Source organism: Mycolicibacterium moriokaense, from assembly GCF_010726085.1.
Lineage (GTDB): Bacteria > Actinomycetota > Actinomycetes > Mycobacteriales > Mycobacteriaceae > Mycobacterium > Mycobacterium moriokaense.
In genome coordinates this window covers 3,190,393-3,304,433 of record NZ_AP022560.1, presented here as the reverse complement: position 1 = coordinate 3,304,433, position 114,041 = coordinate 3,190,393, and the positions used below count along the sequence as shown (strand labels likewise).

The window sequence follows — 114,041 nt, the reverse complement described above, 5'->3', positions numbered from 1 at the left end:
TGGCAGCAACCACGACTGGGCGATGGCCGACGGTCCTGCGCAACGCCCGTCGCTGCGGTCGCAGGTCCGCTCGCAGGTGCAGTGGACGCGGAACATGTTCCTGCCGTGGCTCTGGGATCAGGCCCGGGGCAGATCCAGCGGTGACGGTCGCGGCCCCAAACGTCCCCGGCTGGAGGGTGTGCCGGCCGGCTAGACCGACCAGGCCCCGTCGATGCTCTCCGCGACGTCGATGATCTTCGCCTTCTGCGACGCCGGGCTGTCGATCTCGCCGGCGACGTGCGCGGCGATGAACCGCTTGATCTCGGCGTCGATGCCGGCGAGTATCCGCAGCAGCTCACCGCGCAGCGTCTTGGACGTGACGTGGATGGAGATGTCGGACGGGCGTGGTTTCTCCACGTCGAGGATCAGCAGCAGGGGTGGCGCGGCGCGCGCGGTCGCACGCAGCTTGATCTCCCCGAACACGATGAACTTCGGCTTGTCGATCAGCAGGTCGACCACCAGGTCGATCTCCAGCGGGATCCGGATGTCGAAGGTGATGTGCTCGCCGACTTCGCGGCTCAGTCGCGGCTGCAGAATCCTGACCTTGGCGGTCACCTTGGCGACTCTGCCGGGCCCCTGCGCCATCGGGCCCATCTCGAATTCGTCGCCCGCGATGGCCGCGATCGCGCCGCCGACCCGTTCCTCGGTCACGGCGATCTCGAAGAACTGGCGACCGAATTCCTCGTAGGTCATTTCATCGTCGACGGACATGGTGCTCATACCGTCTCATGTCCGGCCGTCGCACAGTGTTCAACACGGCCGAGTGAGGCCAACACCGCAGTTAACGTCCGTCTTCGCGCGATTCCATGCGCACCGGTTACCCGGCGGCGACGTGCGCAAACGGCCTGACTGGTCAGTCGTCGGTGAAGTATCGGATTCTGCGCAGGGCGAACGGCTTGGCCGCGACGTCGACGATGAGCACGTCGCGGCGCCCCTCGCGGTCCAGTCCCGCGACCACGCTGTATCCCGACGCGACCAGCTTGCGGGGCCGCGCGGTTGCCATGCGCGACAGGAACTCTGACGTGCTCAGCGGGGTGTCGTCGCCGCTCGTGACGCACGCCCCCTTACCTAGCCAGCGCTGCACCGCGACCTCGTTGCCCGCCCGCGCATCGGCCAGGAACTGGGCGACCTTGCGCTTGCCTTGCGGTCCGGTCCCCCGCAGACCGCCGAGAAACCCCAGCGCACCGACCGCCCCCTGATTCGTCAGCAGCCCCTTCGACAGCGTGATGCTGACCGGCACCGCTTTCGGGCCGCTGCGCAACAGCTGGCCGATCAACGCGGGCATCTCCCAGTACGCGTACAACTCGGCGATGTTGATCTCGTCGCCCTCGGCGGCGAGGTTGTAGCGCAGGTATGCGGGGAACCGCATCGCCAGCCCGCTCATGACGACCTCGAGCTCGAGATCGCGGATGACGGTCGAGCCGGCAACGATGTCGACGTCCCGGTGCATTGTGATGTCGCGCGGGCCGATGAAGGTGTCGTAGAAGCGGCTGATCGCTGCGCGCCCTCGATGGGGTTCGGAGCCGACCGGGTCCTCTATGCGCGCGTCCTGCGTGAACACGTCCACCCAGGCCTGCCGGTCGTGCACGCGAAACGCCGCGGGCGACCGCTCGACCGTCGCCACCGCATCGGCACGCGAGATAGCCATAGAGGTTCCCTACCATCCGCACCGGCGCCAGTCGACTACTTGGCCACCCGCAGGCACACTGGCATTACCGCACTGCATCGGTGCAGGTGCATTGCAGGTGTATGAGGAGGAACCGCTATGAGTGGCAACGGGCCGTTCGGGTTCGACCCCGAGGAGTTCGACCGCGTCGTCCGCGAGGCGGGTGAAGGTCTGCGCGAGGCGTTGGACGGGGTGGGCAGGTTCCTCAACACGTCGGGCGAACGCGCAGGCTGGGCCAGTCTGGTCGACGAGTTCACCCGGCATTCGCGGCCGAAACGGGAGCCGGAGACCACCGGGGAGACCGGCGATGGCGTCTGGGCGATCTACACCGTCGACAGCGACGGCGGGGCCCACATCGAGCAGGTGTATCCGACCGAACTGGATGCGCTTCGCGCGAACAAGAACAACACCGACCCCAACCGCAAGGTGCGATTCCTGCCGTACGGCATCGCGGTCAGTGTGCTCGACGCGTCGGACCCGCCCGAGGAAAACTAGCCGCCGAAGTGGCGGCGGATACCGGCGAGCATCTCGGTGTGCGCCTTGACCGCCTCGCGCGTGGTGATCGCAGCCAGCAGCCTCGGCGCATGAATGGTCAGTCGTTCGACGACCCTGGTTCCCTTGCCGTCGGCATCGAAGGACACGACGCCGTAGAGCCGCACTCGGGGAAACTGCCGCGCCTCGGTGATCACCGGACCGCTCGACGCCACCCGCAGGTGGGCCGAGTAACTCGTCGGCAAGGTGAACGGGCCGAACGGAATTCGATCCTTGACGCGATAGCTCTGGCAGTACCCGTCAGCCAGCTCCGTCCGTGCAGTGGAGCGGACCGAAACCACCAACGGGTGAACCGTCTTGATGTTGGCGAGGTCGACGTAGAACGCGCGGACGTCGTCCGGTGACGCCGATACCTCCTCGGACAGCACCCGCTCCGCGCGCATGATCACCTACCGCGAATCCGATTGCCGCAACTCAGGTTCGGGCCACTTCGGTGACACCGAGCACCCGTTGGATGTCCGGCTTCATCTGCAGCAACTGCTGTCCCGCGTAACCCCAGCTGTGGATGCCGTCGGGGAAGTTGAACACGCCGTTGTGCCCGCCCGCGGCGATATACGCATCGACGAAGGCGCGATTGGATTCGACGGCAAACCCCTCGAGGAAGCCGAGTCCGGCGATGGGGGCGTTCGGGCTCGCCAGCGCTGGGTCGGTCGGTGTGCCGTTCCCGCAGTAGATCCAGATGCGGGTGCCGTTGGCCGCGAGTCGGCCCGCCTGGACGGTGGGATCGTTACGCGCCCACGCCGGGTCGCCGGGCGGCCCCCACATGGCGTCCGGGTTGAAACCGCCGTTCCACATCATCGCGGTGCTGACCTGGCCGGGCTGCTCGGACAGGTTGAGAAAGCCAGATATGGATCCCGCGTAGCCGAACTGCTGCGGGTGAAACGCGGCCAGGACCAATGCCGACGACGCTCCCATCGAGAATCCCACGATCGCGTTGCCGGTCGACCGAACCTGCTTGTTTTCCGCCAACCACGCCGGAAGTTCTTGCGTGAGGAAGGTTTCCCACTTGTATGTGTACGTCCGGCCGTTGCTGACCGCGGACGCGTACCAGTCGCTGTAGAAGCTGGACTTGCCTCCGACGGGCATCACGACCGACAGACCGGACCCGTCGTACCAGTCGAAGGCCTGGGTGTTGATGTCCCAGCCGTTGAAGTCCTCCCCCGCCTCCATGCTGTCGAGTAGGTAGAGCGCGGGCGAATCCGTTCCGCCGGAGAGGAACTCGACGCGGATGTTGCGCGCCATCGCCGCCGACGGGACCTCGAGTTGTTCGACGGGCAGGCTCGGGTTCGAGAACGCGGTGGCCGACGCGGATCCCTCCGCGGCGTCGACGACAACGGGGAGCAGCGCGGCCGCCGCCACGGCGATGGCCAAGCGTCTGAGGGTACGAGCCGACTTGTCCACGAGTGCCATCGAATCCCTCCATCGCACCTCGGCCCGCCCCGCTGCGGACGATACGCTGCGCCACGTCGCTCACCAGCGGTTTTCGTGATATTCGCGGCAGATCAGATCGGTGAAGCAAATCAGCTGTCCGCGGGTGGTTCACGGTCCACGCCTTGTTGCCTATGTTTGTATTAATAGCAACTTTAAGCCGCGCCGGAGGCCCCACATGAGATCCCTCGACTACGACGAGCTCTACATCGGCGGCCGCTGGCAGGCACCGTCGACAACTCAACGCCTCTCGGTGATCTCCCCGCACACCGAACAGTCGATCGGCGAGACGCCGGAGGCGGCCCCCGAGGACGTCGACAAGGCGGTCGCCGCGGCCAGGAAGGCGTTCGACGAGGGTCCGTGGCCGCGGCTGAGTGTGAACGAGCGGATGGAGAAGATCGAGAAGCTGGCGTCCATCTACATGGCCGAGACCGATGCGATCGCCGACCTCATCACCGCCGAGATGGGTTCACCCAAGAGTTTCAGCCGGATGGGCCAGGGTGCGGGCGCACTCGCCCAGATGCACCTGAACATGGCGACGGCCAAGGAGTTTCCGTGGGTCGAACGGCGGCCTGGTCTGTTCGGCGACGTGCACCTGCGGCGTGCGCCCGTCGGGGTGGTCGGCGCGATCGTGCCGTGGAACGTACCGCAGTTCCTGATCATGCCGAAGATGATTCCCGCACTGATCGCCGGTTGCACCGTCGTCGTCAAGCCTGCGCCTGAAACACCTTTGGACGCCATGTGGTTGGCCGAGATGCTGGACGAGATCGACCTGCCGGAGGGCGTCGTGTCGATCGTCCCCGGCGGCAGGGAGACCGGTGAGGCCCTCGTCCGCCACCCCGGCGTCGACAAGATCTCGTTCACCGGGTCGTCGGCGACGGGCCGCCACATCGCCGCGCTGTGCGGCGAGCAACTCAAGCGCGTCAGCCTCGAATTGGGCGGTAAGTCGGCGGCGATCATCCTCGACGACGCCGACATCGACCGCACCGTGCAGCATTTGAAGATGGCGAGCCTGATGAACAATGGGCAGGCCTGCGTCGCCCAGACCCGAATCCTGGTGAGTGAACACAAACACGACGAGGTCGTCGACGCGCTGGCGAACATGATGACGGGTCTGCAGGTCGGCGATCCCGCCGACGACGCCACCGACGTCGGGCCGCTGGTGGCGCAACGCCAACAGCACCGCGTGCAGTCCTATATCCAGGCCGGCCTGGACGAAGGCGCGCGAATCGTGCTGGGCGGCAAGGACAAACCGTACGATCGCGGCTGGTACGTCCAGCCCACGTTGTTCACCGACGCGACCAACGACATGAAGATCGCGCGTGAGGAGATCTTCGGCCCGGTGCTGACGGTGCTGAAGTACACCGATGAAGCCGACGCCGTGCGGATCGCCAACGACACCGACTACGGGCTCGCCGGCTCCGTCTGGACCGCCGATGTGGCACACGGTCTGGAGATCGGCGCGCAGATCCGGGCGGGCACGTACGGCATCAACATGTACACGCTCGACACCACCGCGCCGTTCGGCGGGTTCAAGCAGTCGGGCATCGGGCGCGAGTTCGGCGCAGAGGGCCTATCGGAGTACGTGGAGCTGCAGACGACGGTGAGCGCGGACAAGCTGCCCGGCCTCGCCTGAATTCGTTCGAAGTCCTTTGCCGAGTGCACGCTTGTTGTCAGGACTAGCGGATCTCGAGGGTGACCTCTGCGGGACAGCACAATTCGTCGTGCTGGTTGTAGACGAGGATCTCGAGGTCCACGAGCCGACGCACATCGCCAGCGGTCTCGACGCGCTTGCCCACCACGCGGCCACGGCCCACCATCGAATCGCCGGCATAGAACGAGCCGAGCAGCGAGACCTTGCGCCGCACCACCCTGCTGTAGGGCCCGGCCCAGCCGGTGGCGATCCGGTCCACGAAGCCGGCGGTGTGCATCGTGTTGACGAAGATCGTCGGATGGCCGTGCCGCCGTGCGTATTCGGGGTCGAAATGGCCGGGAAAGTAATCCCACGTCGCACCGGGGTTCATCACGACGCGCTGATAGTCGATCGTGTCGACCACCTCGGCAAGCTCGGTGGGGACGACGATGTCGTCCCACGCCAACCGCGGATACGACGTCATGGCGGCCCCGGCGGGGTGAAGCGGAACAAGGTGTTGTTGTTGATCGCGACCAGTGCGCCATCGGCGCGGTGGAACCGCTCGCACGTCTCGACGAAATGCCCCGTCCCCACCCGGGTCGTCTTCTCCGGCGACACCGATACCACCTCCTCGACGACGTGGAGGCGGTCACCTTCGAGGATGGTCGCGGGGAACTCGACCTCGTTGGAGGCGTTGATGAACGACGTCCCGGGCAGGGGTACGCGGATGGCGATCGAGGGCACCGGCGGTTCCTCGTTCGGCAACCACGGTGGCGGGATCAGCCAGCCCATCAGCAGCGCGGGCGGGGCCACCAGTCCGCCCCACACCTCGCGGGCGAAATCGGCGTCCCAGTAGGCGGGGTTGGGATCGCGCACCATCGCCGCGAAATGTTGAATCCGCGCACCGCTCACCGCCGTCCCGGCATACCTCGGCGCCGTGCGGACGCCGACCATGCGCAGCGCATCCTCATAGGTGCCGAACGCGAACTCGTACCGAATGCCCTCGCTCACACGGGTAACGCGCTCTCGTTCGGCACGCGATCCCATTCGAGTTCGCGCGAGGTGAAGTACCACCCGCCGCGCTCGTAGATGAGCCGGTCGGTGAACGTGCCCGAGGCCTCGAGTCGGTTGTCGCGCAGCAGCAACGCCACGCAGGTCTGCGTCGCGTCGACCCCGTCGACGGTGATCTCGTGATCGACGGTCACCAGCCGCGCACCGCCGCCCCCGTCGAATGCCGCGCGCAGGTCGTCGAACGACTCCCCTGCCCGCACATAGGTGGCGCCGGAATGACGAAACGTCGCGATCCAGCCGGCCAGGTCGCCAGCGGAGTAGAGCCGGTTGTGCCTCGCGTTCAGGTTCAGGATGGCGGCCCGGCCCGCGAGCCCGTCGAGCACGAACTGCTGTTGGTATGACAACGACATCTTCTGATCTCCTACCGGCTCAGCACGTAGCCGTGCGCTTCACGGTCCCAGGCGTCGGCGCCGAGGCCTCTGCTCCGGAGCACATCCTTGCGGACACGCCCGATGATGTTCTTCGGAATCTCGTCGATCACTTCGAGGTAGCGCGGCACGCAGAAGTACGGCATGCGGGCCGAGCAGAAGTCGAGAACTTCGGTGAAATCGACTGTCGCACCGTCCTGCAACGTCACGACGACCAGGATGTCGTCCTCACCGAGGTCGCTCGGGATGCCGACCGCAGCCGCCTCCAGCACGGCCGGGTGGCGCATCACGATCTGCTCGACCTCGACCGACGACACGTTCTCGCCGCGGCGGCGCAGCGAGTCCTTCGCGCGGTCCACGAACGTGAGGTTGCCGTCGTCGTCGAGTGAACCGAGATCGCCGGTGCGGAACCACTCGGGATGCGGCTGCACTTCCAGGCTCGCGCCGCCGGACGCCGACGACACATACCCCTCGCTGATTCCATGCGCCGTCCGCGCCCGGCAGGCGATCTCGCCGACCGTCCCAGTGCGCAACGGCCGACCCTGGCCGTCGACGATTCGCACGTCGTACGCCGGGTTGACCACCCCTGAGGTACCCGGCTTGCCCTCGTCGGAAACCGACTTGTAGGCGATCGGGAACGCCTCGGTCAGGCCGTACATCGTCACGATGCGGCACCGATAGCGCTCCTCGATCGCGCGGTACATGTCGGCGGCGATGGGCGCCGCAGAGATGAAGCGGATGCCGAGCTCGGAGTCCCGCCGGTCCGGAGGCAGCCGCATGAGCATCGACACCATCGCGCCTGCGCCCGCGAAACCCACGGCGCCGCTGTCACGTATCTCGTCCCACACCTGACCCGGATGGAACGCGGCGGCCAGCACGCTCGTCGCGCCGGTCAGCATGGGGGCCAGGACCGTGGGGGCAGCACTCAGGTGAAACAGCGGCATCGCGGTCCAGAGCGTCTCTCCCGGTTGAAGTTCCCAGGATCTCGCGACGGTCGCCGCTGCGGTGTAGAGGTAGTGCCATGTCGTGGCGACAGCCTTGGACGGGCCGGTGGTGCCGGAGGTGAAGAACAGGGCGCCGATGTCGCCCGGCCCGACGGGTTCGACGTCGGGTGTGGTGACGGATGCGGCGGTGAGCGCCTCGGTGAGCGAATGGTCCACCACGAGTGTGGATCTCAGCGTGGGCACGTCGCCCGCGATCTCGTCGACCCGCGGTCGGCGCTCGGCATCGGTAAGCACGACCGCGGCGCGGGACAGGTTCAACGCATGCGCGAGGAACTCCCCCTTGTTCGCGGCGTTCACCGCCGCGGACACCGCGCCGATCCGCGCGGCGCCGAGCCAGAAGTACACCCATTCGGGACACGTCGCGGTGAACAGCGCCACCGTGTCGCCACGCTTGACCCCGAGGCCGGCAAGGATGTGTGCGGCGGCGCAGGACCGGTCGCGCATCTGCGCGAAGGTGACCGGGGTCCCGGCGATCGACATCATCACCCGTTCGCCATATTGCTCGGCACGTCGATCGAGCACCGCAGGGACACTGAATCCGTCGACCCCGAATGCCGCCGGGTCTGGTACGGGCTCCCGGCCGCGACCCATCAGCGTCCCGCTAGAGCCGGGTCGGGTTCGCCGTCGGCCGTATAACCGAAATCGATGGGCGTGGGTTCTTCGCCCGGATAGAAGCGGTGCGCCCACCGCCGCAGCGCGGCATAGTCGCGCGCCTCCTCCGGCGCCAGGTTCGGCTTCTCCAGGTACTTCATGTTCTCCCAGGTGAAGAAGTCCTGTTTGATGACTTCCTGTTGCAGGGCAAGGAATTTCGCTGCCCGGCCACCTGGCTTGTCGCCGGTGTCGCCCGGCTCGCGCAGCGAGGCCTGGGTGTAGAAGTAGTCGGTGTAGTCCTCGTCCACCGGTGTCTGTCCGGTCACCTGGATGGTCTGGACGAGCTCCTTGGGGAACCGCACGATACCCAGTCCCAGCGAGTAGTTGTCGTAGACGATGTTGGCGTCCACCGGGCCGTCGGGCGTGAGCCATGTCGACGGCCGGCCGCCGCCGAAGTTCGCGGTCACCGTTGCGTGCAGGTGGTAGCCGTTGACGTCGAACGACGTTGTGTTGGCGGCGTTGTCGGCCTTGTGGACGAACTGCACGTGATACGGGTCGGCCGCGTTCTCGATGATCATCTGCGCGTGCACCTTGACCCGGTTGAGCATCCGCGAGTGCGGATGCAGCGGGTAGTAGTGGTGGGTCTCGAGTTCGGGCAGCACCGGCGGCTGCCAGTAGGGCGCGCGGCCGTGACGCTCGTGCCACACCACGATGAAGCCGTACCACTCCTGCGCGGGATAGGACCTGATCCTGACGTTCTGCTTGCAGCCGATCTTGCTGTACGGGATCAGCGCGTTGGTGCCGTCCCCGCGCCACTGCCAGCCGTGCCACGGGCAGACGATGTGCTCACCCTCGACGGTGCCTCCGACGCCCATGTTGGCGCCGAGGTGTTGACAGTAGGCGTCGAGCACGTTCACCTTGCCGGACTTGGTGCGGAAGATGACCAGTTCCTCACCGAAGTAGTGGGCGCGCTTGACCTGACCCGGCGCGAGGTCGGAGGCGAAGCCGACGATGAACCAACCCGTCGGAAAGCGGTAGGTCGAAAGGCTGATTCCGGTGGGGCCGAACTCCCGTTCCGACGGATCGATCTTCGGATCGTCAACCGTATCCGTCATGACCTCTCCGTCCGCGCGCGCAGTAACCGCAGGTCGCGAAACCCGCCCGTTGCCTATTTTTACTATTTTAGGCATTCTAGGTCAAGGATGGCGACGCGAGGAGCACGCATGCCCACCACGACTCCGGTCGACCTCTCGGATGCTGCGTTGTGGCAGAACGGTTTTCCCGACGACCTGTTCGTCGAGCTGCGCCGTGAACGCCCGATCTTCCACCACGAGCTGACCGACGGCGTCGCCCAGACGGTCAAGCGCGACTTCTGGATGACGACCAAGCATCGCCACGCCCAGCGCATCCACCGAGACACCGACGCGTTCACCGCCGCGGACGGTCCGCTGATCCAGGGCATCGGGCCCATCGGCGCGTTCCCGAACGTCATCACCATGGACCCGCCCGTGCTGACGAAGCGGCGGCGGGTGATGTCGCACGCGTTCACGCCCAAGGCCATCGCCAAGCTCGAGGACGGCATCCGGCGGCGCGCCGCCGCGATGATCGACGGGCTGCTGGAAGCCGGCGGCGGCGACTGGATCGAAGACGTCGCCGACGTGTTGCCGATGTCGGTGATCGGCGACATCGTGGGCATCCCCGACGAAGACAGGCCGACCATCTTCGACACTCTCGATCGCATCCTCAAGGCCAATGAGCCCGACGATCCGACCAATCCCGGGGACCACCTCGAGCTGTTCGGGCAGATCTTCACTTACGCAACGGAACTCACCGCTGAGAAGCGGCGCAATCCGACCGACGACATCTGGAGCACGTTGACCACGGCGGTGGTCACCGACGAGACCGGGCAGGAACTGTCCATACCGGCCAACGAACTCGAGATCTTCTTCTTCGTGCTGACCCTGGCGGGCAGCGATACGACGAAGAACGCACTGGCCGCCGGACTTCAGGCGTTCGTGGCCAATCCCGGTGAGATCGCCCGCTATCGCGACGACGAGTCGATTCGGGCAAGCGCTGTCGAGGAGGTGTTGCGCTGGTCCTCCCCCGTCGCGTTCTGGACCCGCACCACCAAGGTGGACGTGGAGATGGACGGCATCACGATCCCCGCGGGTGATCGGGTGGTGTCGATGCTGCGGTCGGCCAACCGCGACGAGGACGTCTTCGAAGACGCCTTCGGGTTCGACATCGGCCGCACCGACAATCCCCATGTCACCTTCGGCGGAGGTGGTCCACACCACTGCCTGGGCGCCGTGCTCGCCCGCGCCGAAATCCGTGCGGCCCTTGACGAACTGCTGCTGCGCGCCGATGACATCAGCCTCGGCCCGGCCAAGGTCACGTACCCCAACCTGACGAACAACATGTCGATCTACGACGGGATGCCGATCTCGTTGACACCCCGCTGAGTCACAGCCCCTTGGGCCTGGTGCCGATGATTCCGGCAGCGGCGAGGCGTTCGAGGTCCGTCTCGGTGACCCCACAGAATTCGGTCAGCACTTCGCCGTTGTGCTGACCCAGTGTCGGGGGCGGGCGACGCAGCCACCGGTCGACGCCGTCGGGTCTGGCGAAAGGCGGGCACGGATAGAGGCCGGGTCCGGTGCTCGGATGGGTGAGGGGTTCGAAGAAGCCCCGGTGTTGCAGTTGCGGGTTGTCGATCACGACGGATGGCGAAATCACCTCTGCCGCGGGGATTCCGGCCGCCACGAGACGCTCGACGACGGTGGCGGCATCCTGGGTGGTGAACCATTCCACAGGGTCAGCATCCCCAGCCAGTGCCGCGAGGGCGTCGGCTTCGGCGTCGCTGCGTACGGTCACCGCGATCCAGTCGTCGTCACCGGCGCACCGGTACACGTCCTGTGTTTCGCCAGGGTGGTGTCCCCGGTTACCGCGGCGCTCCAGGACCGACCCGAAGATCTCGAATTCGATTGGCTGCACGGCGGTCACGTTGAGGACGCTCTCGATCATCGGCACCTCGACGAGTTGGCCGCGTCCGGTGCGCTCAGTGAATTCGAGGGCCGCCAACAGGGCGAACGCGGCATGCGTACCCGCCAGCGGATCGCAGGCACCGCGCGGGGTGACCGGCAGTCCGTCGGGCAGGCCGGTGACCCAGGCGAGGCCGGCGATCTGCTCCATCGTCGGGGCGAAGCCCACCCTGTCCCGCCACGGGCCGGACAGCCCGAACGCCGGCATGCGCACCATCACCAGGCGTGGGTTGAGGTCGAGCAAAACGTCGGCACCGAGCCCGAACTGGTCCAGCACGCGCGGCGAGAAGTTCTCGATCACCGCGTCGGCCTGTCCGATCAGCGTCTTGATCAGCCGGATGCCCTCGTTGGTCTGCAGGTCCAGGGTCACGGAGCGCTTGTTGGTGTTCATGGCGTGGAAGACCCAGCCGTACTCCCACCAGTCGTCGACGTCCTCGCGCATACCGCCGGAATATCGGATGCCGTCCGGTCGCTGGATCGACTCGATCTTGATGACGTCAGCCCCGAAGGCGGCCAGCGAGTGTGTCGCCGCCGGTCCCGCCCAGAAGGCGGTGAAGTCGACGATGCGCAGACCGGCGAGGGGTCGCCCAGGAGTGCCAGCAGCGGATTGCCTTGGTTCCCATAGCGATTCGGCGGCGGAATCGCCCACCACGGGTGCCGGACGAATCGGCGCAGGCGCGGCGGCGGACATCAGCCACGGCGGACGCGGCTGGCGAAAGCCTGCCGGATTGTCGATGAATACGCCACGCTCCTTCAAGTGGTCCATCTCGGTCACCGTGGCGCCGTTGCCGAGTGGGGCCAGCGGCAACCGAAACAGCTGCCCGAGTTCGACGATCTCCGCCACCGTGCGCTCACGCATCCACGGGTCGATGCGCTCGCGGATCCAGTCGCGGTAATCCCACCGCCCGATCTGGAACTGCAGCTGCGGCACCTCGGTGAACTCCGGACACTCCACCATCGCAGCGAAGTCGAGCCATTGCTGCCCGGTGACCATGCTGATGCCGACGTATCCGTCCTTGGCCGGTTCGATCGAGGGCACCTCGACCGAGCGCCGGACGTGCGGCGCCTTCAGCAGCTGTGAGTGCAGCCATTCGCCGCTCTGCATCAGCGTGATCGCCTCGAGCATGGACAGGTCGAGGTGCATGCCGCGGCCACCGTGGCGGACCCCGTGGTGTGCGGCCAGCGCGCCGTACGCCGCCCAGACGCCGCCCTGGTATTCGCCGAGGTCACCGCCGATCGAGATGGGCGGACCGGCGGGGTCACCGCGGAAGCCGGTGAGCCCGGAGGCGGCCTGCAGGGTGAACTCCGTTGCGGGTCGTTCGGCCCATGGGCCGGTCCAGCCGAAGTCGGAGATGGTGACGACGACGAGGGGGGGCGCCAGTTCCAGCAGACGGTCAGGGTCGATGCCGAGCGCGGTCGCCGCGGACCTGGTCGCGGTGACGATGACGATGTCCGCCCCTGCGAGCAGCTCGTCGGAAAGTACTGTGATGCTGCGCTTCCCGGCGTTCAAGAAGGTGAACAGCGGGGCGTCGGCACCGTCGTCCGGCACCGCTCCGCAGGCGGTGAAGCGCCGCAGCCGATCACCCTCGGCGGGTTCGACCTTGACGACGTCGGCACCGGCATCGGTGAGCAGCTTCCCGCAGTAGGCCCCCGCGATACGATCGCTGATCTCGAGGACACGGAGATCGTGCAACGGGGTGGGTGCCGCGTCCTCGCTCAAGCCCTGAACCTCCCGTGGTTTCTTTGTCATCTTAGTTACTTTTGTCAGATAGCGATTACATACACCCCAGGTAGCGGGCTTTTCACTGTTAGCATTGTTGGCGATATGACCACTTTGGGTATTGGCCCCGAGGCTCGCCGCCGGCTGGGCTCGCGCCGGACGGCCGAGATCGTCGCCGACGAACTCCGACGGCAGATCATCGACGGCGAACTGGCCGACGGCGACCTGCTGCCCCGCCAGGAGGTGCTCGTCGAGCAGTTCCGGGTCAGCCTGGTGTCATTGCGGGAAGCCTTGCGGATCCTCGAAACCGAGGGTCTGGTATCGGTGCGCCGCGGCAATCGCGGTGGCGCGGTCGTGCACGCCCCCGCGAAAGCCAGCGCGGCATACATGCTCGGACTGCTGCTACAGAGCGACACCGTGCCACTCTCAGATCTGGGGACCGCGCTTCAGGAGCTCGAGCCCATGTGCGCGGCGCTGGCGGCCCGGCGCCCCGACCGCGGCGACGAGCTCGTGCCCAAGCTCAAAGAGATCAACAAGGCGATGGCCGAGAACATCGAGGACGGACCGAAGTTCACCGAACTCGGCGGCCAGTTCCACGACGAGGTCGTCCGCGGCTGCGGCAACCACACGATGATCGCCGTCGTCGGCAGCCTCGAGACGCTCTGGACCGGTCACCTCAACTGGTGGGCACAGGAGACCACGGCGCGGGGCGAGTACCCGTCGATGAGCCAGCGCCGCATCGCCATGACGGTGCACAACAAGATCGCCGACGCCATCGAGGCCGGCGACGGCGAACGTGCCCGCAAGTTGTCGGCCCGCCACATCGCTGACACCCAGACCTACTTCAGCGCAGGCGATCCCGAGCAGCGGATCGTGGCGCTGTCGCCGCAGGCGCTGGTTCAACGTAAGCACTAGAGGTGCTCTCTAGTGCGTAACGCCCTGGTCACCGGCGGTAGCGGTGGAATCGGAAAGGCCTGCGGGCGCAAGCTCGCCGAGCTCGGCTACGACGTCGTTCTGACGGCCCGCCGCGAGGAGCCGCTGCGCGCCGCGGCGGCGGAGTTGGGTGCGCGCTACGTCGTCGCCGACGCGACGCAACCCGAGACGTTCGCACCCGCGGTGGCGGCGCTCGACCAGATCGATCTCGTCGTGCATGCGGCGGGCATCCTCGGCGGAACATACGCGCGCAAGCAGACTTTCGCGCAGTGGCGCGCGACGATGTCGGCGAATCTGGATTCATGTTTCGTCGTGACATCGGCAGTGCTGCCGAAGATGAAGCCGGGGTCGCGCTTCGTGTTAATCTCATCGTCGGCGGCACATGAACCGATGCTCGCGCGGACGGCCTACTCGGCGTCGAAGGCCGGCATGAACGCGTTCGCCGGTGCACTCGCGCGTGAGGTCGACCGCGACGGGATCAACGTGCACATCGTCACGCCGGGACCCGTCGAAACCGAGATGCTGCAGGAGGTGCCGTTCGAGATGTACGCGATCCGTGCCGCCGACGTCGCGGACGCCGTCGCCTGGCTCGACACTCTGGACCCGTCGGTCGACCTGCCCGAAATCCGTTTGCACGCCGTCACACGCGGCCCGCACGCCCGCGATCCGGTGGTCCCGCTCGAGGCCGAACGCCGCGCTCCAGGGTGATTTCGGCGTGCTGGGTCACGCTCAGCGAGACTTAGCACGCCGAAATCACAGTTCCTTGACCGTCGCCGGCAGGCCGTACAGCGCCGTCGCATTACCCCGCATGATGCGCTCACGCTGGTCGGCGGGGAACCGGCGGATCGCCCAGTCCGGCGAGTCGTAACTCCAGTGCGGGTAGTCCGTCGAGAACATGAGGTTGTCGCCGAGGTCCATCATCTCGAGATACTCGCGGTACTCCCCCAGGTCGACGTCCTCGAGAGGTTGCGTCGTGAACCGCACATGCTCGCGGACGTAGTCTGACGGCCTGCGGCGCACGTGCGGCAGATCGGCCTTGCGCTGCTCCCAGATTCGGTCCATCCGCCACATCACCGGCAGCGCCCACGTGAAGCCGCCCTCGACGAACACCACCCGCAGCTCGGGGTGTCGGTCGAAGGCACCGTCGAACACCAGGCTCATCAGATGAGACACGTACAGCAGCGGCCACGACGCGAAGAAGTCGTGCCAATGCGCGGGGTTACCGACCGGATAGATCGGGATCAACTCGTACGGTGTCTGTCCCATCAGGTGGGTGGCGACCGGGAGGCCGCTCCGGGCGGCCGCCGCGTACAGCAGGTCGAAATGTGGGCTGCCGAACGGGATCCCGCGGGTCTGCGGTGTCATCAGCACCTCGGCCATGTACGGGTGCCCGGCCCACCGCTCGATCTCCCGCGCGGCCGCTTCGGGGTCTTGGGCGGTGACACTGATCGCGCCGCGCCACCGGCCGTGCCAGTTGTTCTCGCCGAGCCAGACGTCGGCGAGCCAGTCGTTGTAGGTCGCCTTCAAGACGTGCTCGGCCTGCGGCAGCTGGGCGTCGCACATCGGCTCCAGCACAGCGATACTCACACCGGCGTCGATCAACAACTGCTTGGCGGCGAAGTCCGGATCGCTGCCCGGGATACCGCCTCCCGGCGGGGCGGCGTCCACCCGCAGCGAGTTGGTCTTGTAGGAGTCCGGCGTGTCGTAGAAGTGTGGCACCGGCGACACCGCGTTTCCCGTCGGCCAGAGCTTGTCCTTCCACTCCGCAGGCGCGTACGACTTGAGCACCTCAGCCGACACCGGCAGCGGATGGACGTCGGTGTCGACGATCGTCACCTCGACGTCACGCGCCGCGGTCTTCGCAGCAACATCCTGGGCGATCGTCATAGCAGGCTCCCTTCGACGAGCCCGTACATGTCACTTGCGTTGCGCCACAGCACTTTCTCCCGCTGGGCGTCGTTAAGACCGGCGACAACGGCATCCGGTCCGATCGTCGACCAATGCGGGTAGTTCGACCCGTACATCAGCAGGTCCGCCTTGTCGGTGAAGTCCATCCACCGCTCGACCTGACTCTCGCCCGTCGGCCCGTCCAGAGCGGACGAACAGAACCGCACATGATCTGGCAGGTACGCGCTGGGAAACCTGTCCACCCAAGGGGTTTGGTCGCGCATCGACATCCAGAACGTGTCCAGCCGCCACATCAGCGGCGTCAGGATGTCGTAGCCGCCGTCGGCGAAGACGAACCGCAGGCCCGGGTGCCTGCCGAACATGCCCTCGATGATCAGCGTCGCCAGGTGCACGAACGAGTTCAGCGGCATGAAGGCCGCATAACCCGGATACGTATAAGCATGGCCGGCGAAGGTCGGCGCATGATCGACTCCGTTACCGCCGTTGATATGCACGGCCACCGGCAGTCCGTGTGCGGCGGCGGCTTCCCAGATCGGCTCGAACATCGGCTTGCCGTACGGCTCGCGCGACTGCATCGGAACACCGACCTGCACCATTTTCGGATGACCGGCCCACCGCTCGATCTCGGCGACCGCACCCTTGACGTCCTCAGGGTTGACCCGGATGGTGCCCAGGAACCGGTTCGACGTGTCCGGTTCGAGCCAGACGTCGAGCAGCCAGTCGTTGACCGCGGCGCAGATCCGGCTGTTCAGCAGATAGTCGGCGATGTTGCCGCGCGTCAGCGGGTTGAGGATCGCGTAGTCGACACCGTTGTCGTCGAACAGATGCCGCGCCACGGTCTCCGGGTTCGAGCCCGGATAGCCGTCGCCGTACAGATCTTGCCGGTAGTCGCCGCCAGGCGCTTGGTACCACTGCTGTTCGACGTCGGGGATGGCGCGCAGCTTGTGCGGCGCCGCCAGATACCGCCGAATCTCCGAGTTGTACCGGAAATGCGGTTGGACGTTCACGTCGATGATCATGCGGTCAAATACACCTGTCCGTCGACGACGTCGACCTCGTAGGTGCGCACTCGCTTCTTCGGGTCGGCGAGGTTCTCCCCTGTGGTGATATCGAATTCCCACTGATGCCATGGGCAGCGCGCGATCTGGCCTTCGCGCACATGTCGGATCTGGTCGGGCATCTCAGGGTCGTATTCGGTGGTGCCCCTGGTGTAGCCGAGACACAGTGGAGCGCCCTCGTGCGAGCAGTAGTTCGCGATCGCGTACAGCGTGCCGTCGATGTTGTAGACGCCCACGCCGTACTTGCCGGCCTGCACCAATTTCATGGTTCCCGGAGGCAGATCCTCGATCGCGCACACCGCTCGGCGCTCCATGTCACCTCCATTCCTTGACCTAGAATACTAAAATAGTAAAGATAGAGCGACAGACGTACTAGATCTGCCGCCGGGAGGCAACCGTGACCACGAGCACCGACGCGCACGACCAATCCGCCGCCCCCGATCTGGTGAACGATCCCTACCCGTATTTCGCGCAGATGCGGAAAACCAACCCCGTGTGGAGGGGCTCGCTCCTGCAGAGCGAACTGACGCCGCCGGAGCTCAAAGACGCTGAGCATTGGGTGTTGTTCGACTTCGAAAGCGTGTTCACCGCGTTCCGTGAGGACGAGGTGTTCGGCTCGCAGATGTACCACAACACGATCGAGCTGGTCTTCGGGCCGACGATCCTCGGCATGCACGGCAAGGAGCATCACGACCACCGCAGCCTCGTGAGCAAGGCGTTCAAGCAGAGCGCCCTGGCGCAGTGGGAGCCCGAGGTGATCGATCCGATCTGCGATCAACTGGTGGACGCGTTCAAGGACGACGGCGAGGTGGATCTGGTCAAGGCGGTGACGTTCGAATTCCCCACCCGAGTCACCGCAGCCCTGCTCGGCCTTCCGCAGGACGATCTGGACATGTTCCGGAAGCTCTCGTTCGACCTGATCTCGATCATCGAGGACGTCGAGGCCGGCCTGAACGCATCCGCCGAACTGGGCACCTATTTCCAGGAACAAGTGGACCAACGGCGAAGGAAGCCGACCGACGACGTCATCGGCGATCTCGTCGCGGCGGAGATCGACGGGGAGAAGCTCTCCGACGAGGCGATCATCTCGTTTCTGCGCCTGCTGCTACCGGCCGGGCTGGAAACCACCTACCGGTCCTCGGGAAACCTGTTGCAGCTCTTGCTAACCCATCCGGACCAGCTCGAAGAGCTCCAACGGAATCGCGACCTCATTCCCGCCGCCATCGAGGAGGGCATCCGGTATGAGACGCCGCTCGTCGTGGTGGCCCGCGTCGTCAACCGCGATTTCGAGATGCACGGCATCACCATTCCGGAAGGTGCGCAGGTGAACCTGTGCATGGGGTCGGCCAACCGCGACGAGACGCGCTGGGAGAACGCGGAGGTGTTCGACATCCACCGACCGCGCCGGGCGCACATCTCCTTCGCGGGCGGCATCCACAGTTGCCTCGGCATGCATCTGGCGAGGGTCGAGACGAAGGCGATGCTCACCAGCCTCTTCGACCGATTGACGGACTTCGAGCTGATGGCCGACGACGACACGAGAATCGTTGGCATCCCGTTCCGTTCACCCAACCGCCTGCCCGTGACATTCCGCAAAGTCGCATGAGAAGTCGCGCGGCGATCCTGCACGACATGGGTCAGCCCTGGTCGGTGGAGGAGTTCGAGCTCGATCCGCCACGTGCGGGTGAAGTGCTCGTGGAGATGGCCGCCGCGGGCTTGTGCCACTCCGACGAGCACATCCGCAACGGCGACATGTCCGCGTCCAACGAGGTGATGCAGTCGTTCGGTCTGCCATCGATGTTCCCGCTGATCGGTGGCCACGAAGGCGCGGGCGTGGTGCTCGAAGTGGGCGACGGGGTGACGGCCTTCGCGCCGGGCGACCACGTCGTAAGCACCTTCGTCGCCGTCTGCGGCCAATGCAGATGGTGCAACTCCGGGATGGAATACATCTGCGACATGGGTGCGCAGGTCATGATCCCCGGTATGCCGACGGACGGCACCTTTCGCCATCACACGGCCGACGGACGAAACCTCGGTCACCTGTCGAAGGTCGGCGCCTTCTCCAAACACACTGTGGTGTCGACGGATTCGATCGTCAAGATCCCGTCGCATCTCCCGCTGCTCCCGATGGCGCTACTCTCGTGCGGCATTCCGACGGGCTACGGTTCGGTGGAGAACCGCGCCAACGTCAAGACCGGCGACACGGTCGTGGTCGTCGGGGTCGGCGGCATCGGCACCGGGGCCATCCAGGCGGCACGCATCAAAGGCGCGGCACAGATCATCGCCGTCGACCCGGTGGAGTTCAAGCAGAAGTCAGCCCTGGGTTTCGGTGCCACGCACAGCGTTTCGAGCACCCAGGAGGCCGCCGACCTCGTCCGCGACCTCACCCACGGAGTGATGGCCGACAGCGTCATCGTCTCGCCGTCGTTGATCGCGGGTGAGGACGTCCAAGCGGCGCTGACGCTGACGCGCAAGGGCGGGACGTGCGTCCTCACCGGAATGACGAAGCAACTCACGAACTCGATCTCGATCAACCTGCAGGAGTTCATCCTGTGGAACAAGAACCTCGTCGGCACGGTGTTGGGGTCGTGCAACCCCCGCGTCGACATCGCACGCTTCGCCCGCCTCTACGAAGCGGGACTGTTGCAGCTCGACGAGATGATCACCCGCCGCTATCGGCTCGACGAGATCAACGACGGCTACCGCGATCAGCTGAACGGCGAGATCATCCGCGGCATCATCGACTTCAGCCTCGACTGAATCAGTTGAGCGCGTAGAACCGCTGGGCGTTCAGTCCGCCGATCTTCGCCCGCGACTCGTCCCCGATGTCGGGGCGATTCCGCAAATGCTCTGTGCTGTGCGGCCATTCACCGTCCCAGTGGGGATAGTCGCTGGCGAACATGATGAAGTCGTCGCCGAGTACGTCGATGACGCCCGGCAATATCGGCTCCTCGGGCTCACACGTCGTCCAGATGTTGCCCGCCCGCAGATACTCCTGCGGGTCACGCCGCCAGCCACCTTCGATCCAGTCGCCGCGCTTCTCGAAATGCTCGTGCAGCCGGTCGATGAAGAACGGCACCCATCCCACCCCGGCTTCCAGGAACGCGACACGCAGGTCGGGGTGCCGGTCGAAGACGCCGCCGGAGATGAGCGCCGTCATGGCCGTCATCTGGTCGAACGGGAAACTCACACAGTGCACCTGGATGTAGTTGGTGAACCGGTCGACGCCGACCTTCGGTAGGTGCATACCCGGCGCGCCGTGGATACCGAGCGGCATGTCCAGTTCGACGGCCGCGGCGTAGAACGGGTCGAGGTCGGGGTGGTCGAGATTGCGCGTCTTGAGCGCCGGCGGGACGTGGGTCGCGACGAGTCCGAGCTCCTTGGCCTCGCGCATGACGTCGATGGCCACGGCGCCGTGTTCGATCGGCGTCACCGCGATCCCCCGCAACCGGCCGCCGCTCGAGCGGCAGTAGTCGGCGATCCACTGGTTGTAGAGCCGGGCGAATCCCGTGGCGAACTCCGGATCTTCCAGCGTCGGTGCGCACAGCCCGAGGCTCGGATACAGCACCATCGTGTCGATGTGGTCGCGGTCGGCGTCGCCGAGCACGCCCTCCGGCGACGTGTAGTCGATGCCGGGCGCCCTCGACAGCCCGTGTTCGCGCGGGCAGCCGGCACCCGGGCCTTCGGATTCCGGGTAGTTGCGGCCCTCGATGACCAGCGCGCGGCCGTCCGATCGCGGCGCGATGAAATCCGGCCAGCGCTGCATCGCCTCGACCGCGAGCGACGCACCCTCGGCGACATGGCCGTCGGCATCAATGATCCGCATGGGTGGATGCTAGAACTAGCAGCATGCCGAGCGAGACCATCCAGCAATTGCTCCGTGAACGCGCGACGGCGGACACCGTCGCGGTCAAGTACGGCGAGCGCAGTTGGACGTGGCGCGAACATCTGCGCGATGCGTCGACCCGCGCCGCCGCGCTGCTCTCGCTCACCGATCACGAGCGGCCGCTGCACGTGGGCGTGCTGATGGACAACAACCCGGAGTTCCTGAACCAGATGGCGGCCGCGGGCCTCGGCGGTTATGTGCTGTGCGGGATCAACTCGACGCGCCGCGGGGAGGCGCTGGCCGCCGATATCCGCCGCGCCGACTGCCAGATCGTGGTGACCGACGGTGAGCACCGGTCGTTGCTCGACGGTCTCGACCTCGACGGTGTGCAGATCCTGGACATCTCGACCGACGACTGGACGCGGTTGATCGAGTCCGCAGGCGACCTGACGCCCTACCGCGAGGTCGAGCCGATGGACACCTACATGCTGATCTTCACCTCGGGAACGAGTGGCAACCCGAAACCCGTACGGGTGTCTCATTTCATGGTGCTGATGTCGGGCCAGGCCCTCGTCGACAAGTTCGAGATCACCGAGGACGACACGTGCTACCTGTCGATGCCGTTGTTCCACTCCAACGCGCTGGTGGCTGGATGGGGTGTGGGGGTGGCCCGGGGCGCGGCGATGGCGCCGGCCAAGTTCTCGGCATCGGGGTTCGTCAAGGACATCCGGCACTACGGCGCCACCTACATGAACTACGTCGGCAAGCCGCTGGCCTACATCCTGGCCACGCCAGAAGGGCCGGATGACGCCCAGGTTCCGCTGCGCATCGCCTTCGGCAACGAGGCCAGCGACCGGGACATCGAGGCGTTCGAGAAGCGGTTCGGCTGCACGGTGTGGGACGGGTTCGGCTCGACGGAGAACGCGGTCATCATCACGAGGGAGGAAGGGACGCCGAAAGGCTCACTGGGCAAAGGGTTTCCGGGTGTGGCGATCTACAACCCCGAGACGGTCACCGAGTGCCCGCCCGCACGTTTCGACGAGAACGGCGCCCTGCTGAACGCCGAGGAGGCGATCGGCGAACTGGTCAACACCGACGGGCAGGGCTTCTTCACCGGCTACTACAACGCCGACGACGCGACCGCCGAACGCCTGCGGCACGGCATGTACTGGTCCGGCGACTTGGCCTACCGCGACGCCGATGGCTGGATCTACCTGGCCGGTCGCAGTGGCGACTGGATGCGAGTGGACGGCGAGAACATGGCGGCCGCACCGATCGAGCGCATCCTGAGCCGGTTGCCCGTGATCAATCTGGTCGCCGTCTATGCGGTGCCCGATGAGAACGTCGGCGATCAGATCATGGCGGCGATCGTGCTCAACGACGAAGCGTCCCTCTCGCCCGACGAGTTCGAGGCATTCCTGGCCGCGCAGCCCGACCTGTCGCCCAAGGCGTGGCCGCGATACGTCCGCATCGCACCCGATCTGCCGACCACCGCTACGCACAAGGTGCTCAAGCGTGAACTCGCCGCGCAAGGGCCGACGCCCGGCGACGGTGAACTGTGGGTCCGCGAAGAGCGCGGCACCCGATACAGCCGCGCCTGACAGCGATTTGTGTGCAATCGAGAGCGCTCACCGCTCCTCGATGCACACAATCACACCTGGCCGAGCGGTCGGCACAGGTTCGAGATCGGATTCCAGTACTCGCCGGGCGGGCAGTTGAGCGGCACGGCCGACTTGCACGTGTTGGTACCCGGATCCCAGTACTGCCCCGGCGGGCAGTTGAGTGGTTGCGCCGCACCGCCTGCCGCGGTGACGACCGCGAATACCGGAGCGCACACAGCCGCAACGATCGCCGAACGGATCAACTTTGACATGCTCAATGTTTGCCCAGCGGCCGACGATCCCAAACGCCGCGTCTGACGGCGATTTGTGTGCGTTAGAGAGCGCTCACCGCTCCTAAACGCACACAAATCACTTGACGATGACGCGCAGCTTCTCCCAGCCGCGAACCGTCGATGTCGGTGCCAGCTGCGCGGTTTCGTAGTCGACGTCCCACTCCGGCCACCGGTTGAGCAGCTCGTCGAGCGCCACGCGTCCCTCCAGCCGCGCCAGATTGGCGCCGAGGCAGTAGTGCAGACCCTTGCCGAACGTCAGGTGCGCACCGCTGCGGTGAATGTTGAACGTGTCCGGGTCGTCGTAGCGCGCAGGGTCGCGGTTCGCGGCGCCGAACAGCAGGAGCATTGCGCTGCCCGCGGGCACCGCCTGCCCGTAGGCCTCGTAATCCCTTGCCATATAACGGGCTACATGCGGACCCGTCGGTTCGAAGCGCAGGGTCTCGTCGATCGTACGGGTCAGCAGCGAGCGGTCCTGGTGCACCTCGCGACGCTGATCCGGGTGCTCAGCAAGCACTTTGGCGAGCCAGCCGATGAGCCGGCCCGTCGTCTCGTTGCCCGCGCCCGCGACCACCTGGGTGTAGTGCAGCACCTCTTTTCGGTGCAGCTTGCGAGTCACCCCGTCTTCGTCGGTGAACTCGACGTTGAGCAGGGCGGTCATCAGGTCGTCGGACGGATTCTTCGACCGCCACTCCACATAGTCGGCGTACATGCGGCCGTCGGCGATCGCATCGGCCTTGGCGACCTTCATCGGCGCACCCGGCTTGGTGCGGAGGTTCGCGTCGTTGCGGTCGCGGAACTCCACCTGCTCGGACTCCGGAATACCGAGGAGCATGCCGATGACGCGCATCGGCATCATGGCGGCGAGCTCGGCGACGATGTCGAAGCTGTCCGAACCCACCAGTGGGTCAAGGCATTTCACACAGTAGGCGCGAATCTGATCCTCGATCTCGGCCATCCGGCGTGGAGTGAACACCCGGGACATCAGCCCCCGCAGCATGGTGTGCACCGGCGGATCCTCGAACATCATCACACCCTTGGGCATGTCGAAGTCCGATTTGATCAGCTCGAGGATGTCGCTGCGCTGGTTAGAGAACGTCTCCCAGTCGTTGAGCGCCTTCTCGACGTCGGCGTAGCGGGATATCGCCCAGAAGTCGTAGCGCTCGTTGTAATACAGCGGCGCTTCCTCGCGCAGCCGCGCGTAGGTCGGGTACGGATTCGCCACGATCCCGACGTCGTACGGGTCGTAATACACCTCGGTCTCATTCGTGGTGGTCACGTGAAATCCCCTATTTCAGAAGGCTGCCGGCGTCGACGGGCAGCGTGACACCGGTGATGTAGCGGGCTTCGTCGGACGCCAGGAACAGCACCGCGTTACTGATGTCGACCGGCTCCACCCATGGGATCGGAAGGAAGTGGAACGACTGGCAGATCGGGGCGAGGTCGTCGGGCCCGGGATTTTTCAGATCGGGACGGAACAGCTGATAGGTCGGCTCGTTCATCAACAGCGGAGTGCACACGTGCGTCGGGTGCACGGTGTTGACGCGAATGTTCTTGGCGCCCAGTTCGACTGCGAATGTCCGCATCAGCCCGACGACGCCGTGTTTGGCGGCGATGTAGTGGCCCACCTGAGGGTATGCCTTGGTGCCGCCGACCGAGCTGGTGATGATGACGGACCCGCTGCCGCGGGCGAGCAGGTGAGGAACGGCGGCCTTGACCGTCTTCCACACGCCCCCGAGATTGATGTCGATGGTCTCGTCCCAGATGTCCTCGCGCATCTTGTGCAACTTGACGCCTGTGGTGCCGATGCCCGCGTTGGCCACGACGATGTCGAGGCCGCCGAGCTGTTCGACGCCGCTGTCGAGCGCGGCCTTCATCGCGTCGTAGTCGCGGACGTCGACCTGCGCGGTCACGATGCGCCGGTCCAGGTTCTTGACCATGTCGGCGGTCTCGGCGAGGTCTTCAGGTGTGGCCGCGGGCGCTGTCGAGTCCTCGAACCCGCGGCAGATGTCGATCGCGATGACGTCGGCGCCCTCTTGAGCCAACCGCACCGCGTGACTTCGGCCCTGCCCGCGTGCCGCCCCGGTGATGAACGCGACCTTGCCCTCTACCCGACCAGCCATCGACGCTCTCCTCATTGTTGGGCGATCGCCCAACATCTAGACTGCGGCCATGTCTAGCAGCACCGATGGCGAGCGGTCAAGGGGTGGACGCGCGTCGGCCACACGCGATGCGCTCATCCGAGCGACCGCCCAGGTGATGCTGGAAGAGGGGTACGCCGCGGCGACCTCGCGGCGGGTGGCGGCGAAGGCCGGCGTGAAGCCCGCACTGGTGCACTACTACTTCCCGAGCATGGACGATCTGTTCATCGCCGTGCTGCGCGACGGTGCCGAAACCAACCTCGCGCGACAGCAGCAGGCACTCATGGAGAAAGAGCCACTCCATGCGCTGTGGCGGCTCAACAGCACCCACGGTGCCCGGCTGTTCATGGAGTTCATGGCGCTGGCCAACCATCGCAAGGCCATCCGCAGCGAGATCGCCGCCTACGCGGAGCGCTTCGGAGATATAGAGGAAAGGGCCGTGGAGGCCGCGATGCGCGCGCACGGCGCGGACACGGAGGCCTTTCCGCCGGTCGTGATGTCTATGATCGTCACGAGTCTCGCGCGCATCGTGCTGCTGGAACGCGGCCTTGGGATAACCCGCGGTCACGCCGAGGCGGAAACCTTCATCAAGCATTATCTCGATCGTTTCGAAACGCCCCGGTCGTGACGCGGATGGTGACCCAGTCGTATGTTCGCGACCGTAGTGAGCAGCAGCACAAAAACTTGAGATAACCTGTGCGAAGATGAGAACTTATACGGGCTAAGTACGGACATTTGAACTGCTGCGACTGACACGGAACTCGAGGACGCTTATATGGGAGGCACGGGCCGGGGGCGATCGTCTTGATCGGCCTCGCCAAAAAGGTATGGATTCCGCTCGTCATCCTCCTCGTGGTGGTTGTCGCGGGATTCACGGTCCATCGCGTCCGCACGTTCTTCGGCCAGGACGGCATCATCGTCACCCCGAAGGTGTTCGCCGACGATCCCGAGCCGTTCGACCCGAAGGTCGTGAAGTACGAGATCTTCGGTAACGGCTCGTACGCCGACATCAACTACCTGGACCTGGACGCCAAACCACAGCGCATCGACGGCGCGAGCCTGCCGTGGTCGCTGACGCTGCAGACCACTGCACCGTCGGCGGCGCCGAACATCGTCGCGCAGGGCGACGGGTCCACGATCACCTGCCGCATCACCGTCGATGACGAAGTGAAGGACGAACGCACTTCCACCGGCTTGAACGCTCAGACTTTTTGTTTTGTCAAGTCCGCATGAGTACACCCACCAGCGAGGCACCGACTGAGGCATTTCCGCCCGTCGAACCGACTGCGCGGCCGTTCATCCCGCGGATGATCCGCGCCTTCGCGGTCCCGATCATCCTCGTCTGGATCGCCGTCATCGCGGTGCTGAATACCACTGTGCCCCAACTGGAAACGGTGGGTCAGATGCGTGCGGTCTCGATGAGCCCGGATTCGGCGCCGTCGATGATCGCGATGAAGCGCGTCGGGCAGGTGTTCCAGGAGTTCGACTCCGACAGCTCCGCCATGGTCATCCTGGAGGGCGACAAGCCGCTCGGTGAGGACTCCCGCGAGTTCTACGGCGAGATGATCAAACGCCTCGAAGCGGACAAGAAGCACGTCCAGAGCGTTCAGGACTTCTGGAGCGACCCGCTGACCGCCTCCGGAGCGCAGAGCAGCGACGGTAAGGCCGCCTACGTCCAGGTCTACCTCGCAGGCAACCAGGGTGAATCGCTGGCCAACGAGTCGGTTGAGGCCGTCAAGAAGATCATCGACGACATGACGCCGCCACCGGGCGTCAAGGTCTTCGTCACCGGCGCGGCCGCACTGGCAGCCGACCAGCACATCGCCTCCGACCGCAGCATGCAGATGATCGAGGCCGTCACGTTCACCGTGATCATCGTGATGCTGCTGCTCGTCTACCGCTCGGTCGTCACCGTCGTGTTGACCCTTGTGATGGTCGTGCTGCAGCTGTCGGCGGCCCGCGGGGTCGTGGCGTTCCTCGGCTACCACGAGATCATCGGCCTCTCGACCTTCGCCACGAACCTGCTGGCGACGCTGGCCATCGCCGCGGGTACTGACTATGCGATCTTCCTGATCGGCCGATATCAGGAGGCTCGTTCGGCCGGCGAAGACAAAGAACAAGCGTTCTACACGATGTACCGGGGAACGGCCCACGTCGTGCTGGGTTCCGGCCTCACCATCGCCGGCGCCACCTTCTGCCTGAGCTTCACCCGGCTCCCCTACTTCCAGACACTCGGTGTGCCGCTGGCCATCGGTATGACCGTCGGTGTCGTCGCCGCGCTGACTCTCAGCGCCGCGATCATCGTCGTGGCGGGCAGGTTCGGCAGGACCCTCGACCCGAAACGCGCGCTGAGGGTGCGCGGCTGGCGCAAGATCGGCGCCGCTGTGGTCCGGTGGCCCGGCCCGATCCTGGCGTCGACGATCGTCCTCTCGTTGGTCGGTCTCTTGACGCTGCCCGGGTACCGCACCAACTACAACGACCGCAACTACCTTCCCGCGGACCTGCCCGCGAACGAGGGATACGCGGCGGCCGACCGGCACTTCTCGCAGGCGCGGATGAATCCCGAACTGCTGATGATCGAGAGCGACCACGACCTGCGCAACTCCGCGGACTTCCTCGTCATCGACAAGATCGCCAAGCAGGTGTTCCGGGTTCCGGGCATCTCGCGGGTCCAGGCCATCACCCGGCCAGACGGAAAGCCGATCGAGCACACGTCCATCCCGTTCCAGATCAGCATGCAGGGCACGACCCAGCAGATGAATCAGAAGTACCTGCAGGACCGCATGGCGGACATGCTCGTCCAGGCCGACGAGATGGAGAACACCATCGCGACGATGGAGAAGATGTCGTCGCTCACCGAGCAGATGGCCGCCACCACGCACTCCATGGTCACGAAGATGAAGTCGATGACCCTCGACGTGGCCGAATTGCGGGACAACATCGCGAATTTCGACGATTTCTTCCGGCCGCTGCGCAACTACTTCTACTGGGAACCGAAGTGCTTCAACATCCCGGTCTGTTGGGCGTTGCGGTCGATCTTCGACACTCTCGACGGCATCGACACGATGACCACCGACATCCAGGAACTGATCCCGGATATGGAGCGGCTGGACGCGTTGATGCCGCAGATGGTCAAGCTGATGCCCGAGATGATCGCGACCATGAAGACCATGCGGACCATGATGCTGACCATGTATGCCACCCAGAAGGGCATGCAGGATCAGATGGCCGCGATGCAGGAGAACTCGTCGGCGATGGGCGAGGCGTTCGATGCGTCGATGAACGACGACTCCTTCTATCTGCCGCCGGAAGTCTTCGACAACGCAGAGTTCAAGAAGGGCATGGAGAACTTCATCTCGCCCGACGGCAAGTCGGTGCGGTTCATCGTCGCCCACGACGGTGACCCGATGACGCCGGAAGGTGTCGCGAGGATCGACGCGATCAAACAGGCCGCCAAGGAAGCCATCAAGGGCACCCCGTTGGAGGGGTCGACGGTGTACCTGGCCGGCACCGCGGCGGTGTTCAAGGACATGTCCGACGGCAACAACTTCGACCTGATGATCGCCGCCATTTCGGCATTGGCCCTGATCTTCGTCATCATGCTGATCCTCACCCGAAGCGTGGTGGCCGCCGCCGTCATCGTCGGCACGGTGCTGACTTCGCTGGGCGCTTCGTTCGGCCTCTCGGTGCTGATCTGGCAGCACCTCATCGGCATCGAACTGCACTGGATGGTGCTGGCGATGTCGGTCATCATCCTGTTGGCCGTCGGAGCCGACTACAATTTGCTCCTGGTATCAAGGCTCAAAGAAGAGCTGCATGCCGGGGTCAACACCGGGATCATCCGCGCGATGGGCGGAAGCGGCTCGGTGGTCACCACAGCGGGTCTGGTGTTCGCCTTCACGATGATGTCGATGGCGGTCAGCGAACTCACAGTTATCGGACAAGTCGGAACCACCATCGGGCTCGGCCTATTGTTCGATACGCTAGTAATCCGGTCGTTCATGACACCGTCCATCGCGGCGTTGATGGGCAAGTGGTTCTGGTGGCCACAGCGGGTTCGGGCACGGCCGGTGCCCGCGCCGTGGCCGCAACCACCGCAGCAGTTGGCCCCTGTGGGCCCTGAGGGAGGACAGCAGTGAAACGATTGATGGGGGTCGGGATCTCTATCGCCGCAGCAGCACTGCTGTCGGCGGCGCCCGCACAAGCCGACGTGGACACGGACTTCACCAATTTGCTGCACACCTACGGCATCTATGGGCAGAAGGACTACAACGCCTGGATCGCGAAGATCGCGTGCAAGCGGTTGCACAACGGCCTGGACAAGGACGCGACGATGTCGGCCAAGTTCATCCATGACCAGCTCGTCCTGGACAGCACCACCGAACAGGCGTGGCAGTTCCTCGGTGCCGCCCTGCGCATGTACTGCCCGGACCAACTGCCGATCCTCGACCAAGCCGCCGCGGCGCAGCAATAGCTAAGGAGTACAGGATGTTTCGCAAAGCGACTATTGCGGCAGCCGCCCTGGGCTGTGCGGCGATGATCTTCCCGGCCACGGCTTCCGCCGATGCCACCGACGAGTATCCGATCCCGAATCGGATCATGCGGACCACCTGCACCGTCGACCAGTACATGGCCGCCGCACGGGACACGGACCCGATCTACTACGAGCGGTACATGATCGACTACAAGAACCGTCCGGCCGACGTGCAGGCCGGTGCCCGTAACCGGATCTACTGGTTCTTCTCGCTGGACTACGCGGGCCGCAGGCAGTACTCCGAGAACACCGCGACCAACGTCTACTACGAGCAGATGGCGACGCGCTGGGGCAACTGGGCCAAGCTGTTCTTCAACAACAAGGGCGTCGTTGCGCACGCGACCGAGGTCTGCATGAACTACCCGCCGGTCGATCCGACGGTCTGGAACTGGTAGCCGCCGGTTACGGCAGCGCGCTGAACAGCGGGTTGACGACGGCCTGAGCCGGGTCAACCACAGGCGTGGTCGGCAAAGCCGCGGGCTGCGCCGCTGGTAGGGGCGCAAGGTTTGCCACGGTCGCTGGCAACGATGCCGGCCCCGGCAATGACGGGCTCGCAGCATGCTCCGGCGCGACCTGGAGTGCACTCTCGGTCGACAGCGGTACGACCGGTGTCTGCTGTACGGGTGCTGCGATGACGGGGGATTTTCGCGTCGGCGCCGGCTTGGGATGCCCCGCGACCAGGTGCACCACATCGGGAGCGGACGGCTCAGCAGCTGGTGCCGTCACGGCGTGAAACCCGAGCGAGGCCGCGTCGGGCTGTGTCTCCGACGGACGGGACGGCAGCTGACCTGCGAGATCCGGACCCACGACGAACAGCACGGCCGCGCCCGCGGCAACCGCGACGGCCGCGCGGGCCGGCGTCCGCCACTTCGACTGCGGTCGCGACGGCACGGTGACGGGCAACCGGATGGGAACCGTCTCGGCGTTCGAATACACACCCAACGCGGCGCCGCGCGCGAGGGCTTGCAGCGCCTCGTTCGAAGCGTCGGTCGCGGCGAGAGGTACCGATACGACCTTGTCGAAGCCCAGGTCGGGCAGTGCCTTCAGCACCAGGCTTGCCGCCTCGGCGGCGTCATCGGTCCAGGTGACACCGACCGTCGCGAGGTCCTGTCCGCCAGCGGCGGCGATCGTTCGTACTCCGCGCACGGTCTCTAGGTATTTGGTGAGTGAGCCGCAGCCGACGTCACAGACGTCGTGGTCGAGGACCTCCGAATCGGCGCTGGATCCGTCGAGCACGACCCAGCCGACACCGCTGGGCGTCAGCGAAAGCCCCAGTACCGTCCCCACCGCTTCTCACCTTCGTCTGTGAAACTGATTGCGGTCGACGTTGACCTGCGACGCCCACACGCTAAGCGATTAATCGCTATACCGCTCGTTGTATTACCTGGCGGCGGGCGTTTCGCTCTGGCCGAATTGAACTTTGCCGCGGTTGGTGTGACGAATCCGCGTGACGAAACGACGTAAGAGTATGACGACGATCACACGCATTCTTTGCCTTCTTGGACTGCCAGCTGTTGCCCTGCCCATTGCCCTCACCACTGTCGCGCCCGTCGGCGCCCAGCCCTGCCCCGACGTTGAAATCGTCTTCGCGCGAGGCACCACCGAACCGTCCGGCGTCGGAGGGATCGGGCAGGCGTTCGTCGACGCATTACGGTCGCGGCTCGGCGGCCGGTCGGTGGGCGTCTACGCGGTCAACTACCCCGCGAGCCGCAATTTCAGCTCCAGCACCCCTGCCGGTCGCGACGATCTGAGCGCTCACGTTCAGTCGATGGCCGCCAGTTGCCCGAACACCCGACTGGTGCTCGGCGGCTACTCCCAGGGCGCCGCCGTCGTGGATCTGGCGGCAGCCGCGATGCCACCCGCGCTCGCCGACCGGGTCGCCGCCGCCGCCCTATTCGGCGGACCGCGCAGCAGCTTCGCCGATTCGCTCTCCCCCGGCCCACTCCCCTCGGTCGGTCCGCTGTTCGCCGGCAAGACCGCCGACATGTGCGTGCCCAACGATCCGATCTGCTCGGAGGGCGGACGGGATTGGGGCGCGCATGGCGCGTACGTCAGCTCTGGGCTGGTCGACCAGGCGGCATCGTTCGCCGCGGCGCGGTTGTAGATTCCCGCGAACGGGCCTGATCTGGTAGGAACTAAGACAGGCTTAACACTGTAGGGAGGAGCTCCGCGAGGTGCCCAACTGTGTTACGGCTGGGCGCAATATCCGTGGACGTAGCCCATCGATCCGAATGAAGCCCCGAATGACCACCCGATGAGCGCTCCCGTCCGCGACCCCGCCACGCCACCCGTGCACGATCGGCGCACCGGCATTGCCAAGTGGATCCGCCGGCTGGCGGTGCCGATCATCATCGGCTGGGTCGTCATCGTCGGCATCCTCAACTCGACCGTGCCGCAGCTCGAAGTCGTCGGCCAGATGCGGTCGGTGTCGATGAGTCCATCCGAGGCGCCGTCGGTGATCGCGATGCAGCGCGTCGGCAAAGTGTTCGAAGAGTACAAGTCGGACAGCGCGGTGATGATCGTCCTCGAAGGGGACGAACCACTGGGCGCGGACGCGCACGCGTACTACGACGAACTCATCAGGAAGCTCGAAGCCGACAAGACGCACGTCGAGCACGTTCAAGACTTCTGGGGCGATCCGTTGACGGCGGCCGGCGCGCAGAGCGCCGACGGCAAGGCCGCGTACGTGCAGGTGTATCTCGCAGGCAACATGGGCGAGGCGCTGTCCAACGAGTCGGTTCTACAGGTCAAGAAGATCGTCGAAGGGCTTCCTCCACCGTCGGGCGTGAAGGTGTTCGTGACCGGGGGCTCCGCCTTGGTAGCCGACCAGCAGATCGCCAGCGACCGCAGCATCCGGATCATCGAGATCGTCACCTTCATCGTGATCATCACGATGCTGCTGCTCGTCTACCGCTCGATTTTGAGCGTCATCCTCGTGCTCGTGATGGTGGTTCTCACACTCTCGGCCACCCGCGGCGTGGTGGCGTTTCTCGGCTACCACGAGCTGATCGGCCTGTCGACGTTCGCGACGAATCTCCTCGTCACGCTTGCGATAGCCGCGGCGACGGACTACGCCATCTTCCTCATCGGCAGATATCAGGAAGCGCGAGCGCTCGGCGAGGACAAAGAGTCGGCCTTCCACACGATGTTCCACGGCACCGCGCATGTGGTGCTCGGCTCGGGGATGACGATCGCGGGCGCCACCTTCTGCCTGTCGTTCACCCGGTTGCCGTACTTCCAGACCCTGGGCATTCCGCTGGCGGTCGGCATGGCCACAGGCGTGCTCGTCGCGCTGACGCTGGGTCCGGCGATCATCACCGTGGCGAGCAGGTTCGGCATGTTGGAACCCAAGCGCGCCATGCGGATTCGCGGCTGGCGAAAGATCGGCGCCGCGATCGTCCGCTGGCCGGCGCCGGTTCTGCTCGCGACCGTCGCGCTGTCGCTCGTCGGACTGCTCACCTTGCCCGGGTATCAACCCAGCTACAACGACCGCAAGTATCTGCCTGCCGACCTGCCCGCCAATCTGGGCTTCGCTGCCGCCGAACGGCATTTCTCGCCGGCGACGATGAACCCGGAATTGATGCTCATCGAGAGCGATCACGACCTGCGCAACTCGGCGAACTTCTTGGTGATCGACAAGATCGCCAAGGCGATCTTCCGGGTCCCCGGTATCGGCCGGGTCCAGACGATCACCCGCCCCGACGGTAAACCCGTGAAGTTCAGCACGATCCCGGCGCAGATGAGTCTGGGCGGAGTGGGCCAGGACCTGAACCGCAAGTACATGCAGGATCGCATGGCGGACATGCTCGTGCAGGCCGACGAGATGCAGGTGACCATCGACACGATGACTCGCATGTCGGACTTGATGGGCGAGATGAGTGCGACCACGCACAGCATGGTCGAGAAGATGCGCAACACGACCGTCGATATCGCCCAATTGCGGGACTTCATCGCAAATTTCGACGATTTCTTCCGCCCGGTCCGCAACTACTTCTACTGGGAACCGCACTGCTTCAACATCCCGGTGTGCGCGTCGATGCGGTCGATTTTCGACACACTCGACGGTGTCGACACGACGACCAAAGACGTTCAAGAACTGCTTCCCGATCTCGAGCGGCTCGATTCGCTTATGCCGCAACTGATTGCGTTGATGCCGCAACAGATCGAGACGATGAAGAAGATGAAGAACATGATGCTGACCATGCATGCGAGCCAGGCCGGCTTGCAGGATCAGCAGGCCGCCCAGTCGGAGAACCAGTCGGCGATGGGTGACGCGTTCAACAACTCGTGGAACGACGACTCCTTCTATCTGCCGCCGGAGATCTTCGACAACGAAGAGTTCAAACGGGGCATGGACAACTTCATCTCACCGAACGGCCACGCGGTCCGATTGATCATTCAGCACGAGGGAGATCCGCTCAGCGCCGAGGGAATCGATCGCATTGAGGCGATCAAGCACGCCGCCAAGGAGGCGATCAAGGGCACCCCGATGGAGGGCTCGACGATCTACCTCGGCGGCACCGCCGCGGCATTCAAGGACATGCAGGAAGGCAACAACTACGACCTTCTCATCGCGGGCATCCTCGCGCTCGCGCTGATCTTCGCCATCATGCTGATCATCACCCGAAGCGTCGTCGCGGCCGCGGTGATCGTCGGCACCGTGGTGTTGTCGCTGGGCGCGTCGTTCGGCCTGTCGATCCTGATCTGGCAGCACATCCTGGGCATTCAGCTGCAGTTCATGGTGATGGCGATGGCGGTCATCATCCTGTTGGCCGTCGGCGCCGACTACAACCTGCTGCTGGTCGCCAGGTTGAAGGAGGAGCTGCCGGCGGGGATCAACACCGCGATCATCCGGGCGATGGGTGGCAGCGGGTCGGTGGTGACGTCGGCGGGTCTGGTGTTCGCCTTCACCATGATCTCGATGGTCGTCAGTGAGCTGACGGTGGTCGCGCAGATGGGTTCGACGATCGGCATGGGCCTGTTGTTCGACACGTTGGTGATTCGCGCATTCATGACCCCGTCGATCGCGGCGCTGCTGGGCCGTTGGTTCTGGTGGCCGCAGATTGTGCGCACCCGACCGCTGCCGGCGACGTGGCCTCAGCCGCAGCAGGTCTCCCAGAGTTAAACCGGTTGGGGCAATGGCTTTTTCGCGCCTGCGCAGACGCGGGCGGCCGCGGCCGCGACGAGGAAGCCGCCCAGGGTGACCACGCCGGTGAGATCACCTAATCCGTTCTTGGCCAGCAGAACCAGCACCACGCCCGCGATCACGATGAGGATGCCGGCAGCGGTCGATCGAGCGCCGATGGCCGCAACGGGTGCGTCCCACCACGGGAGCCGACGATGTTCGAGCGGCGAGAGCAACATGAACATCGCGAACATCACGACCGCGAACACCACGGCCCGCAGCGCGAGCATCGCCCAGAAGTACGGTGCGTCAACGTCATATGCGTCCAACCCCAAGGCATGGAGGGTGAAGGTGGCCACCGCGATCGCGGGAATATGCCACAGGTACAGCGTCATCGCTCCCCCGTTGCCCATCGCGACCATGTACCAGACGCGGGGCCGTTCGGCCCACTTGCCGATCGCTTTTGCGACGGCGACGAACAGGAACGACATCCACGTGCAGTGCAGCGCGAGCAGCAGGGTCGGCGGTGAGACGTTGGAAACGCGTTCCGTTCCCGTGACCACCAGGGAGACCTCGTAGGAGCCGACGGCCGCGAGCACGAGCTGTGCGATGAACGCGGATACGGCGGCGACGAGCGCGGTGCGCGGGCTGATCAGATGTCGTGCGTAGGCGACGCCGATCACCATCGGGATCAGCCAGACGATCACGAAGTTGGCGATGCCCGCCATCGGCTCACCGACGGCGAACCGGAGTGCGTCGAACGCCGCCGAGGTGGCGATCAGTGCCACGACGGTGACGGCGACGGTGCGGCCGTTCGACATCCGGGTGAGCGCCGGGACGAAGGCCAGCACGACCAGGTAGACCCCGAGGAACCACAGCAACGCGACGCACTCCCTGCCGATGCGGACGGCGGAGTCGGCGCCGAGGAGTTGATAGGTCACCACGACGCCGATCGACCATGCGGCGAGGTACCAGAAGACGGGCCGGCACAGCCGCTGTGCCCTCTTGACCAGCCAGGTGCCCCATGCCGAGCCCGGATGCCAGCCGTAGGCGCCCGCGGCCCCGCCGGCGAGGAAGAACAGGGGCATGACCTGGACGATCCAGGTGATCGGTGCGATGGCGGGTATCTCGCCGAGCAGGTTGCCGATCCGCAGACCGGTGCTGTCGATCGTGGCGAGCAGCAGGGCGCAGTGCCCGAACATCACCACGACGAGGGCGGCGAGGCGGGCGACGTCGACAGCGCGGTCGCGGTCGGCGGGGGTTTCGGCAGCGACTTTGCCGACGGCGGACCCGGACTTGGTGAGCGTCATGCGTTCAGGATGCCGTGCCGTCCACCCCCGCGGATGAGTAGTACTACGCGAGTCGCCACGCAACACTCCGCGGCAGCGACGTCATGTGGACGCTTCGGCGACGCCGAAACCGCTGGACGCGGACGTCTCGTTGGGGCACAAAACCCTAAGAGACCACGAAGTCTGCGATGCAACGAGAGCGACGACAGTAGAGTGCTGAGCCGTGGCGAGAAACCTGCTAGCTAACGGCCGAGGCCGCTGGTTGGCGGTCGTGCTTTCGCTGGTTGTCTCCGGAGGCATGCTCTACGCCCAGAGCGTCGACCGTACGCCGCACGGCCCGAAGCCCGCGGCGGTTGCGCCGTCGTCCTCGCCGGAGTCCGGACCGCCGGGCGAGCCGATCATGACCATGCCAGTCCCGGCCGAGGCGGAACTGCTGGCGGCCAGTGCACCCGCCGCAGCGCGGGACATCCCGTTCGCACTGCCCAAGGGTGTCGCGCCCGAGGAGGGGCTGCAGGTCAGGACCATCTGGGCGGCGCGGGCCATCAGCGTGATGTTTCCCGAGATCACGACGATCGGCGGGTACCGGCAGGATCCGCTGAAATGGCATCCCAACGGGCTGGCGATCGACGTGATGATCCCGAACCACAGCAGCGAAGAGGGCATCGCGCTGGGCAACCAGATCGCCGGGCTCGCGTTGGCCAACGCGAAGCGGTGGGGCGTCCTGCATGTGATCTGGCGGCAGGGCTTCTACCCCGGCATCGGCGCACCGAGTTGGACGGCGGACTACGGCAACGAGACCGCCAACCACTTCGACCATGTGCACATCGCCACCGCCGGCGGCGGCTACCCGACCGGGAACGAGACGTACTACTACGGCTCGATGAGCCCGGAACCAAAGAACTGATCGCGTGCGCTTCCTACCGAGGATGTCGACGGCCATCCAGTGCACGAACCTGGGGATCGCGCACGCCGAGTTGCGAGCCGCCGTCGACTTGGTTGTTTGCGGTGCCGACGCCGCAGATCCGTTGCGCACCGGCGCTGGCCAGCCGGTCTCGCCCTGATTCCTCAGTAATCATGATCGCTCTGTGAGCGGTAGCGTTTCGTAGTCGTATCGCCGTGAGGAGGCCCGCAGATGGTCGGTTTTAGCCCCATGCACTTGATCTTCATGGCGGTACTCGTGTTGATCGTGGTCGGAGTGGTGGTTGCCGTCGTCCTCAGTGTGCGCGCCCTTGCAAAGCCGAAATCATCGACGCCCGATGCGTATTCGGCAATGGCTCCGGGATGGTATCCGGATCCAAGCAACCCGAGCGCGCAGTTGCGGTACTTCGATGGCTCCGCGTGGACCGGGTCTACGCATCCTCCTGGTTGACGCTGACAATCTTGGCCGCACGATGAGCCGTCTTTGCGAACTCGCCTACTACCTTCGTAATGACACGCGCATTTGCAACCGGGTCCGCGTCCAAGTTCGTCATAAGCAACACTGCGACGTGTTCGATGATCGGCCAGTGACGTTCAAGGTCGTGATGCCAGGCCAGAGCTTGTCAAGATTTCTGTGTAGGTGGCTGGTTTACAGGTAGGGGTTGATTCGTTCGGGGTAGGTCAGGGCCAGTGCGCCTAGTGCTTGTTTCCAGCCGTTGGTGCGTGCTCCCTCGACGAGGCGCTTGGTGCGTGAGCGGTCTCCGGTCTTGAGTGGGTCGTCGTAGAACTTCTGGCGTTCTCGAGCGCGTTTGTCCTCGATGTTGCAGATCGCCAGCCACAGCAGCTTGACCGCGGCCTGATCACTGGGAAAGTGTCCGCGGTTCTTGATGATCTTGCGTAACTGGTAGTTCAGCGATTCGATCGCGTTGGTGGTGTAGATGATTCGCCGCAGATCTGGCGGGAACGCCAAGAACGGGATGAACCGCTCCCAGGCATTACGCCAGGCGATCACTGTCGTCGGATTCGACTGTCCCAGAGCCGAATTAGCGAACTCCTCGAACGCCTCGGCTGCCGCGTCGGCGGTGGGAGCGGTGTAGATGGTCTTCAGTGCCGCCGCGATCTCCTTGCGCTTTCCGTAGGAGACAAACCGCATGGAATTGCGGATCAGATGCACCACGCAGGTCTGCACAGTGGCCTGCGGCCACGTCGCCTCGACAGCCTCGGCGAACCCATTCAACCCGTCGGTGCACACGATCAGGATGTCCGTGACCCCACGATTGGCCAGCTCGGCACAGACCCCGGCCCAGAACTTCGCGCCTTCGTTGGCCGTCACCCAGATCCCCAGCACGTGGCGGATGCCATCGAGATCGACACCCACGGCGATGTGGGCGGCGCGGTTCTTGACCTGGTGACCGTCACGGATCTTGATCACCAGCGCGTCGAGATAGACGATCGGATAGAGCTCCTCCAGCGGCCGTTTCTGCCACTGAATGACCTCCTCGAGCACTGCATCGGTGATCTTGGAGACCGTCTCGTGGGAAAGCTCGGTGCCGATCGTGGTGGCCAGATGATGCTGAATATCGCGGATCGTCATCCCGCCGGCGTAAAGCGAGATGATCATGTCGTCCAGACCGCCCAGGCGCCGTGCACCCTTAGGGACCAGCGTCGGAGTGAAGCTCCCGTCGCGATCGCGCGGGATCGCTAACCCGACGTCACCGACCTCGCTGGCCACGGTCTTAGGTGTGAACCCGTTACGAGCATTGGGTAGTTCACGCCCGACCGGATCACCCTTCTCATAACCCAGGTGGTCAGTGAGCTCAGCGGCCAACCCGCGCTCCAGAACGGCTTTGACCATCTCGGGCAGAAACCCGCCCTCACCGGTCAACTGCAACTGACCGGCATCGATCTTGGCTAACACATCATCCAACACACCCGCAGACTTCAACGCCTCCATGGCATCAGCGCCCGACATCGGCTCGTCAGTGGTCACATCCATCGATACTGCTCCAATTCATCAGGAGCCACAGCTACACAAAACATCTGACACGCCCCCAGGCCAGATCCTGCGGGACAACACGATTCGTCGTCACTTCGTAGTCCGGCTGGAACACCCGCCACACGGCTTCATCGATGAGTGAGCGCGAGCCGCCGGTTTCCTGCTGGTACGCCCACAGATCGCACGTGTTCTCTAGAAACACCCGAGTCACGTGGTCATCGAACGAGAGTCCGCTGTCGTCCAACGCATCGAGGCTGTGTCCGCGCCACTGAAAGCGAGCTTCGGCCCACGCGCCTGCGTATGCGACAAACGCGGCATGGCACCTCTCGCCGCGCCAGGCGGTGCCTCCGTGACGACTCCGGGTCGACCGAATGCTGACGCTGACGAGCGTACTGCCGGTCATCACCACCGCGACGGCGTGGGCGGCCTCGTGATGGGCCGTGACTGAAAGATCATCGAGTGACATCCTGCGTCAGAGGCTACGGAATCACACCGACAAAACCCGTATGAGTCAACCCGTGGGAATGCGGTTCAAAGGCTCAAAGCCCACCAGCGTCGGGCTGACAGGAGCCGCCGTCGTGACCGCCGCTCACGCGCCGGGCACTCCGGCTGCCAGCATCATGTCGCCCGACAAACGAAAAACCCGCTCGGCTACACCGGCGGGTTTCATTTTGTCGGGCTGACAGTGTGTTTTTTCAGGACATCGGAATGGGATGTCTCAAGACATCGGAATAGGTATTCGGCCAGTTTCAGCTGGTGTCGAAGGCTCGTCTGGTCATCACCGCTGTACTCATCGAGGGGCGCTCTCAGTCGCAGGTCGCCCGCGATTACGGAGTCTCCCAAGGCTGGATCTCACGACTGATCCGCCGTTACACCCTCGAAGGCGACGCCGCCTTCGAACCCCGTTCCCGACGCCCTCACACCAGCCCGGGGCGGCTGCCGCAGACCACCATCGATCTGATCATCGAGCTACGCCACACCCTGACCGGCAAAGGACTCGACGCCGGACCCCACACCATCGCCTGGCACCTACACCACCACCATCAGCTACACGTCTCGCCGGCCTCGATCAGCCGCCCCCTGCGCCGCGCCGGCCTGGTCGAACCCACACCAGCCAAACGACCCAAATCCTCCTACCTGCGATTCGCCGCCCACCAGCCCAACGAGCTCTGGCAAGCCGACTTCACCCACTGGCGGTTGGCCAACGGCACCACCACCGAAATCCTGTGCTGGCTCGACGACCACTCCCGCTACGCGATATCGGTCACCGCTCACCGCCGCGTCACCGCTACCATCGTCGCCAACGAATTCACCAAAGCCACTGCCCAACATGGCATCCCCTACTCCACACTGACCGACAACGGCATGGTCTTCACCACCCGCTTCGCCGGCGGCAAAGGGGGCCGCAACGGATTCGAAGCCCAACTGCACCGCCTGAAAGTCCGCCAAATCAACTCCACCCCCAACCACCCCACCACCTGCGGAAAAGTCGAGCGCTTCCACCAAACCCTCAAAAAATGGCTCACCGGCGCACCCCGCGCCACCACCATCGCCGCACTACAAACCCAACTCGACGCCTTCACCGACGAATACAACCACCGCCGACCCCACCGATCCCTGCCCCACCAAGCCACCCCCACAGTCATCTACACCAGCCGCCCCAAAGCCACCCCAGCAACCCGCACCGACACCCACAACCGCGTACGCACCGACCGCGTCGACCAAGCCGGATCAGTCACCCTGCGCGTCAACGGACGCCACCACTACCGAACCCGCGTCCTGATCCTCATCCAGGACCTCAACACCACCGTCATCAACGCCGCCACCGGAGAAGTACTGCGCGACTTCACCCTCGACCCCACCAGGGACTACCAACCCACCGGAGCACCCAAAGGCCCCAAACGGAAAAAACCGCAGACCTAAAGCAGGTCCACGGCTATTCCGATGTCTTGAGACATCACATTGTCGGGCTGACAGGATTTGAACCTGCGACCACTTGACCCCCAGGCTTAACGGCGGTATCCGCAGGTGTTCGCATTTGTGCGTATTTGACCTTGTGCCACAACGGATCTGAACATGTACACACGGCTGCGAACGAGGGCGGAAAAGTACGGTCAAATCGACCAAATGGCGGTACGAATGGCGGTACGGAGGTCACGGACTGCACAGACATATGCACAGGTCCCGACATATGTCGTCTTTGGACATTTGCGCTGGTGGCGACATATGTATGACTTCTCCTGTAGCCCTTGGTATTTCACTTTTCATGCTGTTAGCTTCACCGCATGACACACACCGATGCAATCCTCGCCAACCTCGACGCCGCGGGCGTCTTCTCCGCCTTGCCGGTCGACGACGGCGAGTTTTTGGTCGCCGCACTGAGCTTCGACGTCTGCCTGCGCGGCGATCCGGCCCTTTCGATGCGCAGCCGTGCGTCGGCGGTACGCGCCGGTCGGTGGCCCTGCGAAGACCGGGCCGGTGTCGCTCAAGCCCTCGATATCGCCGCAACGCTGATGGAGTCGCGGTGAGCCGGCCTGCGCCGCGACCGCTGCCGCCAGCGTGGGCCGGTCTCGCTCAGGCGTACCTCGCGGCTGAGGCGGGCGCAGGCCGGTCGATCGCGACGATCGCGACCCGACGCGGACATCTGGCGTTCATGGCGCGCGGCCTGCGGTGCAGACCGGAACGGGTCACGACGGCCGGGATCCTTGCGTGGTTCGGTCGGCAGGCGTGGAGCATCGAGACGCGCCGCAGCCACCGCAACACCGCCGTCTCGTTCTTCGGCTGGGCACACCGCGCAGGCCACTTGCCTTCGAACCCAGCGGCCGACCTTCCGGTTATGCGTGCAGCGGCTCCGGCGCCGCGGCCAGCGCCCGACGCTGTGTGGTCCGCGGCGATGGCCAACGCGGATCCGCGCGTCCGGCTGATGCTGCGTCTAGCGGCCGAAGCTGGTCTACGCCGAGCGGAGATAGCACGCGTTCACCGTCGCGACCTCACGCGCGGGCCGGGCGGCGCCGCGCTCCTGGTCCACGGCAAGGGCGGGAAACTGCGTACTGTGCCGATCGGCGACGACCTGGCCGCGGCGCTCGCGAAGGGTGTGCAATCGCCGGATGCCCTCAGTCCGACTGAGGGCATCGCCGATGGCTTCCTGTTCCCTGGCGCCGGGGACGGGCACCTGACACCGCAGCATGTCGGCAAGCTGATGGCCGGTGCGTTGCCCGACCACTGGACCGCCCACACCTTGCGGCACCGGTTCGCGACCAGGGCCTACCGCGGATCCCGCAATCTGCGTGCGGTGCAAGTGCTGCTCGGTCATTCCAGCGTCGCAACGACGGAGCGGTACACCGCGGTCGACGACGACGAAATCCGCGCCGCGATGAGGGCGGCGGCGGGCGCCTCATAGCCGTGCTGGGGATCCTGCCAGCCGCTATCAGATCATAAATGCTCTATAGGTTTACTAGAGATTTGCTATAGGAAATCAACAGCGTATCAACACCAAACCTATAGAACAGAGAAAGCGTACCTGTAGAACAGCTATAAGCAGCTATAACAAGTCGCCGTACCTTGCCGCGAGGTCTTGGCAGAATGGCCGGAAAGGACATCAATAGCCATTTGCCAGAGTGGCGGTCGCGGTGTACGGTGGCTCGCAAGAATGCACATATGAGAGGAAAGGTCGGTTATGACTACGGTCACCACCAGCGACTACGAAGTCCAGTTCGAAATTAGCTCGGGGAATGCCGGTGAGGGGGCCTGGACACTCGCGACTACTGTCGGCCCGCAGTCGGAGGCAGCGGCGCGGCACTTTTACGAGGCGGCCATCGACAACCCGTTGATGCGGAACATCAAGATCGTGCGCATCAGCGATGCCGAAGTGCTCGCCGAGCACCCGTAGGTCAACCTCGACAAGCTCCCACGCTTCGTCCTGCCGCGGATCTACAGTCGATTGCGGGGGAAGCACAAGTCACCGGTCAACCGTTTGGCAGGGGGAAGGCCATCAGTCCTAATCCGCGCCCGTGGTCCTACTGGACACGCAACAAGCTCCAGATCCTCGCCGACTACCTGCCCAAGTTCAACTTGGCCAGTCAGAGAGCCGACCAGCGGATCTATATCGATGTGATGGCTGGTACGCCGTTCAACGTCGAACGCCATACAGATATCGAGTTGGACGGCTCGCCACTCGTGGCACTCAAGGCGGACCCCGGCTTTACTGTCCTTCGATTCGGCGAACTGGGTTCCAAGGCCGACCAACTGTCCGCCGCTCTCGCCGAAAAGTTCCCAGACGACCACCGGTACAAGGTCATCAAGGGCGACTGCAACATCACGATCGACGGCGTGCTCCAAGAACTAGAGCCGCTTCGGTGGGCCCCGACATTCGCATTCCTCGACCAGCAAGGCGCTGAGATTCACTGGGCCACAATTGAAAAGCTCGCGAGATTCCGCAAGAACAGCAACGGATGGAAGACCGAGCAATGGATGCTGATGTCGCCGACGATGATCGCTCGGGAGGCGCGCAGGTCAGAAGAGTTCCGCGCGCGAGTCACCAACCTGTACGGCGGCGACAGTTGGCTCCGCATCCTTCGCGCGCTTGACGCTCGCAAGATCAGACCAGAGCAGTACCGCCAGGAAATGGTGAACCTCATGCGGTACCGACTTGAAACGGTCCTCGGGTACAGGTACACGCATCGGATCCCGATGACGATGTCCACGAACAAGATGACGATCTTCGACATGGTGTTCGCGACTGACCACGACGCTGGCGACAGAATCATGCGGCATCTGTACAACCAGGCGGCGCAGCGTGAGCCGCTGATGATGCGACAGGCGCAGTCAGCGAAGGCGGCGAAGGAAGAGGAGGAAGCCGGGGTGCTCGGCCTATTTGATCCGAGCGACCTCCCCGCCGAGCCGGACCCTACTCTCGGTCAGATCCTGTGGACACCGCAGCCGACCTGGGATCCCGAATCGCACGATTGGTGGCACAAGTACGCGTCTGGTGCTGACTACTAACCGGTTGCCGCAGCTGGCATTTCGTCCCACAGCAGGCCGTCGAGTTCACGCCCTTCAGCCTTGGGTGTGCGGCCGCCCCACTGCTTGAAGAAGAACGCGACGCCAGCGTCCTGGCACGCGTCGCGGATACCGCGCACCCATTCGCCATCGACCGGACGATGGTTCGCGCCGGACTCGCCACCGGCAATAACCCAGTGAATTCCGTCAAGGTTCAGCCCGTCGAGCGGTCCGATCAGCGGCTCGCACGACAAGAACCGAACGGCCGCAGGAACCTCGCGCAGGTGATCGACGCGAGACAACACGTCCGAATTCTCGACCGACACACCCATCCACAAATTGCTTGGCCAGTCGAGACTTTCGCCGAGCCGCCGCAGGCGAAGACTGCGCTTCGTGAGTACCTGGTAGGTGTGCTGAGGCGTATCTCGGCACACGTCGAAGACGTCCCGAATGAAACCCACCGGGACACGCGCGTGAAACAGATCGGACATCGAATTGACGAACACGGTCCGCGGCTGGCGCCAGCGACGCGGTTCGTCGAGCGCCTGCGGGTGGACGGTGATGCCGAAGCCTGGCCCCGATGTGCGTGGATCACCATCGTTTTGGTACTTCTCGGATCCCATGGCCTTCAAGCGTTTCGCCAGCGTCATGGCGTAGCAATGGTCGCAGCCCGCGGAGACACGATCGCAACCGGTGACAGGGTTCCAGGTGGCTTCGGTCCACTCGATCGCCGATCGGTCAGCCATGCCACACCCCTAAATTCACCGCGGATCCAGGTCGCCACAACGCTTGTCGATCGCACAGGTTATCGGTGGTGTCCGACACCCAACCACGACGGAGACGGCGACGCCTACTCATGACGACGATTGTGCCGCTGCGGCCCGCGCGGCGAGGTACTTCCGCATTGCGGGTCCCGTGTTGTTCCGAACGCGCAACATTCGCTGGTAACCACGCATCCACAGCTGCGCGAGGAGCAGCGACCGACCGTCGTACGGGTTGCGGTCGCCGGGCTCGGCGAGTGACCCCTCGTAGAGTGCCAGCGTGTACTCCGCGCGCTTCGTCACCCGCCAAGCATGCGGCCGGATGCCTTCGAGCGGCGTATCCCACGCCGTTCATCTGGACTCACAACGTGTGCCCGTAGCCGACTTGCTTTTATTTTTTGGAAGATCCCAGGGGGAGGAACGCCTAAGCCATGGGGGGCGCCGTGGGGGCCACCAGGGGGTTACCCCGCGTGGGTGTCATGTCTGCTCGGTCCAGGTCTGTGCCGGGCTGCGGGGTGGCACGGTGGCGGTGAAGAAGTGGCGTGGGCGTGGGGTTCTCTGGGCGGCTTCGGCCCGTTTGGCTGCGTCGTCGGTGCCGGGTGGGTACAGGCCAAGCTCGGCGTAGTCGGGGTATTTGATCGCGCGGTCCGGGTCGAATAGGTGCGTGTCGAGTCGGGTTCGTTGGTTCCATTCGGTCATTGAGTAGCTGTCGGGATAGCCGACGTCGCATGGCGCTTCGTAGACGTTGCTGAGGGTTCGGGCGGTGCGGGCGGCGTGGGCGGCGTCGTCGGGCACGTACAGCGCCTCGATGGTGGCAGAGCGTGCGCGCCAGCACCGGACTTCGTACTCGCCATCGGCGATGTCTTCGGACTGCGTTGTTTCGACAGCGTGGTGCAGCTGCACTTTGCCGATCACCGACTTTGGTTGTGACCTGGCCCAGTGGTCCGGATCGGGCACTGTGGTTTCGTCGTATCCGTTGAATTGGTCGAGCGTGTGTTGACGGCCGATTGCGTCTCGCACTTGGTTCGTTACCCAGTTCCGGCAGCCAACCGAGTAGCGCACGTCGATAAGGGTCATGGCGAATAGGCCGCAGGTGCAGTCGGGGTGTGGTGGCGTGTGTGTCGGATCGTGTCGGCAGCGGGCGACCGTGGCGCCAGCCTGCCATCGTGTCTTGTCCTTAGGGCCGAACGGGTGTAGCCGAGTGGGCATTCCACGGTGCGGAGGTAGAAGCCAGTACCGCCACGCGGTGAGTGTCTCGATCACCTCATGGCCGTTGGCGGTGTCCGTCATCACGTCCTGGTCCTCGTCGTCGTTTGGCGGGCCCCACGGCGGCGCTGCCGGTCGAGCGGGACCTCGATGGCGCGCCAGCCGCGGGGCTGTACGGGGCCGCGCGCTCTCAGATGGTGGCGTGTTGTTCTCGCCGTTCGTCGTCGAACTGCTCTGCGGTCTCCCAGTGGGCGTCGAATGTCGCGACGCGGGTGTGGAACTCGGTGATCGTTGGCAGGGACAACGGGATGCCGTGGCGGGCGAGGATCCAGGCGTCGACATGCGGTGAGCCTTCGAGGCGGGCCGTCTGCCGTGCGGGCTCGAGGGTGGCTGCGGCAGCGTCGGTGAGTACCTGCGCCGGGTTTTCGCGATGATCGATGCGGGCTGCGTCGGCGAAGGCGGCGAATCCTTGAGTCGCTGCGGTCCACATGGCGATGGATCGACGGGCGTTGGTCCAGTGCTGTACCGCGTCGGGCCCCCGCGTGATGACGGCTTGGACGTTGTCGAGGTTGTCGACGGGTAGCGCGGCGACGGCGGCTGTGAGTGCGGCGGTGTGCGGTTCGAGTGCTGCATCCCATTCGTCGAGAACGGCGTCGGCGTGTTCGACAAGGGCGGCTCGCTTCTGCCGCATGCTGCGCTGGCGGGCGGCGTCGCCGATGCCGTGCCCTTGGTTGGCGAGCATGCGCTCGAGGGCGAGTCGCTGCACGGCTTTGTCGGTGCGGAAGTCGCGGCCAGCTTCGACGGCGTCGAGGACCGCGTCGTTGAGGTCGCCTGCGCCGCGGAGCATCGTTTCGGCGGTGTGGACGAGTTGGTCGGCGTGGTCCAGCTGCTCGACGAGGGCGGTTGGAAGTGGAACGCCAAGCGTTTCAGCGGTTTTCCTGACTTGCGAGGCGTAGTAGCGGGGTGTGAGTTGCATGGTGTTTGGTCCTTTCAGAGGGTTGGTTCGTGGGTGGGATCGGTGATGGTTTTTACGAAGTCCGAAAGGCGCTGTCGGTCGGTGGGGGTGGGTTTTCCAGGGTTGCCACCTTCGCGGGCGACATGGTTCCCGCGCCGGGGCTTTGGTTGCGACGGTGCCGAAAAGCGTTCTGCCACTTCCGCGATCCAGTCGCGTTCCCGTTCGGCCATGATGGCGCGAAGAAACTTCCGCGCCGGGTCGTCCTGGGCGTCAGCGTCGCTCGAGGCGGCAGCGTCGTCGGGGGCGCCGACGTCGACGCCGCGCGCACGGAGTTGCTCGAGCTCGTCGTCGGTCAGGACGGCGAGTAGGTGTTCTCGTTCTTGGCGGTTCACTTCGACCTTCCTTCGATGTGTTCGCGGAGCGCCGCCTCGTCGACGAACCAGCATCCGGCGACCTTCCGGCCACCGAGCCGCGGGGCAAGTCGGCGGGTTTGTCTGAGCGAAATGCCCAAAGCGACAGCGGCGTCGGCGATCGGGACGGTCGGTTGCTCCACGGCGTCAGCTTCCCTGATCGGCGGTGAAGGGACGTCCGAGTGACCGTCTGCGGCCATCGCCGCTGCGAATTGGCAGGCCAACGCCTCGTAGATTTGATAGGGGCCGCCTAGCTGCTTGCGGGCTTTCGCGGCGATCAGGGCGCTGTTGTAGGCCGCTTTCAGTGGCAGCCCTGACAGGACAACGCCTCTGTCGACTCGAACGAACCCGCTCTCGGTCATCGGTCTGCCTCGTCTCCGCAGTGGACGCAGACGCCGTTGCGGCCGCGAATGGTGTGGCCGCAGTTGGCGGCGCGTTCGGCTTCGTCCTGGTCCTCGACGGCGGCGCGCCACTCCTCGAGCTCATATGCGCTCATCTGATGACGTCCTCCCTTCGTGGCCGACCACCACGCCGAACGGGCACCTGCGGGTCGACGCCGACGACGGAGTGAGTCCGGCAGCACAACTCGGAGCAGGGCGTCAATTCGGCTTCGGCCCGTCTGGCTTCCTCGGGGCTGTCCCAGTAGGTCCACTCCGCAGCGATGGGCCCGGTATCAGTGCTGCGGTAGCAGACCAGCACGCCGCGGACGCTCACTGCCCGTCCTCGAGTTGGTGAATTGGCTCCGTGACGTCCCTCGTCGGGATCGGCGGTTTCGCCGGTGCGCCGTGGTCGCAGCGTCGAGCGGGCTCGATGGGTGTGCGGTCGTCGGCCAGCTTCCAGCCGCAGGGATCGCAGCGGCGGCAGGCTCGGATCGCGGCAATCCGCGCCTCACGCGCGGCCTGGTCGTCGGCGCTACGCCGGGTCATGACGCGCTCCTACGTCGATGGCGGCACCGGATCGCGGGCTCCAACGGCGCGCCGTCCTCGTCCAACACCCAGCCCTCATCGCGGCAGTCTGGGCATTTGAAAACGCGTTTCCCGTTCGGAACTCCGTTCTCGTCGAACAGCTGCTGCGAAAACGGCTCAGTACCAACAGAAGTACCTGTAGAAGTACCTAAGGGCCTGTTTTCGTCCAGGTCAGGCGATGTTTTTGACACCGCTAGCGGTGCGGGTTTGAACCCGTAGCGGTGCGGGTTTGAACCCGTAGCGGTGCGGGTTTCGTCAATACCCGCACCATCAGCGGTGCACGTTTCGCCGTTAACCTGCACCGCTACGGGGGCGGGTAACGCGAGGTTATGTGAGCGCTGCGCCGTGACTCCACGACCGCCAACCGTCCGCCCTGTCTCCACCAGGTAGCCCAGTCCGGTGAGCCGACCGAGCGCGTCCTTCAACCGGTTCCGCGACATTCCGTTGGGGACGGCGTCAGCCATCACGTCGAGCTTCACTGCCCAGCCAGTGCCGTCACGACGCACCCAGTCAGTGCAGATGGCCATCGCGAGGCGCACGTCACGGTCAGTCAATCGGTGGTCAGTCCGTAGAGCCCTCAGCCAACCGAATTTGTCGAACGTGGTGCGCTGCCCGCTCACGTCCCTATGACGCGCGCAGCGTTCGCGGCGTCGAGCAATTGACCCGCGAGCTCGATCGCGAACTCGGGCGTCACCGAAAACGGATCCGTACCGGCGCCAACAGCGACAAGGACCAGCCTCGGGTTCGACGCGTTCGCCCCGACGTGGAAAGCAGGCTGATCCGGCGGCCGATTCACGCAACACCGCCTTCGAGCAGGCCAGCGACGAAGGCGTCGACATCAGCTTGCGGAATCAGTGTTCTCGCACCAATTTTCACGCGGCGCAAGGTACCGTCGTCGATCAGGCTGTATACGGTGGTGCGGCCGACGTCGAGTTGTGCGCAGACGTTTGGGATGGTGCATAGCTTGCGTTGCACGGGGGGCTTAGCAGGCACCAAACCGCGCCGCGCTGCGCGGTTATCTGCTTGTAGAACAGTAGTTTTCATAGGCTCAGGAAGCGTTTTCATCGCGAAATAGACCCCTCAATGAGTGGATGAATATTTCGCGGCGATGGCCGGGAGAACTCACGCTCGCCAAGTGTGCTCCGGTCAAATGCCCCGGACGCCTATACCCGCGTAGCTGCAACCGTACCCGACCGGCCGGATACATCTCCGTAACGGCACAGTCGCGCGTGTCCGTCGCTATCCTGCTATGTGCGACCACTTGACTTATGAAGGGCGGTTTATGGGTACCCGACGGGCTGATGGCGAGGGTTCTTACCGGCAACGGCCTAACGGGCTCTGGGAAGCCTCAACCCGGTACACCGCACCCAACGGAGCGCGAAAACGGCTCAGCGTGTACGGCAAGACCCGCGCCGAGGCGCGCGGCAAGCTCACCGACGCCCGCAAGCGGCTCGCCGAAGGCGCTCCCCCGCGCGACGACAAGCAGACGATCGGGTCGTGGTTGGCGACCTGGCGCACAACAGCGTTGTCGGCGTCGTCTCGCAAGGCGACCACGCAGGAGCTTTACGGCAACCTGTGCCGCAAGCACTTGGAAGGCGACGCCGACCTGGCCGGACTGCGGCTTGACCAGATCCGGCCGACGCATGTCGAATCGCTAATATTGCGCCTCCGGGGAAAGGGCTTGTCGGACAGCACCGTTCGACAGGTGTACACGGTGCTGCGGGCCGCGCTCGACATTGCTGTGCGCGATGGATTGCTCGCGAGCAATCCATCGGCCAAGGTGAAGCGTCCCGCCGTAGCGCCGAAGGAAGCGCGGTACCTGTCCACCGAAGACGTACGCAGGCTCCTGAGTCAACTGGACGGGCTTCGCTATCGGCTCGCGGTGCTCTTGATGGCGGCGACCGGTATGCGGCGCGGTGAGGTCGCCGGGCTGCGCTGGTCCGACGTCGACCTCACCAAGGGTGAGCTGAGCGTGGCTGGCATCGTCGTGCGCGTCGGCGGCGCATTGGACTGGACCCCACCGAAGACCGATCGGTCGCGCCGACGCATCCCGTTGACTGCCGGGCTCATCGCCGAGTTGAAGAAGCACCGCAAGTCACAGCTCGCCGAGCGGCTCCACGCTGGCGATCGGTGGACTGACACCGGTGCCGTGTTCGCGACGGAGGTTGGCGGCTGGCTCGACCCGCGCAACCTCCTGCGCACCGTCGAGATTGCAGCGGGCAAGGCCGGGATCGAGAACGTCGGCGCCCACACGTTGCGCCATTCGGCAGCAGTCGGCTGGCTGGAGTCCGGTGTTCATATCAAGGCGGCTGCCGACTTGCTCGGTCACGCGTCGATCAGCATCACCGGCGACCTGTACGGGCACACCAGCGACGACGCCGCGCGGGCCGCAGTGAAGGGACTCGGCGATGCCCTGGGATTGTGATGGCGGTATGCAAAGGCGGTACGGCGTGAAAACGGCGGCTTCCGAGTCTCGGAAAAACCGCCTCTGACCTGTTGTCGGGCTGACAGGATTTGAACCTGCGACCACTTGACCCCCAGTCAAGTGCGCTACCAAACTGCGCCACAGCCCGCGGTGCCGCCGGGATCGCCGGCGGCAGCACGTGAGCCTACCGCAGACCCCGCCCGTCTTTCTAAACGGTCACCAACCGCCATAGTCCGATCAGGCCGACCACGACGATCGCGGCGCGCAGCGCGTTCGGCGACAGGCGCCGCCCGTAGTGCGCGCCCAGGAACCCGCCGATCAACGACCCCACCGCGATCAGCCCCGCCGCCAGCCAGCTGATCCGGTCGAACGCCACGACGGTGTACGCCACTGCCGCAACGATGTTCACCACCAGCGACAGCAGATTCTTGGCCGCGTTCATCCGCTGCATCTCCTCGGGAAGCAACGCGCCCATCGCAGCGATCAGCATGATCCCCTGCGCCGCGGTGAAGTATCCGCCGTAGACCCCGATCGCGAACGTCAGGAAGACCAGCACCGCCATCCTCCGCGGCGACACGTGCTCCGCCGACCGGCCGGCCTCCTCTGCCCGCCGCCGCGCCCACTCCTGAATCCGCGGCCCGATCACCACCAGCACCAGCGCAAGAATCAGAAGTACCGGCACGACCTGCGCGAACACCTTCTCCGGCAGATGCAGCAGCAGCCATGCACCCAGACCCGCCCCGACGAACGACGCCGGCAGCTGCCATCTCAGCCGCTTCCACTGACCGCGCAGCTCACGGCGGTAGCCCCAGGTTCCCGATGCGCTTCCCGCGACCAGTCCGACCGCGTTGGACATCGTCGAGGTCACCGGCGGATACCCCAGCGCGACCAGGGTGGGAAAGGTGATGAGGGTGCCTGATCCGACGACCGCGTTGATCGCGCCGGCCCCCACGCCCGCCAGGGCAATCAGGATCATGTCGATGACGGGCACTAGAGCGAGCCTACTGCCCGGCGATTTGTGTGCATCCAGGAGCGCTCAGCGCGCGTGAATGCACACAAATCGCCGGGGCTAGCGGGAGCGTGACCCGCGCTTCTCACGCACCCGGACGTTGATCCGGATCGGGCTGCCCTCGAAGCCGAACGTCTCCCGCAGCCTCCGCTCCAGGAAGCGCCGGTAGCCCGCCTCCAGGAACCCCGTCGTGAACAGCACGAACGTCGGCGGCCGTGCGGTCGCCTGCGTCGCGAACAGGATCCGCGGCTGCTTACCGCCGCGCACCGGCGGCGGCGTCGCGGCGACGATCTCCTTGAAGAACGTGTTCAGCCGGCCGGTCGGTACCCGGGTGTCCCACGATTCGAGCGCCGTCTCCAGCGCGGGCACCAACTTCTGCACCGCCCTGCCGGTCTTCGCCGAGATGTTGACCCGCGGCGCCCATTGCAGCTGCGCCAGCTCCCGGTCGATCTCGCGCTCCAACAGATAGCGACGGTCCTCATCGACCAGATCCCACTTGTTGAACGCGATGACCAGTGCCCGGCCCGCCTCGATCACCATCGACAGCACCCGCTGGTCCTGCTCGGTCAGCGGCACCGACGCGTCGATCAACACGATCGCCACCTCCGCGGCGTCGATCGCACCGTGCGTCCGCACCGAGGCGTAGAACTCGTGCCCGCTGGCCTGCCCCACCTTGCGCCGCAGCCCGGCCGTGTCGACGAACCGCCAAATCTTTCCGTCCATCTCGATCAGCGAGTCGACCGGATCGACGGTCGTGCCCGCGACGTCGTGGACCACCGAACGTTCCTCTGCGGCAAGGCGATTCAACAACGAGCTCTTGCCGACGTTCGGCTTGCCGACGAGCGCGACGCGTCGCGGTCCGCCACCGCCCGAGCCCATCTCCGATACCGTCGGCAGCACGTCGATCAACTTGTCGAGCAGGTCGGCCACCCCGCGGCCGTGCATCGCGCTGATCGGGTGCGGCTCCCCCAGCCCCAACGACCACAGCTCCGCGGCCTCCGCTTCACCGCGCTCGGTGTCAACCTTGTTGGCCGCCAGGAACACCGGTTTGCCGGACCGCTGCAGCAGCTTCGCCGCCGCCTCGTCGGCCGCCGTCGCACCGACGACCGCGTCGACCACGAAGATGATCGCGTCGGCGGTCCGCATCGCCACCGACGCCTGCTCGGCCACCAGCTGCTGCAGACCCTTGGCGTCGGGCTCCCATCCCCCGGTGTCCTGCACTACGAACCGTCGTCCCAACCAGTTCGCGTCGTACGACACTCGGTCCCGCGTCACGCCGGGAACGTCCTGCACGACGGCCTCGCGTCGGCCCAGAATCCGGTTGACCAGCGTCGACTTACCGACGTTCGGCCGCCCGACCACCGCAACGACCGGCGGCGGCGCCGCGGCCTCCTCGATGGCCTCCGCGACGTCCTCGGCCCCGAGTTCCCAATCGCTCTCGTCGGACCAGGTGCCATCCGAATCCGACGTGCTCACGTCGACGCTCCGGCGCGCTCCCGAACGAGCTCCATCAGATGCGCGACCACCTCGGACTCGGTCATGTCGCTGGTGTCGACCACCACCGCATCGTCGGCGGCGCGCAACGGTGAGACCGCACGCGTGGAGTCGAGATGGTCCCGCCGCTTCACATCGGCCAGCACCGCCTCGTACGCATCCTCGCGGCCGGCGGCGACGTTCTGGTCGTTGCGCCGCCGCGCCCGCTCTTCGGCCGACGCCGTCAGGAAGATCTTTAGATCCGCATCGGGTAGCACGACGGTACCGATGTCGCGGCCCTCGACCACGACGCTGCCCGGCCCCGCCGCCAGCTCGCGCTGCAGCCCCACCAGCCGCGCCCGCACCGCAGGCACCGCCGACACCGCGGACACCGCCTTGGTTACCTCGTCGCCACGAATCTCGAGCGAAACGTCTTCTGCGTCAAGGTAAGCCTTGTCCTCGTCGGGGTCATAGCCCACCGACAGCGGGACGTTCTCCGCGGCGGCCTCGATCGCCGGCGTATCCGTCAGGTCGACACCGGCCCGTACCACCGCCAGCGTCACGATGCGATACATCGCACCGGTGTCGAGATAGCGTGCACCCAATGCACGCGCTAAACCCCTTGATACCGAAGACTTTCCGGTCCCAGCGGGGCCGTCGACCGCGATCACCAACGGCGAGCTCACATTCCCACCGCCTTGTACAACGCGCCCAGCTCCTTCTGACTCAGCACCCGGATGCTGCCGGGCCGCTGATCCCCCAACGACACCGCCCCGATGTCGGTGCGCACCAACTCTTTCACGGGGAACCCGACCGCGGCCAGCATCCGCCGCACGATCCGCTTGCGGCCCTCGTGCAGCGTCACCCGCACCAACGTCTTACCCGGCACCGTATCCACCACCGCGAAATCGTCGACGCGCGCTGGTCCGTCGTCCAGTTCGATACCCGTGCGCAGCTTGCGCCCCAACCCACGCGGCACCGTGCCGAGCACCGTCGCCAAATAGGTCTTGGGCACTTCGTACGACGGGTGCATCAGGCGGTGCGCCAGCTCACCGTCGTTGGTCAGCAACATCAGTCCTTCGGTGTCGGCGTCCAGGCGACCGACGTGAAACAGCTTCTTGTTGCCCCGCACTCGATGTTCGACCAGATCCCCGATACACGGACGGCCACGATCGTCGGACATCGTCGAATGCATACCCTTCGGCTTGTTGATAGCCAGATGCACCAGGGTGTCGTCGACGGTGATCCTGGCGCCGTCGACCCGGATCACCGAGACATCGGGATCCACCCGGGTACCCAGCTCGGTCACCACCCGATCGTCGACCTCCACCCGGCCGTCGAGGATCATCTTCTCGGCGACCCGGCGCGACGCAATTCCGGCCTGCGACAACACTTTCTGCAGTCGCACGCCTTCGGAGGATTCAGCCATCCGAATCTTGGTCCACGTCGAACGACATCGGCGCCTCGGAAGCGGGAGCGCCGCTGAGCTTCATGAAACGGGGTTCTTCGCTGAGTGATTCGCTCAGATCGTCGATCACGTCGACGTCGGGCAGCAGCGGCGCGATGTCGGGAAGGTCCGCCAACGACGTCAACCCGAGCCGTTCGAGGAACAGCTCGGTGGTCGCGAACGTCACCGCACCGGAGTCGGGGTCGACGCCGGCCTCGGTGATCAACCCGCGTGCGAGCAGCGTCCGCATGACCGCATCGACGTTGACGCCGCGCACGGCGCTGACGCGGGCCCGCGTGACGGGCTGCCGGTAGGCCACCACGGCCAGCGTCTCGAGCGCCGCGCGTGTCAGCTTGGAGCGTGCTCCGTCGAGCAGCAGCCGTTCCACGTACGGCGCGAACCGCGCCCTCGTATACATCCGCCAACCGCCGCCGGCCCCGCGTAGATCGATCCCGCTGTCTCGGGCGGTGAGCTCCTCGGCCATCAGCGCCAGCTTGGCCGCGACCCGGTAGGCGGGCTGCTGGGTCGCGGCGGCGAGCTGTTCGACCGTCACCGGCGTGTCCACCACAAGCAGCAGCGCCTCGAGCACCGACCCGAGCTCGTCATCGTCGAGCTCCGGCTCGTTGGCGACATCGATGCCCAGCCCGAGGTCTGCGTCGAGATCCGCGGGCTCGTCGAAGCCGTTCGAGGTCTCCGGTGGCGTCTCGGCCGGGATGTCGGTCGAGACGTCGGTCGGAGTGTCATCCGTCATAGTGGTCTTCTTCCACCGCCAGGTGTTGAGGGGTAGGCCGTTCGCCGGTCCACGAAATCTGGAGCGCACCAAGCGGTTCTGGTTGTTCGAATGCTACTGCCCTGGCCCGGTAGAGCTCGAGCAGCGCCAGGAACCGGCCGACGATCTCGATCGGTGCCTGGCAGTCGGCCACCAGTTCGCGGAACGACGCCCATTGGCCGATCCCGCGGCTTTCCAGCAACGCCATCAGATTACCGATCTGCTCGGTCACCGACACCGGCGCCTCGTGCAGATGCTCGGTCGCGACGGTCGGCACCGGGCGCGGGGTGAACGCCGCCGCCGCGATCTGGGCGAACGTCTCGGCGTCGACGCCGATCATCACCTCAGGCAGCAGCTCCTGGTAGCGCTCCTCCAGCGCCACCGACCGCGGGTAGCTGCGCAGCGCAGCGGCCTCGAGTTCGGCGAACATCTCGGCGACGTGTTTGAACGCGCGGTACTGCAGCAGCCGGGCGAACAGCAGGTCGCGCACCTCGAGCAGCGCGAGATCCTCCTCGTCGTGCACCTCCCCGGCTGGCAGCAGTCGAGCCGCCTTGAGGTCCAGCAGCGTGGCGGCGACCACCAGGAACGTGGTCGTCTCGTCGAGTTCGAGCTGAGGGCCGATCGCCTTGGTGTAGGCGATGAATTCGTCGGTGACCTGGTGCAGCGCCACCTCGGTGACGTCGAGCCGGTGCGCGAAGATCAGCTGCAGCAGCAGGTCGAAGGGCCCCTCGAAATTGGCCAGCCGAACCTGGAAACCCGTCTGCTGCGACTGGTCCGAACTCGATGTCGCCGGATCGGCGGGTCCTGCCGTAGTCACCGCCCCGGTCACGCGCCGAACCGGTCGATGACCTCGCGCGCCAACGACCGATACGCTTCGGCACCAACGGATTTCGGCGCCCATGAGGTGATCGGCTCGCCGGCGACGCTGGTCTCGGGGAAGCGGACCGTCCGAGTGATGACGGTGTCGAACACCAGGTCGCCGAACCGCTCGAGGACTCGCGCCATCACTTCGCGAGAGTTCACGGTGCGGGGGTCGTAGCGGGTGATGAGGATGCCGCCGATGGACAGCTTCGGGTTCAGCCGGTCGTGCACCTTGTCGACGGTATCGGTGAGCAGCGCCAGCCCGCGCAGCGAGAAGAACTCGCACTCGGTGGGGATGATCACCACGTCGCTGCAGGCCAGCCCGTTCACGGTGAGCAGGCCCAGCGACGGCTGGCAGTCGATCAGGACGTAGTCGTAGCGGTCCAGCACCGGGTACAGCGCGCGGGCCAGCGACTGTTCGCGGCCCACCTCGTTGACCAGCTGGATCTCCGCGGCCGACAGGTCGATGTTGCTCGGCACCAGGTCCAGGTTCTTGACCCGGGTGCTGATCAGCACATCGTCGATCGACGCCCGCGGTTCGACCAGCAGGTTGTGGACGGTGTGCTCGAGCTCGTAGTGCGGCACGCCGAGGCCCGCCGACAGCGCACCCTGCGGATCGAGGTCGACCATCAGGACGCGGCGGCCGTATTCGGCCAGGCTGGCGCCCAGGTTGATGGTCGAGGTGGTCTTGCCGACCCCGCCCTTCTGGTTGCACATGGCGATGACCTTGGCGGGCCCGTGCGTCGCCTTGGGTTCGGGGATGGGAATGGTTCGCGGCGGACGGCCGGTCAAGCCGATCTCGGAGGCTTCGCCGGCGTCGGTCATGCCAGACCTTCGCTGGTCAGGCTGCACACGGTCATGGCGAACATCCGGGCAAGTTTAACGGGAGGTGACTGCCTGGTCTGCCAGACCCGCGGGCAACTTTTCATTGATGCCCCCGGCGGTCGGCCTAGGCTGGCGGGCGTGAGCCTCAAGCAGCGCATCCCATTCCTGCGCTGGTCGTTCTGGCGGATGGCGATCGGGTCCCGCAACATCACCAAGACCGGCCAGATCGGCGACGGCCGGGAGGCGGCCGCCGCCGACTATGTGGTCGCCAACGCGCGGCAGGGCGACATCGACGACGTGATCGCCAAGATCGACCAGTTCGCCTACGAGAAGTCGTTCCTGATCAACATCGGCGACGAGAAGGGCGAACTGCTGGACGCCGCCGTGCGCCGCGTCAACCCGGGACTGGCCCTGGAGCTGGGCACCTACTGCGGCTACGGAGCACTGCGGATCGCCCGCGCGGCGCCCGAGGCCCAGGTGTTCTCCGTCGAACTCGCCGCCGCCAACGCCCAAGTGGCGCAGCGCATATGGAGTCACGCCGGAGTCACCGACCGGGTGACGTGTGTGGTCGGCACCATCGGCGACGGCGGCAGAACACTCGACGTGCTGGCCAACGAGCACGGCTTCGCGCCCGGAACGCTCGACCTGCTGTTCATCGACCACGACAAGGCCGCCTACCTGCCCGACCTGCAGTCCATCCTGGACCGCGGCTGGCTGCACCGGGGATCCATCGTGGTCGCCGACAACATGCTCATTCCGGGGTCCCCCAAGTATCGCGAGTACATGCGCGAACAACAGGGCAAGCTCTTCGACACCGTCGAGCACAGGGCACACGGCGAGTATCAGACGCTTGCGCCCGACATGGTGCTCGAGTCGGAATACCTCGGCGGCTGACCCCCTGCCTTCCCGCGAGCAGACGCGAAACCCCCCTAAAACATGCGAAATAGGGGGTGTTCGCGACTGCTCGTCGGTCGATGGTTCACTGCGCCCGCGGGTGCGCTCCTGCCCAGACCTCTCGCAGCGCGCTGACGGTGACCATCGTGTAGATCTGCGTCGTGGTGACCGACGCGTGCCCCAACAGTTCCTGGACGACGCGCACGTCGGCGCCGCCGTCGAGCAGATGCGTGGCGAACGAGTGCCGCAGCACGTGCGGCGACACCGCCGAGGTGATGCCCGCCCGTTCCGCCGCGTCCTGCAGCACCTGCCACGCACTCTGCCGCGACAGTCGCCCTCCCCTGGCGTTGAGGAAGATCGCCGGGGTGCCGCGGCCGCGACGCGCCAGGTCGGGCCGACCGCGCACGAAATAGGCGTCCAAAGCGGCGACCGCCGGCCGGCCCACCGGCACCAAGCGCTGTTTGCCGCCCTTGCCGCGCAGCAGCACCGACCGCGCCTGGGTGTCGATGTCGTCGACGTCGAGGCCGACGGCCTCCGAGATCCGCGCCCCCGTCGAGTAGAGCAGCTCCAGCAGTGCCCGGTTGCGCAGCGTGAGCGGCCCGTCGGCCTCACTGTCGCCGCCAGCCCCTTCCAGCAGCGCGAGCACCTCGTCGATGGTCAGGCTCTTCGGCAACCGTCGGCTCGGGGTCGGGGGTTTCACCGCCGACGCGACGTTGACGGTGGTCAGACCTTCGGCCTCCGCGAACCGGTGCAGCCCTCGCACCGCGATCAACGCGCGCGCGGCCGACACCGCCGACAACGGAGCGGTCCCGGCGTCGGGATCACCGCGGCGCAGGGCGACGAGGAAGTCGCTGACATCGCCCTCGGTCACCTTGGCCAGGTCGTCGATGCCACGCAGGGTGAGGTGTTCGGAGTAACGCCGCAGGTCGCGCCGATACGAGCTCAGGGTGTTGGCCGCGACGCCGCGCTCGATCGTGAGATGGTCGAGGTAACCCTGGAGTTGGTCGTCGAGGGCCGACCGGAACGTCGTCATCGGTGACCCTTCCGCCGAGAGAAGGAGGTCGATCGGTCGATCCACGGCGCGTCGACGGGCCGCAGCGTCGCGGGGTCGTCGACGGCGTGCGCCGCCAGAATCCCGCCCACCGCAATCGAATTGACGATCTCACCCGCGAGCACCATCCGTACCGCATCGTCGAGCGGAACGCGCCGCAACGTGAGGTCGGCCTCTTCGTCGTGGCCGTCGGGTCGGTCCACCTCGGTCAGACCGGTGGCCAGATATACCCGCACGCTCTCGTCGCTGAATCCGGGCGCGGTGTCGAGGTCGATGAGCACCCGCCACTCCGCGGCGGCGATACCCGCTTCTTCCTTGAGTTCACGGGCGGCGCTGATGTGCGGGGCTTCGCCGTCGAGGTCGAGCAGACCGGCCGGCAATTCCAGCAGTCGCCTGCCGAAGGGGTGCCGGTACTGGTAGACCATCACGACATTTCGGTCGTCGTCCAACGCGAGAATGGCCACCGCACCGTAGTTTTCGACGACATCGCGCTTCGCGACGTTGCCGTGCGGCATGCGCACCTCGTCGACGCGCAAAGCGAAAATGTTTCCGATGTATACCGTTTCGGACGCGACTGTCTCGAAATCGTGTTCAGCCACGGGCTTCGGTTTTTTGCAGCTCGGCCTCGTGCAGCGGTGGCGCGACGTCATCGGGATGCGCGGACCCGTTGGCGTGCTCCGGGATGTCCATGCCGGGCAGCCGTTCCTCCGCCTTGTAGCCCAGCGCCGCGCCGACGAACGCGACGAACAGCGGGTGCGGGCGCGTCGGCCTGCTCTTCAACTCCGGGTGCGCTTGGGTCCCAACGATGAACGGATGCACATCCGGCGAGTACTCGACGAACTCGACGAGGTGGCCGTCCGGCGACGTCCCACTGAACCGCAGCCCGCTTTCGGCGATGCGGTCCCGGTAGGAATTGTTCACCTCGTAGCGATGGCGGTGCCGCTCGGACACCTGGGTGACGCCGTAAGCCTGCGCCACAATGGAATTCGGCTCCAACACCGCCGGATAGGCGCCAAGTCGCATGGTACCGCCGAGGTCGGCCTCTCCGGCGACGGCCTCGCGTTGGTCGGCCATCGTCGAGATGACCGGGTCGGGCGTCGTCGGGTCGAATTCGGCCGAGTTGGCCTCGGTGAGCCCCACCGAGCGCGCCGCCTCGATGACGATGCACTGCAGTCCCAGGCACAGCCCCAAGACGGGCAGACCGCGTTTACGCGCGTAGCGGATCGCCCCGATCTTGCCCTCGATGCCGCGGATACCGAAGCCACCGGGAATCAAGATGCCGTGGACGTCGGCCAGTGCCGCGGCCGCCCCGCTGTCGGTCTCACAGTCGTCGGAGGCCACCCACCGCATCTCGACCTTGGCGCGATGCTTGAACCCGCCCGCCCGCAGCGCCTCGGCCACCGAGAGGTACGCGTCGGAGAGATCGATGTACTTGCCCACCAGCGCAATTCGCACCGTCTCCTGGGGGTCGTGCACACGCTGCAGCAGATCGTTCCACTGCGTCCAGTCGACGTCGCGGAACGGCAGGTTCAGCCGGCGCACCACGTAGGCGTCCAGTTCCTCGCGGTGCAAGACCTTGGGGATGTCGTAGATCGATGGCGCGTCCGGGGTGGAGATCACCCCGTCGATGTCCACGTCGCACATCAGCGCGATCTTGTTCTTCAACGGTTCGGGCACGTCGCGGTCGCAGCGCAGGATCAACGCGTCGGGCGTGATACCGATGCTGCGCAGCGCGGCCACCGAGTGCTGCGTCGGCTTGGTCTTAAGCTCACCCGACGGCGCCATGTAGGGCACCAGCGAGCAGTGCAGGAAGAAGCAGTTCTCCCGGCCGACCTCGTGCCGCACCTGGCGGGCCGCCTCCAGGAAGGGCAGCGACTCGATGTCGCCGACGGTGCCGCCGATCTCGGTGATGACCACGTCGGGGCGGACGCCCGCGGCGTCGGGTTCGGCCATCGCGAGGATGCGCCGCTTGATCTCATCGGTGATGTGCGGGATGACCTGCACCGTGTCGCCGAGGTATTCGCCGCGACGCTCCTTGGCGATCACCGTCGAATACACCTGCCCGGTGGTGACATTCGCCGACGCGGACAGGTTGCGGTCGAGGAACCGCTCGTAGTGGCCGACGTCGAGATCGGTTTCGGCGCCGTCCTCAGTGACGAACACCTCACCGTGCTGGAACGGGTTCATGGTTCCGGGGTCGACGTTGAGGTACGGGTCCAGCTTCTGCATGGTCACCTGGAGGCCGCGCGCCGTGAGCAACTGCCCGAGGCTCGATGCGGTGAGGCCCTTGCCGAGGGAAGAAACCACGCCACCCGTTACGAAGAGGTGCTTGGTGGGGGCCTGCGGGTGCTTGCGTAGAGCTGGCAAGAGCAACCTCCGTGACGACGCGGCAGGGGCTCGCTGTCAATAGCTGGGGCCTGCCGACCCACGGAACCCCACCCTAACACCGACGCCGACAAGCCGTCGCTGACGCGCCGCCGGGAATCATTGCGGGACGGTTACCGATCCCGCACCCTTGCCGATGCCGTACTGGCCGGGCTTGCCGCCGGCGGCCAGGTCGCTCAGGGCCAGCACCGAGGTGAGCCGGCCGGATTCCGAGTCGACGTCATCGACCGTGCTGATCACGGTGCTCAGCGCCGAGTCTGACCTCGTCACGGCCACCGCTGCGGTACCGGACGACGATCCGTCGCGTCCGACCAGCACCGTGCCGGAGCCGTGCGGGGCCATGCCCGCCGCGAACCTGGCGACTGTCGCGCCCTGGTTTCCGGCGTCCTCTTTCAGCGGGCCGCCCGTCACGATCAGTGCGGTGTTGGCCGGGCCGATGCGCTGGTTGCCGTAGGTGATGAAGCCCGTGTCACGCAGCGTCTGCAGGACGGTTTCGCGCTGTGCCTCGTCGACTGCCGCGACTTTCGGGTCCTTGCTGATCAGCAGGGTGATGCCCAACAGGTCACCGGCCTGCGAGCCCTGATCCACCGACAGGGTGTTCAGCTGTTTTCCTGCGGGCACGATCGGCGAGTTCACCACCGAGAGCAGCTTCGCGGCCGAATGCGCGTCGACGAACTCTCGCGTGAGATCCACTGTGCCGGTGATCGTTCCGCCGGCCTGCGCGACCAGTCGCTCCAACGCGTCGACGTCGTCGTCGGCCGCATCCGGTGTCCGGAACACCACGACGGACTTTCCGTCCAGGGTTCCGTGCAGGATCCGCGGCGCCATCATGGCGTCGAATTCCCCTGCAGCACTCAGCTTTTCATTGAGCAGGTTCTTGTCGTCGGTGAGCGTGTCGATCTGCTTCTGCAACTCGTGCTTGTCGTCACGCAGACCGGACAGCACGGTGTTGGACAGCAGACCCGACCCGAGGGCGACCCCGATAGCCAACGCGAGGAACACCGCCGCCAGTGAAATCGCGTGTGAGCGCAGGGAAATCATTGTCGCCCCCTAGGTGACCCAGCTCTGGACCCAGAGCGAGAAACGGTTCCAGTAGTCCACGACCCAGTCCACCAGCGTCGCATCGACCCGCGAGACCCACAGCGCGACGATCACCGCGACCAGCATGGCGAGCACCAGCAGGGCGATCGCCCCGCCGGAGACCCGGCTGCGGTACAGCGTGGCGACGGCCTTCGCGTCGACCAGCTTCTCGCCGACCTTCAGCCGGGTGAGGAAGGTCGACGGGTTGCTCTGCTGGCGCGACCGGTCGAAGAACTCCTCGATTGTCGCGGTGTGGCCCGCGGTCACGATCAGCGACGCGCCGTGGTGATCACAGAGCAGCAGCGCCAGGTCGGCGGCCGATCCGGCGGCCGGGAAGGTCATGGCCCCGACCCCGAGGTCCTGTATGCGCTCGAGTCCTGCTGCGTGGCCGTCGGCGTCGGCGGGCAGCACGACCTGCGCACCGCACCGCAGTGCGTCGGCACTGATCTTGTCGGGGTCCCCGACGATGAGCTGCGGGCGGTAGCCGGCCTTGCGCAGCACGTCGGCTCCGGTGCCGACGCCCACCAGCACCGGCTGGTACTCCTTGATGAACGGCTTGAGCGCCTTGAGATCGGTGGCCGAACTCGGCTCGTCGGCCACGATCACGACGTGGCGGCGGTTCATGTCCACGTCGATGTCCGGGATGCCGATGCCGTCGATCAGCAGCGGGCTCTCACTGCGGATGAACTCGATGGTGTTGCCCGCGAAGGCTTCCAGATGCGCCACGAGCCCGCTCTTCGCCTCGTGCATCAGCTCGTGGATCTCATGGTCGGTCCGCTCGGCGCCCTGGATCAGCAGCTTGTCGCCGGAGTAGACGCCGCCGTCGTACAACCGCACGCGGGCGCCGTCCTTGACCTTCTTGAACACCTCGGCGCCGGTGTCGTCGATCAAGGTGACGCCGTTGGCGACCAGGACCTCGGGCCCCAGGTTGGGGTATCGACCAGAGATCGACGGTGAAGCGTTGACGACCGCCGTGACGCCGGATTCGACGAGCGCGTCGGCCGTGATCCGGTCCAGATCCAGGGCGTCGATGACGACGATGTCACCCGGGTTGATGCGACGCAGCAGCCGATCCATGTCCCGGTCGACCCGGGCGGTGCCGGTGATGCCCGGGCGAGAGCTGGCATTACGGGATAGCAGCGCTGACATCTTCATGCGGCGATTCTGTCGATAGGCACGCGCTCTCTGTCGGAGGCGCGCCGTAACATCCGCCTCAGAAGTCGACTTTTGTCACATCTGCAACACGATTAGGCATAACTTTCGAACAGTTCGACGAGGTTGCCCGCCGGGTCCGGGACGAGCGCCTGACGTCCGCCCCTGCCGGTGATCACCTCGCCCCGCAGCTCCGCGCCCGCCCTACGCACATCGGCGACGGCCTTGTCCAGATCGTCCACCTGCAGCTGAAATCGGTTCCAGCCGCCGGGTTCTGGCCGGCTACCGTCAGCGAGGGTCTGGCCTGCGCCGCCCCCGCCACCCGGAGAGTTCAGCAGCAGCCGCAACTCTCCGCGGCGCAGCATCGCGAACCCCGGCCCCGGCCGCATCGCCACCTCGAACTGGAACAGGGATGTGTAGAAGTCCACTGCAGCATCGACATCGTCGACGATGTAGCGAACGCTGACGTCGGTCATCTTTGCACCTCCTACAGTTTATGATACAGATATGTCCCAAAAAAGACAGCCCGATCCCCGGGTCAATCACTCCCGGAAGGTCATCCTCCGCGCTGCGCTCGACGAGTTCGCGACCGCGGGATACGCGGGCTTTCGGATGGAGTCAGTGGCGGCGCGCGCGGGCGTCGGGCGCAGCACCCTGTACCGGCACTGGCCGGACAAGACGGCGCTTCTCGCCGATGCGCTGGAGACGCTCAACGTGCAACCAAACCCGGAGCGCGAACTCGTTTCCGGCACCGCCCGGCAGCGGGTCGAGTTGCTACTGCGCCATCTCGCCCGCGCGCTGACCGATTCGCCGGTGGCGGCGTGCATCCCCGCTCTGATTCATGCGTCGGAACACGATCCAGCCGTCCGTGATTTCTTTCACCGCTACTCGGCGCAACGGCGCCGGCGTCTGACCGACACCATTGCCGCGGGCGTGGAGGACGGCGAGTTTCCGGCACGCGTCGACGCTGAGGCCGCGTCGGTGGCGTTGTCCGGTGCGGTGTTCTATCGGCGGCTGATGACTAGTGATGGCGTCGACGACGCATTCATCGCCGACTCGATCGACACCGTTCTGGCGACCTAGTCGTTCGCGCGCTCTTGCTGTGCGGCCTCGAGGAGTTCGCGTGCGTGCGCGCGGCCACTGTCGGATTCGCCGAGCCCGGCGAGCATGCGCGCGAGCTCTGCGACGCGCTCGTCGTCGTCGAGGCGTCGTACGCCACTGGCCTTACCCCTCCCGCCGCTGTCGACCATGAGGTGGCTGTCGGCGTAGGCGGCCACTTGCGGCAGGTGGGTGACGACGATGACCTGGTGCGTGCGGGCCAATCGCGCCAGCCGGCGGCCGATCTGCACCGCCGCGCGACCGCCGACGCCCGCGTCGACCTCGTCGAAGACCATCGTCGTTCCCTCGGTCGAGGCGGCCAGCACGACCTCGAGTGCGAGCATGACGCGCGACAGCTCACCGCCGGATGCGCTCTTGTTCAGCGGCAGCACGTCGATACCGCGATGCGCTGCGAAGCCGAACTCCACGGCGTCGACGCCGTATTGGCCGGCGTGGACGGTCACGCCCGGCGACACCGTCAGCGGTGCGGCGTCGTCAGCCCGGGCGGCCAGCGGTGCGACGGACACGGTGAACTCGGCGTCGGCCATCGCCAGCCCGGAGAGCTCGGCGGTCACCGCCTTCGCCAAACCCTTGGCCGCCTTGGTCCGTGCCTTGGTCAGGTCGTTGGCCGCGACCACGACCTCGTCGTGCAGGCGCGCGACCTGGCGCTCCAGCTCGGAGAGCGCCTCCTCGGAGACGTCAAGCTGCGCCAACCGGTCCAGCGCCTCCTGTGCCCACTGCAGGACACCGTCGATGTCGGCGGCGTACTTGCGGGTCAGTGTGCGTAGCTCGCTCTGGCGCAACAGCTTCGATTCGAGCGTGCTCGCATCGCTGGGCAGCGCGGCCACATAGTCGCCGAGTTCGCTTGCCACGTCACCGATTACGACCAGCGCGCTGTCGAGCTGTGCGGCCAGCGCGCGCAACGCGGCGTCGTCAGTAGATTCCAGCGCCGACTTCGCCTGCCCCACACTGCCGATCGCCGACACGGCTTCGGCCGACGCGTCGTCCGCCCCCGACAGCGCGGCGCGCGCAGTGTGTGCGGCATCGCGCACCGCATCCAGTTCCGACAAGCGTTGAATGTCGGCGACGAGCGCCTCGTCCTCACCGGGTTGCGGTGCGACGGTGTTGATCTCGTTCAAACCGAACTTGAGCCGATCCGCCTCCTGAGCGAGTTCGCGGGCCCGCTGTGTGCGGTCGACGAGGTCACGCCGCGCCGCCAGCCACTCCTCGCGCAGTTTCTGGTACCGCTTCAGCTGCTTCTCGATGTCAACGAACCGGTCCAGCGCCGCGCGCTGCTCGTCGGGTCGCATCAGCCGGAGCTGATCGTTCTGGCCGTGCAGGGTGAGCACTTCGGTGGTGAAGGTGGCCAACGACTTTGCGGGCACGCTGCGTCCGCCGAGGAAGGCCCGTGAGGGCCCGTCGCGCGATACGGACCGTGCTGCGATGACGCTGCCGTCGTCGTCACGCTCGGCGCCCGACGAATCGAGGATCTCCTCGATCTGGGCGGTGACGCCCTCCCCCAGTTCGCTGGTCGTGAACCGGCCTTCGACGACCGCGCGTTCGGCACCTGAGCGCACCCGCGTGGCGTCGGCGCGCGCACCGCCGAGCAGATGTAGACCCGTGACCACCATGGTCTTTCCGGTGCCGGTCTCGCCGGTCAGCACGGTGAGACCTCGGTCGAATTCGGCGGTCGCGGTGCTGATCGCACCCAGCGACTCGATACGGATCTCGGCTAGCACTACTGTCCGCGCCACCCCGTGACCGGCAACCGGAACTTGCGCACCAGGCGGTCGGTGAACGGCGCACTGTCCAGTCGCACCCACTTCAGCGGTGTGCCACACCGCGTCACTTCAAGCCGGCCGCCTGCGGGCACCACCATTTCGCGCCGGCCGTCGCAGAAGACCAGCGCGTCGTGACCGCTGGCCTCGACCTCGATGGCGATGTTGGCGTTGGGGCTGGTGACCATCGGACGGGCGAACAGAGCGTGAGCGTTGTTGGGCACCACCAGGATTGCCTCGAGGTCGGGCCACACGATCGGCCCGCCCGCCGAGAATGCCCACGCCGTCGATCCGGTCGGCGTCGCCACGAGCACGCCGTCGCACCCGAACGCGGACACGGGACGACCGTCGACTTCGAGCACCGCGCCGAGAACTCCCAGCCGCGGCCCCTTCTCGAGGCTGGCCTCGTTGAGCGCCCAACCGCGGTCGATGATCTCCCCTTCGGCGCGCACCACGACGTCGAGAGTCATCCGCTCCTCGACGCGGTAGTCCCGCTTGACGATGTGGTCGAGGACGGAGTCGATGGAGTCGGCCTCGGCCTCGGCGAGGAAGCCGATACGGCCCAGATTCACACCGAGGACGGGGATTTCGACGTTGCGGGCCAATTCGGCTCCACGTAGGAAACTACCGTCACCACCGAGGACGAGCACGAGTTCACAGCCTTCGGCGGCGCGCTCCTCAGCGTCGACGATCTCGACTCCGGCGCCCAGGCCGGGGATCTCGTCCGGCGACAGGTGCGCGGGCGCACGGTCAACGGCCTCGGCGGACAGTACTTTGAGCCCGATTCCGTTGTCGCCGCATACTTTCTGCACCCGGCGCGCTACGTCGGTGGCGTCGTCTCGGCCCGCGTGCAGCACCAGCAGGATGTTGCGCTCGGCGGTCATTGCGGCCCCTCCGTAACGGCTTGGCGCACTGCCTGTTCGAGCGCCTCCCCCTGCAGTGGGTCGTCGGTGCGTGCCCGTAAGCGCAGAAAGTATTCGACGTTGCCGGACGGACCGGGCAACGGGCTCGCGGTGACCGCGACGGCGTGCCATTGCAGCTCGGCAGCGCGTTTGGCGACGGTGAGCACCGCCTCGCTGCGCAATTGCGGATCCGAGACGACGCCTCCCGCGCCCACCCGATCCTTGCCGACCTCGAATTGCGGCTTCACCATGGGAACGATATCGGCGTCGGGACCCGCGCACGACGTCAACGCCGGCAGCACGGTGGACAGCGAGATGAAGGACAGATCGGCGACCACGAGGTCGACCGGGCCGCCGATGGCGTCGGGCGTCAGCGACCGCACGTTGGTCCGCTCCATCACCGTGACGCGTGGGTCGTTGCGCAGCGACCACGCGAGCTGGCCGTATCCGACGTCGACGGCGACGACCTCGCGGGCTCCGCGGTCAAGCAGGACCTCGGTGAACCCACCGGTCGAGGCGCCGGCATCCAGGCACCGGCGGCCGTCGACCGCCAACCCGAATCCGTCGAGTGCACCCATCAGCTTGTGCGCACCCCGCGACACCCAGTCACGTTCGTCGGCGTCGTCAACCGTCAATCTGGCACTGACCGCGACCGCGGTCGCGGGTTTGGCGGCAGGCATGCCGTCGATGCTGACCCGCCCGGCGCCGATCAGCTCGGCGGCCTGCTGGCGGGAGCGGGCCAACCCGCGTCGCACCAGTTCGGCGTCAACACGTGCCCGCCGCGCCACGCGCGGTCACCCCTTCTCGACCGACTCGAGCGCTCGAACGAGCAGCTCGTGCGCCTCCTCGAGCCGCGCGGCGATGACGTCGATCTGGGAGTCGGCCAGCTGGTCGAATCCGGAGCCCTCCTGCGCGGGGTCCGGCAGCTCAGCCAGCAACTCCGCGATCTGGGCGCGAATCTGGTCCGGGTCGGTACTCATGTCGTTGTTCACGCTAGCGGATTCGGCTGGGTGAGTAGGGACCACGGCTGCATGGCCTGTCGCGCGGTGTCGTCGCCCGCGGAAATGGTGAATTGGCGGCCGTCCAGGTTCGCCTCCCATACCGCGCAGGCGGTGGCGCGGACGACCGAGAGCGGGTCCCCGGTGTCGCTGCCCGTGGCGTGGACGGTCACTTCGGACGGGCCGATCTCGATGCGCCAGCCCGGGTGCGGCCCGATGCGAAGGATGTCCGAGCCGGCGTAGAGGGAGCGCAGATCGGCCGCGAGGTAGACGGGCCGCTCTGAGGCGGCCGCCCGGACCAGGTCCTGCGCGGTGCTGACGCCGGTCAGCACCATCAGACTCGGCAGACCGGCGGCATTCGCCCCGGCGATATCGGTGTCGAGGCGGTCGCCGACCACCAGCGGCGTCCGGAACGTGCCGCGGGCCAGGGCGTCGTTCATCAGCGTCGGGTGCGGCTTGCCCGCGACCTGTGGCTCCTGGTTGGTCGCCGCCTTCAGCGCCGCGACCATCGACCCGTTGCCGGGCAGCAGGCCGCGTTCCGACGGCAGGGTCAGGTCGATGTTGGCCGCGACCCAGAGGGCGCCGTTTCGGATCGCCAACGCCGCTTCGGCGAGGTCGGGCCAGCCGGTCTGCGGGGAGTGTCCCTGGACGACGGCCTCCGGTCCGTCGGACCATTGACGCACCGGCTTCAGTCCGACCCCGCGTACCTCGGCGGCCAACGCCTCCGTGCCGACGATGAGAACCGCTGCGCCGGGCGACAATTGGGCGGCGAGTAGGTTTGCCGCGCTCTGCGCACTGGTGACGACATCGCCGGGGTCGGCGGCGAAGCCCAGCTCATGGAGATGCTGGGCGACCTCGGCCGGGCTACGCGACGCGTTGTTCGTGACGTACAGGGTGCGGGCGTCGACGGTGGACAGTGTTTCGACCGCGCCTTCGGTGGCTTCGTGTCCGCGGAAGACGGTGCCGTCGAGGTCGAGCAGCAGGCAATCATGTTCCTGCACAAGGGTGCTCACGTCAGCTCAGCTCCGTGATCCGGTCCTCGGCGTCGGTCACTCCCTCGAGATCCGCGGCGGCGGCGTTGATGAACCACTGCAGCGCCTCCTCGTTACGTCCGAGCGCCAGCAGCGTTTCGGCGTAGACGTAGAAGAGTCGCGCGGCGGTCTCACCGCGGCGGGTCTTGTCCAACTGCGGGGTCGACAGAATCGCGATGGCCTGCTCGTACTGACCGAGATCCGAACGGGCGCCGGCCGCGACGATGCGCATCTCGTCGGCGTCGTCGCCGGTCAGCTCTGCGGCTTCCGGACTGCGGGCCAGCTCGATCGCCCGTTCCGGGCGGCCCACACCGCGTTCGCAGTCGGCGATCAGAGGAAGCAGCGCCGACTTGCTGCCCATGCGGCGCGCGGCGCGTAGCTCGGCGAGGGCCTGTGCCCAGTCGCCGGCGTGGTACGCGGCGATCCCGACGGCTTCGCGGACCGCGGCGATGCGACCGGAGCGGGCGCGGGCCGCGCGGGCGTGCGCCAGTGCCGCTTCGGGATCTTCATCGAGGAGCAGGCCGGCGGCCACCAGGTGCCTTGCCACCGTATCGGCCGTCGCACGGTCCAAAGTCGTGAGTTCACCGCGGATCTCGGGCGCCAACTGTTTGGCCTCGATGTCGGCGGGGATGGCCGGGCCGTCCTGTGGTGTCGGGTGTTCGTCGACTCTCGGCTGAGCTCGACGAGCCCGGTTGGGACCCGACGTGCGCGGCGCCTGCCGCCGGGGGCCGCGTCCGCGGTTGTCGCGGTTTCCGTCTTGGACCACGTATGTCTTTCTACCCGATCCCGCCAGAATTGAGAATTCGGCCGAGAATTGAATACCGAGAATTCGACACTAATTGTCGGAAATAGAATCACCCCCCACGCAATTGTGGGGGGTGATCCTAATTTGTGTTCGGCGGTGTCCTACTTTTCCACCCGGGTGGGTAGTATCATCGGCGCTGGCAGGCTTAGCTTCCGGGTTCGGGATGGGTCCGGGCGTTTCCCTGCCGCTATGTACCGCCGTAACGTTATTCACTTGTCAAAGTGACCCACATGGTGTGGGAATTCTTTGAGCATTGCCCCCTTGGTTTTCACCGTGTTGGTGGTGTTTTTGGTGGTGGGGTGTGGCTGGTGTTTGTGGATTGTGTGGTTGCGAGGTTGGTTGTGTGTAAGTTTTCGGCCGGTTAGTGCCAGTTCCCTGAACACATTGCTGTGCGTGTAGGTCTGGTCTATCGATCCCGTGGTCTGCGGGGGGCCTTATCCCACTGAAATGGGTGAGAAGCCTGGTCTTGGAGGGGGTTTCCCGCTTAGATGCTTTCAGCGGTTATCCTGTCCGAACGTGGCTATCCAGCGGTGCCCCTGGTGGGACAACTGGTGGACCAGAGGTTCGTCCGTCCCGGTCCTCTCGTACTAGGGACAGGTTTCCTCAAGCTTCTGACGCGCGCGGCGGATAGAGACCGAACTGTCTCACGACGTTCTAAACCCAGCTCGCGTGCCGCTTTAATGGGCGAACAGCCCAACCCTTGGGACCTGCTCCAGCCCCAGGATGCGACGAGCCGACATCGAGGTGCCAAACCATCCCGTCGATATGGACTCTTGGGGAAGATCAGCCTGTTATCCCCGGGGTACCTTTTATCCGTTGAGCGACACCCCTTCCACTCGGGGGTGCCGGATCACTAGTCCCGACTTTCGTCCCTGCTTGACATGTCCGTCTCGCAGTCAAGCTCCCTTGTGCACTTACACTCAACACCTGATTGCCGTCCAGGTTGAGGGAACCTTTGGGCGCCTCCGTTACTTTTTAGGAGGCAACCGCCCCAGTTAAACTACCCGCCAGGCACTGTCCCTGAACCGGATAAACGGTTCGAGGTTAGAGGCCCAATACGATCAGAGTGGTATTTCAACAACGACTCCACTCAAACTGGCGTCTGAGTTTCACAGTCTCCCACCTATCCTACACAAACCGTATCGAGCACCAATACCAAGTTGTAGTGAAGGTCCCGGGGTCTTTTCGTCCTGCCGCGCGTAACGAGCATCTTTACTCGTAATGCAATTTCGCCGAGTCTATGGTTGAGACAGCTGAGAAGTCGTTACGCCATTCGTGCAGGTCGGAACTTACCCGACAAGGAATTTCGCTACCTTAGGATGGTTATAGTTACCACCGCCGTTTACTGGGGCTTAAATTCTCCGCTTCACCCCCGAAAGGGTTAACGGGTCCTCTTAACCTTCCAGCACCGGGCAGGCGTCAGTCCGTATACATCGTCTTGCGACTTCGCACGGACCTGTGTTTTTAGTAAACAGTCGCTTCTCACTGGTTTGTGCCACCCACCCCCGCTGCCCACCGCAAAAGGTGTTGACGGTACGTGGGTCCCCCTTCTCCCGAAGTTACGGGGGCATTTTGCCGAGTTCCTTAACCATAGTTCACTCGTACGCCTCGGTATTCTCTACCTGACCACCTGTGTTGGTTTGGGGTACGGGCCGTGTACCGACTCGCTAGAGGCTTTTCTCGACAGCATAGGATCACCGAATTCGCCTCACTCGGCTATGCATCACCTCTCAGGATATGTGCTGGGCGGATTTACCTACCCAACTCCCTACAGGCTTGCCCCAGTATTACCACTGACTGGTACGGCTACCTTCCTGCGTCACCCCATCGCTTGACTACTACCCAACCGGGTCCCACGCAGCGGGCGACCCCCGCCTCCTAAAAGGAGTTGGTAGGCCACCGTTTGGGTGGTTAGCAGATTGGATTCATCAGGGACGCTGATACACGGGTACGGGAATATCAACCCGTTGTCCATCGACTACGCCTGTCGGCCTCGCCTTAGGTCCCGACTCACCCTGGGCGGACTGGCCTGGCCCAGGAACCCTTGGTCTTCCGGCGGGCAAGGTTCTCACTTGCCTTATCGCTACTCATGCCTGCATTCTCACTCCCACACCCTCCACCACTAGATCACTCTGTGGCTTCACCGGATGCAGGACGCTCCCCTACCCAGCCAAATTGGCTGCCGCGGCTTCGGCGGTGTGCTTGAGCCCCGCTACATTATCGGCGCACAATCACTTGACCAGTGAGCTATTACGCACTCTTTCAAGGGTGGCTGCTTCTAAGCCAACCTCCTGGTTGTCTTCGCGACTGCACATCCTTTTCCACTTAGCACACGCTTAGGGGCCTTAGCCGGCGATCTGGGCTGTTTCCCTCTCGACGCACGGAGCTTATCCCCCGCCGTCTCACTGCCGCACTGTCTGTCTTGTCGGCATTCGGAGTTTGGCTGACGTCAGTAACCTAGTAGGGCCCATCGGCCATCCAGTAGCTCTACCTCCAACAAGAAAAATGCGACGCTGCACCTAAATGCATTTCGGGGAGAACCAGCTATCACGGAGTTTGATTGGCCTTTCACCCCTACCCACAACTCATCCCCTCAGTCTTCAACCTAAGTGGGTTCGGGCCTCCACGCGGTCTTACCCGCGCTTCACCCTGGCCATGGGTAGATCACTCCGCTTCGGGTCCAGAACACACCACTACACCACACACTGTTGTGTGGATACGCCCTATTCAGACTCGCTTTCGCTGCGGCTACCCCACCCGGGTTAACCTCGCGACATGTCCCTGACTCGCAGGCTCATTCTTCAAAAGGCACGCCATCACCCCACAACAAAGTCGAGGGCTTTGACGGATTGTAGGCACACGGTTTCAGGTACTCTTTCACTCCCCTCCCGGGGTACTTTTCACCATTCCCTCACGGTACTAATCCGCTATCGGTCACTGGGAAGTATTCAGGCTTACCGGGTGGTCCCGGCAGATTCACAGCAGATTCCACGGGCCCGCTGCTACTCGGGGACAGTTCCACGAAAGCCATGATGTTTTCAGTTACGGGGCTCTCACCCACTACGGCAGGCCATCCCAGACCACTTCACCTAACACCACGGTTTATCACTTTCGCCCTCCTCGGCGGAGAAGGGAAGAAACGCCCCACAACACCGCACACACAACCCCCGCCGGGTATCACATGCACGCGGTTTAGCCATCCTCCGCTTTCGCTCGCCACTACTCACGGAATCACACTTGTTTTCTCTTCCTACGGGTACTGAGATGTTTCACTTCCCCGCGTTCCCCCCCACTACCTATACATTCAGTAGTGGGTGACACGACATCACTCGTGCCGGGTTTCCCCATTCGGACATCCTCGGATCCACGCTCGGTTGACAGCTCCCCGAGGCATAACGCAGCCTCCCACGTCCTTCATCGGCTCCCAGTGCCAAGGCATCCACCATGCGCCCTAAAACACTTACAACACAAAACAGTTAAAAATTCTCGGAAGAATCAAAAATTGCATTATCAAACCCAACAGCCAAAGCTGCCGGATCGATGCTCGCAACCACTATCCACAAATCAAACACCACACCCCACCACCAAAGACGGGGCAACAACAAGAACCCACAACCCCACCCGGGGCCACAGGCCGACACCCACCCCACCAGGGCAAGCACCGCGGGCTTGTTGTCTCAAAGCCCAATAGTGTGTCTGATGATCTTTCGCATGACCCCAATCCCGTAGGGCCACAACGCGTTTGTCGTGCACCGACCGGGCACCCACTACAGGCCCCGGCACTGATCTCCCAACCACACTGATCCCACACGATGCGGGGGCGGGGGAATGAAATGGTGCTCCTTAGAAAGGAGGTGATCCAGCCGCACCTTCCGGTACGGCTACCTTGTTACGACTTCGTCCCAATCGCCGATCCCACCTTCGACGGCTCCCTCCCACAAGGGGTTAGGCCACCGGCTTCGGGTGTTACCGACTTTCATGACGTGACGGGCGGTGTGTACAAGGCCCGGGAACGTATTCACCGCAGCGTTGCTGATCTGCGATTACTAGCGACTCCGACTTCACGGGGTCGAGTTGCAGACCCCGATCCGAACTGAGACCGGCTTTGAAAGGATTCGCTCCACCTCACGGCATCGCAGCCCTTTGTACCGGCCATTGTAGCATGTGTGAAGCCCTGGACATAAGGGGCATGATGACTTGACGTCATCCCCACCTTCCTCCGAGTTGACCCCGGCAGTCTCTCACGAGTCCCCGGCATTACCCGCTGGCAACATGAGACAAGGGTTGCGCTCGTTGCGGGACTTAACCCAACATCTCACGACACGAGCTGACGACAGCCATGCACCACCTGCACACAGGCCACAAGGGAACCGACATCTCTGCCGGCGTCCTGTGCATGTCAAACCCAGGTAAGGTTCTTCGCGTTGCATCGAATTAATCCACATGCTCCGCCGCTTGTGCGGGCCCCCGTCAATTCCTTTGAGTTTTAGCCTTGCGGCCGTACTCCCCAGGCGGGGTACTTAATGCGTTAGCTACGGCACGGATCCCAAGGAAGGAAACCCACACCTAGTACCCACCGTTTACGGCGTGGACTACCAGGGTATCTAATCCTGTTCGCTCCCCACGCTTTCGCTCCTCAGCGTCAGTTACTGCCCAGAGACCCGCCTTCGCCACCGGTGTTCCTCCTGATATCTGCGCATTCCACCGCTACACCAGGAATTCCAGTCTCCCCTGCAGTACTCCAGTCTGCCCGTATCGCCCGCACGCCCACAGTTAAGCTGTGAGTTTTCACGAACAACGCGACAAACCACCTACGAGCTCTTTACGCCCAGTAATTCCGGACAACGCTCGCACCCTACGTATTACCGCGGCTGCTGGCACGTAGTTGGCCGGTGCTTCTTCTGTACCTACCGTCACTTGCGCTTCGTCGGTACTGAAAGAGGTTTACAACCCGAAGGCCGTCATCCCTCACGCGGCGTCGCTGCATCAGGCTTGCGCCCATTGTGCAATATTCCCCACTGCTGCCTCCCGTAGGAGTCTGGGCCGTATCTCAGTCCCAGTGTGGCCGGACACCCTCTCAGGCCGGCTACCCGTCGTCGCCTTGGTAGGCCATCACCCCACCAACAAGCTGATAGGCCGCGGCCCATCCCACACCGCAAAAGCTTTCCCCCACCAGGCCATGCGACCAGCAGGGTGTATTCGGTATTAGACCCAGTTTCCCAGGCTTATCCCAAAGTGCAGGGCAGATCACCCACGTGTTACTCACCCGTTCGCCACTCGAGTACCCCCGAAAGGGCCTTTCCGTTCGACTTGCATGTGTTAAGCACGCCGCCAGCGTTCGTCCTGAGCCAGGATCAAACTCTCCAAACAAAAACAACCCAACCAAACAGTCAGGTGAAATCAATCAGAGACAATCTGACCAAGCAAGACACCAAAAACTGGCATCACAAAAAATCCACCCCTAAACGGGAAAAAGAGGCGGACAAAAAACAACAAACAAAAACCACCAAACACACTATTGAGTTCTCAAACAACACACCCGCTCGGCCGCGCAACCAACCCGCGGCTTTAAGCCACGGGCTCGTGTGCGGACAATCAGGAACCCAACCGAAGTTGGGGCTTCCCTCTGGGAGCCGCCGCGCTCGTCGGGCTTGGCCCGTGTCGCAGCGACTCCGATAAGTTACGTGAGGGATAACTCTGAGTCAAATGGCCTGATGGGGCGTGTCTTTCGATCCGCGTCCATCGCGCGCACATCAGTGCGTCGACTCATAGTCCGTGGGTTACAACGCGCCTCCCGGAGACTTTGTTCCCGAGCGTCGACGTCAATTTCCCGCCGGGCCTCGACGACCCGACGAACTAGCCAACGCGATGGACGCCGGCGATATTCCGCTTGCCCCGGCGCAGCACCAGCCAGCGGCCGTGCAGGAAGTCCGACGGCTGGGGCGCCCACTCTTCACTCTCGATACGAACGTTGTTGACGTATGCCCCGCCCTCGCCGATCGTGCGGCGGGCCGCGCCCTTGCTCGCCGCCAAACCGCTGGCCACCAGCAGGTCGGTGATCGCGTCGGGTTGTCCCGGCTGCAGTTCGGCGACCGATGCCTCGCGCAGCGCGGCGGCCAACGTCGGCTCGTCCAGGCGGGTGAGTTCACCACGACCGAACAGTGCCTGGCTGGCGTGTTCGACCGACTCCGTCGCGGCCTCACCGTGCACCAGGGTCGTCAGCTCCCGCGCCAGCCGACGCTGACCGGCACGTTCGTGCGGTCGCTCCGCCGTTGCCTGCTCCAGCTCCGCCAATTCATCCGCGGAAAGGAAGGTGAACCACCGCAGGTAGCGGATCACGTCCGCGTCGGCGGTGTTCACGAAGTACTGGTACCAGGCGTAGGGACTCGTCATCTCCGGGTCGAGCCACAGGCTGCCGCCGCCGGTCGACTTTCCGAACTTCTGGCCTTCGGAATCGGTGACGAGCGGGGTGGTCAGGGCATGCACGGTCGCGCCGGTCTTCTGGCGGACGAGCCGAACGCCGGCGATGATGTTGCCCCATTGATCGGACCCGCCGATCTGCAGTGCGCATCCGTATCGCTGGTGAAGCTCCACGAAGTCGTTGGCCTGCAACAGCATGTAGCTGAATTCGGTGTAGGAGATGCCTTCGCCTTCGAGGCGGCGGCGCACCGTGTCCCGGTCGAGCATCACGTTGACGGAGAAGTGTTTCCCGATATCGCGAAGGAACTCGATCGCATTCATCTGGGCGGTCCACGTGAGGTTGTTCTCTACAACGGCGCCGGTCGGCGATTCGTTGAAGTCGACGAAACGCTCCAGCTGGCCACGTATGCGATCGGCCCACTCGGCGACCGTGTCAGCGCTGTTCAGCGTGCGCTCCCCGACGTCGCGCGGATCGCCGATCATGCCCGTCGCACCACCGGCCAGGACGATCGGACGGTGTCCCGCCTGCTGAAAACGGCGCAGCGTCAGCAGCGGGATGAGGTGTCCTGCGTGCAGGCTCGGCGCCGTCGGGTCGAAGCCTGAATAGACGGTCGTGGGCCCGGCGGCCAGCACCGCTGCCAATGCGTCGCGGTCGGTGGACTGCGCGATCAGCCCGCGCCAGTCCAGCTCATCGAGGATGGATGCGCCCGTAGAAGTCACAGCACGATCTTCCCGTACTAGTCGCTTTCCCCGGGAGCCGGTGCCCGTGGGCTGCGGCGATAAAGCGACACCTCGGGCCGTCCAGCCAGCCACATCCGCCAGGGGCGATCGGCCGCCTTGCTGACACCGACGCGCGGGCCTGCCACACCGTCGCGCTTCTCGCCGAGCATCAGCCGGATGGGGCTGGCGGCGTCGAGCAGATCAATGCCGTTGTCCTCCATGGTGATTCCCATCGCAGAGCACAGATTGCCGGGCCCCCGCCCCAGCGCGGCCGGCCGCACCGACTCACCGCGACGGGCCTGGGCGACATCGGCTCCGGATTCGATGGCCACCGCCCGCAGCAGCACGGCACCGGCGACGCGATCGGTGGCGCACACGACGTTGGCGCAGACGTGAATGCCGTGGCTGCGGTAGGTGTAGAGCCTCCCGGCGGGACCGAACATGACAGCGTTGCGCCCGCCCTTGCCGCGATAGGAATGTGAGGCCGGGTCCGGCCAGGGACCGTCCTCAGGGCCGCCGTACGCCTCGACCTCGACGATCATCGCGCTCACGCCCCGCCCGATCAGCACGGACCCGAGCAGGCGGCGCGCTGCGCTGAGAGGGTCTACCGACAACTGACGCGCACTCACCGCAGCGATTCTGCCCGGGAGCAGGCATTGACTTGCCCATCGACCCAGAGGATTATTCATCATATGATGAGTTCATCGCACGATGAATTGCTTCACCCCGGCGTCGACATTGCGGTCGACGTGCGAGATCTGCGGGTCATCCGCGGTAAACGCGTCGCGCTCGACGACATCTCGGTCCAGATCGCACGGGGCACGATCACCGGGCTGCTCGGCCCCTCCGGATGCGGCAAGACGACGCTGATGCGCTGCATCGTCGGCACCCAGATCGTCGCCGCGGGCACCGTCACGGTGCTCGGACGCCCGGCCGGCTCGGCCGAGCTGCGGCACCGCGTCGGGTACGTCACGCAGAACCCGACCATCTACGACGATCTGCGGGTCATCGACAATGTCCGCTACTTCGCGGCGCTGACTGGCGCCGACCACGCGGATGCCGACCATGCGATCGCCGCCGTCGGACTCGACGATCACCGAACCGCCCTGTGCGGCAACCTTTCCGGCGGCCAACGCACCCGCGCGTCACTGGCCTGCGCGCTGGTGTCCCACCCCGACCTGCTGGTGCTCGACGAGCCCACCGTCGGGCTCGACCCCGTCTTACGGGTCGAACTGTGGGAGCGGTTCCGCGAAATCTCCGACCGCGGCACGACGCTCATCGTGTCGAGCCACGTCATGGACGAAGCCGATCACTGCGGTGACCTGCTGCTGATGCGCGACGGCAGGCTGCTCGCGCACACCACACCCACGAAGTTGCGAGAGGACACGGGATGTCAGTCACTGGAGGACGCGTTTCTGTCCGTCATCAGGCACAGCACCGCGACCAGACAACTCGAAGCCGGCTGAGCCCGCAGGCCTACCTGGCCACCACCACGCGAATCCTGCGCCAACTCGCCGCCGATCACCGCAGCGTCGCGATGATCCTCCTCATTCCGAGTCTCATCATGACGCTGATCTACTACATGTTCCGGGACGCACCGCACCCTCCGGGTGCACCGACGCCGTTCAACAACGTATGCCTGATCATGCTGGGTCTGTTCCCCCTCATCGTGATGTTCCTGATCACGTCGATAACCATGCAGCGAGAACGGGTTTCGGGCACGTTGGAACGAATCCTCACCACTCCCCTGCGCCGCCTGGACCTGCTCGCCGCATACGGCACCGCATTCTCGATCGCCGCCGCCGCCCAGGCCACGCTCGCCTGCATCGTGTCGTTCTGGCTCCTCGGCTTCGACACGGCGGGCAGTCCCGCACTGGTATTCCTCATCGCGATCATCAACGCGGTCCTCGGGGTCGGCCTGGGCCTGCTGTGTAGCGCGTTCGCCCGCACGGAATTTCAAGCGGTGCAGTTCATGCCTCTGGTGATCGCGCCACAGCTGCTGCTGTGCGGAGTCGTCGTGCCGCGCGCGGCAATGCCCGAATGGCTGCAGTGGATCAGCAATGTGCTGCCCGCCAGCTACGCTCTTGAAGCGCTGCAACAGGTCGGTGCGTACCCGGATCCGACGTTCATCGCGATACGAGACATCGCGGTTGTCATCGGCTTCGCGGTCGTTTCGATGGTCCTGGCGGCGGCAACGCTACGACGAAGGACACCGTAACGGCCTTGACGACCAACACCGAGCGCAGACGTCCCGGGCGACCGCCGGGGACGTCGGATACGCGCGAACGCATTCTCACCAGTGCGCGGGAGCTGTTCGCCCGCAATGGGATCGACAAGACCTCGATACGTGCGATCGCCGCCGACGCAGATGTGGATCCCGCGCTTGTCCATCACTACTACGGGACCAAGACCCAGCTATTCGCCGCGGCGATCCACATCCCGATCGACCCGATGCAGATCATCGCTCCGTTGCGAGAAATCCCCGTCGAGGAGATCGGCTACACGCTGCCGTCGCTGCTGTTGCCGTTGTGGGACTCCGAGATGGGTAAGGGATTTCTCGCCACGTTGCGATCGATCCTCGCCGGCAGCGAAACCTCGCTCATTCGGTCGTTCCTGCAGGAGATCATCGCGAAGGAGGTCGGCTCCCGCGTGGACAACCCGCCCGGAAGTGGGCCCATCCGTGTGCAATTCGTCGCTTCGCAGTTGGTCGGCGTGGTGATGGCGCGCTATGTTCTCGAGCTCGAACCGTTCAAATCGCTGCCAGTGGAACAGATCGCCGAAACGATCGGCCCGAACCTGCAGCGCTACCTCACCGGGGACCTACCCGGCTTCTCCTGACGCCCGCCCGAGCAACCGGTTGTGTTCGGCGTCGTCGGTCACCGTGACGGCCTCGTCGACCAGTAGGACCGGAACACCGTCATCGATGCGGTACGCGCGCCGCAGCCTCGGGTTGTACAGACACTCGTCCTCCACCAGAAGGAGCGGACCACGGTCCTCGGGGCAGACGAGGATGGCAAGAAGCTTTTCGTCGAGCACGGTCGCGCGTCAGCCCTGCGGAGCGATGGGGCCGCCCTGCTGAGGCGGGATTATCGGCACGGCGCCGCCGCCGCTACCGGTACCCATTTGCCCAGATTGCCCCTGCTGCTGCGACGCAGCCATCGCCTGCTGCTCCATGATCTTGCGCTGGTACTGAATAGCCGACTGCAGCGCCTCGATCAGCGGCTTCTGGTTGGGCCGGTCGTCCAGGGCGTCCTGCAACGCCTGTGCGTTCGCGCTGGAGATGGGGAAACCCTGCTTGCGCAGATTCACTGCGTCGTCGATCAGCTTGGAGACCTGGCCGCCACCCTCACCCGAGCGGTATTCCTCGTAGATCGCCAGCAGGATCTGGTCGCCGTTCACCTTCTTCGGCTTGTTCGCCGCTTCGGAGCACTTCTTGTCGTCCGGCTCGCAGCCTGCCGCGGCGGCCACCGCGGCCTCCGCGTCCTTGGTGCAGTCGTCGCCGGTGCAGCTGCGCGGGGGCGACGGGTTCGTGGGTTCGGCGGGCTGGGCGAACGCCGTCGACGCACCGAATCCCGACATCAGTCCGGCGGCGAGCACTCCGCCGACGAGGGCGCGGCGCCAGTCGACGCGAGCTTTACCGGTCTGCGATGTCATCAACCCTCCAGCGCGATAGACCACCAATTGCCCGACCCGACGACGGCCTGCCGCCAGCGGGGAGCCTAACAGCGTCACGACCGCTCGGCACGGCCGCGACGGTCACCCACCGACGATCTCGGCGCGTACCGCGACGGTCAATCGCTTGTACCGATTCGTATCGCGGTCCAGGTACCAGGCGTTACGCGACGGTTTGGGGATCCCCGCCTCGCGCAGCGGGCTGACGAGCGGTCGGCACGACGCGCTGAGGGCCATCTCGGGCACCACGTGCACGAGATCGGGCGGGCTGCCGACCGGCAGATCGGCGAGCGCTTCGGACAGATCCGCCGATGGAATGGTCCCTCCTGGTCGGAGTGCTAGCGCGGTCACGGCCAGATGCTGGTCGCCGGCGTCGACGCCGTAGGTGACCGCCAGATCGACCGCGTCAAGTCGGCTGACCGCGTCGTTCACGGTTGCGGCGAAGACGACACCGCGCGGCGAGTGAATGACAAGCCCGCGGCTGTCGACGAGCCAGTAGTCGCCGTCGTCGTCGCGCCGGAAAAGGTATTCGGTGGACACCCACGTGTCCGCGGGGGCGAAGACGCCGCGTTTGATCGAGGCGGTCGGGTCGATCGGTCCGCGCGGCCGGGCCAGCAGGACGCCCACCTCGTTGGCCTCTGCGCGACGCACGAAGCCGCGCTCGTCCTCGAGGATCAGGTCGTCCTCGGGGTCGTAGGCAGCCAGCGCGATCTCCCCGCTGCCGGGCAGTGGCCTGCCCTTACTGCCGATCTTGGCGCCCGAGACGTTGGCCAGCACCGCCTGCCCGTCCGAAGTCGCGAAGAATTCGACGACGTGGGCTGGCTGGAAGACGTCGATGACGCGCTTCCACAGACCGGTCGGCATGCCGGAGCCGATGAACAACCGGACCGGATGGCTTCCCGCCAGCGAGAACGACGGGTCATCGATGACGTCGCGCAGCATCGCCCACGTGTAGGAGACGACGGTGACGCCGTACTGACGGATCTCCTGGACGAACCGGTCCGGGCGCAGGCCTCGGGACAACGCGATCCGCGACCCGCCGACGACCGCGCCGCCGAGTGCGACCAGCAGGCCGGATTGATGGTGCAGCGGCGTCAGGCAGTAAACCGTGTCTCCGCGGCCCAGGTTGGCCGCCGATGCGGTGCCGAACGCCGACAGCGCCCACCGGTAGTTGGTGATCTGGCGGGGCACCAACTCGCCGCCGATCGAGCTGAAACCGATGAACGCGAGGTCGCGGGCCAGCGCGGGGTTGGGCCGATACCAGCCCGGCAGCTCGACGAGGTCGGGGTCGATCTTCTCCATGTCGATGACGTCGGCGTCCTCGGGGAGATCCAGGTCGCGCGCCTCACCACCGCCGAGCACGAGGACGCGCATGTCCAGCTTGCGCGCAGCCTCGAGGTTGCTCGGGTCGGCGATGATGTCGGAGACCGCGCCGAGCCGGGCGGCGGCCACCAGGTCGGCGTCGGGCGGCATCAGGACGGCCACCGCACCGAGGCGGGACAGCGCGGCGATCGCGACCAGCGCGCTGGGGCGCGTCTCCATCAGGACCCCGACGTGCGCGCCCTGCCGCACCCCCACGTCGATCAGGCCGCGGACGACGTTGTTGATGCGGCGATCCACCGCCTCGTAGGTGTGGACGCGACCGTCGAACAGCAGCGCTTCGCCGTTGGGCATGTCGCGCGCCTGCTCGGACATGATGCGGCCCAGCGAGATTCGGGTGTGGTCGTTGATCTGACCCAGCCGGGCGAGGCGGGGCAGGGTGCGGTACGTCTCCACCACCATGGCGCGCGCGGACTTGTTGGCCGCGACCACCGCATCGGCGGCCGACCGCGCGAGCGTGAACACCATCTCGGTCGCCGCGGAGGTGCCGTGCGCCAATCGCGAACTGAAGGAGACGCCGCTCTCCTTGTGCTCCTCCGGCTGTAGCGCCATCGGATTGACGCCTTCGGGCAACTTGCCGTCGGAGTCGACCCACTTGACCCACTGGGCGACCGTCGGCCAAGTCTGCGACGATGCCTTGCTTCCGACGACCAGACCGAAATGTCCTGCGCGGATGACGTATTCGTAGACGTCCGCCTTGGGCGCGGCGCGCTTGATGCCGCGCACCGACGCCGGCTGACCGATGTCGTCGACCTCACCGATGACGGCCAGCACAGGGCATTCGATGTCTGACAGCGTGACGAGATCACCGTGAATCGAGAAGCCGCCACTCATCATTCGGTTGTGCGCGATGAACTGCTTGAGCAGTTCGGCGATCGCGGGGCCGGACCATGCGATCCAGCCTTCGGACTGCAGGAAGCGCCGCTGCTGCTCACGGGGCAGTAGAGCCTCGCGGTCGTGGAGCTGGCGGAGGAAGTCGATGCGTGACTGGGCCGTCTTGATCGGATCGAGCATCTGAAAACCGGTGCGCGCCAACCAGCCGGGGATGTCCATGCGGCTGAACACGTGGTCGGCCATGAAGTCCGCCGCCGCAGGCGCGATGCTGGCGGGCATGTTCATCGGCAGGCCGGCGAGCGTGTCGACCGGTGAGCCGAACGCGATGATGCTCGCCAGATCCTTCGACCTGCGATAGGCGGCGGTCTGATAGGCGAACATGCCGCCCTGCGAGTAGCCGGCCAGGTGCACGTCGCGGCCGGTCACCTCTTTCACGGTGTCGATGGCTTCGCTCAGTGCGACGACGTGGTCGGCGAGGTTGCGGTCCATGCCACCCTCGACCTTGTCGGGCGAGCCGAAGTCGATGACCCAGGGGTCGAGTCCGGCCTTGTGCAGGATGCCGACGGCGCCTTCCTCGCGGGTGACGTCCCACATGTCGGCCGACATCATCATCGGATGCACCATCAGCACCGGCGGGCCGGGCGGCTTCGCTCCCGGCCTGTTGTCGGGCGGGAAGTACCGCCGCAGCCGGTACATCGGCACACTCTGGATGATCTGGAACGGCGACGGCACAGCGCCCGTCTCCAGGCCGCCGTAGCGCAGAACTTCCAGCCCGTTCTGCGCGGTGGCGACCAACCGTTCCACTGGTCTGGTCAGTGCTGATAGGTCCACCAACGCACGCTCCCCTAGCTGCAAATCCTCCGATTTCCGCCTTCGATCATGGCACAGCGCCGAGAGACGACAGCCCGGGATTGCCGGGGCGCTGAGTTAGGTCAGCTAACCCTCGGCAGGCGGCGTCCCTATCATCGGGCGCGATGGCGAATCTGATCAACGTGGAGCGCGCGAGCGTCGCGTATGGCACCCGGACGCTGCTCAACGGCGTCAGCCTCGGGGTCGACGAGGGTGACGCGATCGGGGTCGTCGGACGCAATGGCGACGGGAAGACCACCCTGCTGCAGGTGCTGACGCGCGCCCGCGAACCCGACTGCGGTCGGGTGACCCATACGTCGGGGTTGTCGGTGGGTTATCTGCGGCAGACAGACGAGTTCGGCGGCGCGACCGTGCGGGACGTGATCGTAGGAGGGCGGCCCGACCATGTGTGGGCCGCCGAACCCGGCACCCGGGACGTCGTATCCCATCTGCTGTCGGGTGTCGAGCTCGACAGCGAGGTGGGCCGGCTGTCCGGCGGTGAACGCCGACGGGTGGCACTGGCGACGGAGTTGATCGCGGGGCACGACGTGCTTGTGCTCGACGAGCCGACGAACCATCTGGACGTCGAGGTGATCGGTTGGCTCGCAGCCCATCTGAACGCCCGCCGCGCCAAAACGCTGGTGGTGGTGAGCCACGACCGCTGGTTTCTCGACGCGGTGTGCACCACGACGTGGGAGGTGCACGACGGTGTCGTCGACGCGTACGACGGTGGATATGCGGCCTATGTCCTGGCCCGCGCTGAACGCGCCCGGTTGGCCGCGGGGGTCGAGGCGCGTCGCCAGAATCTGATGCGCAAGGAGCTGGCCTGGCTGCGGCGTGGACCGCCCGCGCGGACGTCGAAGCCGAAGTTCCGCATCCAGGCCGCCAACGATCTGATCGCGAACGAACCGCCGCCGCGGGATTCGCTTGGGCTGCAGAACTTTGCGATCACGCGGCTCGGCAAGGACGTGTTCGATCTGCATCGCGTCCGCTTGGAGGTCGGGCCCAATGTCGTACTGGACGGCATCGACTGGTCCATCGGGCCGGGAGCGCGCATCGGCCTCGTCGGCGTGAACGGCACCGGCAAGACGTCGGTGCTGCGGCTGCTGGCGGGTGAACTGCAACCGGCATCGGGCACGGTCAAGCGCGGTAAGACGCTGAAGATCGGCTACCTGAGCCAGGCGCTCGCCGAGCTGGACGGATCGGAACGCGTGATCGACGCTGTCGAAAACCGTCGCCGCATTACACAATTGGCCGGCGGGCGCGAGATCTCCGCCGACACGCTGTTGAAGGACTTCGGGTTCACCGGCGACAAGCTGACCGCGCGGCTGGCGGAGCTGTCCGGTGGCGAGCGCCGACGGCTGCAGTTTCTGCGGCTGCTCCTCGACGAACCCAACGTACTGCTACTCGATGAGCCCACAAACGATCTCGACATCGACACCCTGACAGTCATCGAGGACTACCTCGACGGGTGGCCGGGCACGTTGATCGTCGTGACGCACGACAGGTATTTCCTGGAGCGGGTCTCCGACGTCACGTATGCGCTCACCGGAGGTGGGCGGTGCGACCTGCTGCCGGGCGGCATCGAGCAGTACCTGGCGGATCGGGCGGCCGCGACACCCGATGCGCCTACTCGTGTGGACGCGCCGCGCGGCGAGTCGGCGTCGGCGCGGGAACGCCGCGCGGGCAAGGAGATGGCGCGCATCGAGGGTCAGCTGGAGAAGCTCGAGAAGCGGATCGCTACGTTGCACGAGTCGATGGCCGAGGCGGCCGCCGATCACGTGCGTGCGGGCGAGCTCAACGCCGAGCTTCAGGAAATGCTGGCGCGCAAGGAATCCCTCGAAGAGGCGTGGCTGGCCGCCGCCGACGAATAACTGCGATTTGTGTGCATTCGCGAGCGCTCAGCGCTCCTGAACGCACACAAATCGCCCTAGCGGCGGAGGCGCAGACGCAGTTGGTCTGCGGTGTCGCGCACGACGCCGAGCTGCTTGGCGACCTGAATCGGGGCGGTGCCGCCCCTGGCGTCGCGGGAGTTGACCGAGCCGTCGATGGTGAGCACCTCGCGCACCTGCGGCGTCAGCTCCGGGTGGATGCTCGCGAGCTCGGCGTCCGCGAGGTCTTCCAGCCCGACGCCGCGCTCCTCCGCGGCGCGCACCGCAGCACCCGCGGCCTCGTGCGCCACTCGGAACGGCACGCCCCGCTGCACCAGCCACTCGGCGACGTCGGTAGCCAGCGTGTACCCGAGCGGCGCCAGCGCCGCCATCCGATCGACGTCGAATCGCAATGTGGCGACCAGTCCTGCCATCGCGGGAAGCAGCAACTCCAGCTGAAGGACCGAGTCGAATACCGGTTCCTTGTCCTCTTGCAGATCCCGGTTGTACGCCAGCGGTTGCGCTTTCAGTGTCGCGAGCAGGCCGGTGAGGTTGCCGATCAGCCGGCCCGACTTTCCGCGCGCCAGCTCCGCGATGTCGGGGTTCTTCTTCTGCGGCATGATCGAGCTTCCGGTCGACCACGCGTCGTGCAGCGTCACATAGCCGAATTCGGTTGTGCTCCAAAGGATGATGTCCTCGGCGAGGCGGGACAGGTCGACACCGATCATCGAGAACACGAACGCCGCCTCGGCGGCGAAGTCACGCGATGCGGTGGCGTCGACCGAATTGTCGGCCGCCGAGCCGAACCCGAGTTCCTCGGCGATCGCGTCGGGGTCCAGCCCGAGCGACGACCCCGCCAGCGCGCCGGATCCGTACGGCGACACCGCCGCTCGCTTGTCGAAGTCGATCAGCCGGTCGACGTCGCGGAGCAACGGGTGCGCATGCGCGAGCAGATGATGCGCCAGCAGGATCGGCTGAGCGGACTGCAGATGGGTCTTGCCCGGCATGATGGCCGTCGGATGTGCAGCGGCCTGAGTGGCGAGCGCCGAGACCACCTCGAGCGTGCCGTCCGCGACCCGCCGGATCGCATCGCGCAACCACAGCCGAAACAGGGTGGCCACCTGATCATTTCGCGACCGGCCCGCCCGGAGACGGCCGCCGAGATCCTCCCCCACGCGGTCGATCAGCCCACGCTCGAGCGCACCGTGCACATCCTCGTCGGTGACCAGCGGAGTGAAGCTGCCGTCGGCGACATCGGCCGCGAGGTTGTCCAGCCCCAGCAGGAGGCCGTCGCGCTGCTCCGCGGTGAGCAGGCCGGCGCGGAAGAGCACCCGCGTGTGCGCCTTCGACGCGGCGATGTCGTACGGCGCCAGCACCCAGTCGAAGTGCGTCGACTTGCTCAGCGCGGCCAGTGCGTCGGACGGCCCGTCGCTGAACCGACCGCCCCACAGCGAACCCTCATTGGTGCTCATCGGCCCGCTTCCCCTCCGCGAACAGACGCGAACTCCCCCATTTTTGCGTGAAATTGGGGGGTTTCGCGTCTGCTCGGCATCATTTGGCGAGGTCCCGCTGCGCGGAGATCTTTGACGACAGGCCGTGGATCTGCACGAAACCGCGTGCCGCGGACTGGTCGAAGGTGTCGCCCTCGTCGTAGGTGGCGAGGTTGAAGTCGTACAACGACTCCGCGCTGCGCCTGCCGTTGACCGCGATGTGCCCGCCGTGCAGCACCATCCGGATCTCGCCCGTCACATGCTCCTGGGTCTTGGCGACGAACGACTCCAGCGCGGCCTTCAGCGGCGAGTACCAGAGGCCGTCGTACACCAGCTCGCCCCACTTCTGGTCGGTGGTGCGCTTGAACCGGCCGAGCTCGCGCTCCAGCGTGACGTGCTCGAGCTCGGTGTGCGCGGTGATGAGCACCATGGCGCCGGGGGCCTCGTAGATCTCGCGGCTCTTGATGCCGACGAGCCGGTCCTCGACGACGTCGAGCCGCCCGACACCCTGCTCGCCCGCACGGCGGTTGAGTTCCTCGATGGCCTGCAGCACGGTGACGTTCCGCCCGTCGATCGAAACCGGAACGCCGCGCTCGAATCCGACGATGACCTCGTCGGGGGTGTTCCAGTTGACGGTCGGATCCTCGGTGTAGTCATAGACGTCCTTGGTCGGCGCGTTCCACAGGTGCTCCAGGAACCCGGTCTCGACGGCACGGCCCCACACGTTCTGGTCGATCGAGAACGGCGACCGCTTGGTGACGTTGATCGGGATCGCGTTCTCCTCGGCGAACGCGATCGCCTTCTCCCTGGTCCAGGCGTAGTCGCGGACCGGCGCGAGTACCTCGAGATCCGGTGCCAGCGAGGCGAATCCGACCTCGAAGCGGACCTGGTCGTTGCCCTTACCGGTGCAGCCGTGCGCCACGATGCCGCCGCCGTACTTGCGCGCGGCCTCCACGAGGTGCTTGACGATCAGCGGCCGGCTCAGCGCCGACACCAGCGGGTAGCGGTCCATGTACAGCGCGTTTGACTGGATCGCGGGGAGGCAGTACTCCTCGGCAAACTCGTCTTTGGCGTCGACGACCACGGCTTCAACCGCACCGCAGTCGATCGCACGCTGCCGGACGACTTCCATGTCCTCGCCGCCCTGGCCGAGGTCGATGGCCACCGCGACGACCTCGCGCCCGGTTTCCTTGCCGATCCAGCTGATCGCGACCGAGGTGTCCAGACCACCGGAGTACGCGAGGATGACGCGCTCGGACATTAGCTGATCTCCTTTTGTTGGATGCTCTCGAGTTTCGCTGCCAGCTCCGCGCCGGTCATCGGCTCACGCGCGACCACCAGGATGGTGTCGTCGCCTGCGACGGTGCCGACCACGTAGGGCAGCGCTGCGCGGTCCATCGCGCTGGCAAGGTAATGCGCGGCTCCCGGCGGCGTCCGCAACACCGCGAGGTTGCCGCTTGAGTCGGTGGATACCAGGAGCTCGACCAACAGCCGCGACATCCGTTCGGTACCACCGGATACGCCCCGCACGGGGCTGCCGTCCTCCGGGACGACGTACACGCCGACTCCGCCGTCGGCGCCGCGCAGCTTGACCGCGCCGAGCTCCTCGAGGTCGCGCGACAGCGTGGCCTGGGTGACGTCGATGCCCTCGTCGGCGAGCAGCGTCGCCAGCTCGCTCTGGCTGTGAATCGATTGCGACGACAGGATTGACACGATACGGGCCTGCCGACCCGCCCGGGTCGTCGCGGACGTCATACCCGCTCCAACAGCCACACCAGCAGCGCCTTCTGCGCGTGCAACCGGTTCTCGGCCTCGTCCCACACTGCGCTCTGCGGTCCGTCCATCACCTCGTCGGTGATCTCGTCACTCCGGTGCGCCGGAAGACAGTGCAGGACAACGGCGTTCGGGTCAGCACGGCTCAGCAGGTCGGCGTTGACCTGGAATGGCTTGAACGGGCCTACCCGGTCGAGCCCGTCGTTCTCCTGACCCATCGACGTCCAGGTGTCGGTGACGAGGACGTCGGCACCGTCGGCCGCCGCCGTCGCGTCAGAGGTCACGGTGACGGTCGCGCCGGTCTGCGTGGCCCGTTTCTCCGCGGCGGCAACGAAGTCTGGATGCGGCTCGAATCCGGACGGCGCCGCGACGGTCACGCTGATACCCGCGGTCACTCCGCCGAGCATCAGCGAATGCGCCATGTTGTTCGCGCCGTCGCCGAAATACGACATCCGCAGACCCTTGAGTTGACCCTTGCGTTCGACCAGGGTCTGCAGGTCGGCGAGCACCTGGCACGGGTGGAACTCGTCAGACAGCGCGTTGACGATCGGCACACTCGCCGCGGAAGCCATTGCGGTCAAACGGTCCTGGCCGAACGTCCGCCACACGATCGCATCGACGTAGCGCGACAGGACCTTGCCGGTGTCCTCTAGCGTCTCGTCGCGGCCGAGTTGAGTGCTGCGACTGTCGACCACGACGGCGTGGCCGCCGAGCTGGGCGATACCCAGCTCGAACGAGAACCGGGTGCGGGTGGAGTTCTTGTCGAAGATGACCGCCACACCGCGGGGACCTTCGAGCGGGCGACGGCTGAACGGGGCGTTCTTCAGCTCCGCCGCCAGGGCCAACACCTCGGCCTGCTCCTCGGGCGTGAGGTCGTCGTCGCGCAGGAAGTGACGTGTCATGACTTGGCTCCGGTGTCGAGCACGCCGGGCAGCGCGCTGAGGAAGTCGTCGACCTGTGCCTCGCTGAGGATCAGCGGGGGGACCAAGCGAATCACGTTGGGGGCGGCCGCATTGACGAGGAACCCCGCCTCCCTGGCCGCCGCCTCGACCGGCTTGGCCACCTCGGAAGTGAGGACGACACCGCACATGAGACCGCGACCTCGGACATGGTCGACGACGGGATGGTCCAGCGCCTCGATGCCGTGGTGCAACGTCTTGCCCAGCACGCCGGCGCGGCCGACCAGGTCGTCGTCGGCCAACACCTGCAACACCGCGAGCGCCGCCGCGGTACAGACGGGGTTACCGCCGAAGGTGCTGCCGTGCAGGCCAGGGGTCAGCAGGCCGGCCGTCTCGCCGGTCGCGATGCAGGCGCCGATCGGCAACCCGCCGCCGAGGCCCTTGGCAAGTGTCACGACGTCGGGGGTGATGCCGTCGTGCTGATGCGCGAAAAACGCGCCGGTACGGCCGATTCCGGTCTGCACCTCGTCGAGCACCAGGAGCGCGCCGTGCTCGGCGGTGATCTCCCTTGCGGCCACCAGGTATCCGGCTGGCGGGACGACGACGCCGCCTTCGCCCATGATCGGTTCAAGGAACACCGCGGCGGTCTCGTCGTCGACTGCGGCCCTGAGCGCGTCGACGTCGCCGTACGGCACGTGGGTGACGTAGCCGGGCAACGGCTCGAACGGCGCCTGCTTCGACGGCTGGCCGGTCAGCGCCAGCGAACCCATCGTGCGGCCGTGGAAAGCTCCTTCGGCGGCAACGAGTTTCGTGCGCCCGGTGAGCCGGGTGATTTTGAACGCGACCTCGTTGGCCTCGGTGCCGGAGTTGCAGAAGAACACCCGCGCATCGCTGGCGCCGAGCAGCCCGACCAACGCTTCCGCCAGCGCGATACCGGGTTCGGTGGCATACAGGTTCGACGTGTGACCGAGGGTGTTCAGTTGACGTGTGACGGCTTCGATGACAACCGGGTGGCGATGGCCCAGAACGTTGACCGCGATACCGCCGACCAGATCGACGTAGGACTTGCCGTCGGCGTCCGTCACCACCGCGCCGTCACCGCTGACCAGGGCGAGGGGCGGAGTGCCGTAGTTGTTCATCATCACGGCTTCCCACCGCTGCGTGAGGTTCATGCGCTCACCACCTTCGTCCCCGTCCCCTCGTCTGTGAACAGTTCAACCAGCACGCAATGTTCGACGCGGCCGTCGATGACGTGTGCGCTGGGCACACCTCCCGATACCGCCCGCAGGCAGGCCTCGATCTTGGGCACCATGCCCGTCTCCAACTTGGGCAGCAGCTGAGTCAGTGCCGCCGTGTCGATCTCGCTGACCAGAGAGCCGCGATCTGGCCAGTCGGTGTAGAGACCCTCCACGTCGGTGAGCATCAACAGCTTCTCGGCGCCCAGCGCCTCGGCCAGCGCGGCCGCGGCGGTGTCGGCGTTGATGTTGTGCACAACTCCGTCCGCGTCGGGTGCGATCGTCGACACCACCGGGATACGGCCGGCGCCAATGAGATCGAGCAGCGATCCCGCTTCCACCTTCTCGACGTCACCGACCAGGCCGATGTCGGTGGCCACCCCGTCGACGGTCACCTCGCGCCGCACCGCGGTGAACAGGTGCGCGTCCTCCCCCGTCACGCCGACGGCGTACGGACCGTGCGCGTTGATCAGGTTGACCAGTTCGCGGCCGACCTGTCCGAACAGCACCATCCGTGCGACGTCGAGGACCTCGGGTGTGGTGACGCGAAAGCCACCCTTGAAGTCGCCTTCGATACCAAGCCTTTTCAACATCGCGGTGATCTGCGGGCCGCCACCGTGAACGACGACGGGGTGGATGCCGCAATTACGCAGGAACACCATGTCGGCGGCGAACGCGGCCTTCAGCGTGTCGTCGGTCATCGCGTTGCCGCCGTACTTAACCACGACGATCTTATCGTGCAACTGTTTCAGCCACGGCAGGGCCGCGGCGAGTACCTGCGCCTTGACGGGCGTCGCTGGCGGAGCCGTTTTGGCGGCGACATCGGGCGAAGTCATGAGCTGTACGCCGAGTTCTCTTCGACGTAGGCGTGCGACAGGTCTGTGGTGCGGATCGACGCCCGCCCGCTGCCGACACCCAGGTCGACCGTGACATCGATGTCCTCGCCGGACAGATCGACGTCACGGGCACCTGGCAGGCCGGTGAGGTTCGCGCACACCGGGAATCCGTTGAACGACACCGTGATCTTGTCTGCATCAAGCGGAAAGGGCACCATCCCGACGGCGGCGAGCACACGGCCCCAGTTCGGGTCCGACCCGAACAACGCGGTCTTGACCAGGCTGTCGCGTGCGACCAGCCGGGCAGCGGTCACCGCATCGTCCTCCGACGCCGCACCCGTCACGGTGATGACGATGCGCTTGGTGACGCCTTCGGCGTCGGCCTGCAGTTGTGCGCACAGGTCGTCGCAGACGCGCAGTAGGGCGTCGTCGAGATCGCTTTGACTGGGCTCGATCTCGCTGGCGCCGGAAGCCAGGATCAACACCGTGTCATTGGTGGAGCAGCTGCCGTCGACGTCGAGCCGGTCGAATGTCTTGGCCGTCGCGTTGCGTAGTGCCTGATCGAGCGCATCCGCATTGGCGACGGCATCGGTGGTGATGACGCACAGCATGGTCGCCAGCGACGGCGCCAGCATGCCCGCTCCCTTGGCCATGCCGCCGATCGTCCACTTGTCACTGTGGTGCAGCGCAACCTGTTTGGGCACGGTGTCGGTGGTCATGATGGCCCTGGCGGCCTCTTCGCCACCGGTCAGTCCGCCGTGCATCTCGTGCACGATCTCGGTGACACCGGCCAGCACCTTGTCCATCGGCAGACGGTCGCCGATGAGCCCAGTGGAACAGACGGCGACCTCGATGGGTCCGGTCTCGGTTCCCCAGTCGGACAGCGCGGCGGCGACGGCCTCCGCGGTGGCATGGGTGTCCTGGAAGCCCAGCGAGCCGGTGCAGGCGTTCGCGCCACCGGAGTTGAGGATGACCGCGCGCAGCCGGCCGGTGGTGAGCACCTGCTTCGTCCACAGCACCGGCGCCGCCTTCACCTGGTTGCGGGTGAACACGCCCGCGGCGGCATAGTCAGGGCCCTCGTTGAACACCAGCGCCAGGTCGAGCGCACCGGACGCCTTGATGCCCGCGGCGATTCCCGTCGCACGGAAACCCTCGGGTGCCGTCACGCCCTGCGTGCGGACCAGCCGCGTCATGTTGGTCGGCGCTTCAGAGGTCACGGCGCCACTCCCACGATCGAAAGTCCTTCTGTCTCAGGCCAGCCCAGCGCGAGGTTCATCGATTGCACGGCCGCGCCGCCGGTGCCCTTGACGAGGTTGTCGATGGCGGCGATGCCGATGAACGTCGACGCATCCTCGTCGACGGCGACCGCGAGTTGGGCGGCGTTGCTGCCGATCACCGCACCAGTCTTGGGCAGTTGATCTTCGGGCAGCAGGTGGATGAAAGGTTCTGCGTCGTAAGCCTTCTCGTATGCTCCGCGGATCTGCGACAGCGGCGCGGTGGTCCTGGCGGTGCAGGTGGCCAGGATGCCGCGCGACGTCGGGATGAGCACCGGCGTGAACGATACGGTGACGTCCTTGTCGGTGACGGCCTTCAGCCCCTGCGCGATCTCGGGGGTATGCCGATGCTTGCCACCGACGTTGTAGGCCCGCGCCGAGCCGATGACCTCCGAACCGAGCAGATCGGTCTTCGCGGCCCGCCCCGCGCCGGAGGTACCGCTGACAGCGACGACGGTGACGGCGGGCTCGATGAGGTCCTCGGCGATCGCCGGCCACAGGGCGAGCAGCGCCGCGGTCGGATAGCAGCCGGGGACGGCGATGCGGGTGGCCCCGCGGAGTCGGTCACGGGCACCGGGCAGTTCAGGTAACCCGTAGGGCCAGCTGCCCGCGTGCGCCGAGCCGTAAAAGCGCTCCCACGCACCGGCGTCGGTGAGCCGGAAGTCGGCGCCGCAGTCGACGATGATCGTGTCGTCACCCAGCTGGTCGGCCAGCGCGGCCGAATGGCCGTGGGGAAGCGCGAGGAACACCACGTCGTGGCCGCGCAACGTGTCGGCACCAGTGGCTTCCAGCGCCCGGTTGGCCAGGGGTAACAGGTGCGGGTGGTGCTCCCCCAACAGAGTGCCCGCGCTGGCGGCGGCCGTGAGCGCGCCGATGGTCAGGCGGCCGTCGGCGTAGGCGGGGTGACCGAGGAGTAGCCGCAGAATCTCGCCACCGGCATATCCGCTGGCACCGGCGACCGCGACGGAAGTCATGCAGAGATTCTGCATTTTTATGCATCGCTATGCAAATTCATTATTCATCCGCGTTGGCGAACAGACGCAAAGGGCGACGACACGCCGGAAATAACGCGCGCTCTGCGTCTGCTCGGCAGAAAACAGTCAGCCGGCTGCCCACTGTTTGGCCTTCTCCAACTCGTCGAGGCCGAAGACCTCGATGTCACCGGGCACCAGCCAGCCCAACGCATGCACGGTGTGGGTGACCCACTCCTTGTCGGTGACGACCGCGACGCGCTTGAACGCCCCGTGGTGCTTGAACAGCGAGCCGAAGCCCTGCTTGAGATCCTCGACCAGACCCCCGGGCCCGAAGCCCTCGTAATCGGGCCCGATGACCTCGACGAACCTGAGTTCGTCGGGCTCGAGCATCTTTTCCATCTCCGGCTTGAAAGCAGTGATGTCGTCGCCGGTGACCTTCCCGGACACCCGAATGCCTGCGACTCCTGCGGGCATGTCTTGAAGTACTTCAATCATGCTTCCGTACTACTCCGATTCGCGGCGCCGAGTGTGCGCTCACGGCGCGAATCGAGCACCCATCTCGCAGTGGAACCCACGGGCGGCGCAAGTGTCGAACGGGCTCGACGGTCACGTCTGGACGGGTGCGGTTTCGCGCTCAGACAACAACAACCACACCAGCGTTGCGAGCGCGATCGCGCTGGCCTGCACGCTCACCATGAACGCGACGTACTCGTGCAGGGTGGCCGCCAATCCGCAGGCGACGCGATCGGTCACCAGCATCGAGAACGTCAACATTTCGGCCACGCACAACATCGCGACGGTCAGGACCGCAGCCGCCCGCTGACCCGGGGTGCGCACTGCCTGACCACGTTGCAGATAGCCCAACTCGATTCCGAGCGTGACCAGCAGCATGGGGATCACCTGGACCATCTGAGCGAAGAAGTCGCGTGAGATCGTGTCGGCACACTCGCCCTGGCGGTTGATGACCGGAAACCACAGCGACGAAGCGACCTGAACGACGAGTGTGCCCAAAACGATCGGCACGATCCAGCTGTGTTCGCGCCAGTTGCGCGCGCCCGAGCCTGCAGCCAGCGAGTCGATCAGAAGCAGCGCCATCGCCACGGTGAAGCACCCGGAAGCGACCATGTCCACCCATAGTCCCGCCCCCAGCATCGCCTGGATGATGTGGACGGCGACCACCAGAGTCGCCGCCACGGGCCACCAGCTGCGCCACAGAATCGGCGCGAACTCGCGCCACCTCAGCTCGGCACCCGGCCGTTCCAGACGCTCCATTCGCCATTTCAGCAGTGCGGCCGCGAGCACCAACCCGACGTCCACCAGAGCCGTGACCCATTGTGGATATGCATCCAAATCGCCCGCTCCGGCGTAGACGAACTCGACGATGTCGTCGCTATAGGTCAGTCCGAGAACCAGCAGGAACACCGCCGAGATGGCCAGGCCGTCCAACGAACTGCGCTTCCGTTCGCGCTGATCCGTCATGTCGGCCCTTCCCTCAGCGGCGCTGCTCGGCCCCGACCCGCTGCGCCGCCGCCTGCACCGCCGCGTCACGGGCCGCGCTCGCCTCGTCCTCGGTCAGCGTGCGGTCGGCGGCGCGGAACCGCAGCGCCAGCGCAAGCGATTTGCGGCCCTCCCCGATCTGCGGCCCGGTGTAGACGTCGAACAGCCTGACATCCTCCAGCAGCTCGCCGGCGCCATCCCGGACCGCGTCGATCACGTCCTGGGCGGCGACGTCTTCGCCGACGACGAGGGCGACGTCCTGGAACACCGCGGGGAACGGCGACACCGACGGCGCCGGAAGCGACTCGGTGAGCGGAATGGCGTCGAGATCCAACTCGACGGCGCAGGTGCCGGCCGGCAGGCCCGACCGCTCGATGACGGCGGGGTGCAACTGGCCGGCGTATCCGACGACGGTGTCGCCGACGACGACCTCCGCACAGCGGCCGGGATGCCACGGCAGCTGCTGGGCGGCCCGCAACGTCAGCTCGACACCTGCGGCGCGGCCGATGACACGGACTGCCTCGAACGCGTCGCTGGCCTCGACGGGCCTGCCGCGACCCCACGGGCCAGCGGGTTCACGCAGTCCGGCAAGGACGACGCCGACGTGCTGCGGCTGATGTGGCAGCGACGCGTCGAGCATCGCGATCTCTTCGGGGGTGGGGCGACGGTCGGTCGGAATGCGTTCCACCGCACGGGTTTCCGACGTCGGCTCGACGACCTGGGCGATCGCGTACAGCGCGGCGTCGACGGCACCGCGGGACACGTTGCGCGCCAACGCCTCCAACAGCCCCGGCAGCAGTGTGGTGGCCAACTCAGGACGGTCGGCCTCCAACGGATTGAGCACCGAGGTGGTCGACCGGCGCGGATCGTCTGCCGGGAGGCCCCACTGGTCGAACACCCCCGCGGGCAGGAAGGGAGTGGGCAGGATCTCCACGTAACCGTTGAGCGCCAGCGACTTTCCGATCGCACGACGCCGCTTCTGCGTCGGGCTCAGCCCACGGCCGGCGGGCGCCGACGGCAGCACCGACGGGATGATCTCGAGACCCTCGAGCCGCAGCACCTCTTCGACGAGGTCCGCGGGCTGGCGCAGGTCCGGGCGCCAGCTCGGCGGTGTCGCGGTCACCCGCCCGTCGTTCACCACGACGTCGGCGCCGATCTGGGTGAGCCGCTTCTCGGTGGTGCCCTGCGCGTACTCGACCCCGGCCACGCGGTCAGGCAGGTCGACCGCCATGCTGACCGGCGGCTGCGACCAGTCGTCGCGTGGCGGATCGCCACGCCAGTCCGTCAGCTTCGGTTCGACTGTGCCACCGGCGATCTCGGCGAGCATGCTGCTGCAGCGGTCGAGTGCGGCGACGGATATCGCCGGGTCGACGGTGCGTTCGTAACGACGGCCGGCCTCGCTGTAGAGATGCAGGCGCCGCTGCGTGCGTGAAACGGCCGCCGGATCCCAGACTGCGGCCTCGAGCAACACGTCGGTGGTGGTGTCACGGACCTCGGTCGTGCCCGCACCCATCACACCGCCGATGGCGGCCGTGGCGACGTCGTCGACGATGAGCACGTCGGCCGGATCGAGGCGGCGCTCGACGTCGTCGAGCGTGACGACCGTCTCCCCCGGCTCGGCGAACCGCACCCTGAAGCCGCCCGTGATCAGGCTGCGGTCGTGGGCGTGCATCGGATGGCCGAGCTCGAGCATCACGTAGTTGGTCACGTCGACCGCCGGCGAGATGGCCCGGATTCCCGACAGCAGCAACCGGCGCTGCATCCACCACGGCGACACCGCTTTTGGATCGATCCCGGTTACCGGCCGCAGCCCGAACCGCAGCACACCGGTCCCGGGCTCGATCGTGACGGGCAGCGCTTCACCCTCGGCAGGCAACGGAGCGACATCGGCCGGGTCGACGTAGTCGAGGTCGTAGGCGTTGGCGATCTCACGTGCCATACCGCGCACCGACAGGCAGTACCCGCGATCCGGGGTGATCGCCAGGTGGAACACGGTGTCGTCGAGGCCCAGCACGTCGGCGGCGGGAGTCCCCGGTTCTGCGGTGCCCACGGGCAGCACCAGGATGCCCGAATGGTCGGCACCGAGATTGAGTTCGGTGGCCGAGCAGATCATGCCGTCGCTGATGCGGCCGTACGTCTTTCGGGTGGCGATCGCGAAGTCGCCGGGCAGCACGCAACCGGGCAGCGCCACCACGACGAGATCGCCGACAGCGAAATTCGTTGCTCCGCACACGATGTCACGCAGCTCGGGTTCGCCGACGTCGACCTTGACCGCGCGGATCGGCTTCTTGAACTCGGTCAGCTCCTCGATCTCGGCGACCCTGCCGACGGTCAGAGGACCCGTGACGGGTCCGACGGGGATGACCTCTTCGATCTCATGGCCGATGCGGATGAAGGTCTGCTCGAGTTCGTCCGGCGATACATCCCAGCCGGGTGCACCGGCTTGAACGACCTCCCGCAGCCAGCTGTAGGGCAGGCGCATCAGGCTCCAACCCCGAACGGCAGCGAGAACCGCACGTCGCCCTCGACCATGTCACGCATGTCGGGAATGCCGTTGCGGAACTGCAAGGTGCGCTCCAATCCCATCCCGAAGGCGAACCCGGAATAGACCTCCGGGTCGATCCCGCAGGCCCGCAACACATTCGGATTGACCATGCCGCAGCCACCCCACTCGACCCAGCCGGGGCCGCCCTTCTTGTTCGCGAACCAGATGTCGACCTCCGCCGAGGGTTCGGTGAACGGGAAGAAGTGCGGACGGAACCGGGTGCGGCCCTCGGGCCCGAACTCGGAGCGGGCGAATGCGTCGAGAGTCCCCCGCAGATGGGCCATGGTCAGCCCTTTGTCCACGGCCAATCCCTCCACCTGGTGGAAGACCGGCGTGTGGGTGGCGTCCAGCTCGTCGGTGCGGAAGGTACGGCCGATCGAGATGATGTAGACCGGCAGATCGCGTTCCAGCAGCGCGCGGATCTGCACCGGCGACGTGTGGGTGCGCAGCACCTGCCGTGAGCCTTCTGGCGCGATATAGAAGGTGTCCTGCTCGCTGCGCGCCGGATGGTCAGGCGGGAAGTTGAGAGCGTCGAAGTTGAACTGCTCGGTCTCGACCTCGGGCCCCTCGGCGAGCTCCCAGCCCATCGCCACGAACGTGTCCGCGACGTGCTCGGCCAGGATCGTGATCGGGTGACGGGCGCCGACGGGCTGCCTGGTCGACGGCAGTGTCACGTCGATGCGCTCGGCGACCAGCACGGCGGCGTCGCGCTCGGCGCGCAGCACCGCAAGCCGCTCGTCATAGGCCTGCTGCGCCTGGGTGCGCGCGACGTTGACCCGCTTGCCCGCGTCGGCTCGATCGGTCTTCGGCAGGGACCCCAGCGCCTGGCGCGCCAGCGCAATGGGTGAGCGATCGCCGAGGTGCTCGGTCTTGGCGCGGGCGAGCGCGTCGAGGTCGGCCGCCGCATCGAAGGCATGCCGGGCCGCGCTGACAGCCTCGGTCAGCGCTTCTTCGGACAGGTCTATTGGCTGATCAGCCACCCGGCGATCATAAGGTGTGGCCAAACGCTCGGATCGAGCGGCTACGGCCGCGATTCGTCGCCTTCGTGGCCGACATCACCGAGCGACGGCCTTCGTGACTTCAACCGGTACATGACGAGATCGGCGGGCACGCCATCCTGTTTCGCCGCGAAGACCTGCCTGCGAAGCCGTTTGACCTCCACGCCGAGCAGGTCGAGGTCCTCGGCGGCGATACCGTCGAGAGTCGCCTGCGACACCACCAACTCGCCCCTGGTCGCGCGCTCCATCACGCGCGCCGCGATGTTCACATCGATGCCCAGCCAGTCCGAGCCGATCCGCTGCGGCCTGCCGGTGTGGATGCCGACGCGCATCCGCGGCGTGTAGCCGTCCACGTCAAGGGATTTCACCGCCTCCCGGGCCTTGATGGCCGCGGCGACCGCGGTCGACGGCCGGGTGAACACGGCCATGATGCCGTCGCCCATGCGCTTGACGATCTGCCCGCCCGCCTCCAGCAACGGCGGTTCGACGACCTGCGAGACGCGACGAAGCAGCTTGAGCGTCGTGTCGTCGCCCGCACTCAGCGACCACGACGAGAAGCCCACCAGGTCGGTGAAGACGATCGTCACTTCGCGGTAGGCGGGCTTGCCGGACACCCGCTCCGTCAGCGCCTGCCACACCTGAAGCGCGCCGAGGCTGACTTCGCGCGAGGCGGCCTCGCGCTCGAGCAGCCGATCCGCCGCGCGAGCGGCAGCGCGCGGGCCGCCGACACCGGACGTCGACAGCGGATCACCGAAGTCCGGGTCTCCCGGAAGCGCACGACGGGCGCGTCGAAGGAAAGCAATCACGGACGGGCTGCGGTTGGTGTTCTTCAACCACCCGAGAGGCCCGGATGACGGTCTGGCGGATACTTCGTCGATCGGCTCGACATCATCCACACACACCAGCCTAGTTGAGCGGCCATCGGCCGATAAAGCGCCTGGTCACAGGCGAGCAGCAGCGGTGTGGAGGGTGAATAACACTGTGCCGCCACACCCCTCGAAACCGTAGACAACGCATGTTGTCACGCTTATCGTGAGGTTCTGGCACCGGGTTGGGAATCACGCGGCGCACGCGAGGAGCAGGAAAGTGCGAAACCGATGACCCTGAAATCGACATCGCCCACGACCGATATAAAGCGGCCCTGCGCCCGGAACGCCGACCCACTCGGCCCCGACTCGTTGACGTGGAAGTACTTCGGTGATCTGCGGACCGGCATGCTCGGCGTCTGGATCGGCGCGATCCAGAACATGTATCCCGAACTCGGCGCAGGCGTCGAGGACCATTCGATCCTGCTGCGTGAGCCCCTGCAGCGCGTCGCCCGCTCGGTCTACCCGATCATGGGCGTCGTCTACGACGGCGATCGTGCACCGCAGACCGGCGAGCAGATCAAGAGCTACCACCACACGATCAAGGGCGTCGACGCCGAAGGCCGCCGCTACCACGCGCTGAATCCCGAAACCTTCTACTGGGCGCACGCGACGTTCTTCATGTTGATCATCAAGACCGCGGAGTACTTCTGCGGTGGCCTGACCGAGGCCGAGAAGCGCCAGCTGTTCGACGAACACGTGCAGTGGTACCGGATGTACGGCATGAGCATGCGGCCCGTGCCGAAGAGCTGGGAAGAATTCCTCGAGTACTGGGACGCGAAGTGTCGCGACGAGTTGGAGATCAACCGCGCGACGCTCGACATCTTCTCCATCCGCATCCCGAAGCCGTGGTTCGTGCTGATGCCGACGCCGATCTGGGATCAGCTGTTCAAGCCGATGGTCGGCGCACAGCGGTGGATCGCCGCGGGCATCTTCGATCCGGCGCTGCGCGAGAAGGCCGGCATGCGATGGACGCCCGGTGACGAAGTGCTGCTTCGGATCTTCGGGAAACTCGTCGAGTTGGCCTTCGTCGCGGTGCCCGACGAGATCCGGCTGCATCCGCGTGCGTTGGCGGCCTACCGCCGGGCGCAGGGCAAGCTGCCCGAGGACGCGCCGCTGGTCGAGGCGCCCTCGTTCATGGCGCCGCCCCGCGATCGCCACGGGTTACCCATGCATTACGTGCCGCCACGCAAGTCGTTGCTGGACCGAGCTGGGTCTTTGGTGCACACCACGTTCTCATTGGCAGGCCTCCGTCCAGCGCGTGGACGCAATAAGGCAGCCTAGAGCGCATGCTCGAATGGTCTGATGTTGATCTTGCCGTGCGCGACGCCGTGCGGGAGTTCGTGGATAAAGAGATCCGCCCCCATGTCGACGCGCTGGAAAGCGGCGAGATGGAGCCCTACCCGATCATCCGCAAGCTGTTCGCGACGTTCGGTATCGCCGACATGGCCCGCGAATCGCTCAACAAGCGGCTGGCGAGACTGCGTGAGGGTGGTGAGTCGGCAGGCAAGTCGTCGGGCGGCGGCATGTTCGGCGGCGGGTCGGGCGGCATGGGCTTTGTCGTCGTCAGCGAGCTCTGCAAGGTGTCGATGGGAATCGTCACCGGCATGGGAGTCAGTCTCGGCCTGACGGTGCCGACGATCCAGAGCCGGGGCACGCTGGCCCAGCAGGAGCGCTGGCTGCCCGACCTCGTCACCTACGACAAGATCGGCGCCTGGGCGATCACCGAACCCGACTCGGGCTCAGATGCGTTCGGCGGCATGAAGTCCTACGTCGTGCGTGACGGCGACGACTACATCCTCAACGGCCAGAAGACGTTCATCACCAACGGACCCGACGCCGACGTGGTCGTGGTGTACGCGAAACTCGATGAGGGCGACGGCGCCGACAAACGCAACCGCAAAGTGCTGACGTTCGTGCTCGACAAGGGCATGGAGGGCTTCGTTCAGTCAAAGCCGTTCCGCAAGATGGGGATTCACAGTTCGCGCACCGGCGAGCTGTTCTTCAACAACGTCCGGCTGGGCCGCGACAGGCTGCTCGGCGAAACCGAAGACAGTGCGTCGGGTGACGGACGCGCGAGCGCGCGGTCGAACTTCTCGGCCGAGCGGATCGGCGTCGCGGCGATGTCGCTTGGCGTCATCGAGGAGTGCCTGCGGCTCTGCGTCGACTACGCCAAGACCCGCAAGCTGTGGGGTCAGGAGATCGGGCAGTTCCAGCTGATCCAGCTGAAGCTCGCGAACATGGAAGTCGCGCGAATGAACGTGCGCAACATCCTGTTCCGGGTGATCGAGTCCGCGGAGAAGGGTCAGCCGATCTCGCTTCCGGAGGCGTCGGCGATCAAGTGGTACTGCTCCCAGGCCGCCACCGATGTGGCCATGGATGCCGTCCAGCTGTTCGGCGGCAACGGCTACATGACGGAATACCGGGTGGAGCAGCTCGCCCGTGATGCCAAGTCGTTGATGATCTACGCCGGCAGCAACGAGGTGCAGATCACCCATGTGGCGCGGGGCCTGCTGAGCGACGACTAGTTCTGTCGCCGAGCAGACGCGTACACCCCCAATTCTGGGTCAATTTGGGGGTGTACGCGTCTGCTCGCGGTGGAAGCGCGAACTCTGGTACAGGCAGATCGCCGCAGCCGACGCGACGTTCAGACTCTCCGCGTTGCCCGGCATGGGGATGCGCACGCGATGTGTCGCAGCGTCGACCAGCTCGCTCGGTAGGCCGTGTGCCTCCGGGCCGAACAGCCACGCCGTCGGCGGCGTCAGATCCACGTCATCGAGCGACAGCTCGCCGTCGAGCGTGGTGGCCAGCACCTGAAGTCCCGCCGCCTTGATGGCCGATACCGCGGCGTCCGCATCCGGTTCGGGCACAACGGGTATCGAGAAAATACTCCCCGCGGACGCGCGCAGGCACTTGCCGTTGTACGGGTCGACACTGTGGCCGGCAATCACGACGGCGTCAGCACCCATCGCATCGGCCACACGGATCAGCGTGCCCGCGTTGCCCGGCTCGGAGATCTGCGCCGCCACAGCAAGCAACCGTGGTGAATCCGCCAGCACGGCGTCCAGTGAGGTCTCGGGCACCGAGCACACCGCGACGAGGCCGACCGGAGTGACCGTCTCCGACAACGCTTTCGCGGCCCGCTCGGTCACCAGATGCACCTGCGTATCGCTCAGCAGGCCAGCGAATCGAGCCATCGCGTCCTCGGTCGCGAAGACCTCGGAGACGAGTCCGCGCCGCAACGCGGCCTCGACGAGATTGGGTCCCTCGGCGAGAAAGCGTGCGGCGCGGCGTCGTCCGACGTGGCGGTGCAGCTTGACCGCTGCCGCCACCCGGGCAGAGCGTTCGGTGAGCGTCAGGCAGCCTCGCCCGACGGTGCGTTCACATCGGCGGGCAACGCACCCTTGGCGACCTCGACCAGCGCGGTGAACGCGGCGGGATCGCTGACGGCGATCTCGGCGAGGTTCTTGCGGTCGACCTCGACCCCGGCGGCCTTGAGGCCCTGGATCAGGCGGTTGTAGGTGATGTCGTTGGCGCGGGCCGCCGCGTTGATCCGGGAGATCCACAGCTTGCGGAACTCGCCCTTGCGGGCACGCCGGTCACGGTAGGCGTAGGTCAACGAATGCAGCTGCTGCTCTTTGGCTTTGCGATACAGCCGCGACCGCTGACCGCGGTAGCCCTTGGATGCCTTGAGTATTGTCCGCCGCTTCTTCTGGGCGTTGACTGCGCGCTTTACGCGTGCCATGGGAGTGTTCCTATTCGTTCAAGTAGTACAGGGGTTGGAGCGGTCAGCCGTTCAGCAGCTTCTTGACGCGCTTGACGTCGTTGGCTGCCACATCGGTGCGGCCTTCCAGCCGACGGGTGCGGCGACTCGACTTGTGCTCGAGCAAGTGCCGCCTATTGGCCTTCTGGCGCACGATCTTTCCGCTTCCGGTGACCCGGAACCGCTTCGAAGCGCCGCTGTGAGTCTTCGCCTTGGGCATTTGTCCTCAGTTCTGTGATGTATCGGTCGGTGCGCTCTCGGGCTGTGCGCGCTGCGCTGCCGGAGCGTCGGCATCATGCGCCGCCTTGGCGCGAGTCTTCGCGCCGCGGTGCGGTGCCAGCACCATCGTCATGTTGCGGCCATCCTGCTTGGCCGACGTCTCGACGAAGCCGTAGTCGGCCACGTCGGCGCCGAGGCGCTGCAGGAGTCGGTAGCCCAGCTCGGGCCTCGACTGCTCGCGTCCGCGGAACATGATCGTCACCTTGACCTTCGATCCCGCTTGGAGGAAGCGGACCACGTGGCCCTTCTTGGTCTCGTAGTCGTGCGGGTCGATCTTGGGTCGGAGCTTCTGTTCCTTGACGACGGTCTGCTGCTGGTTCTTGCGAGACTCGCGCGCCTTCTGTGCCGTCTCGTACTTGTACTTGCCGTAGTCCATGATCTTGCAAACCGGGGGTTTGGCATCTGGGGCTACTTCGACTAAATCGAGATCGGCATCCGCGGCGACGCGGAGAGCGTCTTCGATGCGCACAATGCCTACCTGCTCGCCGCCTGGTCCGATCAGACGGACTTCAGGTACGCGGATGCGCTCGTTGACGCGGGTCTCAGTGCTGATGGGGCCTCCTATGTTGTCCTGTGTCGCTCGTGGAGCCCACACCATCAGCACTCTGTTCAATGAACAGAAAAGCCCTGCTCAAAGCAGGGCCCATAGCCGACCAGGACAGGCATCGGATGCCTGTGACCGGACCACTGAACCGGTACGGTCAGCGGTGGGAGCGGGACTCCACTTGCTGTCCCTGGCGCAAGCCGGGACGGTCGCACATGGCAGTCTACCAGGCGTGACGAAGGATCCCGCATCGCCCGGACCCACGGCCGAGCCACCCACCCGCGAGCTGGCCGATATCCCCGCCGTCGAGGTGATCACCCGGTCGGCGGTCATGCTCATGAGCGCCGCGGCCGAGAAGCTCGGGCTGGCCGCCGAGGATCCCGACGAGAGCCCGCACCGCGATCTCGACGAGGCGCGCCGGCTGATCACCGCGCTCGCGGGCCTGGTGACGGCCTCCGCCGAATACCTCGGCCCGCATGCGGGGCCGGTGCGTGACGGGCTGAAGAGCCTGCAGCTGGCCTTCCGGGAGGCCAGTGCCGCACCCGACGAACCGGGTCAGGGTCCAGGCGAGAAGTACACCGGCCCGGTCTGGTAGCCAGTCACACCAAATTGGCGGTTAGAGCGAATATCCTCGCGCGTTATGACGGTGACTAGCCAAGCGAGCCCGGCGACCACGGCCAAAGCACGCCGAACCTCCGCGTTTCGGTGGGTGCCCGCCGCGGCCGGCTGGACCGTCGGCGTCATCGCCACGCTGTCACTTCTCGCGAGTGTGTCGCCGTTGTTCCGGTCCCTGATCAAGGTGCCGCGCGAGTTCGTCAACGACTACATCTTCAACTTCCCCGACACCAGCTTCGCGTGGGCGTTCGTGCTGGCGCTGTTGGCGGCCGCGCTCGCGGCGCGCAAGAGCATCGCGTGGTGGATCCTCGTCGGCTACATGGTCGCGGCGATCGGCTGGAACGTCGGCGACATCGTCTCCGGCGACGAAACCTGGCTGGAGGAAAGCGGCGAGATCATCGGGCTGGGCTTCCATCTCGCCGCGATCGCGTTCCTCGTGCTGGCACGCAAGGAGTTCTGGGCAAAGGTGCGGCGCGGTGCACTGTTCAAGGCCGCGGGCACACTCATCGCCGGTTTGGTCGTCGGCACCCTGATCGGCTGGGGCCTGCTCGAGCTGTTCCCGGGAACGCTGGCTCCTGAGGACCGTTTCTTTTATGCGTTGAACCGGGTGGGCGCCTTCGCCGGCGCCAGTGCCGACGCGTTCACCGGTCACCCGCACGTCTTCATCAACGCGTTGCTCGGCCTCTTCGGAGCACTGGCGCTGATGGTGGCGGCGATCGTGCTGTTCCAGTCCCAACGTGCGGAGAACGCACTCACCGGAGAGGACGAGTCCGCGATCCGCGGGCTGCTCGAGTTGTACGGCAAGAACGACTCATTGGGCTACTTCGCGACGCGGCGCGACAAGTCCGTGGTGTTCGCCCCCAACGGCCGCGCCGCCATCACCTACCGCGTCGAGGTCGGCGTCTGCCTTGCCAGCGGCGACCCCGTCGGCGACCCCAAAGCCTGGCCGCAGGCGATCGACGCGTGGCTGTCGCTGTGCCAGGCATACGGCTGGGCGCCCGGGGTGATGGGTGCGAGTTCCGCAGGCGCCGAGGCATTCCGGGCCGCCGGCCTCAACGCGTTGCAGCTCGGCGACGAGGCCATCCTGTACCCCGACAACTTCCGGTTGTCGGGGCCGGACATGCGCGCCGTGCGCCAGGCGGTGACCCGCGCGCGACGTGCGGGGGCCTCGGTGCGGATCCGGCGCCACCGCGATCTGGACGCCGACGAGATGGCCAGGGTGATCGAACGCGCCGACGCCTGGCGCGACACCGAGGACGAACGCGGGTTCTCCATGGCGCTGGGCCGACTCGGCGACCCAGCCGACGGCGACTGCCTGCTCGTCGAGGCCGTCCAACCCGGGCCGGACGGCGAGCAGGTCGTCGCGATGCTGTCCCTGGTGCCGTGGGGCGCCAACGGAGTGTCGCTGGACCTCATGCGCCGGTCACCTCAGTCCCCCAACGGCACCATCGAGCTCATGGTCAGCGAGCTATGCCAACAGGCCGAAGGCATTGGGGTCAGCCGCATTTCGCTGAACTTCGCGATGTTCCGATCGGCCTTTGAGCAGGGCGCCCAGCTCGGCGCCGGACCGATCGCACGGCTGTGGCGCGCCCTGCTGGTGTTCTTCTCGCGCTGGTGGCAGCTGGAGACGCTGTACCGCTCGAACATGAAGTACCAGCCCGAATGGGTGCCGCGCTATGCGTGCTATGAGGACGCGCGACTGGTCCCCCGTGTCGGTGTCGCGTCGGTGATCGCCGAAGGCTTCCTGGTGCTGCCGTTCTCGCGCCGGCACGAACAGCCACACACCGGCCACCACACGTCGGTGCCGCAGAGCATCGTCGACCGGGGCCTGCTGCACCACGACGGCAGCGCACCCGACGCCGAGCAGCTTCAGGTCGGCCTGGACGAGGAGGAGCAGTCCCGGCTGCCCGAACAGGTGCGGGTCCGGATGGCCAAGCTGAAGGCGTTGCAGGACAGCGGAATCGACGCCTATCCCGTCGGCGAGGAGCCCAGCCACACCATCCAGGAGGCTGTCGAGTCCGAGGGCGCGGGCACCGTGACGGTAGCCGGGCGAGTGCTGCGCATCCGCGACTACGGCGGCGTGCTCTTCGCGCAGCTGCGCGACTGGTCCGGCGAAGTCCAACTGCTGCTGGACAATTCACAGCTCGAACAGGGCACGACGGCCGACTTCACCCACGCCATCGACCTGGGCGACCTGATCCAGGTGACGGGCACGATGGGCTACAGCAAGAAGGGCACCCGGTCGCTGATCGTGCTCGGCTGGCGGCTGATCGGCAAGTGCCTGCGCCCGTTGCCCGACAAGTGGAAAGGGCTGACCGACCAGGAGGCGCGGGTACGCGCCCGGTACGTCGACCTGGCCATCAACTCCGAGGCCCGCGATCTGATCCGCGCCCGCAGTGCCGTGCTGCATGCGATCCGCGAAACCCTGGTCGGAAAGGGGTTTCTGGAGGTCGAGACGCCGATTCTGCAGCAGATTCACGGCGGCGCCAACGCCAGACCGTTCCTGACCCACATCAACGCCTACGACCTCGACCTGTACCTGCGGATCGCCCCCGAGCTGTACCTCAAGCGGCTGTGTGTGGGTGGTGTCGAGCGCGTCTTCGAGCTGGGCCGGGCATTCCGCAACGAGGGCGTCGACTTCAGCCACAACCCCGAGTTCACGCTGCTGGAGGCCTATCAGGCGCATGCGGACTACAACGTCTGGATCGATGGTTGCCGAGAGCTGATCCAGAACGCCGCGCAGGCCGCCAACGGGGCGCACGTGTTCATGCGCCCCCGCGACGACGGAACGTTGGAACCCGTTGACATTTCCGGTGAATGGACGGTCAAGACCGTGCACGACGCGGTGTCGGAGGCCCTGGGAGAACAGATCGGGCCCGATACCGACCTCACGACGCTGCGCAAACTGTGCGACAGCGCGAAGATTCCCTACCTGACCCACTGGGACGCCGGCGCCGTCGTGCTCGAACTGTATGAGCACCTCGTCGAGGACCGCACCGAGGCGCCGACGTTCTACAAGGACTTCCCCACCTCCGTCTCACCGCTGACGCGGCCGCACCGCAGCATCCCCGGTGTCGCCGAGCGCTGGGACCTGGTGGCGTGGGGCGTCGAACTCGGCACCGCCTACAGCGAGTTGACCGATCCCGTCGAGCAGCGCCGGCGACTGCAGGAACAGTCGCTGCTTGCCGCGGGCGGCGACCCGGAGGCCATGGAACTCGACGAGGACTTCCTGCAGGCCATGGAGTACGCGATGCCGCCGACCGGTGGTCTCGGCATGGGTGTGGACCGGGTTGTCATGCTGATCACCGGCCGCAGCATCCGCGAGACGCTCCCCTTCCCGCTGGCCAAGCCGCGCTAGCGCGTCCGCAGGAAATCCACAGGGAGACCCAAGGTTCGGCAGTCACTCTTGTTTCCGTGACGTTACGCGATCTGCTGCGCCACCATTTGTCGTTGCTGCACGGCTGGATTCCCCTCACGGTCCAGGTCGTGGCCGCTGTCGCGCTGGTGGCGGCCATCGTCTGGGGCATCCGGCGCTACCGCTACCTGTGGGTGCCATGGGCGGCGATGTGCGGAGTCGCGCTGACCGCATCCGTGTACTGGTACATCGCATCGGAAGGGCTCGCGGGAAATCCCGCACCGCGCCGGCTCTGGTTGTGGATCGGACTGTCGGGAACCGCCGCGGGGATAGTCATCGCCGCCTGGCGCGGATCACCGTGGTGGCGGCGCGGTGTGGCGGCGACGGCGCTGCCGCTGTGCCTGCTGTCCGCCGCGCTCGCGGTCAATCTGTGGACCGGGTACTTCCCCACCGTGCAGACAGCGTGGAACCAGTTCACCGCGGGTCCACTGCCCGACCAGACGGATCGGGTGACCGTCATGGCGTTGCTGCGCGACCATCAGATCCCCACCAAGGGCACGGTGGTGCCGGTGCAGATCAGCGATGCGGCCTCCGGTTTCAAGCACCGTGAAGAACTGGTCTACCTGCCGCCCGCCTGGTACGCGACCGACCCGCCGCCGCCACTGCCGACGGTGATGATGATCGGTGGCGAGTTCAACACGCCCGCCGACTGGGTGCGTATCGGCAACGCGGTGACCACCGCCGACGCCTTCGCCGCCGCTCACGGCGGCAACGCACCGGTACTCGTCTTCGTCGATGCGGGCGGCACCTTCAACAACGACACCGAATGCGTCAACGGCGCTCGCGGTAACGCCGCCGACCATCTCACCAAAGACGTTGTCCCATACATGGTTTCGAATTTCGGTGTGAGCCCGCGCCGGGAGAACTGGGGAATCGTGGGCTGGTCGATGGGCGGCACGTGTGCCGTCGACCTCGCCGTAATGCATCCCGACATGTTCAGCGCGTTCGAGGACATCGCTGGCGACATCGCCCCCAATTCGGGTACCAAGGACCAGACCATCGCCCGGTTGTTCGGCGGTAATGCGGCGGCCTACGCAGCTTTCGACCCCACCACGGTAATCACACAGCACGGCGCATACTCCGATGTCTACGGTTGGTTCGCCGTCAACAGTCAGGCGGCAGTTGAGCAGAGTTCGGCCGCGAACTCACTGTGCGCGTTGGGCAACGCGCACGGCATCACCTGTGCGGTCGTGACCCAACCCGGCGGACATGACTGGCCGTACGCGTCACAGGCCTTCGCGACGGCGCTGCCCTGGATGGCCGGTCAGCTCCAAACCCCAGGGGTGCCGCCCGTGCCGCTTCCCACGCCGCCGCCACCGCCGCCGATCGTGCAGGTGGCCGCGAAGTAGTCGGTGAGACCGTCAGCGTCCGCGGGCCAACGCGAACACGCCCGTCGCTGCGTCCAGCAGTTCGGGGGTGAGCAGACCTCCGGCGTATTCGACCCAGCACCAGCTGCGCGCCGGCGTCCTCCCCGATGTGGTGGCCGTCAGCGGTCCGAAGAAGTGCAGTGGGCTGCCGCACGAGTCGAAAGTGAAGGTGTACGAATCGGATCCGATGGTCGTCTCCAGCGTCGCCATTCTGCCGGTGTCGGTGAACGTCGGGGTCGCCACGATGTCGTCGTGCACCGTGGTGACTCCGTCCTTGAGCTGGTAGCCGGGGCCGAACGGCACCGACTCCTTGCCCTGCCAGAAGCTACCGCCGCCAAGCTCACCGTCGGGAAACTCATGCAGCCAGGACACCCACATCCCCTGCAGATGACGTGCGATCGGTAACTCGGTGTACACCTTCCCCGTTGGGCCGTAAGCGAAGTCCTGATGCCCGTAGCCCGACACCTCGGTGCCGTCGATCGTGCCGGTGACATACATCAGCTCATGGCGGTAGTACACGTCGTCATCGATGCCCTGCTGTTCGGGCACGTGGGTGAGGACGATGTCGCTGACGGTCCGGCCGTGGAGTTCCCAGCGGTTGCTGGCGTCATGCCAGTGAAACCCGCTGGCGTCGCGCACGATTCGTCCGCTCGGGAACGTCAGCTGGATCGACTCGCCGGTGTCCAGATACTGCATCGGTTCGAACCAGTCGAGCGTGGCGTACTCGGCGAACAGATGCGCAGCGTCGCCGTCGAGGTCCTCCGGCAGCGACCGGAATCCACACACCGGGGACACCACATGCGTCATCCCGGTGAGAAAGTCGTCGCATCCACGCACACCCCAGTAGCTGCGACCGGAGGCATCGCTGACCACCGCGCCGATCCAGATACCTGCCAGGTCGAGGCCGGCCCGCGGTACCCACTCGCGGCGGTAGTGCCCCAACTCCGGCGTCTGGCGGATGACTTCGAAATCGACCTTGTCGAGCACGTCTCTCCGATTCCCGCGATACAGGTTGCAGCCAATCTGCAAACCATATCGGCATCGTGTATGCGTCGACGGGCGATCGGAAAGATGGCTGCCGCCGTGCCGACCTCGAAGAATGGGTGGACATTCCGCGTGACGGAGGTCCGCATCAGCCTCACCGCAGGTAGCGTTGGTGGCATGCCGGACGAACCCGCCCAGGAGCCGGAAGCACCCGTCGAGCCCGTTGTCGAGCCTGTCATCGACCCGATGCGGACGCCCCCGCCCACCGAACCCGTCGACACCGGTTACACGCCGTCAGGTGTGCCGACGTTCGAATCCGTCCGCGAGAAGATCGAAACGCGCTACGGCACGGCGATCGGCGCCGCGGAGCTCGACGCCGAAACCCCGGAGGGCCGCACCATCGAGGAGCAGTACGAAGCCCGCCAGCGCGCCGCCGCCGAACGCCTGGCGCAGATTCGCGAATCGATGCGCAATCCCGACTCTCAGTAGTCGGATTCGGCCGCCAGGATCTCGGTCAGAAACGCATCGGCGGCGGGTGCGGCCAGCCGCGACCGTGCAAAGTCGCGGACCCGCTGACGCGTCTGCGCCGACTCGCCTGCGTCCGCGCCGATTGACACCGCTGTTGGACGCCAATCATGGCCCCACGCAGCCGATTCCGATATCGGCTGCCCATCGGCGCCCACGATCGGGAACTCCACGCGCCCGTCGGCCCCCAGTTCGCCCTCGCCGTTGAACGGGTCGGAGCGCAGCCGGACGGCGATGCCGTTGGGCGAGCCCAGACCCGCGAGTTCGACTCGAACGCTCGCCGTCGCCGTCTCATCTGCGGCTTCGATGCTCCAATCGACGGTGTCCTCGGCCGCATCGAAGATGCCTGCGGGCACCGCCGACCACTGAACCGATCCGACCCCCGACGCGACCGTCGTCGAGGCGGTGCGGCCGGTTTCGCCGCCCGCCGCGAGCGCGTAGTCGTCCCGTCGCGACGGTTGAGGGGCGGTGTCGAACGCGATGCCCACCTCGTCGGCGAGGTCGGCGCACTTCGCCACCAGCTCGACGATGCGCGGATCGCCTTCGTGCACATGGGCCCCCAGCGCCGCGACGTGCGGTCGCAGTATCTCGGCGACGTCCGAATCGAACGTGTCGTCGCTGAAGAAGTCTTCCGCGCCCGCCGTCAAGATCGCGATCTCCGCGTCCAGCAGCGCAGCGTCCAGGGCCGCGATCCCATCTCGGTGACTCGCAGGCCACCAGCGTCGCAGCCAATGACCGAACGCCAACCGGCGCAGCGGATCCAGCGATCCCGGCAGCACATGGACCCCGGTCAAGTCGACAGCCTGTGCGTCGTGCGGCGAGGCGTCACCGACGGCCGAGGCGAGCGCGTGGTGCCCGCTCTCACCGAGCACCTGCCACAGCCAATCCGCGCGGGACACGTCGGTGAACGTGATCTGCGGGTCGGTGGACGGCTCGTCGACCGTCCACGACAACACCGCCCCGCTGATCTCGAGAACGGCCTGCAGCGGAGAGGGCGCGACAACGGGTCCCGTACTCCACAACCCGGAATCTGACAATAACTTCATCCGGCCACCTGGAGCTCCAACATGGTCTTGATGCGCTGCCGGTGATCGAGACTCACCGAGCGGGCGACGCCCTCGAGGAGCGCACGGACGTCATCGACGTCATCGCACGGTTCCTGCCACACGTCACGGCCGTGCAACCGCGCCCAGAGCCGGTTCAGATACGGCCGGGCGAAGGCCGCAAGGTCGTCGATCACCTGCTGCTGGCGCGGATGGATCGGTCCGCCACTGGCGAGGTAGCGGCGCGCGTGCAGCACGTAGGCCTCCTTGCGCAACCGCGCCTGGATCTGGCGGGCGAGGTCGTAGCGCGTTGTCGCGGATTCGGACAACGGCGCGAGGTCGACGGCGACCTCGATCCCGGCAACGAGGGTCGCCTGCTTGTCCTCTGCCAACAGACCCCACGGCGCGCAGCACCGGTCGACCTCTTCCTCGCACAGCATCGGAATGTCGGGAAGTTCTTCACGATCCATTGCGCGCCGAAGCGTCGCCCGCACCCGGTCGATCACGGACCGATTGAGCGGTCGTTCGTTGTCCGAGCCGCCGATGATCGCCGGGGGACTCTGGGGTTCAACGGAACTGAGGCCGAGTGCGACGATCGACCATGGCAGCTGTTTCGGGTCCTCATGGGCTGCCGCTCCGAGGTTGTACGGCGTCGCGTCGGCGATCAGCGCTTGCCAAACCCGTTGCCGTGCCGCGGCGCTGCTGTGCGTGTCGGCCGCGCCGAGCACAGTGGTCAGGCCGGATAGGAACGGACGCATGATCTCCGTCCCGGCACGCACGTCGTTCCAGCTGGAGCGCAACTGATCCGACAGCTCACTGATGACGAGATGGTCGGATGAGTAGATGTTCAGCGCCTCGATCGCGGTGCGGTCCCGATCGGCGTGGATATCCCGTAGGACGGATTCGGCGGCGTCGGAAACATCTTGGGCGGGCGGACCTTTCGTCACAGCCAGCTCGAAACACACGGGGAAGTACAGTTCCTGGGCGTTGCCGCTGGTGATCCGGAGCCGGCGGCGTTCGCGTTTGAGCAGTTCGAACCAGGCCGCCGCCGCACGTAATTGGGGGGCTTGGCCGACGATCGTGTCGTGCATGGCCTCGGCCACGTCGGCCGCCACGAACGGCGCCGAGAACTGGGTGTTGGACCGCAGCCGCAGCACCAGAGGGTCGATGATCCGCTTGACGGTGCGCCGCAACGGACCGCCGTCGTCGCCGCTGAGCACTTCCACCCCGGGCCCGATCGCACGCCACGCCCGGTCGATCACCGCGCGACGCGGATGCGCGACGGCCACGGCCGTGTCTGTGCTCATTCAAACAGGATAAGAGCCGGTTCCACGCAAAAGTTGGGTTCGGTAGCCGATGCGTTGCC

General features: G+C 65.8%; 110 protein-coding genes, 1 tRNA gene, 3 rRNA genes and 1 pseudogene (1 of these 115 running past the window's edge). 36 read left to right on the top strand and 79 right to left on the bottom strand.

Features of this window, described 5'->3' with window-relative positions:
- A protein-coding gene (locus G6N43_RS16095) for an SGNH/GDSL hydrolase family protein (protein ID WP_083150696.1) crosses the window boundary here: on the top strand, positions 1-193 show its 3' portion. It extends 581 nt beyond the left edge of the window; only the last 193 of its 774 coding nucleotides appear in the window; its start codon lies off the left edge, out of view; it ends in the stop codon at positions 191-193.
- Here the strand turns inward: G6N43_RS16095 and G6N43_RS16090 are convergent.
- Both G6N43_RS16090 and G6N43_RS16085 read right to left on the bottom strand, forming a co-directional pair.
- Positions 190-759 carry a hypothetical protein gene (locus G6N43_RS16090; RefSeq protein ID WP_407664794.1) on the bottom strand — a complete coding sequence of 190 codons (570 nt, stop codon included), beginning with the start codon at positions 757-759 and terminating at the stop codon, positions 190-192. The genes G6N43_RS16095 and G6N43_RS16090 overlap by 4 nt on opposite strands.
- 133 nt (positions 760-892) lie before the next feature.
- Positions 893-1,687 carry a nuclear transport factor 2 family protein gene (locus tag G6N43_RS16085; RefSeq protein WP_083150695.1) on the bottom strand — a complete coding sequence of 265 codons (795 nt, stop codon included), beginning with the start codon at positions 1,685-1,687 and terminating at the stop codon, positions 893-895.
- A gap of 117 nt (positions 1,688-1,804) precedes the next feature.
- Here G6N43_RS16085 and G6N43_RS16080 point away from each other — a divergent pair, with 117 nt between their 5' ends.
- Positions 1,805-2,200, top strand: a complete 396-nt coding sequence (locus G6N43_RS16080) for an Rv0313 family protein (RefSeq protein WP_083150694.1) — start codon at positions 1,805-1,807, stop codon at positions 2,198-2,200.
- On the opposite strand, the gene G6N43_RS16075 is transcribed toward G6N43_RS16080, so the two are convergent.
- Both G6N43_RS16075 and G6N43_RS16070 read right to left on the bottom strand, forming a co-directional pair.
- Positions 2,197-2,640 carry a polyketide cyclase / dehydrase and lipid transport gene (locus G6N43_RS16075; RefSeq protein ID WP_083150974.1) on the bottom strand — a complete coding sequence of 148 codons (444 nt, stop codon included), beginning with the start codon at positions 2,638-2,640 and terminating at the stop codon, positions 2,197-2,199. The genes G6N43_RS16080 and G6N43_RS16075 overlap by 4 nt on opposite strands.
- Positions 2,641-2,671: 31 nt before the next feature.
- A complete protein-coding gene (locus G6N43_RS16070; protein WP_083150972.1) occupies positions 2,672-3,667 on the bottom strand; it encodes an esterase family protein in 996 nt (331 codons plus the stop codon).
- Positions 3,668-3,863: 196 nt separating this feature from the next.
- Here G6N43_RS16070 and G6N43_RS16065 point away from each other — a divergent pair, with 196 nt between their 5' ends.
- Positions 3,864-5,321, top strand: coding sequence for an aldehyde dehydrogenase (locus tag G6N43_RS16065; protein ID WP_083150693.1), 1,458 nt, complete (start codon positions 3,864-3,866; stop codon positions 5,319-5,321).
- A gap of 43 nt (positions 5,322-5,364) precedes the next feature.
- Here the strand turns inward: G6N43_RS16065 and G6N43_RS16060 are convergent, their stop codons facing one another.
- The 5 genes from G6N43_RS16060 to G6N43_RS16040 are packed head-to-tail and all read right to left on the bottom strand — an operon-like array spanning position 5,365 to position 9,467.
- Positions 5,365-5,802 (bottom strand): MaoC/PaaZ C-terminal domain-containing protein, encoded by a 438-nt coding sequence (locus G6N43_RS16060; protein ID WP_083150692.1) that lies wholly within the window; start codon positions 5,800-5,802, stop codon positions 5,365-5,367.
- Positions 5,799-6,272, bottom strand: coding sequence for a MaoC family dehydratase (locus G6N43_RS16055; RefSeq protein ID WP_083150970.1), 474 nt, complete (start codon positions 6,270-6,272; stop codon positions 5,799-5,801). The genes G6N43_RS16060 and G6N43_RS16055 overlap by 4 nt, the downstream gene beginning before the upstream one ends.
- Positions 6,273-6,325: 53 nt before the next feature.
- Positions 6,326-6,739 carry a nuclear transport factor 2 family protein gene (locus tag G6N43_RS16050; protein ID WP_083150691.1) on the bottom strand — a complete coding sequence of 138 codons (414 nt, stop codon included), beginning with the start codon at positions 6,737-6,739 and terminating at the stop codon, positions 6,326-6,328.
- An 11-nt stretch (positions 6,740-6,750) separates the two neighbouring features.
- Complete coding sequence (locus G6N43_RS16045) at positions 6,751-8,352, bottom strand: AMP-binding protein (RefSeq protein WP_083150690.1); 1,602 nt, start codon at positions 8,350-8,352, stop codon at positions 6,751-6,753.
- The gene (locus G6N43_RS16040) at positions 8,352-9,467 is read right to left on the bottom strand and encodes an aromatic ring-hydroxylating oxygenase subunit alpha (RefSeq protein WP_083150689.1); all 1,116 of its coding nucleotides are present in this window, start codon (positions 9,465-9,467) and stop codon (positions 8,352-8,354) included. The genes G6N43_RS16045 and G6N43_RS16040 overlap by 1 nt, the downstream gene beginning before the upstream one ends.
- A 108-nt stretch (positions 9,468-9,575) precedes the next feature.
- Between G6N43_RS16040 and G6N43_RS16035 the strand changes: the two genes are divergently transcribed.
- A complete protein-coding gene (locus tag G6N43_RS16035) occupies positions 9,576-10,814 on the top strand; it encodes a cytochrome P450 (RefSeq protein WP_083150688.1) in 1,239 nt (412 codons plus the stop codon).
- 1 nt (position 10,815) lies between these two features.
- Here G6N43_RS16035 and G6N43_RS16030 read toward each other — a convergent pair whose 3' ends face one another.
- Complete coding sequence (locus G6N43_RS16030; protein WP_083150687.1) at positions 10,816-13,140, bottom strand: CaiB/BaiF CoA transferase family protein; 2,325 nt, start codon at positions 13,138-13,140, stop codon at positions 10,816-10,818.
- A gap of 75 nt (positions 13,141-13,215) precedes the next feature.
- On the opposite strand from G6N43_RS16030, the gene G6N43_RS16025 reads away from it, so the two are divergent.
- Both G6N43_RS16025 and G6N43_RS16020 read left to right on the top strand, forming a co-directional pair.
- The gene (locus G6N43_RS16025; RefSeq protein ID WP_083150686.1) at positions 13,216-14,025 is read left to right on the top strand and encodes a FadR/GntR family transcriptional regulator; all 810 of its coding nucleotides are present in this window, start codon (positions 13,216-13,218) and stop codon (positions 14,023-14,025) included.
- A 12-nt stretch (positions 14,026-14,037) separates the two neighbouring features.
- The gene (locus G6N43_RS16020; protein WP_083150685.1) at positions 14,038-14,751 is read left to right on the top strand and encodes an SDR family NAD(P)-dependent oxidoreductase; all 714 of its coding nucleotides are present in this window, start codon (positions 14,038-14,040) and stop codon (positions 14,749-14,751) included.
- 45 nt (positions 14,752-14,796) lie between these two features.
- On the opposite strand, the gene G6N43_RS16015 is transcribed toward G6N43_RS16020, so the two are convergent.
- From G6N43_RS16015 to G6N43_RS16005, 3 genes are read right to left on the bottom strand one after another with little or no spacing between them, the layout of a single operon-like run.
- Entirely contained in the window at positions 14,797-15,930 is a 1,134-nt protein-coding gene (locus G6N43_RS16015; RefSeq protein ID WP_083150684.1) for an amidohydrolase family protein, read from the bottom strand.
- Positions 15,927-16,970, bottom strand: a complete 1,044-nt coding sequence (locus G6N43_RS16010) for an amidohydrolase family protein (protein WP_083150683.1) — start codon at positions 16,968-16,970, stop codon at positions 15,927-15,929. The genes G6N43_RS16015 and G6N43_RS16010 overlap by 4 nt, the downstream gene beginning before the upstream one ends.
- On the bottom strand, positions 16,967-17,323 hold the full coding sequence (locus G6N43_RS16005; protein ID WP_083150682.1) for a Rieske (2Fe-2S) protein: 357 nt from the start codon (positions 17,321-17,323) through the stop codon (positions 16,967-16,969). Before G6N43_RS16005 ends, G6N43_RS16010 begins: the two co-directional genes overlap by 4 nt.
- Positions 17,324-17,406: 83 nt before the next feature.
- Between G6N43_RS16005 and G6N43_RS16000 the strand changes: the two genes are divergently transcribed.
- Together G6N43_RS16000 and G6N43_RS15995 are read left to right on the top strand one after the other, a co-directional pair.
- Complete coding sequence (locus G6N43_RS16000; protein WP_110810358.1) at positions 17,407-18,615, top strand: cytochrome P450; 1,209 nt, start codon at positions 17,407-17,409, stop codon at positions 18,613-18,615.
- Entirely contained in the window at positions 18,612-19,769 is a 1,158-nt protein-coding gene (locus tag G6N43_RS15995) for a Zn-dependent alcohol dehydrogenase (protein WP_083150681.1), read from the top strand. The genes G6N43_RS16000 and G6N43_RS15995 overlap by 4 nt, the downstream gene beginning before the upstream one ends.
- Position 19,770: 1 nt before the next feature.
- Here G6N43_RS15995 and G6N43_RS15990 read toward each other — a convergent pair whose 3' ends face one another.
- A complete protein-coding gene (locus G6N43_RS15990; RefSeq protein WP_083150680.1) occupies positions 19,771-20,835 on the bottom strand; it encodes an amidohydrolase family protein in 1,065 nt (354 codons plus the stop codon).
- Between the two features lie 23 nt (positions 20,836-20,858).
- Here G6N43_RS15990 and fadD1 point away from each other — a divergent pair, with 23 nt between their 5' ends.
- Positions 20,859-22,436, top strand: a complete 1,578-nt coding sequence (fadD1, locus tag G6N43_RS15985; RefSeq protein ID WP_083150679.1) for a fatty-acid--CoA ligase FadD1 — start codon at positions 20,859-20,861, stop codon at positions 22,434-22,436.
- Positions 22,437-22,486: 50 nt separating this feature from the next.
- On the opposite strand, the gene G6N43_RS15980 is transcribed toward fadD1, so the two are convergent.
- From G6N43_RS15980 to G6N43_RS15970, 3 genes are all read right to left on the bottom strand, one after another.
- Positions 22,487-22,708: a hypothetical protein gene (locus G6N43_RS15980; RefSeq protein WP_083150678.1), complete on the bottom strand. Its 222-nt coding sequence runs from the start codon at positions 22,706-22,708 to the stop codon at positions 22,487-22,489.
- Between the two features lie 97 nt (positions 22,709-22,805).
- Positions 22,806-24,005, bottom strand: a complete 1,200-nt coding sequence (locus G6N43_RS15975; RefSeq protein ID WP_083150677.1) for a cytochrome P450 — start codon at positions 24,003-24,005, stop codon at positions 22,806-22,808.
- 10 nt (positions 24,006-24,015) lie between these two features.
- Entirely contained in the window at positions 24,016-24,849 is an 834-nt protein-coding gene (locus G6N43_RS15970; RefSeq protein ID WP_083150676.1) for a mycofactocin-coupled SDR family oxidoreductase, read from the bottom strand.
- A gap of 136 nt (positions 24,850-24,985) precedes the next feature.
- Between G6N43_RS15970 and G6N43_RS15965 the strand changes: the two genes are divergently transcribed.
- The 5 genes from G6N43_RS15965 (at position 24,986) to G6N43_RS15945 (ending at position 29,796) form a co-directional block, all read left to right on the top strand.
- Complete coding sequence (locus tag G6N43_RS15965) at positions 24,986-25,495, top strand: TetR/AcrR family transcriptional regulator (RefSeq protein WP_234810079.1); 510 nt, start codon at positions 24,986-24,988, stop codon at positions 25,493-25,495.
- Between the two features lie 176 nt (positions 25,496-25,671).
- Positions 25,672-26,100: an MmpS family transport accessory protein gene (locus G6N43_RS15960; protein WP_083150674.1), complete on the top strand. Its 429-nt coding sequence runs from the start codon at positions 25,672-25,674 to the stop codon at positions 26,098-26,100.
- The gene (locus G6N43_RS15955; protein WP_083150673.1) at positions 26,097-29,006 is read left to right on the top strand and encodes an MMPL/RND family transporter; all 2,910 of its coding nucleotides are present in this window, start codon (positions 26,097-26,099) and stop codon (positions 29,004-29,006) included. Before G6N43_RS15960 ends, G6N43_RS15955 begins: the two co-directional genes overlap by 4 nt.
- The gene (locus tag G6N43_RS15950; protein WP_110810357.1) at positions 29,003-29,341 is read left to right on the top strand and encodes a DUF732 domain-containing protein; all 339 of its coding nucleotides are present in this window, start codon (positions 29,003-29,005) and stop codon (positions 29,339-29,341) included. The genes G6N43_RS15955 and G6N43_RS15950 overlap by 4 nt, the downstream gene beginning before the upstream one ends.
- Before the next feature lie 14 nt (positions 29,342-29,355).
- On the top strand, positions 29,356-29,796 hold the full coding sequence (locus tag G6N43_RS15945) for a DUF5078 domain-containing protein (protein ID WP_083150671.1): 441 nt from the start codon (positions 29,356-29,358) through the stop codon (positions 29,794-29,796).
- A gap of 7 nt (positions 29,797-29,803) precedes the next feature.
- Here the strand turns inward: G6N43_RS15945 and G6N43_RS15940 are convergent, their stop codons facing one another.
- A complete protein-coding gene (locus tag G6N43_RS15940; RefSeq protein ID WP_083150670.1) occupies positions 29,804-30,688 on the bottom strand; it encodes a DUF7159 family protein in 885 nt (294 codons plus the stop codon).
- Positions 30,689-30,869: 181 nt separating this feature from the next.
- Between G6N43_RS15940 and G6N43_RS15935 the strand changes: the two genes are divergently transcribed.
- On the top strand, positions 30,870-31,505 hold the full coding sequence (locus G6N43_RS15935) for a cutinase family protein (RefSeq protein WP_083150669.1): 636 nt from the start codon (positions 30,870-30,872) through the stop codon (positions 31,503-31,505).
- Positions 31,506-31,655: 150 nt separating this feature from the next.
- On the top strand, positions 31,656-34,526 hold the full coding sequence (locus G6N43_RS15930) for an MMPL/RND family transporter (protein WP_083150668.1): 2,871 nt from the start codon (positions 31,656-31,658) through the stop codon (positions 34,524-34,526).
- Here the strand turns inward: G6N43_RS15930 and G6N43_RS15925 are convergent.
- Positions 34,523-35,836 carry an acyltransferase family protein gene (locus G6N43_RS15925; protein WP_083150667.1) on the bottom strand — a complete coding sequence of 438 codons (1,314 nt, stop codon included), beginning with the start codon at positions 35,834-35,836 and terminating at the stop codon, positions 34,523-34,525. The two genes, G6N43_RS15930 and G6N43_RS15925, sit on opposite strands and share 4 nt — an antisense overlap.
- 202 nt (positions 35,837-36,038) lie before the next feature.
- Here G6N43_RS15925 and G6N43_RS15920 point away from each other — a divergent pair, with 202 nt between their 5' ends.
- Positions 36,039-36,719, top strand: a complete 681-nt coding sequence (locus G6N43_RS15920) for a VldE C-terminal domain-containing protein (protein WP_165761864.1) — start codon at positions 36,039-36,041, stop codon at positions 36,717-36,719.
- A 228-nt stretch (positions 36,720-36,947) separates the two neighbouring features.
- Positions 36,948-37,184, top strand: a complete 237-nt coding sequence (locus tag G6N43_RS31080) for a DUF2510 domain-containing protein (protein ID WP_337360499.1) — start codon at positions 36,948-36,950, stop codon at positions 37,182-37,184.
- Between the two features lie 198 nt (positions 37,185-37,382).
- Here G6N43_RS31080 and G6N43_RS15910 read toward each other — a convergent pair.
- Together G6N43_RS15910 and G6N43_RS15905 are read right to left on the bottom strand one after the other, a co-directional pair.
- A pseudogene (locus tag G6N43_RS15910) lies at positions 37,383-38,773 on the bottom strand (IS256 family transposase).
- Positions 38,761-39,195: a hypothetical protein gene (locus tag G6N43_RS15905; RefSeq protein WP_083157905.1), complete on the bottom strand. Its 435-nt coding sequence runs from the start codon at positions 39,193-39,195 to the stop codon at positions 38,761-38,763. The pseudogene G6N43_RS15910 and the gene G6N43_RS15905 overlap by 13 nt, the downstream one beginning before the upstream one ends.
- Before the next feature lie 290 nt (positions 39,196-39,485).
- On the opposite strand from G6N43_RS15905, the gene G6N43_RS15900 reads away from it, so the two are divergent.
- From G6N43_RS15900 to tcmP, 5 genes are all read left to right on the top strand, one after another.
- A complete protein-coding gene (locus G6N43_RS15900) occupies positions 39,486-40,652 on the top strand; it encodes an IS481 family transposase (protein ID WP_163658127.1) in 1,167 nt (388 codons plus the stop codon).
- A 362-nt stretch (positions 40,653-41,014) separates the two neighbouring features.
- Positions 41,015-41,257, top strand: coding sequence for a hypothetical protein (locus G6N43_RS15895; protein WP_083157705.1), 243 nt, complete (start codon positions 41,015-41,017; stop codon positions 41,255-41,257).
- Positions 41,254-42,129, top strand: coding sequence for a tyrosine-type recombinase/integrase (locus tag G6N43_RS15890; RefSeq protein WP_179967876.1), 876 nt, complete (start codon positions 41,254-41,256; stop codon positions 42,127-42,129). Before G6N43_RS15895 ends, G6N43_RS15890 begins: the two co-directional genes overlap by 4 nt.
- 276 nt (positions 42,130-42,405) lie before the next feature.
- A complete protein-coding gene (locus G6N43_RS15885; protein WP_083157704.1) occupies positions 42,406-42,618 on the top strand; it encodes a hypothetical protein in 213 nt (70 codons plus the stop codon).
- Between the two features lie 101 nt (positions 42,619-42,719).
- Positions 42,720-43,730, top strand: coding sequence for a three-Cys-motif partner protein TcmP (tcmP, locus tag G6N43_RS15880; protein WP_083157703.1), 1,011 nt, complete (start codon positions 42,720-42,722; stop codon positions 43,728-43,730).
- Here the strand turns inward: tcmP and G6N43_RS15875 are convergent.
- The 10 genes from G6N43_RS15875 to G6N43_RS15830 all read right to left on the bottom strand — a co-directional run bounded on the left by G6N43_RS15875 (position 43,727) and on the right by G6N43_RS15830 (position 49,089).
- A complete protein-coding gene (locus G6N43_RS15875; RefSeq protein WP_083157702.1) occupies positions 43,727-44,473 on the bottom strand; it encodes a DUF5131 family protein in 747 nt (248 codons plus the stop codon). The two genes, tcmP and G6N43_RS15875, sit on opposite strands and share 4 nt — an antisense overlap.
- A 108-nt stretch (positions 44,474-44,581) precedes the next feature.
- Entirely contained in the window at positions 44,582-44,791 is a 210-nt protein-coding gene (locus G6N43_RS15870; protein ID WP_083157701.1) for a ribosome modulation factor, read from the bottom strand.
- Positions 44,792-44,965: 174 nt separating this feature from the next.
- Positions 44,966-45,508, bottom strand: coding sequence for a hypothetical protein (locus tag G6N43_RS15865; RefSeq protein ID WP_133056600.1), 543 nt, complete (start codon positions 45,506-45,508; stop codon positions 44,966-44,968).
- A 376-nt stretch (positions 45,509-45,884) separates the two neighbouring features.
- The gene (locus tag G6N43_RS15860) at positions 45,885-46,670 is read right to left on the bottom strand and encodes a hypothetical protein (RefSeq protein WP_083157699.1); all 786 of its coding nucleotides are present in this window, start codon (positions 46,668-46,670) and stop codon (positions 45,885-45,887) included.
- 14 nt (positions 46,671-46,684) lie between these two features.
- Positions 46,685-47,041: a hypothetical protein gene (locus tag G6N43_RS15855; protein WP_083157698.1), complete on the bottom strand. Its 357-nt coding sequence runs from the start codon at positions 47,039-47,041 to the stop codon at positions 46,685-46,687.
- Positions 47,038-47,421 carry a hypothetical protein gene (locus G6N43_RS15850; protein WP_083157697.1) on the bottom strand — a complete coding sequence of 128 codons (384 nt, stop codon included), beginning with the start codon at positions 47,419-47,421 and terminating at the stop codon, positions 47,038-47,040. Before G6N43_RS15850 ends, G6N43_RS15855 begins: the two co-directional genes overlap by 4 nt.
- Positions 47,418-47,555: a hypothetical protein gene (locus G6N43_RS15845; protein ID WP_163658125.1), complete on the bottom strand. Its 138-nt coding sequence runs from the start codon at positions 47,553-47,555 to the stop codon at positions 47,418-47,420. Before G6N43_RS15845 ends, G6N43_RS15850 begins: the two co-directional genes overlap by 4 nt.
- The gene (locus tag G6N43_RS15840; RefSeq protein ID WP_133056599.1) at positions 47,552-47,773 is read right to left on the bottom strand and encodes a hypothetical protein; all 222 of its coding nucleotides are present in this window, start codon (positions 47,771-47,773) and stop codon (positions 47,552-47,554) included. The genes G6N43_RS15845 and G6N43_RS15840 overlap by 4 nt, the downstream gene beginning before the upstream one ends.
- Positions 47,770-47,985, bottom strand: coding sequence for a hypothetical protein (locus G6N43_RS15835; protein WP_083157696.1), 216 nt, complete (start codon positions 47,983-47,985; stop codon positions 47,770-47,772). Before G6N43_RS15835 ends, G6N43_RS15840 begins: the two co-directional genes overlap by 4 nt.
- An 831-nt stretch (positions 47,986-48,816) precedes the next feature.
- Complete coding sequence (locus G6N43_RS15830) at positions 48,817-49,089, bottom strand: helix-turn-helix domain-containing protein (RefSeq protein ID WP_083157694.1); 273 nt, start codon at positions 49,087-49,089, stop codon at positions 48,817-48,819.
- 328 nt (positions 49,090-49,417) lie between these two features.
- On the opposite strand from G6N43_RS15830, the gene G6N43_RS15825 reads away from it, so the two are divergent.
- A complete protein-coding gene (locus G6N43_RS15825) occupies positions 49,418-50,449 on the top strand; it encodes a tyrosine-type recombinase/integrase (protein WP_244960497.1) in 1,032 nt (343 codons plus the stop codon).
- Positions 50,450-50,523: 74 nt separating this feature from the next.
- On the opposite strand, the gene G6N43_RS15820 is transcribed toward G6N43_RS15825, so the two are convergent.
- The 8 genes from G6N43_RS15820 to G6N43_RS15785 form a co-directional block, all read right to left on the bottom strand.
- Positions 50,524-50,597: transfer RNA gene (locus tag G6N43_RS15820), tRNA-Pro, on the bottom strand.
- Positions 50,598-50,657: 60 nt separating this feature from the next.
- Positions 50,658-51,425 (bottom strand): sulfite exporter TauE/SafE family protein, encoded by a 768-nt coding sequence (locus tag G6N43_RS15815; protein WP_275989073.1) that lies wholly within the window; start codon positions 51,423-51,425, stop codon positions 50,658-50,660.
- 93 nt (positions 51,426-51,518) lie between these two features.
- Complete coding sequence (gene der, locus G6N43_RS15810; RefSeq protein ID WP_083157691.1) at positions 51,519-52,934, bottom strand: ribosome biogenesis GTPase Der; 1,416 nt, start codon at positions 52,932-52,934, stop codon at positions 51,519-51,521.
- Positions 52,931-53,617 (bottom strand): (d)CMP kinase, encoded by a 687-nt coding sequence (gene cmk / locus G6N43_RS15805; protein WP_083157690.1) that lies wholly within the window; start codon positions 53,615-53,617, stop codon positions 52,931-52,933. The genes der and cmk overlap by 4 nt, the downstream gene beginning before the upstream one ends.
- The gene (locus G6N43_RS15800) at positions 53,614-54,360 is read right to left on the bottom strand and encodes a pseudouridine synthase (protein WP_083157689.1); all 747 of its coding nucleotides are present in this window, start codon (positions 54,358-54,360) and stop codon (positions 53,614-53,616) included. Before G6N43_RS15800 ends, cmk begins: the two co-directional genes overlap by 4 nt.
- Positions 54,353-55,129 carry an SMC-Scp complex subunit ScpB gene (scpB, locus tag G6N43_RS15795; protein WP_083157688.1) on the bottom strand — a complete coding sequence of 259 codons (777 nt, stop codon included), beginning with the start codon at positions 55,127-55,129 and terminating at the stop codon, positions 54,353-54,355. The genes G6N43_RS15800 and scpB overlap by 8 nt, the downstream gene beginning before the upstream one ends.
- Positions 55,119-55,964, bottom strand: coding sequence for a segregation/condensation protein A (locus tag G6N43_RS15790; RefSeq protein ID WP_083157708.1), 846 nt, complete (start codon positions 55,962-55,964; stop codon positions 55,119-55,121). The genes scpB and G6N43_RS15790 overlap by 11 nt, the downstream gene beginning before the upstream one ends.
- A gap of 8 nt (positions 55,965-55,972) precedes the next feature.
- On the bottom strand, positions 55,973-56,833 hold the full coding sequence (locus tag G6N43_RS15785; protein WP_083157687.1) for a ParA family protein: 861 nt from the start codon (positions 56,831-56,833) through the stop codon (positions 55,973-55,975).
- A 138-nt stretch (positions 56,834-56,971) separates the two neighbouring features.
- Between G6N43_RS15785 and G6N43_RS15780 the strand changes: the two genes are divergently transcribed.
- Positions 56,972-57,727, top strand: a complete 756-nt coding sequence (locus G6N43_RS15780) for an O-methyltransferase (RefSeq protein ID WP_083157686.1) — start codon at positions 56,972-56,974, stop codon at positions 57,725-57,727.
- Positions 57,728-57,812: 85 nt separating this feature from the next.
- On the opposite strand, the gene xerD is transcribed toward G6N43_RS15780, so the two are convergent.
- The 6 genes from xerD to G6N43_RS15750 all read right to left on the bottom strand — a co-directional run bounded on the left by xerD (position 57,813) and on the right by G6N43_RS15750 (position 63,871).
- Positions 57,813-58,760, bottom strand: coding sequence for a site-specific tyrosine recombinase XerD (gene xerD / locus G6N43_RS15775; RefSeq protein WP_083157685.1), 948 nt, complete (start codon positions 58,758-58,760; stop codon positions 57,813-57,815).
- Entirely contained in the window at positions 58,757-59,377 is a 621-nt protein-coding gene (locus G6N43_RS15770) for an NUDIX domain-containing protein (protein ID WP_083157684.1), read from the bottom strand. Before G6N43_RS15770 ends, xerD begins: the two co-directional genes overlap by 4 nt.
- The gene (locus G6N43_RS15765; protein WP_083157707.1) at positions 59,370-61,145 is read right to left on the bottom strand and encodes a CTP synthase; all 1,776 of its coding nucleotides are present in this window, start codon (positions 61,143-61,145) and stop codon (positions 59,370-59,372) included. The genes G6N43_RS15770 and G6N43_RS15765 overlap by 8 nt, the downstream gene beginning before the upstream one ends.
- A gap of 117 nt (positions 61,146-61,262) precedes the next feature.
- Positions 61,263-62,204, bottom strand: coding sequence for a copper transporter (locus tag G6N43_RS15760; RefSeq protein ID WP_083157683.1), 942 nt, complete (start codon positions 62,202-62,204; stop codon positions 61,263-61,265).
- A gap of 9 nt (positions 62,205-62,213) precedes the next feature.
- Positions 62,214-63,398, bottom strand: coding sequence for a putative cytokinetic ring protein SteA (gene steA / locus G6N43_RS15755; protein WP_083157682.1), 1,185 nt, complete (start codon positions 63,396-63,398; stop codon positions 62,214-62,216).
- Positions 63,399-63,490: 92 nt separating this feature from the next.
- Entirely contained in the window at positions 63,491-63,871 is a 381-nt protein-coding gene (locus G6N43_RS15750; protein WP_083157681.1) for a VOC family protein, read from the bottom strand.
- A 31-nt stretch (positions 63,872-63,902) separates the two neighbouring features.
- On the opposite strand from G6N43_RS15750, the gene G6N43_RS15745 reads away from it, so the two are divergent.
- Positions 63,903-64,478, top strand: a complete 576-nt coding sequence (locus tag G6N43_RS15745; RefSeq protein WP_083157680.1) for a TetR/AcrR family transcriptional regulator — start codon at positions 63,903-63,905, stop codon at positions 64,476-64,478.
- Here G6N43_RS15745 and recN read toward each other — a convergent pair.
- The 11 genes from recN to G6N43_RS15690 form a co-directional block, all read right to left on the bottom strand.
- Positions 64,475-66,232 carry a DNA repair protein RecN gene (gene recN, locus G6N43_RS15740; RefSeq protein ID WP_083157679.1) on the bottom strand — a complete coding sequence of 586 codons (1,758 nt, stop codon included), beginning with the start codon at positions 66,230-66,232 and terminating at the stop codon, positions 64,475-64,477. The two genes, G6N43_RS15745 and recN, sit on opposite strands and share 4 nt — an antisense overlap.
- Entirely contained in the window at positions 66,232-67,155 is a 924-nt protein-coding gene (locus G6N43_RS15735) for an NAD kinase (protein WP_163658123.1), read from the bottom strand. The genes recN and G6N43_RS15735 overlap by 1 nt, the downstream gene beginning before the upstream one ends.
- Positions 67,152-67,961 (bottom strand): TlyA family RNA methyltransferase, encoded by an 810-nt coding sequence (locus G6N43_RS15730; protein ID WP_083157887.1) that lies wholly within the window; start codon positions 67,959-67,961, stop codon positions 67,152-67,154. The genes G6N43_RS15735 and G6N43_RS15730 overlap by 4 nt, the downstream gene beginning before the upstream one ends.
- A 6-nt stretch (positions 67,962-67,967) precedes the next feature.
- Positions 67,968-68,153 carry a hypothetical protein gene (locus G6N43_RS15725; RefSeq protein WP_083157890.1) on the bottom strand — a complete coding sequence of 62 codons (186 nt, stop codon included), beginning with the start codon at positions 68,151-68,153 and terminating at the stop codon, positions 67,968-67,970.
- A gap of 8 nt (positions 68,154-68,161) precedes the next feature.
- Positions 68,162-69,184 carry an HAD-IIA family hydrolase gene (locus G6N43_RS15720; protein ID WP_083157888.1) on the bottom strand — a complete coding sequence of 341 codons (1,023 nt, stop codon included), beginning with the start codon at positions 69,182-69,184 and terminating at the stop codon, positions 68,162-68,164.
- A gap of 1 nt (position 69,185) precedes the next feature.
- The gene (locus G6N43_RS15715) at positions 69,186-69,968 is read right to left on the bottom strand and encodes a tetratricopeptide repeat protein (RefSeq protein WP_083157889.1); all 783 of its coding nucleotides are present in this window, start codon (positions 69,966-69,968) and stop codon (positions 69,186-69,188) included.
- Between the two features lie 127 nt (positions 69,969-70,095).
- Positions 70,096-70,209: ribosomal RNA gene (gene rrf, locus G6N43_RS15710) — 5S ribosomal RNA — on the bottom strand.
- Positions 70,210-70,348: 139 nt separating this feature from the next.
- Positions 70,349-73,473: ribosomal RNA gene (locus G6N43_RS15705) — 23S ribosomal RNA — on the bottom strand.
- A 381-nt stretch (positions 73,474-73,854) separates the two neighbouring features.
- A 16S ribosomal RNA gene (locus G6N43_RS15700) occupies positions 73,855-75,377 on the bottom strand.
- The 16S, 23S and 5S rRNA genes sit together here, the layout of an rRNA operon.
- Before the next feature lie 486 nt (positions 75,378-75,863).
- On the bottom strand, positions 75,864-77,147 hold the full coding sequence (gene tyrS / locus G6N43_RS15695; RefSeq protein ID WP_083152815.1) for a tyrosine--tRNA ligase: 1,284 nt from the start codon (positions 77,145-77,147) through the stop codon (positions 75,864-75,866).
- Between the two features lie 17 nt (positions 77,148-77,164).
- The gene (locus G6N43_RS15690) at positions 77,165-77,836 is read right to left on the bottom strand and encodes a DNA-3-methyladenine glycosylase (protein ID WP_110810425.1); all 672 of its coding nucleotides are present in this window, start codon (positions 77,834-77,836) and stop codon (positions 77,165-77,167) included.
- A gap of 3 nt (positions 77,837-77,839) precedes the next feature.
- On the opposite strand from G6N43_RS15690, the gene G6N43_RS15685 reads away from it, so the two are divergent.
- Genes G6N43_RS15685 through G6N43_RS15675 form a run of 3 tightly spaced genes read left to right on the top strand, consistent with a single transcriptional unit; the run spans position 77,840 to position 79,985 of the window.
- Positions 77,840-78,613 (top strand): ABC transporter ATP-binding protein, encoded by a 774-nt coding sequence (locus G6N43_RS15685; RefSeq protein ID WP_083152817.1) that lies wholly within the window; start codon positions 77,840-77,842, stop codon positions 78,611-78,613.
- A complete protein-coding gene (locus G6N43_RS15680) occupies positions 78,538-79,365 on the top strand; it encodes an ABC transporter permease (RefSeq protein WP_083152818.1) in 828 nt (275 codons plus the stop codon). Before G6N43_RS15685 ends, G6N43_RS15680 begins: the two co-directional genes overlap by 76 nt.
- Positions 79,366-79,370: 5 nt before the next feature.
- Positions 79,371-79,985 (top strand): TetR/AcrR family transcriptional regulator, encoded by a 615-nt coding sequence (locus G6N43_RS15675; RefSeq protein WP_083152819.1) that lies wholly within the window; start codon positions 79,371-79,373, stop codon positions 79,983-79,985.
- Here the strand turns inward: G6N43_RS15675 and G6N43_RS15670 are convergent.
- The 3 genes from G6N43_RS15670 to G6N43_RS15660 form a co-directional block, all read right to left on the bottom strand.
- Positions 79,968-80,183: a Trm112 family protein gene (locus tag G6N43_RS15670; RefSeq protein WP_083152820.1), complete on the bottom strand. Its 216-nt coding sequence runs from the start codon at positions 80,181-80,183 to the stop codon at positions 79,968-79,970. The two genes, G6N43_RS15675 and G6N43_RS15670, sit on opposite strands and share 18 nt — an antisense overlap.
- Positions 80,184-80,192: 9 nt before the next feature.
- Entirely contained in the window at positions 80,193-80,801 is a 609-nt protein-coding gene (locus G6N43_RS15665) for a hypothetical protein (protein ID WP_083152821.1), read from the bottom strand.
- A gap of 102 nt (positions 80,802-80,903) precedes the next feature.
- Positions 80,904-83,864 (bottom strand): acyl-CoA synthetase, encoded by a 2,961-nt coding sequence (locus G6N43_RS15660; protein ID WP_083152822.1) that lies wholly within the window; start codon positions 83,862-83,864, stop codon positions 80,904-80,906.
- 143 nt (positions 83,865-84,007) lie between these two features.
- On the opposite strand from G6N43_RS15660, the gene G6N43_RS15655 reads away from it, so the two are divergent.
- On the top strand, positions 84,008-85,756 hold the full coding sequence (locus G6N43_RS15655) for an ABC-F family ATP-binding cassette domain-containing protein (protein ID WP_083152823.1): 1,749 nt from the start codon (positions 84,008-84,010) through the stop codon (positions 85,754-85,756).
- Between the two features lie 56 nt (positions 85,757-85,812).
- Here the strand turns inward: G6N43_RS15655 and argH are convergent, their stop codons facing one another.
- The 13 genes from argH to G6N43_RS15590 all read right to left on the bottom strand — a co-directional run bounded on the left by argH (position 85,813) and on the right by G6N43_RS15590 (position 100,170).
- Positions 85,813-87,225 carry an argininosuccinate lyase gene (gene argH / locus G6N43_RS15650; protein ID WP_083152824.1) on the bottom strand — a complete coding sequence of 471 codons (1,413 nt, stop codon included), beginning with the start codon at positions 87,223-87,225 and terminating at the stop codon, positions 85,813-85,815.
- Positions 87,226-87,304: 79 nt separating this feature from the next.
- Positions 87,305-88,504 (bottom strand): argininosuccinate synthase, encoded by a 1,200-nt coding sequence (locus G6N43_RS15645; RefSeq protein WP_083152825.1) that lies wholly within the window; start codon positions 88,502-88,504, stop codon positions 87,305-87,307.
- On the bottom strand, positions 88,504-88,998 hold the full coding sequence (locus G6N43_RS15640) for an arginine repressor (protein WP_083152826.1): 495 nt from the start codon (positions 88,996-88,998) through the stop codon (positions 88,504-88,506). Before G6N43_RS15640 ends, G6N43_RS15645 begins: the two co-directional genes overlap by 1 nt.
- On the bottom strand, positions 88,995-89,918 hold the full coding sequence (gene argF, locus G6N43_RS15635) for an ornithine carbamoyltransferase (protein WP_083152827.1): 924 nt from the start codon (positions 89,916-89,918) through the stop codon (positions 88,995-88,997). Before argF ends, G6N43_RS15640 begins: the two co-directional genes overlap by 4 nt.
- Positions 89,915-91,087: an acetylornithine transaminase gene (locus tag G6N43_RS15630; RefSeq protein ID WP_083152828.1), complete on the bottom strand. Its 1,173-nt coding sequence runs from the start codon at positions 91,085-91,087 to the stop codon at positions 89,915-89,917. The genes argF and G6N43_RS15630 overlap by 4 nt, the downstream gene beginning before the upstream one ends.
- Complete coding sequence (gene argB, locus G6N43_RS15625) at positions 91,084-91,986, bottom strand: acetylglutamate kinase (protein ID WP_083152829.1); 903 nt, start codon at positions 91,984-91,986, stop codon at positions 91,084-91,086. The genes G6N43_RS15630 and argB overlap by 4 nt, the downstream gene beginning before the upstream one ends.
- Positions 91,983-93,179, bottom strand: a complete 1,197-nt coding sequence (gene argJ / locus G6N43_RS15620) for a bifunctional glutamate N-acetyltransferase/amino-acid acetyltransferase ArgJ (RefSeq protein WP_083152935.1) — start codon at positions 93,177-93,179, stop codon at positions 91,983-91,985. The genes argB and argJ overlap by 4 nt, the downstream gene beginning before the upstream one ends.
- 20 nt (positions 93,180-93,199) lie before the next feature.
- Positions 93,200-94,249: an N-acetyl-gamma-glutamyl-phosphate reductase gene (argC, locus tag G6N43_RS15615; RefSeq protein ID WP_083152830.1), complete on the bottom strand. Its 1,050-nt coding sequence runs from the start codon at positions 94,247-94,249 to the stop codon at positions 93,200-93,202.
- 111 nt (positions 94,250-94,360) lie between these two features.
- The gene (locus tag G6N43_RS15610) at positions 94,361-94,729 is read right to left on the bottom strand and encodes a SpoIIAA family protein (protein ID WP_083152831.1); all 369 of its coding nucleotides are present in this window, start codon (positions 94,727-94,729) and stop codon (positions 94,361-94,363) included.
- A 111-nt stretch (positions 94,730-94,840) separates the two neighbouring features.
- A complete protein-coding gene (locus G6N43_RS15605) occupies positions 94,841-95,713 on the bottom strand; it encodes a hypothetical protein (RefSeq protein ID WP_083152832.1) in 873 nt (290 codons plus the stop codon).
- A gap of 13 nt (positions 95,714-95,726) precedes the next feature.
- On the bottom strand, positions 95,727-98,213 hold the full coding sequence (pheT, locus tag G6N43_RS15600; RefSeq protein ID WP_083152833.1) for a phenylalanine--tRNA ligase subunit beta: 2,487 nt from the start codon (positions 98,211-98,213) through the stop codon (positions 95,727-95,729).
- Positions 98,213-99,256: a phenylalanine--tRNA ligase subunit alpha gene (gene pheS, locus G6N43_RS15595; protein WP_083152834.1), complete on the bottom strand. Its 1,044-nt coding sequence runs from the start codon at positions 99,254-99,256 to the stop codon at positions 98,213-98,215. Before pheS ends, pheT begins: the two co-directional genes overlap by 1 nt.
- Before the next feature lie 41 nt (positions 99,257-99,297).
- Positions 99,298-100,170 carry an adenylate/guanylate cyclase domain-containing protein gene (locus G6N43_RS15590; protein WP_083152835.1) on the bottom strand — a complete coding sequence of 291 codons (873 nt, stop codon included), beginning with the start codon at positions 100,168-100,170 and terminating at the stop codon, positions 99,298-99,300.
- Between the two features lie 201 nt (positions 100,171-100,371).
- Here G6N43_RS15590 and G6N43_RS15585 point away from each other — a divergent pair, with 201 nt between their 5' ends.
- Both G6N43_RS15585 and G6N43_RS15580 read left to right on the top strand, forming a co-directional pair.
- Complete coding sequence (locus tag G6N43_RS15585) at positions 100,372-101,424, top strand: oxygenase MpaB family protein (RefSeq protein ID WP_083152836.1); 1,053 nt, start codon at positions 100,372-100,374, stop codon at positions 101,422-101,424.
- Positions 101,425-101,429: 5 nt separating this feature from the next.
- Positions 101,430-102,668 carry an acyl-CoA dehydrogenase family protein gene (locus G6N43_RS15580; RefSeq protein ID WP_083152837.1) on the top strand — a complete coding sequence of 413 codons (1,239 nt, stop codon included), beginning with the start codon at positions 101,430-101,432 and terminating at the stop codon, positions 102,666-102,668.
- Positions 102,669-102,707: 39 nt separating this feature from the next.
- On the opposite strand, the gene G6N43_RS15575 is transcribed toward G6N43_RS15580, so the two are convergent.
- Genes G6N43_RS15575 through infC form a run of 4 tightly spaced genes read right to left on the bottom strand, consistent with a single transcriptional unit; the run spans position 102,708 to position 104,780 of the window.
- Positions 102,708-103,472, bottom strand: a complete 765-nt coding sequence (locus G6N43_RS15575) for a TrmH family RNA methyltransferase (protein WP_083152838.1) — start codon at positions 103,470-103,472, stop codon at positions 102,708-102,710.
- A gap of 23 nt (positions 103,473-103,495) precedes the next feature.
- Positions 103,496-103,885 carry a 50S ribosomal protein L20 gene (rplT, locus tag G6N43_RS15570; RefSeq protein WP_083152839.1) on the bottom strand — a complete coding sequence of 130 codons (390 nt, stop codon included), beginning with the start codon at positions 103,883-103,885 and terminating at the stop codon, positions 103,496-103,498.
- A 43-nt stretch (positions 103,886-103,928) separates the two neighbouring features.
- Positions 103,929-104,123, bottom strand: coding sequence for a 50S ribosomal protein L35 (rpmI, locus tag G6N43_RS15565; protein WP_083152840.1), 195 nt, complete (start codon positions 104,121-104,123; stop codon positions 103,929-103,931).
- A gap of 6 nt (positions 104,124-104,129) precedes the next feature.
- On the bottom strand, positions 104,130-104,780 hold the full coding sequence (gene infC / locus G6N43_RS15560) for a translation initiation factor IF-3 (RefSeq protein ID WP_083152936.1): 651 nt from the start codon (positions 104,778-104,780) through the stop codon (positions 104,130-104,132).
- A 178-nt stretch (positions 104,781-104,958) separates the two neighbouring features.
- Between infC and G6N43_RS15555 the strand changes: the two genes are divergently transcribed.
- Genes G6N43_RS15555 through G6N43_RS15545 form a run of 3 tightly spaced genes read left to right on the top strand, consistent with a single transcriptional unit; the run spans position 104,959 to position 110,105 of the window.
- Complete coding sequence (locus G6N43_RS15555) at positions 104,959-105,321, top strand: DUF1844 domain-containing protein (protein WP_083152841.1); 363 nt, start codon at positions 104,959-104,961, stop codon at positions 105,319-105,321.
- 45 nt (positions 105,322-105,366) lie between these two features.
- Positions 105,367-108,699, top strand: coding sequence for a bifunctional lysylphosphatidylglycerol synthetase/lysine--tRNA ligase LysX (gene lysX / locus G6N43_RS15550; protein WP_083152842.1), 3,333 nt, complete (start codon positions 105,367-105,369; stop codon positions 108,697-108,699).
- 56 nt (positions 108,700-108,755) lie between these two features.
- Positions 108,756-110,105 carry an alpha/beta hydrolase gene (locus tag G6N43_RS15545; RefSeq protein ID WP_179967875.1) on the top strand — a complete coding sequence of 450 codons (1,350 nt, stop codon included), beginning with the start codon at positions 108,756-108,758 and terminating at the stop codon, positions 110,103-110,105.
- A 12-nt stretch (positions 110,106-110,117) separates the two neighbouring features.
- Here the strand turns inward: G6N43_RS15545 and G6N43_RS15540 are convergent, their stop codons facing one another.
- Positions 110,118-111,110: a hypothetical protein gene (locus G6N43_RS15540; protein ID WP_083152843.1), complete on the bottom strand. Its 993-nt coding sequence runs from the start codon at positions 111,108-111,110 to the stop codon at positions 110,118-110,120.
- Positions 111,111-111,284: 174 nt separating this feature from the next.
- On the opposite strand from G6N43_RS15540, the gene G6N43_RS15535 reads away from it, so the two are divergent.
- The gene (locus G6N43_RS15535; protein ID WP_083152938.1) at positions 111,285-111,596 is read left to right on the top strand and encodes a PspA/IM30 family protein; all 312 of its coding nucleotides are present in this window, start codon (positions 111,285-111,287) and stop codon (positions 111,594-111,596) included.
- Here the strand turns inward: G6N43_RS15535 and G6N43_RS15530 are convergent.
- Positions 111,590-112,678, bottom strand: a complete 1,089-nt coding sequence (locus tag G6N43_RS15530; RefSeq protein ID WP_083152844.1) for a hypothetical protein — start codon at positions 112,676-112,678, stop codon at positions 111,590-111,592. The two genes, G6N43_RS15535 and G6N43_RS15530, sit on opposite strands and share 7 nt — an antisense overlap.
- Positions 112,675-113,982 carry a hypothetical protein gene (locus G6N43_RS15525; RefSeq protein WP_083152845.1) on the bottom strand — a complete coding sequence of 436 codons (1,308 nt, stop codon included), beginning with the start codon at positions 113,980-113,982 and terminating at the stop codon, positions 112,675-112,677. Before G6N43_RS15525 ends, G6N43_RS15530 begins: the two co-directional genes overlap by 4 nt.
- Positions 113,983-114,041: the final 59 nt, after the last annotated feature.

Excerpts from the sequence above, each read along its gene's own strand:
- argB (WP_083152829.1), bottom strand. The coding sequence starts at position 91,986 with ATGACTTCGCCCGATGTCGCCGCCAAAACGGCTCCGCCAGCGACGCCC.
- G6N43_RS15680 (WP_083152818.1), top strand. The coding sequence starts at position 78,538 with ATGTCAGTCACTGGAGGACGCGTTTCTGTCCGTCATCAGGCACAGCAC.
- G6N43_RS31080 (WP_337360499.1), top strand. The coding sequence starts at position 36,948 with ATGGTCGGTTTTAGCCCCATGCACTTGATCTTCATGGCGGTACTCGTG.
- G6N43_RS16025 (WP_083150686.1), top strand. The coding sequence starts at position 13,216 with ATGACCACTTTGGGTATTGGCCCCGAGGCTCGCCGCCGGCTGGGCTCG.
- argJ (WP_083152935.1), bottom strand. The coding sequence starts at position 93,179 with ATGACGCGGCTGGTCCGCACGCAGGGCGTGACGGCACCCGAGGGTTTC.
- G6N43_RS15815 (WP_275989073.1), bottom strand. The coding sequence starts at position 51,425 with ATGATCCTGATTGCCCTGGCGGGCGTGGGGGCCGGCGCGATCAACGCG.
- G6N43_RS15530 (WP_083152844.1), bottom strand. The coding sequence starts at position 112,678 with ATGAAGTTATTGTCAGATTCCGGGTTGTGGAGTACGGGACCCGTTGTC.
- G6N43_RS15980 (WP_083150678.1), bottom strand. The coding sequence starts at position 22,708 with ATGTCAAAGTTGATCCGTTCGGCGATCGTTGCGGCTGTGTGCGCTCCG.
- xerD (WP_083157685.1), bottom strand. The coding sequence starts at position 58,760 with ATGACGACGTTCCGGTCGGCCCTCGACGACCAACTCCAGGGTTACCTC.
- G6N43_RS15970 (WP_083150676.1), bottom strand. The coding sequence starts at position 24,849 with ATGGCTGGTCGGGTAGAGGGCAAGGTCGCGTTCATCACCGGGGCGGCA.
- G6N43_RS15750 (WP_083157681.1), bottom strand. The coding sequence starts at position 63,871 with ATGACCGACGTCAGCGTTCGCTACATCGTCGACGATGTCGATGCTGCA.
- G6N43_RS15990 (WP_083150680.1), bottom strand. The coding sequence starts at position 20,835 with ATGCGGATCATTGATGCCGACGGCCATGTCGCCGAGGGTGCGTCGCTC.
- G6N43_RS16005 (WP_083150682.1), bottom strand. The coding sequence starts at position 17,323 with ATGGAGCGCCGAGCGGTGTGCGCGATCGAGGATCTGCCTCCGGGAACC.
- G6N43_RS15735 (WP_163658123.1), bottom strand. The coding sequence starts at position 67,155 with ATGACCGCCGAGCGCAACATCCTGCTGGTGCTGCACGCGGGCCGAGAC.
- G6N43_RS16035 (WP_083150688.1), top strand. The coding sequence starts at position 9,576 with ATGCCCACCACGACTCCGGTCGACCTCTCGGATGCTGCGTTGTGGCAG.
- G6N43_RS15995 (WP_083150681.1), top strand. The coding sequence starts at position 18,612 with ATGAGAAGTCGCGCGGCGATCCTGCACGACATGGGTCAGCCCTGGTCG.
- G6N43_RS15955 (WP_083150673.1), top strand. The coding sequence starts at position 26,097 with ATGAGTACACCCACCAGCGAGGCACCGACTGAGGCATTTCCGCCCGTC.
- G6N43_RS15685 (WP_083152817.1), top strand. The coding sequence starts at position 77,840 with ATGATGAGTTCATCGCACGATGAATTGCTTCACCCCGGCGTCGACATT.
- G6N43_RS15605 (WP_083152832.1), bottom strand. The coding sequence starts at position 95,713 with ATGACGGATCAGCGCGAACGGAAGCGCAGTTCGTTGGACGGCCTGGCC.
- G6N43_RS16045 (WP_083150690.1), bottom strand. The coding sequence starts at position 8,352 with ATGGGTCGCGGCCGGGAGCCCGTACCAGACCCGGCGGCATTCGGGGTC.
- G6N43_RS15655 (WP_083152823.1), top strand. The coding sequence starts at position 84,008 with ATGGCGAATCTGATCAACGTGGAGCGCGCGAGCGTCGCGTATGGCACC.
- rplT (WP_083152839.1), bottom strand. The coding sequence starts at position 103,885 with ATGGCACGCGTAAAGCGCGCAGTCAACGCCCAGAAGAAGCGGCGGACA.
- G6N43_RS15945 (WP_083150671.1), top strand. The coding sequence starts at position 29,356 with ATGTTTCGCAAAGCGACTATTGCGGCAGCCGCCCTGGGCTGTGCGGCG.
- G6N43_RS15885 (WP_083157704.1), top strand. The coding sequence starts at position 42,406 with ATGACTACGGTCACCACCAGCGACTACGAAGTCCAGTTCGAAATTAGC.
- G6N43_RS15930 (WP_083150668.1), top strand. The coding sequence starts at position 31,656 with ATGAGCGCTCCCGTCCGCGACCCCGCCACGCCACCCGTGCACGATCGG.
- G6N43_RS15895 (WP_083157705.1), top strand. The coding sequence starts at position 41,015 with ATGACACACACCGATGCAATCCTCGCCAACCTCGACGCCGCGGGCGTC.
- G6N43_RS15925 (WP_083150667.1), bottom strand. The coding sequence starts at position 35,836 with ATGACGCTCACCAAGTCCGGGTCCGCCGTCGGCAAAGTCGCTGCCGAA.
- scpB (WP_083157688.1), bottom strand. The coding sequence starts at position 55,129 with ATGACGGATGACACTCCGACCGACGTCTCGACCGACATCCCGGCCGAG.
- G6N43_RS15785 (WP_083157687.1), bottom strand. The coding sequence starts at position 56,833 with ATGACCGACGCCGGCGAAGCCTCCGAGATCGGCTTGACCGGCCGTCCG.
- G6N43_RS16050 (WP_083150691.1), bottom strand. The coding sequence starts at position 6,739 with ATGTCGTTGTCATACCAACAGCAGTTCGTGCTCGACGGGCTCGCGGGC.
- G6N43_RS15835 (WP_083157696.1), bottom strand. The coding sequence starts at position 47,985 with ATGACCCGGCGTAGCGCCGACGACCAGGCCGCGCGTGAGGCGCGGATT.
- G6N43_RS16055 (WP_083150970.1), bottom strand. The coding sequence starts at position 6,272 with ATGGTCGGCGTCCGCACGGCGCCGAGGTATGCCGGGACGGCGGTGAGC.
- G6N43_RS15725 (WP_083157890.1), bottom strand. The coding sequence starts at position 68,153 with ATGAGTACCGACCCGGACCAGATTCGCGCCCAGATCGCGGAGTTGCTG.
- G6N43_RS15905 (WP_083157905.1), bottom strand. The coding sequence starts at position 39,195 with ATGTCACTCGATGATCTTTCAGTCACGGCCCATCACGAGGCCGCCCAC.
- argF (WP_083152827.1), bottom strand. The coding sequence starts at position 89,918 with ATGACACGTCACTTCCTGCGCGACGACGACCTCACGCCCGAGGAGCAG.
- G6N43_RS15800 (WP_083157689.1), bottom strand. The coding sequence starts at position 54,360 with ATGGCTGAATCCTCCGAAGGCGTGCGACTGCAGAAAGTGTTGTCGCAG.
- infC (WP_083152936.1), bottom strand. The coding sequence starts at position 104,780 with ATGGTGTGGGCTCCACGAGCGACACAGGACAACATAGGAGGCCCCATC.
- G6N43_RS16015 (WP_083150684.1), bottom strand. The coding sequence starts at position 15,930 with ATGACGATCGCCCAGGATGTTGCTGCGAAGACCGCGGCGCGTGACGTC.
- G6N43_RS15665 (WP_083152821.1), bottom strand. The coding sequence starts at position 80,801 with ATGACATCGCAGACCGGTAAAGCTCGCGTCGACTGGCGCCGCGCCCTC.
- steA (WP_083157682.1), bottom strand. The coding sequence starts at position 63,398 with ATGAAGATGTCAGCGCTGCTATCCCGTAATGCCAGCTCTCGCCCGGGC.
- G6N43_RS15585 (WP_083152836.1), top strand. The coding sequence starts at position 100,372 with ATGACCCTGAAATCGACATCGCCCACGACCGATATAAAGCGGCCCTGC.
- G6N43_RS15965 (WP_234810079.1), top strand. The coding sequence starts at position 24,986 with ATGCTGGAAGAGGGGTACGCCGCGGCGACCTCGCGGCGGGTGGCGGCG.
- G6N43_RS16080 (WP_083150694.1), top strand. The coding sequence starts at position 1,805 with ATGAGTGGCAACGGGCCGTTCGGGTTCGACCCCGAGGAGTTCGACCGC.
- G6N43_RS16065 (WP_083150693.1), top strand. The coding sequence starts at position 3,864 with ATGAGATCCCTCGACTACGACGAGCTCTACATCGGCGGCCGCTGGCAG.
- G6N43_RS16030 (WP_083150687.1), bottom strand. The coding sequence starts at position 13,140 with ATGACAAAGAAACCACGGGAGGTTCAGGGCTTGAGCGAGGACGCGGCA.
- argH (WP_083152824.1), bottom strand. The coding sequence starts at position 87,225 with ATGAGCACCAATGAGGGTTCGCTGTGGGGCGGTCGGTTCAGCGACGGG.
- G6N43_RS15875 (WP_083157702.1), bottom strand. The coding sequence starts at position 44,473 with ATGGCTGACCGATCGGCGATCGAGTGGACCGAAGCCACCTGGAACCCT.
- G6N43_RS15640 (WP_083152826.1), bottom strand. The coding sequence starts at position 88,998 with ATGACGTCCGCGACGACCCGGGCGGGTCGGCAGGCCCGTATCGTGTCA.
- rpmI (WP_083152840.1), bottom strand. The coding sequence starts at position 104,123 with ATGCCCAAGGCGAAGACTCACAGCGGCGCTTCGAAGCGGTTCCGGGTC.
- G6N43_RS15830 (WP_083157694.1), bottom strand. The coding sequence starts at position 49,089 with ATGAAAACGCTTCCTGAGCCTATGAAAACTACTGTTCTACAAGCAGAT.
- G6N43_RS15745 (WP_083157680.1), top strand. The coding sequence starts at position 63,903 with ATGTCCCAAAAAAGACAGCCCGATCCCCGGGTCAATCACTCCCGGAAG.
- G6N43_RS15630 (WP_083152828.1), bottom strand. The coding sequence starts at position 91,087 with ATGAACCTCACGCAGCGGTGGGAAGCCGTGATGATGAACAACTACGGC.
- G6N43_RS15525 (WP_083152845.1), bottom strand. The coding sequence starts at position 113,982 with ATGAGCACAGACACGGCCGTGGCCGTCGCGCATCCGCGTCGCGCGGTG.
- G6N43_RS15760 (WP_083157683.1), bottom strand. The coding sequence starts at position 62,204 with ATGATTTCCCTGCGCTCACACGCGATTTCACTGGCGGCGGTGTTCCTC.
- G6N43_RS15610 (WP_083152831.1), bottom strand. The coding sequence starts at position 94,729 with ATGATTGAAGTACTTCAAGACATGCCCGCAGGAGTCGCAGGCATTCGG.
- fadD1 (WP_083150679.1), top strand. The coding sequence starts at position 20,859 with ATGCCGAGCGAGACCATCCAGCAATTGCTCCGTGAACGCGCGACGGCG.
- G6N43_RS16070 (WP_083150972.1), bottom strand. The coding sequence starts at position 3,667 with ATGGCACTCGTGGACAAGTCGGCTCGTACCCTCAGACGCTTGGCCATC.
- G6N43_RS16040 (WP_083150689.1), bottom strand. The coding sequence starts at position 9,467 with ATGACGGATACGGTTGACGATCCGAAGATCGATCCGTCGGAACGGGAG.
- pheT (WP_083152833.1), bottom strand. The coding sequence starts at position 98,213 with ATGCGCCTGCCCTACAGCTGGCTGCGGGAGGTCGTTCAAGCCGGTGCA.
- G6N43_RS15850 (WP_083157697.1), bottom strand. The coding sequence starts at position 47,421 with ATGACCGAGAGCGGGTTCGTTCGAGTCGACAGAGGCGTTGTCCTGTCA.
- G6N43_RS16075 (WP_083150974.1), bottom strand. The coding sequence starts at position 2,640 with ATGCGCGCGGAGCGGGTGCTGTCCGAGGAGGTATCGGCGTCACCGGAC.
- G6N43_RS15845 (WP_163658125.1), bottom strand. The coding sequence starts at position 47,555 with ATGAGCGCATATGAGCTCGAGGAGTGGCGCGCCGCCGTCGAGGACCAG.
- G6N43_RS15860 (WP_083157699.1), bottom strand. The coding sequence starts at position 46,670 with ATGCAACTCACACCCCGCTACTACGCCTCGCAAGTCAGGAAAACCGCT.
- G6N43_RS16090 (WP_407664794.1), bottom strand. The coding sequence starts at position 759 with ATGAGCACCATGTCCGTCGACGATGAAATGACCTACGAGGAATTCGGT.
- G6N43_RS15935 (WP_083150669.1), top strand. The coding sequence starts at position 30,870 with ATGACGACGATCACACGCATTCTTTGCCTTCTTGGACTGCCAGCTGTT.
- lysX (WP_083152842.1), top strand. The coding sequence starts at position 105,367 with ATGACGGTGACTAGCCAAGCGAGCCCGGCGACCACGGCCAAAGCACGC.
- G6N43_RS16060 (WP_083150692.1), bottom strand. The coding sequence starts at position 5,802 with ATGACGTCGTATCCGCGGTTGGCGTGGGACGACATCGTCGTCCCCACC.
- G6N43_RS15690 (WP_110810425.1), bottom strand. The coding sequence starts at position 77,836 with ATGAATAATCCTCTGGGTCGATGGGCAAGTCAATGCCTGCTCCCGGGC.
- G6N43_RS15645 (WP_083152825.1), bottom strand. The coding sequence starts at position 88,504 with ATGTCCGAGCGCGTCATCCTCGCGTACTCCGGTGGTCTGGACACCTCG.
- G6N43_RS15580 (WP_083152837.1), top strand. The coding sequence starts at position 101,430 with ATGCTCGAATGGTCTGATGTTGATCTTGCCGTGCGCGACGCCGTGCGG.
- G6N43_RS16085 (WP_083150695.1), bottom strand. The coding sequence starts at position 1,687 with ATGGCTATCTCGCGTGCCGATGCGGTGGCGACGGTCGAGCGGTCGCCC.
- G6N43_RS16010 (WP_083150683.1), bottom strand. The coding sequence starts at position 16,970 with ATGATCATCGACGTGAACGTCCAACCGCATTTCCGGTACAACTCGGAG.
- argC (WP_083152830.1), bottom strand. The coding sequence starts at position 94,249 with ATGCAGAATCTCTGCATGACTTCCGTCGCGGTCGCCGGTGCCAGCGGA.
- G6N43_RS15535 (WP_083152938.1), top strand. The coding sequence starts at position 111,285 with ATGCCGGACGAACCCGCCCAGGAGCCGGAAGCACCCGTCGAGCCCGTT.